The organism is Actinoallomurus oryzae (genome assembly GCF_039541955.1).
Classification (GTDB): domain Bacteria; phylum Actinomycetota; class Actinomycetes; order Streptosporangiales; family Streptosporangiaceae; genus Actinoallomurus; species Actinoallomurus oryzae.
Genome location: NZ_BAABHF010000061.1, coordinates 1 through 114561, shown reverse-complemented (window position 1 = coordinate 114561; position 114561 = coordinate 1). Strand labels below are relative to the sequence as shown.

The window sequence follows — 114561 nt, the reverse complement described above, 5'->3', positions numbered from 1 at the left end:
GAGCGTGGTCGCCGCCCTCGCCACGGCCGCCGGTGTGGCGATCGAGAACGCCCGTCTCTACGAGGAGGCCCGGCGGCGCGAACGCTGGCGGGAGGCCTCGGCCGAGGTGTCCACCTCGCTGCTGTCCGGCACCGCGCCGGCCGAGGTGCTCACCCTGGTGGCGCGGCGCGCCCGGGAGATCTGTGACGCCGGCTACGCCATGGTGGCGCTCGCGGAGGGGGAGGAGCTCACCGTCCAGGCGGCCGACGGGGAGCACGCCGACGCGCTCGCCGGGCGCCGGCTGCGGATCGACGACGTGCTGGCCGGGCGGGTGTTCCGCACCGGCGAGTCGCTGCTGCTGGCCGACGCCGGGGAGGCCGCCCGCGAGGTGAGGTCACCGCCGCCCGTGCCGCTGGAGGCCGTCCTGATCGTCCCCATGGGGACCGGACGGGAGGTACGCGGCGTGCTGGCGGTGGCCAACGCTCCGGGCCGCCCGGCCTTCACCAGGTCCGCCCAGCGGCTGCTGGAGGCGTTCGCCGCCCAGGCGGCGGTCGCCATCGAGCTGGCCGAACGCCGCCGCGACGCGGAGCGCCTCGTCCTGCTGGAGGACCGGGACCGGATCGCCAAGGACCTGCACGACACCGTCATCCAGCGCCTGTTCGCCACGGCCATGACGCTGATGAGCGCGATGAAGATGACCGACCGGCCCGACGTCGCCGTACGGGTCCAGCGCGCGGTCGACGACCTCGACGAGACGATCCGCCAGATCCGCTCGACGATCTTCGCGCTGCAGGCGGTGCCCGGCGCCCATCCCGCACTGCGCGAACGGATCCTGGAGGTCGTCCAGGGGGCCACGGAGAGCCTGGGATTCGCGCCCGCCGTACGCCTGGAGGGCCTGCTGGACACCGCGGTGAGCGCCGAGACCGGCGAACATCTGGTCGCCGTGCTCCAGGAGGCCCTGTCCAACGTCGTACGGCACGCGCACGCGCGCCACGTGCACGTCACGGTCGACGCCGGCGACTCCCTGGTGCTCGTGGTCGAGGACGACGGCACCGGCATCCCGCCGTGCGGCCGGCGCAGCGGCCTGCGCAACCTCGCCGAACGGGCCCGCGCCCTCGGCGGCTCCTTCGAGATTCGCGACCGGGAGGGCGGCGGGAGCGTCCTGGACTGGCGGGTCCCGCTGCGCCGCGACTGACCCGAGTGCCTCCGGCCGAGGCGAGCGACCCCGGACGGACCTCATATAGGGGACTTTCGACCTCTTTCTGACGTCCGGTCGCCGCCGAGACGCTGGGGGAAGCAGCCGCGGCGGCCGACGGGGCCCCGCCGCGCGCCGACCACCAGGAGACATCATGATCCAGCCGATCGTCGTCGGAACCGACGGCTCGTCCCGAGCCGACCTCGCCGTGGAATGGGCCGCGGACGAGGCGACCCTGAGACGCCGGCCGCTGCACATCGTGCACGCGGCCGAACGCTGGGAACACGACATGCCGTTCTACACGGTGCCCGGGACCTGCGAGTCACTGACGGAGACGGGCGAGCACGTGCTCGCCGAGGCCGTCGAACGCGCCGCCAAGGCCCGTCCCGGCCTGCCGGTCACCAGCGAACTGGTCTTCGACGCGCCCGTACGCGCGCTGCGGTCACAGGGCCGGCGGGCGGGCGAGATCGTGGTCGGCCATCGCGGGCTCGGCGGATTCGCCGGGATGCTGCTCGGCTCCACCGGACTGCGGCTCGCCGCCCACGTCCCGGTCCCGACGGTCGTCGTGCGCGGCGAGGCCCGGGAGCGCCGGCACGAGGTGCTCGCCGGCGTGGACCTGTCGGAGGACACCGAGGCGTCCGGTGCGTCCAAGGCGTCCGAGGCGGTGCTCCGGTACGCGTTCGAGGCCGCGGCGCTGCGCGACGCGTGGGTCCACGTCGTACACGCCTGGCAGGTACCCGCCATGCTGCCCACCGTCTCGGTGTGCGAGGCCGAGGCCGTGACCCGTGACCGCCTCGACGACGCGCTCGCCCCCTGGCGGGCGCGTTATCCGGATGTCGGCGTGGTCGAGCAGACGCCCCGTGCGCACCCGGTGGGCGCGCTCACGGCCTGCTCCTCCCGTGCCGTCCTCCTCGTCGTCGGGCCCGGCCGCCGCGAGACCCGGCTCGGTTCCGTGGCTCACGGCGTCATCCACCACGCCGACTGCCCCGTCGCCCTCGTCGGCCTCCCGGGGTGACCGGCTCCGGCGGCGTACGGGCCGGCGTCGCTCGCGGCCCGGCCGCGGATGGCCCGCGCGAGTGAGGTCGTGTTCATACTTCCCGGCGATGTCCGACCAGGCCGACGCGAGAAGGATCGACGCCGTTCCCATCGCGAAAGGAGACTGGTCGGTGGTCTCGAAGAGTCGGTCGGTCGTCGCTGTGGCCGGGGTCACGGTGGCGTCGGCGCTGCTGTTCCACTTCGGTACCGGTCTGCGGCCGGTGCCGTGGCTCACCTGGCTCGCGCCGTTTCCGGTGCTGATGCTCGCACCGCGGGTGCGCGCACGCACCGCGTTCGGCGCCGCCGCCGTCGCGTGGCTGGGCGGCGAGACGGCGATGTGGGGGTACTTCCTCGGCACCGTGCGGATACCGCCGCCCATGGTCGTCCTCATCATCGTCGGCTCGGCCCTGCTCTTCGGGCTCGTGGTCCTGCCGACGCGGGCGCTGCTGCTGCGGGGGCGGCCCCTGCTGGCGGCCGCCGCCTTCCCGGCGGGCTGGGTCACCGTGGAGTACACGGTGTCGCTGACGGCGCCGAACGGCGCCTGGTGGAGCCTGGCCTACAGCCAGGCCGGTGTCCTGCCCGTCCTGCAGACCGTGTCGATCACCGGCGTGTGGGGCGTCACCTTCCTCGTCATGGGAGCGCCGGCCGCGGTGGCGGCCCTGTTCGCACCGGACGCGAAGGGACGGCTGCGCGTGGCCGTGGCCGCGGCGACGGTCCTGGTCCTGGCGCTGGGGTACGGCGGGTGGCGGCTGCGTTCCCCGGACGGCCGGCAGACCGAACGGGCGGCGCTGGTGTCGACCGACCGGACGATCGATCCGGTCTCCGTGGACACCCCCGCCGGCCGGGACCTGCTCGACGCGTACACCGCCCGGATCCGCTCCCTGACCGCGCCCCACATCCGCGTGGTGGTGCTCCCCGAGAAGGTGTTCATGGCCGATGACGCGAGCCTGCCCGCGCTCACGGGTCCCCTGTCCCGCCTCGCGGTCGAGCGGCACGCCGACATCATCGCCGGGCTGGTCCTCAGGCGGGGCGGCGCGCTGTACAACGTGGCGGTCGACCTCCCGCCCGACGGCGGACGCCCGGTCACTTACGTGAAGCGGCATCTGGTCCCCGGTGCGGAAAGCGCCCTCACGCCGGGTGACGGAACCGCCTTCGTGCCCGGCACCGGCACGCGCTGGGCCATCGCCATCTGCTTCGATCTGGACTTCCCCGGCCTCGTACGCGACTACCGACGCAGTGGTGCCACCGCGCTGTTCGCGCCGGCCTGGGACTTCACCGACGACGCGTGGCTGCACAGCCGGATGGCGGTGACCCGCGGGGTCGAGAACGGCATGACCCTGGTGCGCGCCTCGCGGCAGGGCGCGCTGACGGTGAGCGACCCGCACGGTCGCGTACGGGCGGAGGCGCGTACGTCCGGCGCGTCGATCGTCTCCGTCACCGCCGACCTGCCGACGCGGGCGGTCGCCACGCTGTACACCCGGCTCGGCGACTGGTTCGCGTGGGGCTGCGCTCTGCTGTTCGTCGCCGCGGCCGCGCTGTCGTACCTCGCCCGGGCCGGCCGGACCGGGAGCGGCGAGACGCACCGGACCGGCGCGCGTCGGCCGGACGTCCGCCCGAACGCGCCCGTCTGAGTCACGGAACTTCCGGCCCCGGCTCGTCGTCGACCATGTCCACGAGGTCGGCGATCGAGTCGGTGATGCGTGACGGGCGGAAGGGGAAGCGGTCGACGTCGCCCGCCTGGGTCACGCCGGTGAGGACGAGGATCGTGTAGAGGCCCGCCTCCATGCCCGAGACGACGTCGGTGTCCATCCGGTCGCCGATCATGGCCGTCGTCTCCGAGTGGCCGCCCACGGTGTTGAGGGCGCTGCGCATCATCAGCGGGTTCGGCTTGCCGACGAAGTAGGGCGTGACGTTGGTGGCCTTGGTGATCAGCGCGGCGACCGCCCCCGTCGCGGGAAGGGAGCCCTCGGCCGACGGGCCGATCGGGTCCGGGTTGGTCGCGATGAACCGCGCGCCGTTGTCGATGAGGCGGATCGCCCGGGTGATCGAGGTGAAGCTGTACGTACGGGTCTCGCCGAGGACGACGTAGTCGGGATCGATGTCGGTCAGGACGTACCCCACCTCGTGCAGCGCGGTCGTCAGCCCAGACTCGCCCAGCACGAAGGCCGACCCGTGCGGCCGCTGGTCGTGCAGGAACTGCGCGGTCGCCAGCGCGGAGGTGTAGATCGACTCGACCGGGACGTCGAGGCCGGCCGCTCGCAGCCGTACGTGAAGGTCCCGGGGCGTGTAGATCGAGTTGTTCGTCAGGACGAGGAACCGTCGCCCGGCCTTGGTCAGCCGCTCCAGGAACTCACGCGCCCCGGGCACCGGCTGGCCCTCGTGGACCAGGACGCCGTCCATGTCCGTCAACCAGCATTCGATCTTTCTGCGCTCACTCATGCGCTCAATATCCCGCAATAACGTGAACGGGCGGTATGCCGGGTCAGGGGTCCGCGGTGATGGCAGACGCCGGTCTCGCTCGCCGGTCTCCCCGTCCGCCGGGTTCCTTGCCCGGAGACGTCACAGCGTGAGCTCGAACCAGACCGCCTTGCCCGCCGCCGTGTGGCTCGCGCCCCACCGGCTGGAGAGCTTGTCGACGAGGTAGATGCCGCGCCCGGACTCGTCGTCGTCGCCGGGTTCGCGCAGGACGGGCAGGTGGGGATCGTCGTCGGTGACCTCGCACAGCAGGGTCTCGGTGCGGAGTAACCGCATGGTGATCGGGCGCGTGGTGTAGCGGATCGCGTTGGTGACGAGCTCGGTGGCGAGGAGGGAGGCGGCGTCGATCTGGTCCTCCAGCCCCCAGCCGGTGAGCGTGCTGGCGATCAGTCCCCGTACGTGGCGCGGCGCCTGCGCGTGCGGACGCATGATCCAGTTGGCGACGCCGGCGCTCGGGATGCCGTCGAACCGCGCGATGAGGAGCGCGACGTCGTCCTCCCGTTCGCCGGTGCGCAGGGCGCGCAGGACGTTCTCGCACAGGTCGTCAGGCGGGTCGGACACCTTCGTCAGGCTCTCGCGCAGGGCGTCGAGGCCCTCGGTGATGTCCAGGTCGCGCGTCTCGACCAGGCCGTCGGTGCACAGCGCGATCAGCGTGCCGTCCGGCGCGGGCACCTCGATCGTCTCGAACGCGACGTTGCCCACGCCGAGCGGCACGCCGGCCGGCACCGGGACCAGTTCCGTACGGCCGTCGGCGTAGGCGAAGACCGGAGGGACGTGCCCGGCGTTCGCGATCGCGCAGCGCCGGGCAACCGGGTCGTACACGCAGTAGACGCACGTGGCGAGGAACTGTTCTCCGGACTGCCCGACGGTCTCCTCGAACAGCTGGTCGAGGTGGCGCAGCACCTGGTCCGGGGGAGGGTCGAGGGCGGCGAGTGTGCGCACGGCGGTACGGAGCTGGCCCATCGTGGCGGCCGAGTGCACGCCGTGCCCCATGACGTCGCCGACGATGAGCGCGACCCGGCTGCCGGGCAGCGGGACGGCGTCGAACCAGTCGCCGCCGACCTGCGCGGCCGGGTTGCCCGGCAGGTAGCGGTAGGCGATCTCCACGCCGGGCAGCCGCGGCGGGTGCTTGGGCAGCATGCTGCGCTGGAGCGCGTCCGCGACGCGCGCCTCCCGCTGGTACAGCAACGCCTTGTGCGCGCCGAGCGCCGCCTGGTCGGCCATCAGCGTGGCGGTCAGCACGTCGGTCTCGTCGAAGCCGGGACGCCCGGCCGAGCGCAGCAGCACCGCGAACCCGAGCAGGTGCCGGCCCGCCCGGAGAGGGACGACGATGAGCGCCCCGGGCCCCGCCGCGGGCAGGAGGCAGCCGAGGTCGTCGTGGCCGCCGGAACCGGCGCGGCCGGGCCCGGCGGTGTCCCGGCCGTCCGAATCCGTGCCGTCCGGGCCGGGATCGGGCCACACGACGAGCTGCCCGCTGGTGACGCTGGCCGCGAACGGGCCGGTCAGCTCGGAGACGGCGACCTTGCCGACGAGCGCGTGAGCCGCCGGGGCGCCACCCCGGCCGTCCGGCCGGGCGGGGGCAGAGTGGCAGGCGACCTTGCGTAACACGCCGTCCGACGGCGCACCGGGCGACTCGGGCGACTCGGGCGGTTCGCCGTCGGTGAGCACCACCTCGTACAGGTAAGCCGCGGCGAGGTCGGCGACGCGCGGCACCGCCGTCTCGCAGAGCGAGGTCATGACCTGTGTCAGCTCCAGGTCACCGCCGATCCGCACCGTCGCGGCGTGCAGGAAGGCGAGATGCTCGTGTACGTCGGACGGGTCCGGCCGCCCGTGGCCCCGCCACCTCACCGAAGGCCGTCGCGGCGGCAGAACAGGAACAGCTGCACCTCGGGCAGGAGCTCGGCGCTGGCCGGAGCGTACGTCAGGTGGCGCAGCTCGGTGACCTCGAACCCCGCCTCGGCGACGAGCGCCACCAGTTCGTCGCGCATGTACCCGCTCACGCGTACGGGACTGCCGAGGAACTGGATCGGCGTGTCGTCCAGGTCCGCCTCCACCATGCCGAGCACGAAATGACCTCCCGGCTCGAGCAGGTCGTGAATGTTCTTGAGCGCGAGAGGGATCTCCGCCCGCGGCAGCATCAGCAGCGAGAAAAACGCGACGACCGCCGCGAATTCCCCCAAAGATGCATCAAGCTCCTCGATGGGGCGGTGGAGGAATTCCGCTTCCGGCACGTCCCGGCGGGCCAGCCGGAGCATCTCCTCGGAGATGTCGATCCCGACCACCGAGTGACCGGCGTCGGCGAACTGCCGCGCGGTCGGTGAGCCCGTGCCGCATCCGGCGTCGAGGATCCGCGCCCGGGGCGGGAGCAGGTCGAGCAGCCGGCGCACGGCCGAGAGCTGACCGTCCTTGTGCGGGAACGCCTCGTCGTAGCGCTCCCCGATCCGGTCGAACGCCCAGGCCTGAGCGGTCTGCCGATCGGCCTGGAAACCCAAGACGTGCGGAGCCTGGGTCATCACACCGTCCCTCCTCGCACTCCGGCTGCGTCGAGCGTGGTGCCTATTCAACACGGATTCCGGCTCAACCTCCGCAGAACTCCGCTTACATGCGTTGACAGAATTGGTGACGAGCTCACAGATCCAAGGCGGACAGGACCACGCGGGGCCGGGCTTTGTCGGATTCGTCCACCGCCACCTGACGTTCGAACTGTCCGGTGGAGGTCGGGAACTCACCGTAATAGCGCGGATGGGAAAGGGACACCGACCCGAAGCCGCAGCTCGGGCCCTCCACCGGCGCGGGAACTTCGTCGTCCGAGCCGTCCGCCGTGTCGACGCGGGGCAGGCCCGCTGTGGCCAGGAAGGCGTGCAGCCCGGACGCGGTGGTCTGGAAGGACAGTTGCAGGCTGTACTCGCCGAAGAGCGGGTGCAGGTCGGAGGAGAAGCGCAGGTCCTTCGCATCCGCCGGGATCGTGACTCCGAAGTGCCCGGCGACCTCGGCCAGGGAGACGTTGCTGCCCGGACAGGCCCGCGGATCGCGCACGTCCGGCCCGCGAGGGTCCCAGGTCAGCACCTGCCAGACGATGAAGATCGCCCCCACCAGGAGGAGGGCGGCGCACGCGGTCGCCGTTAACAGGCAGCCGCGACGAGGCAGGGACATCCGAGCTCCGATCGCTGCGTGTCGCGGAAGAATACCGGGCCGCTCGGGCGGTCGTTCCGGCCTACTTGCGGTGGTTGAGGATGCGCAGGACCCGCTGGATCGTCCGCGGGGGAGGCGGGCCGAACGGCGAGGCGAGGCGGGTACGGGCGGGGCGGCCGCGCAGGGTCACCGTGTTGCCCAGGCGCCAGCGGGACGCCTCGCCGTCGTGCGCCGCGCGGACCACCGTGGCCGACGCCAGGAGGCGTTCGTCGGTGCTCTTGGCCAGGTCGCTCAGCCGGGCGGCCTCGTTGACCGGGTCGCCGATGACGGTGTATTCCAGCCGCTGTTCCGCGCCGATGTGCCCGGCCACGACCTGTCCCGAGGACACCCCGATGCCCGCGTGCAGCTGGGGCAGCTCGGCCCGCAGCCGGTGGGACAGCTTGCGTGCGGCGGCGAGCGCCTGACCGGCCGGGTCCTCCAGGGGCTGCGGCGCGCCGAAGACGGCCAGCGCCGCGTCGCCCTGGAACTTGTTGATCAGGCCGCCGTGCGCGGACACGACCTCGACGACGATGCCGAAGTACGCGTTGAGCAGGCCGACCACCTCACCGGGCGGCCGGGTCGCGGCCAGCCGCGTCGAGCCCTTGAGGTCGGCGAAGATGACGGCCGCCTCGCAGACCTCGCCGCCGAGGGCGACGCCGTGTTCGAGCGCGTGCCGGGCGACGTCCTCGCCGACGTGCCGGCCGAACAGGTCGCGGATCCGCTCGTTCTCGCGCAGGCCGGCGGCCATGTGGTTGAAGCCCGCCTGCAGGCCGCCCAGCTCGCCCGCGTCGTACACGGGAACGGATGCCTGCAGGTCGCCGCGTTCGACCCGGGCCAGGCCCTCCCGTACCGACCGGACCGGGTCGGCGACCGCACGCGCGGCGATGTAGGTGACCTCGAACCCGACCAGCAGCGCCACCCCGCCGAGCACGAGGATCGTGACCGCGAGCTGCGTCAGCGACATGCCGCTCACCACCAGGGCGGCCACCGCGGTGATGACCAGGCCGAGCAGGGGCACACCGGTGCCGAGCGCCCAGGCCAGCATGGTGCGCGGCGTGATGCCGAACCATCCGTCGCGCGGGGTCGCGCGCGACGCCATCACGACGGCCGCGAACGGCCGCAGCAGGCGTTCGGCGAGCAGGTAGACGATCGCGCAGGTGGTGATGGCGCCGAGCAGGGTGATCATGCTCACCTTGAGCGCGAGCAGCGGAGAGTAGGCCAGGTCGATGGCGGCCCATCCGGCGGCTCCGCACCCCCACAGCGTCGCCTGCATCGCCATCAGCCGCAGCGGCCCGCGCAGGACCGCGCGGCGTTCGGTCTCGGACGGCTCCCCGTCGTGGGCGGCGAAGGTGCGCAGCGGCCGGCACAACCGCCACCCCCACACGATCCCGAACGGCGCGCCGAACACCACGTACGAGGAGAACACCACCAGATTGACCAGACGCACGCGCGCGGGGTCGGACAGCCCCGGCGGGTCGGGCATCACGAAGGTCGAGAACACCAGGACGAACAGCGCACCGGCGAGGTTGGCGCCCCCCACCGCGATGATGAGCATCCACCGCGTACGGCGTTCGAGGTCGGCGCGAGAGACGCCGGTCGGCCCGTCGAGCCACGCCCGGAGCCGCTCGGCCTGCTGCCTGCCGCCCACCGCCATCCCTCCCGTCGCGGGACATTCGGGGACACTAGTGTTACCGAAAGCCGGTCGGCCGACGACGGTGGGCATCCGATTGGCCGGGAAACCCGGAAGAACATGGTGAGAATCGGGGGAACGGTACGCATGCGGATGGGTATCGGGCTGGCGGCCCTGGGCAGGCCCGCGTACATCAACCTCGGCCGCGAGGGCGCGCTGCCCGCGGAGCGTACGGTCGAGGCGATGCGGGCCGCGACCTGGGAGGTGCTCGACGCCGCGTACGCGGCCGGGGTCCGGTGGATCGACGCCGCGCGGTCCTACGGCCGGTCGGAGGAGTTCCTCGCGGGCTGGCTGGACGAGCGCGGGCACACCGACGTCACGGTCTCCAGCAAGTGGGGGTACGCCTACGTCGGCGGCTGGCGTACCGACGCCGGGGTGCACGAGGTCAAGGAGCACTCTCTGGACCGGTTCCGCGCGCAGCTCGCCGAGACGCGGGCGCTCCTCGGTGACCGGCTCGACGTGTACCAGGTGCACTCCCTGACCGCCGGCAGTCCTCTCTTCGGCGACGCCGCGCTGCTCGACGCCCTGGCGGAGCTGGCCGCCGAGGGCGTGCGCGTCGGGTTCTCCACCTCCGGGCCCGCCCAGGCCGAGACCGTACGCCGGGCGCTCGCGCTGGAGGTCGCCGGGCGGCGTCTGTTCACGACGGTCCAGTCGACATGGAACGTCCTGGAGTCCTCCGCCGGCGACGCCCTGGCCGAGGCGCATGACGCCGGCGCGCACGTCATCGTCAAGGAGGGGCTGGCCAACGGCCGCCTGGCGGCCGAGCCGCCCGAGACCGTACGGCGCGTGGCGGCCGGGCGCGGCCTGACCGCGGACACGGTCGCGCTGGCGGCGGTCCTCGCGAGGCCGTGGGCGGACACGGTGCTGTCCGGGGCGGTCAGCGTGCAGCAGATCCGGACGAACCTCGCGGCGGAGTCCATTCCCCTCGAACCGGGCGAATTGCGCGATTTGTCCGCTCTGGCCATGTCGCCCGACGCATATTGGCAGGCCAGGGCCGCGCTGCCCTGGAACTGAGGGCGACCGAAACGCGAAGTCATCGCCTATGGTCGGGTGAATGTCGGGACATGGTCGTTTCCATGCGCGAATATGACTCTTGATACCCGATGAGTAACCCGCGATCATCGGGGCCTGTGAGACGAGGAAACCCGATGTCGATTCGACGCCGCTCGGAAGGCCCGGCGCATGGGTGCCGCTGACATCAAGGGAGCCATCCTTGCGGCGATGGCGACGATCATCTATTACCTGGGGTTCATCGTCTTCCGGGTCGCGGCGAACCGCATGCCCGTGCTGCGCGGCACCCGTCCGCTGCAGCTGATCAGGTACACCTACACGAACTGGCTCTGGCTCACCGGCCTGGTCATCGTTCTGTCGGGCGTCGTCACGCAGGTCGAGGCGCTGACGATGCTGCCGCTCAGCCTGGCCGAGCCGATCTTCGTCGCCAGCCTGGCGTTCATCCTCTTCTACGCCGGCGTGTTCTTCCGCGAACGGCTGACCGGCCGCGAGTGGTCCAGCATCGCGCTGTTCGGGGTCGCGACCGTGTGCATCGGCGTCTCCAACGGCGACCGCGAGGTGCTGACCAACAGTGTCGCCGGCCCGGCCGTGCTGGCCGCCGTGGTCGTCCCGGGCGTCCTGATCAGCGCGGTGGTGCTGGTCGGCGGCGACGTGCGCGCGTTCGGCCGGCACGCCCGGCCGCTCGCCGGGGTCGCGTACGGGTTCGGGTCCGGCATCAGCCTCGGCATCTCCGAGCTGGCGATCAAGGGTGTCGCCTCGGTCTACAGCACGCACGGCCTGGCCGCCGCCGCGTACACGACGCCGTATCCGTACGTCGCGGTCGGGATGGCGGTGTTCGGGCTGGCCCAGCTGCAGATCGGGCTGCAACGATGCCGGATGTCGATCGTCGTGACGGTGCTGACCGTGGCGGCGAAGACGGAGCTGGCGCTGTTCGGGCCGCTGCTCTACAAGGAGCCCTGGCCGGCCGACCGGCTCCTGATGGCACTGCGACTCGGCGGGTTCGGCCTGGCGCTGGTGGCCCTGGTGCTGTTCCCCCGGCACGAGACCGCCCAGGAGCCGACCGGTCTCCCCGTGCTCGCCACCCGCGAACGCGCCTGAGAACGAGAGCCACCCGCGAACGATCCTCGGCGTGCCGACCCGTCCGCGGTCTCCGGACACAGCGAGCCAGTGCCCTCGGGCAGCGAGCGGTCGGCGTCCTCGGGCGGCGAGCGGGCGGGCCGGTGTCCTCAGGCGAGTGAGCGGTGTCCTCGAGCCCGGTGGGTCAGTGTCCTCGGAAGGCCTCCTCCAGCCACCAGGACGGGCGGTCGCTCGTGACCTTGGCGTGGATCAGCAGCGGCCGGTCGCGAGGGCCCGACAGCCACTCGGTCAGGGGCGCGAGGTCCTCCCGGCGGCGGACGGTCAGCGCGGCGCAGCCGAAGCCGCGGGCGATCGCGGCGATGTCGGCCGGTGGGAAGCGGACGGTGTCGAGCGGGTCGCCGCCCGGGCCGAAGTGGTGGACCTCCGCGCCGTACGCCTCGTCGTCGTAGACCACGATGACGAGCCCCAGGCCGAGGCGCACCGCCGTCTCCAGCTCGGCGACGCCCATCAGGGCGCCGCCGTCGCCCAGGGCGGCGACCGTCAGCCGGTGCGGCCGGGCGACCGCCGCGCCGATGGCGGTGGCCAGCCCGAGGCCGATCGACTGGTACGCCTGGGTGAAGACCAGGCCGTCGACGTCGGGGACCTCGAGGTACATCGCCGGATAGCCCATGAAGTTTCCGGAGTCGACCGCGACGGTGCGCTCGGCGGGCAGCAGATCGTCCAGGGCGATGGACAGGGTCCGGGGGTCGATCGAGACCTCGTCGGAGTCGTCGTCGTAGGGAACGTCGCGCCAGCGTCGCTCCCGGGCCAGCCGTGCCGCCAGCGCGGGGGAGCGGGCACCGCCGGACGCGTGGCCGCGCCGGGCCAGCTCCGCCTCGGCCGCCCGCGCGGTGCCGGCGACGTCGCCGACGAGACCGAGGTCGATCGGCCGGTTGGCGCCGAGGGCCTCGGTGTCGAGATCGACCTGGACGACCGTCGTGTCCTCGCCGACGAGGGTGCCGTGCCGCAGCGTCCACATGTTCAGCGAACAGCCCCAGCCGACGAGCACGTCGGCGCCCCGCACCAGCTCGGCGGTCACCGGAGAGGCGAAGCCGCCGCTCACGTCGAGGTCGAACTCCTCACCGCGGAACAGCCCGCGCGCCACGGCCGAGGTGGCGAGCAGCGCCCCGGTGCGCGCGGCCAGCGCGACGAGAGCCTCGCGCGCTCCGCGCGCTCCCCGGCCCGCCAGGAACACCGGGCGCCCGGCCCCGGCCAGGACGTCGGCCAGCCGCGCGACCCCCTCCGGCCCCGGCACGGGCGGGGGCGGGGCGGGCGGAACAGAGATCGCGACCGGACGGGAGGTCACGGACGCGCCGGAGGCCGCCATCGCGTTGCCCGCCGCGGGCGGGCCGGGGACCGTCGCCTGGCCGGATGTCGTGAGCGGGCCCGGCCGGCCCGGCGGGGCGTCGGGAGGCCGTATGGCCTCGGGCCGTGTGCCGGTGTCCGGTTCCTCGGCGTGGCCGCGCGTGTGGCCGTCGGCCGGCGGTGTGGGCGTCGGCCGCCCGGATGTGACCGTGGGGCCGGGGAACTCGGCGGCCTGGACGTCGAGCGGCAGGCCCAGGACGACCGTGCGGCGTTCGGTGACCGCGGTGCGCCAGGCGCGGGCCAGGTCGGCGAGGGCCGACGCGGGCGAGTGCACCCGCTCGGGGACCGCGCCGACCGCCGCGGCCAGCGCGGCCTGGTCGACGCGGAAGTTGGACCGCACCGCGGATCCGGCGGTCTCGGCGGCCAGCACGAGGAGCGGCGTGCGGCTCTTGGCCGCCTCGGTGATGCCGGTGAGCGCGTTGGTCAGGCCGGGGCCCTGGTGCACCGACAGGACACCGACGCCGCCGCCCGCCCGCGCGAACGCGTCGGCCATCGTGGCCGCCCCGCCCTCGTGGCGGGCCGCGACGAACCGCGCGCCGCCCGCCACCAGAGCGTTCGTGACGTGGAAGTTGCCGCTGCCCACGACGCCGAACACCGTGCGGACGCCCAGCCCGGCGAGCGCCTCGCCCACCGCCTCCGCGACGATCAACGCTCGACCAGGGCGAGAACCCGGGCCGGGCTGCCCGAACCGCCGACGATCGGCAGCGGCGAGGCGATCACCGCGGCGCCGCGTACGGGCAGGCGGTCGAGGTTGCGCAGCTGCGTCAGGCCGTATTTGCCCGCGCCCAGCAGGAACGAATGGCAGGGGAACGGCGGGTCGAGCGCGGGCGCGCCGCCCGCGTCGGTGCCCACCGTCTCCACCCCGAGCCCCAGGATCGGCGTCTCCTCGGCCAGCCAGCGCGCACACTCGGCCGAGATGCCCGGCGTGTGGGAGCCGCTCTCGTCGGCGTTGAGGAACGCCTCCTGGTCGGCCGAGCGCGCGTCCCAGCCGGTGCGGTAGAGCAGCCAGCCGCCCTCGGGCAGCGGCCCGTTGGCCTTCGTCCAGTCGCGCACGTCGTCGATCTGGAGCAGGAAGTCGGGGTCGCCGGCCACCCGGTCGGCGACGTCCAGCACGACCGCCGGGGCGATGAGCCGCCGCGGCGCCACCTGGGAGATGTCGTCGCCGTCGCGGCCGGTGATCCAGTGCACCGGCGCGTCGAAGTGGGTGCCGGTGTGCTCGCCGGTGACGATGTCGTTCCAGTACCAGGCCGGCCCGCGGTCGTCGTACCGGCTGATCTCCCGCAGCGAGAAGTGCACCGTGTTGCCGAACGGCTCCGGCAACTGGAGGATCGGCGTGTCCTCCGAGAGCGGTGCGGTCAGGTCGACGACCTCGATCGAGCCGTCACCGATCGCGGCGGTCAGTTGAGCGAGCAGCGACATGCGTCCTCCCACCGGCCCGTACGCGGAGGGCGTCCCCGCGGGCAGTGGCCCGAACGTACCCGGCACGGCACGGCGGCGGCCAGCCTCCGGAGCGCCTTGGGGAAAACCTCGAACGCCCTCGCTCCCAGATTCTCCGGTTCGCGGAGTAAAACGTTAATGTCTGTCATCCGGCGCTTTACCGACCAATGGGCAACGAGTCTTGGTCGTCCTGCGTCCAATTGGGGGAGCGGAACTTCTCGTACGGCCACGGCCTGCGAACGGACTGATGAGGTGTGATGGCGGACAACGGCGCCGACGGCCCGGCCAAGGACGTCGACCCCCGGCCCGAGCCCACCGAGCCCGAGCCCACCAAGGCCGAGCCCACAGAGCCCGAGCCCACCAAGGCCGAGCCCACAGAGCCCGAGACCACAGGGCCTGAGCCCACCGAGGCCGGGCTCACCGAGGTCGAGGCCGGGTCCGTGGAGCCGGAACCGGGCGAGGCCGAGGAGGCCACGGCCACCGAGGACGGGAACGGTGACGGCGGGGAGCCCCCCGCGGCGAAGCCGGACGCGTCCGAGCCCGTACGGCCCGCGCGCAGGCGCCGCCGCGGTCTGCGATGGGTCGCGGGCATCGCCGCGTTCGTCGTGCTCGCCGCCGGCGGGACGGTCGTGTACCTGTACGAGCACTTCGAGGGAAACATCCACAAGGAGCACGTCGAGGACCAGCTCGGCGCCAACCGCCCCGCCAAGCTGAACAAGTCGATGAACATCCTGCTGCTCGGCTCGGACTCCCGTGACGGGGCGAACAAGGCCTACTGGTCGCCCGACATCAGCGGCGAGCGCTCCGACACGACGATCCTGCTGCACATCTCGCCCAACCGCGATCACGCCGTCGCCGTGAGCTTCCCGCGCGACTCCATGGTCCAGGTGCCCGGCTGCACCAAGAAGAACGGCCAGAAGGTCGCGCCGTACTTCGGCATGCTCAACTCCGCCTTCGCGTACGCGGGCGCGCCCTGCACGTGGAAGACGATCGAGTCCACCACCGACATCCACATCGACCACTACGTCAAGATCGACTTCACCGGTTTCAAGCGGGTCGTCGACGCCCTCGGCGGGGTGGAGATCTGCGTGCCGCACGCGGTGTACGACCCGCGCGCCAACCTCAGCCTCAAGGCCGGCCGCCAGGTCGTCAAGGGCAACGACGCGCTCGGCTACGTGCGGACGAGGTACGGCCTGGGCGACGGCTCGGACCTGGAACGCATCCAGCGGCAGCAGAAGTTCATGGCCTCGGTGGTCAACAAGGCCACGAGCAGCAGCATGTTCACCGACCCGGCCAAGATGTACCGGTTCCTCGACGCCGTGACCAAGTCGATCGCGACCGACGACAAGCTGAGCGTGTCGGCGATGCGCAAGCTGGCCACGAGTCTGCGGGGGATGACCGCGGGCACGGTGCGATTCGTCACCGTCCCGACCCAGGTGTACCCGAGGGACCCGAACCGGGTGCAGTGGAACACGGCCGAGGCGAAACCGCTGTTCGAGGCCATCCGCAAGGACGACGCGCTCCCCGCGCCCGCCCCCGCGCCGCCGCAGGCCGAGCAGCCCAAGCCCCAGGAGGTCAAGGTCCGCGTCGTCAACGGCTCGAAGAAGGTCATCAAGGACCTGCGGGCCCGCCACTTCCGGGTGACCGCGGCCAAGGGGCCCGTGCAGCAGGAGACCAGGATCCTGTACGGCACCGGCGCGGAGCGCCAGGCGGACGCGCTGGGCGTCGCCGTCCCGGGCGTGCGGATCCTGCCCGACGCGACGGTGCCGCCGGGCACGGTGTCGCTGGTGGTCGCCCCGGCCGGCGTTCAGGTGACCCCGGAGATCCCCAAGGTCAACGGCGAGATCAAGGCCGACCAGGTGCCCTGCTAGTCGGCCAGCGAGGTAAGAGCCCGCGCGGACGGGGACTGCGCGGCTCGTTCGCCCGCCGGCGGCGTCGGCCTCGTCTGCGCCGCCGTGCGGCGTTCAGGCGGTGGCCGGCCGCGCTGTCGGCGGTCGACGGCCGGACCCCGGGCCAAAGTTCAGGCCCGCAGCCCGGAGAGCAGTTGTTCGATGCAGGCCAAGGCCGTCCGGCGCGCCGCACATGGGTCGTCGTCCGCGGCCAGGCTCAGGGCGGCTTCGGCGACGACCGCGCAGATGAGTCTGCTGGTGACGGAAATGTCGACCGGCTTGATGACGGCCGCCTCGGTGAGTCGCTCCACCAGCTGACGCACGATCCCGCCCGTGGCCCGTTCATCGAGCGCTCGCCAGCGCGCCCAGCCGAGGACTCCGGGGGCCTCCTCCAGCACGATCCGGCGGAACCGTTCCGAGGTCGTGGTGTCGAGGTAGGCGCCCACGGCGACCATGACGTCCGGCCATTCGAGCGCCGGTCCGGCCGGGGCGAGCGCGATCTGCTCGACGGCCTCGCGCTGCACGCGTTCCAGGACCGCCGTGAAGACCGCTTCTTTGTTGGCGAAATGCCGATACAGCGCTCCTTTGGTGAAACGCGCGGCCTCGGCGATCGCGTCGAGTGACGTCGCGCGATAGCCCGCCGAAATGAAGTGGCTCTCGGCCGCGTCCAGGAGCGATCGGCGGGTCTGTTCCACATACATCAGCCGCTGGGGTTGCACGTCCATACGACCGAACGTACCGTAGATACTATGAGTATCAGCGATACCAGGAGGGGCGCGGTCGTCGACGCCTTCGCATCGGGCTGGCGGGCTCCCGCGCCGCACGCCTGGGACGACCTTCTCCACCCCGAAGTCGTACTGGAGCAACCCCTCCTGCGCGACGGCCGCGGCCGGGCCGTCTGGCACGATGCCGTCGCCCGGCTGCTGACGTTCGTGCCCGACCTGACCGGCCACGTCCACGGCTGGGCCGGCGACGGCGACGTCCTGTACGTCGACGTCGAGCTCACGGGCACGGTCGGCGGGCGGCCGTACAGCGTCCGCGCCGTCGATCGGCTGACACTCGACGAGGACGGGCTGATCACCGCGCGTCGATCGTTCCTCGACCCCACAACGCTCGTGACGGCCATCGCCGCACGACCGTGCGCGTGGCCGGCGTGGTGGCGGTCGGGCCTACCTCCGCTGGCGGGCCGGACATCGGGCGACCTCGCGGCGCGCGTCACGACGGGGCTCGGCGCGATCCGTCTGCTGGTCGGATCGACCGCGCTCGTTTCACCCCGGGTGGCGCGCCGCGCGGTCGGACTCGCCAGGGCGGCCGAGGACGACCGTGGCCTGTTCGTCCGTCTCTTCGCCGCGCGGGATGCCGCGTTCGGTGCCGCCACTCTGTCCTCGAGCCCGACGGCGAGCGCACTCGGCCTGCGTCTCGGCGCGTTGTGCGATCTTGCCGACGTCGCGGCCGGGCTGCTGGCCCGTCGTCGCGGGATGGCTCTGGCCGCCGCCGGATTCGCCGCCCTGGGAGGGCTCGTCATTCTCTCCGAGCGACCGAGGCGGCCACCGAATCGCTAATCCGACCGGCCGGTCTCCGGATCGCCGCGCCGGGTCGGCGGGAGCACGACGTCATTGGGGCGGGGACCGGAGCGGACCCCGGCCCACAGGCCGCGGAGCAGTTCGCGCCCCAGCCGCGCCCTCCCGGACGACCGGCCGAACGCGCGAACCCACCGCCGCAGCGTCGCAACGGCGTACAGCAGCCGCTCGCCCGGCCCCAGGCAGCGGCTGCGGGTGAACAGCCACACCTTGTTGCGCACCTCGTAGAAGAAGCGCGTCCCCACGTCGAACACCGGGGCGGCCGTGTGGTGCACCACGACGCTGCGCGGGCAGAGCAGCCCGAGCCGCCCGCGCAGCAGCCGCAGCGTGTACTCGAAGTCGTCGTTCCACAGGAAGTAGTCCGCCAGCGGAAGCCCGCACTCTCGTACGACCTCGGCGTCGAGCAGGACCGACACGAACGAGGCCGAGCGGATGCGCGGGTGGCCCGGGACGCCCGACGGCCGGGAGCGCGGCGTGTTCATCGGGTGGTCGCGCCCGTCGGTCCACAGCACGCGGCTGGCGGCGAGCGCGGGCCGGTGGCGGCCGAAGGTGGACAGCAGTTCCTCCAGCGCCTCCGGCCGGGGGAGCGTGTCGTCGTCCATCAGCCACAGCGCCGTCGCGCCGAGCTCGAGCGCTCGCGCGATGCCGGCCGCGAAGCCGCCGGCGCCGCCCGTGTTGTACGGCAGGACGAGGAGGTCGGCGGCGGGAAAGCGCGAGCGCACGAGTTCGGCGGTGCCGTCGGTGGAGGCGTTGTCGACCACGATCACCGCGTCCGGCGGGCGGGTCTGCGCGCCGATCGCCGCGAGCGCGCGGGCCAGGAGATCACGCCGCTCGTACGTGACAACCACAGACGCGACATACGCGTCCTTAAGGCTGATACCTACTGTTACCTCGCTATTACCGTTTAATGCCGGTAAAACTCCGGAAAGTGAGTCCGCAAACTTAGCATAAGATTCATTCCGCCTAACTGGCCTCAGCTCTTCCCGTACCAGGAACATCGCCTCGAGATGGACGAATGGCCGAACCCTTCTCGCTCCTCCTCACCGTCTACGCGGGGGATCGCGCGGACTACGTCCGCGAAGCCTTCCGCAGCGCGGTGGACGCGCAGACCCGCCGCCCCGAGCAGGTCGTCCTCGTCCAGGACGGTCCGGTGCCGGCGGAACTCGAGGCGTGCCTGGAGGAGGTACGGGCGGGCAGCCCGGTGGACGTGACGTTCCTGCGTCTCGAACGCAACGCCGGCCTGGGCGTCGCGCTCGACGCGGGGCTGGCGGCCGGCCGACACGACATCGTGGCCCGTATGGACGCGGACGACATCGCGATGCCGCAGCGGTTCGCGGTACAGCTTCCGGTCATCGAGGACGGGGCGGACCTGGTCGGCGCGGGCATGCTGGAGTTCGGCAGCGACCGGCACGACATCGTGGGCCGGCGCACGCCGGTCTCCGCGCCCGCCGACATCGCCCGGTACGCCCGGCTGCACGACCCCTTCAACCATCCGACCGTGGTGTACCGGCGGCGTGCCGTGCTCGCCGCGGGCGGCTACGGCGACCTGCCGCTGATGGAGGATTACTGGCTCTTCGCCCGTATGATCGCCAGCGGCGCGACGGTCGTGAACCTGCCCGAGCCGCTCGTGTACTACCGCGTGGGCGACGGGGCGTACGAACGGCGCGGCGGCATGGCCCTGCTGCGCGCCGAGCTGCGCCTGCAGCGCGAGCTGCGGCGCGGCGGGTTCACCACCCGCGCCCAGTACGTCCGCAACGTGAGTGTCCGCGGGGGATACCGGCTGACGCCGGCCTGGATCCGCCGTCCGCTGTACCGGCGGTTCGTCGCCCCGAAAGGGGCGCGCGACACGCCGGCCGTCCCGACCGAGGATGTCCGTGAACGCTGATCTGGTCATCGCGGGCTCCGGCCTGTTCGGCCTGACCGTGGCCGAACGCTGCGCCCGCGACCTCGGACTGCGCGTGCTGATCGTCGAGCGCCGCGACCACGTCGGCGGCAACGCCTACAGCGAGATCGAGCCCTCGACCGGCATCGAGGTGCACCGCTACGGCGCGCACCTGTTCCACACCTCCAACGAGCGCGTGTGGGAGTACGTCAACCGGTTCACCTCCTTCACCGGCTACCGGCACCGGGTCTTCACGATCTTCAAGGGCCGCGTCTACCCGATGCCGATCAACCTGGGCACCATCTGCGCGTACTTCGGCCGCGCCATGTCCCCGGACGAGGCACGCGCGCTCGTCGCCGAGCAGGCCGCCGAGGTCACCGACCCGGCGAACCTGGAGGAGAAGGCGATCTCGCTGGTCGGCCGCCCACTGTACGAGGCGTTCATCCGCGGGTACACGGCCAAGCAGTGGCAGACCGACCCGCGCGAGCTGCCTCCGGAGATCATCACCCGCCTGCCGGTGCGGTACACCTTCGACGACCGCTACTTCAGCGACCGGTACGAGGGCCTGCCGGTCGACGGCTACACCGCCTGGCTCGAACGCATGGCCGACCACCCGAACATCGAGGTGCGCCTCGGCACCGACTTCTTCGACCTCGACGCCGCCGGCAACGTCCCGGTCGTCTACACCGGCCCGCTGGACCGCTACTTCGGCCACGCCGAGGGCCGGCTGGGCTGGCGCACCCTCGACTTCGCGCCCGAGGTGGTGGCGACCGGCGACTTCCAGGGCACGCCGGTGATGAACTACGCCGACGAGGACGTGCCGTACACGCGGATCCACGAGTTCCGCCACTTCCACCCCGAGCGTGAGCACCCGCCCGACCGCACCGTGATCGTCCGGGAGTACTCCCGGTTCGCCGACGCCGGCGACGAGCCGTACTACCCGATCGACACCGCCGCCGACCGGGCCAAGCTCGTCCGCTACCGCGAACGCGCCCGCGCCGAGAAGGGCGTGTGGTTCGGCGGGCGCCTCGGCACGTACCAGTACCTCGACATGCACATGGCCATCGCGTCCGCGCTGACCATGTACGACAACCGCCTGCGCCCGCACTTCGCGGCCCGTGGCACCAAGGGGGCCAGATGAGAGTTCTGCAGCGGGTCGTGCTGCCCGCCGACCGCGACCTCGACGTGCAGAAGCTGTACGTCGAGAGCCGGGGCGGGCGGGGCGGGACGGCCGCCGCCGGGCCGGGCGCCCGCGAGGTGCGGATCGCCGGGCGCCGCAGCGTCGCCGTGGCCCCCGGCGGACGGGCCTCGTTCTGCACCTACTTCAACGCGTTCCCGGCGAGCTACTGGCGCCGCTGGACGGTCGTGGACGAGATCCGGCTGCGCCTGCGGCTGCGCGGCGACGCCATCGTCGTCGTCTACCGCTCGACCGGCAAGGGCTTCGTCCAGCGCGTCACCCAGCTCGAGGTCGACGCGGACACGGCCGTCGACCGCGAGCTGGAGCTGCCGCTGGAGCCGTTCATCGACGGCGGCTGGTACTGGTTCGACGTCGCCGCCGGCGACCGCGAGGTCGTGCTCGAACGCGCCGAGTGGTGCGCCGACGCCGACCGGCCGCACGGCAGCGCCAGCATCGGCATCACCACGTTCAACCGGCCGGACTACTGCGTCGACCAGCTCCGCGCGCTCGGCGAGGCGAGCGACGTCCTGGACGTCGTCGATCAGATCTTCGTGATCGACCAGGGCACCCGGCGGGTGGCGGACCGGCCGGACTTCGCAGCGGCCGCGCAGGCGCTGGGCGGGCGGCTCCGGCTCATCGACCAGGGCAACATCGGCGGCTCCGGTGGGTTCTCCCGCGCGATGACCGAGACCCTCGACGCCGGCCGCAGCGACTACGTCCTGCTGCTGGACGACGACGTCGTGGTCGAGCCCGAGGGCGTCCTGCGCGCCGTGGTGTTCGCCGACCTCGCCCGTACGCCCACGATCGTCGGCGGGCACATGATGGACATCTTCCACCGGTCGGTGCTGCACGTCTTCGGCGAGACGATCGCCCGCTACCGCTGGTGGATGACGCCGGCGCCGCACACCCTCCTCGGCCACGACCTGGCCGCCCACCCGCTGCGCGAGACCCCCTGGCTGCACCGGCGCGTCGACGTCGACTACAACGCCTGGTGGATGTGCCTGATCCCGCTCGACGTGATCCGCAAGGTCGGCCTGTCGCTGCCGTTCTTCATCAAGTGGGACGACATCGAGTACGGCGTGCGGGCGCGCGAGGCGGGGTTCCCCACCGTCTCGCTGCCGGGGGCGGCCGTCTGGCACGTGCCCTGGCACTCCAAGGACGACACGCTCGACTGGCAGGCCTACTTCACCGAGCGGAACCGCCTGATCACCGCACTGATGTACTCCCCGTACACGCGGGGCGGCAACATGCTCAAGGAGAGCCTGTTCATCGCCACCAAGCACGCGCTCGCGATGCAGTACTCCACGGTCGAGCTGATGCTCAAGGCGGTCGAGGACGTGCTGCGCGGCCCAGGGGAGCTGCACCGGTCGATGACGACGAAGATGGCCGAGCTGCGCGCCCTGCGCGCGGACTTCACCGACGCGCGCGCCGAGCCGGACTTCGACGAGTTCCCCGAGATCAAACGCCGCAGGCCGCCGAAGAAGGGCCGTGAGCCGGTCGCCCCCGAAGGGCGCCGGGCAATGATCAGGACGGCCCTCGCCGGGGCGGCGCGCCAGCTCCGGCCGGTCGACTCCTACTCGCGCGAGCACCCCGAGGTCGCGGTGCCGCACGTCGACCAGACCTGGTGGCTGCTGTCGCGGTACGACAGCGCCCTGGTGTCCTCGGCCGACGGCACCAAGGCCGCCTGGTACCAGCGCGACCCGAAGCGGTTCCGGGCGCTCGTCCAGCGGAACATGGCCCTGCACGCCCGGCTCATGCGCGAGTGGCCCGAGCTGAGCCGGCGCTACCGCGAGGCGATTCCCGAGCTCGCGTCGGTCGACCGGTGGCGGGAGACCTTCGAGGCCGCCCGCCGGGAGGGTCGGTGACCGTACCGCCGCTGGTCGCGCCCGGCCGCGGCGGCGGACTGCTCGACGTCGCGCGGCGGCGCTACCTGCTGCGCCTGCTCGTCCGCCGGGAGCTGCGCAGCCGCTACCAGGGATCGCTGCTCGGGCTCGGCTGGTCCTACGTACGGCCGACGGTCAACTTCGCGGTCTACTTCTTCGTCGTCGGCATCTTCTTGAAGATGAGCAAGGCGATCCCGAACTTCCCGGTGTTCCTGTTCTCCGGGATGGTGCTCGTCAGCTTCTTCACCGAGACGCTGATCACGACGGCGTGGTCGGTCGTCGGCAACGCCCCGCTCGTGAAGAAGGTCTACCTGCCGCGCGAGCTGTTCCCGGTCTCCTCGATGCTGGTGTCCGGCGTGCACATGCTGCCCGCGCTGGGCGTGCTCATGGGCGGCGCCATCTGGGCCGGGTGGACGCCGTCGTGGATCGCGACCGGTTCGATCGTGCTGGCGTTCGCCATCGTCGGGGCGCTGGCCATGGCGTTCGGCCTGCTGTTCGCCGCGGTGAACGTCTTCTTCCGCGACTTCGGGCAGGTCGTGGACATCATCAACATCGTCGTCCCCTGGTCGGTCCCGATGATCTACCCGTGGACGACCGTGCAGGAGGCGGCGCACGGCGGCTGGCCGCTCCAGGTCTACCTGGCCAACCCGCTGACGAGCGCGGTGCTGCTGTTCGAGCGGGCGTTCTGGTGGCCCACCAACGATCACGCCGCGGCCCTGCCCAACGGCGCGCCGGCCCTGCCCGGCGGCCTGCTCGCCTTCCCCTACCACCTGACCGTCCGCGGGCTGGTGAGCCTGCTCGCCGCGCTGCTGCTGCTGGCCGTGGCCCAGCTGGTCTTCGCCCGCCTGCAGCGGCGGTTCGCCCAGGAGCTGTAGCGGTGACTCCACCCATGCGTGAACGCGCGGGCTTCCTGCGGGCGTGGCTAGGCCACGTCGCAGAGGGCCAGCCCGGCCCTGTTGAGGACGTTGGTCGCGCCGACGTGGTCCGCGTTGGCGGTGAAGCCGCACGCCGTGCACTGGAACTTGGCTTGGGTGATGCGGTTGTCCGCGCTGATGTGCCCGCAGCCTCCGGCCGAGGGCGGGCAGGTGCGGGAGGTGTTGCGGGGATCCACCGGGATCACGAGCCGACCGGCGCTTTCAGCCTTGTCCGCCAGAACTCGGAGGAACTGTCCCCAACCCGCGTCGAGGATGTTGCGGTTGAGCCCCGCCTTGGCGGCGGCGCCGTTCGGCAGGAACGCGCCATCGTTTTCCGGGTCGGGCTTGGGCATGGGTGCGCGGGTCATGCCCGCCGTGTTCAGTCGCTCATGCGCGATCACGTCGTGGTCGCGGACCAGCGCGCGGGCGGTCTTGTGGTGAAAATCAATGCGCTGCCGCCGGATCTTGGCATGCAGCTTGGCGACCTTCCGGGCAGCGGCGCGGTGCGCCTTGGTGCGTCGCCGGGTGCGTTCGGGGAACGTCGCCAGGTGCCGCTGGGCTTCGGCGAGTTCATCGGCCGCGGTGTCCAAGAACTTCGGGTTGGCGACATGTACGCCGCCAGAGGTGGTCAAAAAGTGCGTCGTGCCCATATCGACGCCGACGACCGCACCGGTAGGGACAAGCGGTTCGGCGGGGACGTCGTCGCAGGCCAGGACGAGGTACCAGCGTTTGCCCTCACGCTTGACGCTGATCGTCTTCACACGGCCCCGTACGGGCCGGTGCTGGTGCACGCGCACATGCCCGACACCTTGCAGACGTACCCGCGTCTGAGCGGTGTGCGGGGTGGAGTCCCAGCGGCAGCCATCACCGTCCCTGGGGAAGACGACGGTGTCGAAGTGCCCGACCCCCTTGAACCGCGGGTAGCCCGGTGTCTGGCCGGCCTTGATCCGGCGGAAGAACGCAGCGAACGCCTTGTCCAGACGGCGCAGCGTGGCCTGCTGGGAGGAGAACGACCACCGGCCCTGACCGCCCCGGTCATCAGCGCGGATCGCCCTCAGCTCCCCCGACTGCTCGCCGTAGCGGATCGTCACACCCGCCCTGCGGTAGGCCGTACGACGGTGTTCCAAAGCGGCGTTGTACAGCGAACAGTGATCCCGCAGCATCGCACCCAACGCGACCACCTGACCGGCCGTGGGACGCAGGAGGAACCTATAGGCGCGGATCACAAGCCGCCCTCCTTCGTCTTCTTCCACGGACGTTTCCGCTGGGTGCCGATGTACCGCTGCACCGCCTCAGTGCTCACCGCGCCGGCCGAGGCCGCGAAGTATGACGATGACCACAACATCGGAAGCTTCGACCGCAGGTGCGGAACTCCTCCACGCGGGAGGTCGAACCCTTGAACTGGTTCGCCACATACGAGGCTGACGACTTCGGGCCGTACTCTACGAACAGGTGGACGTGGCCGGGCATCACTTCCAGCGCCACGACCCCCCACCCCCGTTCCTCAGCCTTGGCCCGGACCAGCCTCTCCAGACGTTCTACGATCCGGCCGTCGAGGACCGGCCGGCGGTACTTCGAGCACCACACCACATGCAGCCCGAGGTCGTGCACCCCGCCGGAGAACCGGCGAACCCACCTGACAACAGCGACACAAATAACATACAGACATCGTCTGTATACGAAGCGTGCAATTCCTGAATCCATCACACACATGGTGGGTGGACGACCCGTGCACGCGGGGCGACTCCTAGGGGAGCTTCGATTCCCCCACCGGCTAAAGCCGATAGTCCCCTTGAAGGAGACCTGATGGAATCGATCGTCGTCGACGGGGTGTCGAAGCACTTCACCCTGCGGCACGCGCACTCCATCAAGGAGATCACCGTACGCGCCGTGCGCCGCCAGAGCCTGTCCGAGCGGTTCACCGCGCTGGACGACGTGTCGCTCACCGTCGCGCAGGGGGAGTCGCTGGCCCTCATGGGCCTCAACGGCTCGGGCAAGAGCACCCTGCTCAAGCTCATCTCCGGCGTCATGCAGCCCGACGCGGGGTCGGTGCGCGTACGCGGCCGGGTGGCCGGCCTGATCGAGGTCGGCGCGGGACTGCACCCCGACCTCACCGGGCGGGAGAACATCTTCCTCAACGCCGCCATCCTCGGCATGACCAAGGCCGAGACCGAGGCGCGCTACGACGAGATCGTGGCGTTCTCCGAGATCGAGGACTTCCTCGACACGCAGGTGAAGTTCTACTCCTCGGGCATGTTCATGCGGCTCGGGTTCGCCGTCGCCGTGCACACCGACCCGGAGATCTTCCTCGTTGACGAGGTGCTCGCGGTCGGCGACCCGCCGTTCCAGAAGAAGTGCCTCGAACGCATCGGTGAGTTCCACGCCGAGGGCCGCACGCTCGTCATCGTCTCCCACGACATGGGGACGCTGGAGCGGGTCTGCGGGCGCGGCGTCGTGCTGGAGCGCGGCCGCACCGCGTACGAGGGCGGCATCGAGGGCGCGGTCGACTTCCTCGCGCCGCCCGCGACGCCGCTGGAGGCCGAACAGCGGCGGCGGGCGCGCGAGGAGGCGAGGCTCGCCGCGCTGCCGGCCGATGAGGCCGCGCGGGCCGAGGCCGACGTCCTCGCCCGGCAGATCATGCCCGGCGCGCCCCGCCTGCCCGACCCGCGCGCGACGCTGGAGTACGCCCTGTCGCTGGCCGCCGGACAGGACGGCATGGCGCTGGAGTTCGGCGTGCACACCGGCGGCACCCTCGCGGTCGTCGCCGAGGCGCGCGAGGGCAAGAACGTCTTCGGCTTCGACTCGTTCGCGGGGCTGCCGGAGGACTGGCGCGAGGGGTTCCCGGCCGGCCACTTCGCCGTCGAGGAGCCGCCGGAGGTCGTCGGCGCCGAACTCGTCGTCGGGCTCTTCGAGGACACCCTGCCGGGCTTCCTCGCCGACCACCCCGAGCCGGTGGCGTTCGTGCACATCGACGCCGACCTGTACTCCTCGGCCCGTACCGTCCTCACGCACCTCGGCCCCCGGCTGAGCGTGGGCACGGTGATCGTCTTCGACGAGTACTTCGGCTATCCCGGCTGGCGGGAGCACGAGTACCGGGCGTGGGAGGAGTTCGTGTCCGCGTCGGGCGTGCGGTTCGACTATGAGGGGTTCACCGAGGGGAACGAGCAGGTCATCGTGCGGATCACGGGTATCTGATGGACGCTGGGACGACACGCTCCGACGCCGTGCCGGGCGACGCCGCGCCGAGCGAGGCGGTGCCGACCGAGGCGGTGCCGACGGCGACGCCGTCGGAGGAGGCCTCGCCGGCGCAGGCCGAGCGGCGCGCCATGGGCCGGCTCCGCGAGCTCGACGTGCTGCGCTTCGTCGCCGCGGCGGTGGTCATGCTGCACCACTACACCGGCGTGCCCGCCCCCGAGTGGCCGGGCGGCAACGCCCGGCGGATCTTCCCGGGGCTGGCGCCGTTCACGCGGTACGGCTTCCTGGGCGTCGAGCTGTTCTTCCTCATCAGCGGATTCGTCATCCTGCTGAGCGCCTGGGGCCGCAAACCGGGCGACTTCATCGTGTCGCGGTTCCTGCGGCTGTTCCCGGCCTACTGGGTCGGCGTGCTGCTGTCGCTCGCGGCGTACCTGGCGTTCGACTCGTGGGTGCCCTTCGGCCCGAACACCGACGGCCCGCTCAAGCGGCTCCTGCCGAACCTGACCATGCTCCAGGAGGGCGTCGGCTCCCAGCGCATGGAGGTCGTCTACTGGACCCTCTATGTCGAGCTGCACTTCTACGTGCTGATCGCCCTGTTCACCTGGTGGGGGATCACGTTCAACCGGTGCGTGGCCTTCATGACGGGCTGGCTGCTGTTCAGCGTCTTCGCGCTGGAGTCGGGCGAGAACTTCCTCAAGGTCGTTCTCCTGTGGCGGTACGCGCCGTTCTTCGTGGCCGGGATGGGCTTCTTCCTCATCTACCGGTACGGGTCGAACATCCTCGTGTGGCTGCTGATCGCCCTGTCCTGGGCGCTCGGCTGCTACTACGACGTCAAGTACAACTTTCCCGACTTCACCGCGGCGCCGCACTCGCTGTACATCATCCCGGCCGGGGTGACCGTCGTCTTCCTCATCATGGCCCTGGTCGCGACGCACCGGCTGTCGTGGCTGCGCTGGCGCGGCCTGACCCTGCTCGGGCTGCTGACGTACCCGCTGTACCTGATCCACCAGACGGTCTCCCGCACGTTCGTGCCCCGCCTGCTGCCGCACATGGGCCGCTGGGAGGTCCTCGCCGTGCTCATCGTGGGCGCGCTGGTGGCGTCGTACCTGATCCACGTGCTGATCGAGCGCCCGGCCCAGCGCCTGCTGCGCCCCCGGCTGAAGGCGGCCCTCGCCCGGATCCGCACCGACGACCACGGAGACCGTTCCTGAGAAGACGATCACCGACGGTACGATCCGCCGATGGGATGGAACGTTTCAGGTCTGCTGCTGCATGACGCGCCCGTCGGCGACCGTCAGGCGCGCGAACTCCTGTACGTGGAGGGCGAGTGCGTACGGGACGAGGGCGATCCGCTGCCGGAGGAGAGCGATCTTCCCGAGCCCGGAACCGAGGACCATGTCCTCGGCCTGATCGAGCACCTGACCGGCGACCAGTGGTGGTCCGCCGCCCTCGACGCTCCCTTCCGCGTCCTGCGGGCCGGCTGAGACCGGCTAGCGCGCGGGGGCGAGGGCGATGGCGTCGATCTCGGCGCTGCAGGTCGCCCGCGTGAGGCGCAGCGTGTCGCGGCCGGCGTTCAGGGCGACGTCGGCCGCGGTGATGGTCCAGCGGTCCCAGCCGTACGCCGGGTAACGCAGCCGTCCGCCGGCCCGGCCGTTCACGGTCAGCCGCTGTTCGCACGGCTCGCCCGTGCCGTTGCCCGCCCGTACGTAGAGCCGGTAGCGACCGGTCTGCGGCATCTCCAGCGTGAACTGCAGGAAGCTGCCCGCCCCGGCCAGGTAGCCGACCTTGCCGTCGCCGGAGGCGTTCGCCGTCTCCAGCCGCTCTCCGTCGCTGACCGTCGCGTACGACGGTGACTCCGCCTCCCACCGGGTCAGCGGCTCGCCGGTGATGGCCGAATACCAGCGCGCGGCCATCTTCGCGTAGCCGCCGTTCGTCGGGTGGATGCCGTCGGCGAACAGGTCGCCCTTGCCCAGCGCCGCGTGCATGTCGACCAGGTGGACGTGGCGGCCCGCGGACGCCCGGGCCGCGACGATCGGCGGGATCGCGGCGTTGAAGGCGCGGGCCCGCGCCTCCCTCGCCTTGGCGGCCAGCGGCGTGATCGTCGCGACGTACACCTGCGCGGACGGCACCGTCGTGGTGACCAGGTCGATCAGCGCGGCCAGGCGCGCGGGCGCGGCCCGCAGGTCCCGGCGCTGGATGACGTCGTTCGTGCCGATCTGCAGGAGCACGACGTCGGGCCGGTACTCCAGCAGCCAGGCGCGCGCGTGGGCGGTCAGCTGGTGGATGCGCCAGCCGGGATGGCCCTCGTTGTCGCGGTCGGCGAGCTGCGGCGGGCCGCTGGACCGCGAGCCGACGAAGTCGACCTTCATCCCGTCGGCCCTCATGTACTGCCACAGGTCGCTGCGGTAGCCGCCCAGCGACTGCAGGCCGTCGGTGATCGAGTCGCCCAGCGGCATGACGCGTGTCGGGAACACCGCCGGATCCGCCTTCGGCGCCGCCGCCAGGTCGCGGTGTGGTCCGTCACCGCCGGCCGCCACGCGCACGCCGGCACAGGCCGCGAGGCACAGCAGCGACGCGACCGCGGCGAGGAGGGTCCGTTCCAGGCGCGTCACGAAAGGCGTTCCCGGGGGTAGGAGGCGCTCACGGTGAGGGGCTTGACAGCGATGGGACTCCCGGAAGTATGACTGATGTGCCCTCCTTTCGTCGGAGGAGTGGCCAGGGCGCTGTGCTTGTCGATTCGCTCGCTGCGCTCGCTCATGGCACGGGCCGCCGCCACAGCGTCGGCTGTTCGCCCCGATGATCCGCACTGATCCCGACGCCGAGCAGCTCGGTGCCGGCCGCGGCCAGCCCGGTGAGCCACTGGTCGCCGCGGCCGGACAGCCCGATGCCCTGCGGCGTCTGCGCCGCCCACGAGCGGCCGTCCGCCGAGGTCCACAGCACCACGTCCGTGCGCCCGGTGCGCCCGGCCGCGCCCGCGATGACGAAACCGTGCGACGTGGCGGTCAGAGCGGTGGCGGTGGAGTTGCGGTCACTGGAGTCGGCACCGTCCTGTCCCGCCTTCGGCAGCCGGACCTCCTGCCACGACGCGCCGCCGTCGGAGGAGACGAAGGCGAACGCCGTACGGCCGGAGGCGGTGGCGGCCGTGCCGATCGCCACGAGAAGGCTGCCGCGGGCCGCCACGTGGTCGAACCACCCCTCCAGGGTCCCGGACGGCTGCGGGAGCTGTTTCAGCGTCCACTTCACGCCGTCGGATGACGTCCAGACGGCGGGGCGGCCCTGCGGCGCGTCCTTGACCGACGGGTCGCTGACACCGCCGACCGCGACGTAGCCGGACGCCCCGGCGACGACGCCCCGCATCCAGCGGTTCGCCGTCTTCGTGCCCTCCAGGTCGCCGCCGCTGCCGGGGGTCCAGGACTTCAGGTCGGAGGAGACCCAGGTGCCGGCCGAGGAGCCCGACTCTCCGACGATCACGTATCCGGCCTTGCCATAGGCGGCCGCGTAGGTGGCGGCGTGGCCCGAGCCGGGGTCGAACCCGGCGGCCGAGTGCCAGCTCGTGCCGTCCGGCGAGGTGGCCGCGAGCGGCCGGTCGCCGTCGTAGCCGACGGCGACCCAGCCCGCCGCGCCCGAGGCCACGTTGACGAGCCGCTGCTTGCCGGGCCGTGCCAGGGCACCGCCCGTGTCGCTCGCGCGGGTCCAGCGGGAGCCGTCGGGCGAGGTCCACACGGCCCCGTCGCCGTTCGTGCCGCCGACGGCGACCCGCAGGTCGGGCGAGGTCGCGACGGACGTCACGGTCTGGTCCGGCCGTACCGCGCCCGGGATCGCCGACACGTCGACCGGAAGCTCCTGGCCCAGCGTGTCGCGTACGGCGAGGACGGCGTCGGTGTCCTGCCCGTCGTCCTCGCGGGCGGCGACGATCGTCGCGCCGGCGGTCACCGCCACGCCCTCGATCGTGCGGCCGGAGGAGACCGGCACGTCACCGCCGTTCTGCCAGGTGCCACCGTCGGGGCTGCGGGCGATCAGGACCTTCTTGTCCCCGCCGATCACGGCGGCCAGGCCCCGGTCGGAGGACGCGAGCCGCTGCAGGCCGCCGTACCCGGGCAGGTGGATCTCGCCGGCCTTCCGCCAGCTGTTCCCGTCCGCCGACGTGAGCACGACGCCGTACTGCTCGGACTTGCTGTGGGCGTTCCGTCCCGCGATGAACCCCGTGGGCGTGGCCGCGATGGCGATGCCCGGGCCCGCGGTGCCCTTCGGATGCGGTATGTCGACGGAGGCCCACGTACGGCCGCCGTCGGACGAGCGCCATACGCCGTCCTTGACGATCTGGCCCTTGCCGTTGGTGGCCCAGCCGTACGCGATGACGACGTTGCCGTGCGCGGCGACGTCGATCAGCGAGAGCGGACCGCCCGGCAGCGACATCTTCAGCTGGTCGTTGCCCAGCCGCTCCCACTGCCGGCCGTCGGAGGAGAGCCACACGACCGGGACCGCGTCGCTGTAGTCGCCCTTCTGCGAGGTGTCGCCGACGGCGACGAAGCCGCTCGCGGTGCGGGCGACTCGGGTGATCTTGTCCCGGCCGAAGACCGCGCCGGTCGAGTCGGGCTGGCGGATCCAGGTCCGGCCGTCGCGGCTCGTCCAGACCGCGGTCCCGGCGTGCGAGCCGCCGAGGGCGACCCACGCGCCGGCCGAACCGGCGATCACCCGCGGCGTGTCGCCGTACCCGGGCTCGGCGCCGTCGGGCGTACGGACGTCGGCGAGGCGGAAGGACCGCCCGCCGTCGCTGGAGACCAGGAACTCTCCGCGGTAGTCGGCGGTCTCGGTCTCGCCGCCGACCGCGACGACGATGGAGCCGGCCGACGCCACGCCGAGCAGTTCCTGGTCGTGGCCGTCGGCCTTGGCGGCGGGGTCCGGCGCGAACGTCGCCCCGGCGAGCTGCGCCGCGGGCCCGGTCGTCGTGTGGTGCAGCGGCCCGCGTCCGGTCAGGAACACCACGCCGCCGGCGATGAGCGCGACGACGACCAGGCCGGCCACCGTGAGCAGGATCGGCTTCAGGCGGATGGTCCGGCGGCTGCGCTGCGGCGCGTCCCGGCGCCACGGCTCGTCGTACATCGTCGGCGGGGCGCCCGGCTGCCACTGCTGCGTCGGGTCGTAGGCCGGGCCACCGTACCCGCCGGCGGGCATCCGGGAGCCGGGCGGGCGCGGCGTCGAGCGGCTGGTCGCCGACGGAGGCAGGTCGAAGATCGTGGCGGGCGGTTCCTGGGACGCCGGGAGGGCCTGCTCCGGTGCCGGGGGAGGCTCGTACGCGGGCGCCCGGTCGCCGGGAGCGGTCTCCGGGGCCGGGACGTCGTTCACCGTGTGCTGGGTCGGCGGAGGTTCGTGGGCCGGGTCCCAGCGGGGCTGCGGCGGGATCCGCCACGGGTCGGCGTCGCCGGCGAACGCCGTCTCGCCCGCGGCCTCCTCGCCCTGCCCGCCTCCGGCGGGCGGCGGCATGGGCTGCGCCGGACCAGGCGGCGGGACGGGCGGCGCGGCCCACGGCGGGAGAGCGACGGGCGGCGAGGCGTTGCCGCGGCCCCAGCCGGCGGGCGGCGGTGGAGGAGGGAACGCCCAGGGATCCTCCGGCGGCGGGTCCGCGTTCGGATCGTCGTCAGGCTCGTGGCCGGTCACGCTCACCCTCCCCGCTCCTCGCCGTGAATGGCGATCCCCCTCGACCTTCCTTAATAAAAAGTCGTGGCGGCATCTTATCGGGACAAACAGGTCAAGTGTGTTCTCTGATGGCGTGTGTGACCTATCCGCCGTTTTTCTTCCGGCGAAACGGTTCCGCGGCCATTCCACGGCCTCGGTGAATCGGTTCGGTCCGCAGCCGAGGCCGCCCGGCCCGGTCGGTTCCGCGCCCCGCCCCGGAACATGTTCGCGATGGAGTATGGCGCCAGGCATTAGGTAAGGCTTACCTTAGTTTTCTTGATCGCCGACAGGCGCAAGAACCGGCACGGCCGTCGTCACCGTCGAGGAGGACCACCGCCATGGCGCGTACGAACATCAGGTCCACAAGGGTCAGGCCCGCCTCCGCCGCGTTGCTCACCCTCCACGTGCTGCGGCGTGAGCGAATCTCCGCGAACTTCGCCCGGGTGACGCTCGGGCGCGGCGACATCGACCGCTTCGTGCCGATGGGTTACGACCAGTGGTTCCGGCTGTTCCTGCCGGTGGCCGGCGGGTCGCTCACCGGAGCGCCCAAGAAGCTCGACACACTTTCCTATCTGCGTTCCCTGACCGTTTCGAAGAACGTCCGTCCCGTGCTGCGCAACTACAGCGTGCGCGCCCATCGGCCGGACGGGCCCGAGGGGCCGGAACTCGACGTCGACGTCGTCCTGCACGGCAGCGCCGACGACGGCACCGCCGGTCCGGCCTCCACCTGGGCGCAGACCTGCCGGCCCGGCGACCCGGTCGGCATCCTCGACGAGGGCGTCGGCTTCAACCCTCCGCCCGGCACCCGGAACGTCGCACTCGTCGCGGACGAAACCGGCCTCCCGGCCGTCGCCGGCATTCTCGCCGGCCTGCCCCACGACACTCAGGGCCACGCCATCGTCGAGATCCCGGACGACGCCGACCGCCAGGAACTCACCGGCCCACCCGGTGTGAAGGTCGCCTGGTTCCCGCGCGCCGGCACCGGCCTGCCCGCCGGGCAGTTCGCCTACCGCGAGGCGCTCGCCCTGCGCCCGCCCGAGGAGCCGGCGTACGGCTGGGTCGCGGGCGAACAGGCACTGGCCACCGGCGTACGCCGGTACTGGGTCGCCTCCGGCCTCCCCAAGGAGCGCATCATGTTCTGCGGCTACTGGCGCGCGCGGCAGTGACCCCCATCGGCGCGCGCCGGCCTCGCGACACTAGGACGTTTCACCGGGGCGTACGAGGCCGGCCTCGTAGGCGAACACCACGACCTGGACCCGGTCGCGGAGCGCGAGCTTGGCCAGGATCCGGCCCACGTGCATCTTGACGGTCGCCTCCGCGACCACGAGCCGTTCGGCGATCTCTGCGTTGGAACGGCCGCGGGCCACCTCCATCAGTACCTCGCGTTCCCGCTCGGTCAGGTGGCGCAGCCGGTCGCCGGGCGCGGAGGGCGGGGCGTCCGGGGCGGGCAGATGGGCGGCGAACCTGTCGATCAGGCGGCGCGTCACGCTCGGCGCCACGACCGCGTCGCCCGCGGCGACCGCGCGGACGCCGCCGAGCAGGTCGGCCGGCGGCACGTCCTTGAGCAGGAACCCGCTGGCGCCGTTGCGCAGCGCGGCGTACACGTACTCGTCCAGGTCGAAGGTGGTCAGGACGAGGACGCGAGCGGGCGATCCGGAAGCGACGATCCGGCGGGTGGCCTCGACGCCGTCCATCACGGGCATCCGGACGTCCATCACGATGACGTCGGGTTCCAGCGCCCGGGCCATGGTGACGGCCTGGGCCCCGTCACCGGCCTCACCGGCCACCTCGATGTCCGGCTGGAGTTCCAGGACGGTGCGGAACGCGAGCCGTAGCAGTGGCTGGTCGTCCACCAGAAGCAGCCGGGTCTTCACGCCGCATCACCGAACCGCAGGGAGGTGCGCACCCGCCAGCCGGCGTCCGGCAGCGGGCCGGCCTCCACGTTGCCGCCGTAGGAGGCGGCCCGCTCGGCCATTCCGGCCAGGCCGTGTCCGTCGGCCGGCGGCCGTGCCCGGCCCGGCCGGTGCGGACCGTCGTCGGTGACTTCCAGGTCGACGCCGGCGGATGTGTAGCGCAGCCGGACGTGTGCGCCGGCTCCCGGGCCACCGTGCTTGATGGTGTTGGTCAGCGCCTCCTGCACGATCCGGTAGACCGCGAGGCCCGCGCCCGGTCCCCACCTGCCGGGTTCGCCCTCGCGCGTGAGGACCACCGGCAGGCCCGCGGCGCGCACCTGGTCCAGCAGTTGGTCGATGTCGTCGAAACCGGGCTGCGGGACGAGCGCCGGCCCGGATGGCTCGGGCACCGGGACGGAGGGCGCCGCCTCCCGTCCCTCCCGCATCAGGCCGAGCAGGTGACGCATCTCGCCCAGCGCCTCCCGCCCGGTCGCCGCGACCTTCTCCATCTTGTCCGCCGCGCCCCGCGGCGCCGTCATGGTGGTGAGCGCCGCGGCATCCGCGAGCGCCACGATGACGGCCAGGTTGTGGGCGACGATATCGTGCATCTCCCGCGCGATGCGGGTGCGCTCGGCGGCGGCGGCGAGCCGGGCCTGCTGGTCGCGTTCGCGTTCGAGGCGGCGGGCGCGTTCCTCCAGCGCCGCCAGGTACGCCCGGTGTGTGCGGAGGTTCATCCCGAGCAGCACGGCGGTGGCGGCGACGGCGTTGGCCTGGATCACGGTGGCTCCCGACTGGTGGCCCAGCAGCCAGGTGACCGCCAGGTCGATCTCCACCGCGGCCAGGACCGGCCAGAGGGCGTGCCGGGGGCGGTACCGCGCGACTGCGTACAGGACGGCCGGCAGCGCGAGCACCGAGCCGGGCAGGTCGACCGTGGCGTTGGCCGCGACCCAGGTGAGGAAGACGGTCCAGTAGACCACCAGCGGTGCGCGGCGGCGCCACACCAGCGGGAGGAATATCAGGACGAAGATCGGCCAGCCGGCGACGCCGGGGTCGCGCGCGGCCGTCGCCGGTGCCCCCATCAGGGCCAACAGCAGTGCCAGGCCGGCGTCGGCTCCCCACGGGTGGCGCCGGACGACCGAGCGGACGGACTCCATGGCGACCACGGTAGGTTCAGGCGTCCCGGCGGAGGAGCACGGCGGCGGCACCCGCGAGCACCACGACGACCCACAGTGCCAGCACCACGGCACCGGCGCCCGGGGACAACGTCTTGAACGGGTTGCCGTCGTCCAGCGCGTACATGGCCTGGCTCGACGTGGTGGGCAGGTACGGGAGCACGGCGTCCCGCGCCGCACGGGGCAGGGCGACCGGCATCAGCGCCGGCAGGACCAGCAGGGCCGCCACCAGCGTGGTGATCGCGGCGGCGGTGTGCCGCAGCACCGCTCCGATGCCCAGACCGAGGAGGCCCACCGCCACCGGGGCCGCCGCCGCTCCGAGGGCGGCGCGCAGCACGCCGGGGTCGCCGAGCGACGCGCCGTCGGCGCCGAGGAACGCCTGGCTGACGAACAGCGCGGCCAGGCAGGCCACCAGCATGACCGGAGCCGTAACCATGATCAGGACCGTCGCCTTGGCCAGCAGCACGGACAGCCGCCGGGGCACGGCGGCGAGCGTGGCCCGGATCAGGCCCGAGCCGTATTCGCCGGTCATCAGCAGAACACCGAAGACCCCGATGACCAGTACGAACAGGTCGATGCCGAGGAACGCGCCGCCGGCCGCGTCGGCCGTGCTCAGCGATGTCCCGTGCGCGACGATGTCGCGGTGTTGGGACCAGCCGGTCGCCGCGGCGAGGCCGACGACCAGCATCACCGTGGTACCGAGGACGATCCAGGTGGAACGCAGCGCGCGCAGCTTCGTCCACTCGGCGTGGACGACGCGGGGAAGAGTGACCTTCACGACCCGTTCCTCTCCTCTTCGCGGTACTCCACCGCGTCGCGGGTGAGCTCCATGTACGCCTGCTCCAGCGAGGCGCGTTGCGGGACGAGCTCGTGTACGGCGAGCCCCTGAGCGAGGGCGAGGTCACCGATCGTCTCGGCGGCCAGCCCGCTGACCCGCAGCAGCCCCGGCTCCGGCGCCGTGACGCTCGCCCGATGGCGGATGAGCAGATCGCGCAGCTCGGTGGCGCGCGGGGACCGCACCAGGACGCTGCCGACCCCGAGCCGCGCGATCAGCTCATCGACCGTGGTGTCGGCGAGCAGCCGGCCGCGGCCGATGACCACCAGGTGTTCGGCCGTGACCGCCATCTCGCTCATCAGGTGGCTGGAGACCAGCACGGTCCGCCCGTCGGCGGCCAGGCTCTTGAGCAGGGTACGGATCCACAGCACGCCGTCCGGGTCGAGCCCGTTGACCGGCTCGTCCAGCACGATCACGGCGGGATCCCCGAGCAGCGCGGCCGCGATCCCGAGCCGCTGGCTCATGCCCAGGGAGAAGCCACCCGCCCGCCGGCGGCCCACCTCCTCCAGGCCCACCAGGGCGAGCACCTCATCCACCCGCGACGGCGCCATGCCGTGGGTCTGCGCCAGCGCCAGCAGGTGAACGCGCGCGGTACGCCCCCGGTGTATCGACTTCGCGTCCAGCAGCGCGCCCACTTCCCGCAGCGGGGCCGGATGGTCACGGTACGGCCGGCCGCCCACCGTCACGCTTCCGCGGGTCGGGCGGTCCAGCCCGACGATCATGCGCATGGTGGTGGACTTACCGGCGCCGTTCGGCCCGAGAAAGCCGGTAACCTGCCCCGGCCGTACGGTGAACGACAGCTCGTCAACGGCGACCTTGCCGCCATAGCGCTTGGTCAGCGCCTGTGCCTCGATCATGAGATCGACGCTAGGCACGCGCGGGTCGCCTGACGACCGCCTGAAGTCGGTGAACGGGCGGTCGTCGCGTACGCCTCAGGTCGGGCCCGGGTCCTGCCCGATGACGAACCCGCGGCGCGGTCGGCTCCGCGCCGGGGCCTCCCGGACGTGGGCGGCGAGCAGCGGCCGGTACCGCATGCCGAGCCCCTCGTAGAGGCGTACGGCGGTGCGGTTCCACTCGTCCACCATCAGGGCCGCCGTGCCGTGCCGGGCCACGGCCTCGGCGGTGACGAACGCGCAGACCGTACGGCCGAGCCCCAGGCCACGGGCGTCGGGGTGCACCGCGACCCCGGCGATCAGGCCGACGGACGGCGCGGGCCAGACGATGGCGGCCAGGGCCACGAGCCGTCCCGCGTCGTCCCGGACTCCCGCCCAGCGTTCGTCCTCACCGATCCCGGGCCGGGCGTCGGAGTCCGGGAAGGCGGCGTCGAGGAGCGCGGTGGCCTCGGGCAGTTCCCGCGCGCCGAGCCACCGGGCGGCGCCGGCCGCGGCGGGCGCCTCGGTGGTCTCCATCCAGCCGAACCCCTTGGTCGCGGCCAGCGCGGGCACCCCGGCGACGACCGCGCGGATGAGGCCGGGGTCCCCGAGCGGCCGGTAGCTCGGCCCGACCTCGGCCAGGACGCGTTCGACCAAGGGGACGGCGGCGCCGGCCGGCCCGTGGACCGCGATCCGGTCCCGGCGGGAGATGGCGTGACCGGCGACGGCGACCGCGTCCCCGTCGTCACTGGCCCAGGCGCGTCCGCGCCCGTCGAGGCCCTGGGCCGCCCAGAGACACAGCGTGTCACCCGCGCACAGCGCCGCCAGTTCGTCATTGTCGTGAATCGCCCGCATCGGACGGCAGTCTGCCAGGACGCCCCGCCGTCTCGAGCGGGGGGTCAGGCGGCCTCGGAGGAGATGAGGCGGATGACGTCGTCGCGCAGGGCGGCGAGCTCGACGCCGGAGTCCACGAGCACTCGCGCGGCCAGGCCCTCGCCCTCGCGGATGAGGCCGAGCAGCAGGTGGCCCGTGCCGATGTGGTTGTGGCCGAGCCGCAGGGATTCGCGCAACGAGAGCTCGAGGACCTTCTTGGCCCGCCTGCCGAACGGGATGTGGCCCTGCCTGGGCGGCTTGTGGCTGCGCACGTCGAGCGCGCCCGGGCCGAAGGCCGCCTCGGTCGCCCGGCGCACCTCGTCCAGGTCGATCCCCAGCGTCGCCAGGGCGTCCGGGTCCAGATCGTCGCCTCCGACGACGCCGGCGATCCGCCGGCGGAGCTCGGCCGGGTCGGCTTCCCGGTCGCGCAGCGCCTGGGCGCCCGGTCCGCCGCCGGCCTCCAGCATCCCCAGCAGGAGATGCTCGGTGTCGATGAAGGGGGCGCGCAGCCGGCGGGCCTCCTCCTGCGCCCGCACCACGACCGCGCGGGCCTCCTTGGTGAACCTCTCGAACATCCCTACCGCTCCTTACCGAGAATCCGCCGGCCGCCGCCGTGTTTCTTGTGCACCGCCTGCCGGCTGACACCGAGGCAGACCGCGATCTCCTGCCAGGACCATCCCTGGTCGCGCGCGTTGCCGACCTGCAGCGCCTCGAGCCGCTCGGCGAGCTCGCGCAACGCGCGGACCGCCCGCAGCCCGACCGCCGGGTCACGGCTGCTCGCCTCCTGGGCGAGCTGTACTCCATCGCTCATGGTGTCAACATAGGTTGACAGCCTCAGCTCTGTCAACCGAAGTTGACGCCCGGATCGTGAATGAGACCCGTCTCATCGGAGCGCGATCTTTTCCGGCGCACGGCGCTTGGCCATACTCGATCACGGGCCCACCTCGGACCCGGTGACGACGAAGGATGAGGGATGACGGTTCTCACCAGCGCGCTCGACCCGGCCGGCGACGCGTACGCGGAGCGGCGGGCGGCGATGCTGGCCAAGGTCGCCGAGCTCGAGGCCGAGCACGCCAAGGCCGTGGCCGGGGGCGGTCCGAAGTACGTCGACCGGCACCGCGCCCGCGGCAAACTCCTCGCCCGCGAGCGCATCGAGCTCCTCATCGACCCCGACTCGCCCTTTCTGGAGCTGTCGCCGCTCGCCGCCTGGGGGAGCGACTTCAAGGTGGGCGCGAGCCTGGTCAGCGGCATCGGCGTGGTCGAGGGCGTCGAGTGCGTGATCGTCGCGAGCGACCCGACCGTACGCGGCGGGTCCAGCAACCCCTGGACCGTGGCCAAGACGTTCCGCGCCGCCGACATCGCGCTGGAGAACCGCCTCCCGCTGATCAACCTGGTCGAGTCCGGTGGCGCCGACCTGCCCACGCAGAAGGAGATCTTCATCCCCGGCGGCCGGATCTTCCGCGACCTCACCCGGCTGTCCGCCGCCGGGATCCCGACGATCGCCCTGGTCTTCGGCAACTCGACCGCCGGCGGGGCGTACCTGCCCGGGATGAGCGATCACGTGGTCATGGTCAAGGACCGCGCCAAGGTCTTCCTCGGCGGCCCGCCGCTGGTGAAGATGGCCACCGGCGAGGAGTCCGGCGACGAGGAGCTCGGCGGCGCCGAGATGCACGCCCGCACGAGCGGCCTGGCCGACCACATGGCGGCGGACGAGTACGACGCGCTGCGGATCGGCCGCCGGATCGTGGCCCGGCTCAACTGGCGCAAGCGCGGTCGCGCGCCGCTGCCCGTACGGCCACCGCGGTACGACGAGGAGGAGCTGCTCGGCATCGTCCCGGAGGACCTGAAGATCCCCTTCGACCCGCGGGAGGTGATCGCCCGGATCGCCGACGACTCGGACTTCGACGAGTTCAAGCCCCTGTACGGCACCAGCCTCGTCACGGGCTGGGCGGCCCTGCACGGCTATCCGATCGGCGTGCTCGCCAACGCGCGCGGCGTGCTGTTCGGGCCGGAGTCGCAGAAGGCCGCGCAGTTCATCCAGCTCGCGAACCAGACCGGCACCCCGCTGCTGTTCCTGCAGAACACCACCGGCTACATGGTCGGCCGCGAGTACGAGCAGAGCGGCATCATCAAGCACGGCGCCACGATGATCAACGCGGTGTCCAACAGCCGGGTGCCGCACCTGACCGTCGTCATGGGCGCCTCGTACGGCGCGGGCAACTACGGCATGTGCGGCCGGGCGTACGCCCCGCGCTTCCTGTTCACCTGGCCGAGCGCGAAGTCGGCGGTCATGGGCCCGGCACAGCTCGCCGGCGTGCTGTCCATCGTCGGCCGCCAGGCCGCGCAGGCGCGCGGCCAGGCCTTCGACGAGGAGGCCGACGCTCAGATGCGCGCGATGGTCGAGGCGCAGATCGAGTCGGAGTCGCTGCCGTTCTTCCTGTCCGGGCGGCTGTACGACGACGGCGTGATCGACCCGCGCGACACCCGTACCGTCCTCGGGATGTGCCTTTCCGCGATCAACAGCGCCGCCGAGCCTGCCGCGCAGGCGGGCGGCTTCGGCGTCTTCAGGATTTGAGCGAATGATCTCCAGACTGCTCGTGGCCAACCGGGGCGAGATCGCCCGCCGGATCTTCCGTACCTGCCGTGACCTCGGCATCGAGACCGTCGCGGTGTTCTCCGACCCGGACGCCGCACTGCCGCACGCGACCGAGGCCGACCGCGCCGTGCGCCTGCCCGGCGCGTCGCCGGCCGAGACGTACCTGGACCAGAAGGCGATCCTCGACGCGGCCCGCGCCGCCGGCGCGGACGCCGTCCACCCGGGGTACGGCTTCCTGTCCGAGAACGCGGCGTTCGCCGAGTCGGTCCTCGCCGCCGGCCTGACCTGGGTCGGCCCGCCGCCGAAGGCGATCGCGGCGATGGGCCTCAAGACCGAGGCCAAGCGGCTCATGCGCGACGCGGGCGTGCCCGTGCTGCCCGACCTCGACCCGGAGCGGATCACCGGCTTCCCGGTGCTCGTCAAGGCGTCGGCGGGCGGTGGCGGACGCGGCATGCGGATCGTACGTGAGGCCGCGGAGCTGGCCGGGGCGCTGGAGTCGGCGCGCCGCGAGGCGGAGTCGGCGTTCGGCGACCCCGCGGTCTTCTGCGAGCCCCTGCTGACCGGCGCCCGCCACATCGAGGTCCAGGTGCTCGCCGACTCCCACGGCACGGTCTGGACGCTGGGGGAGCGGGAGTGCTCGATCCAGCGCCGCCACCAGAAGGTGATCGAGGAGGCGCCCTCACCCGCGGTCGACACCGGGCTGCGGCAGGGCCTGTGCGAGGCCGCCGCCGCGGCCGCCCGCGCCATCGGCTACGAGGGCGCCGGCACCGTGGAGTTCATGCTGGCCCCGGACGGCGGTTTCTTCTTCCTGGAGGTCAACACGCGCCTGCAGGTCGAGCATCCGGTCACCGAGTGCGTGTACGGCGTCGACCTGGTGGCCCTGCAGATCGAGGTGGCCGAGGGCGCCGCGCTGAAGGACCCGCCGCGCCCCTCCGGCCACGCGATCGAGGCCCGGCTCTACGCCGAGGACCCCGCGGAGGGGTACCGGCCGCACAGCGGCGCGCTGCACACCTTCGCCGTCCCCGGCGTGGACGCGGAGTTCCGCGTGCCCGGCTCGTACGGGCTGCGGCTGGACGCCGGCGTGGTGGCCGGCAGCGTGATCTCCACCCACTACGACCCGATGCTCGCCAAGGTGATCGCGTACGCGCCCACCCGCGGGGCGGCGGCCCGGCGCCTGGCCACCGCCCTGGCCGGGACGCGCGTCCACGGCCCGGTGACCAACCGCGACCAGCTCGTCGCCACGCTCCGGCACGAGGCGTTCCTCGCCGGCGCCACCGACACCGGCTTCCTCGACCGGCACGACACCACGGGCCGCCGCGCCGACGCCGGCACCGTACGGCTGTCCGCGCTGGCCGCCGCGCTCGCCCAGGCCGCCGCCAACCGCGCGGACGCGACCGTGCTGGGCGGCCTGCCGAGCGGCTGGCGCAACGTGCCCTCACAGCCGCAGCGCGTCGCCTTCGACGATTCCGGGACCGTCCACGAGGTCGCCTACCGCCTCACGCGTACGGGCCTGGTCGCCGAGGGCCACGAGGACGTCTCGCTCGTCTCGGCCTCGCCGGACGCGGTCGTGCTGACGGCCGGCGGCGTACGCCTGCGGTTCACGGTCGCGCGGCACGGGCACGGGGTGTACGTCGACTCGGTGCTCGGCGCGGTGACGTTCACGCGGGTCGAGCGCCTGCCCGACCCCGCCGAGCAGGTGGCGCCCGGCACCCTGCTCGCGCCCATGCCCGGCTCGGTGATCCGGGTCGCGGTGAGCGAGGGCGACACGGTCGAGCGCGGCCGGCCGATGCTGTGGCTGGAGGCGATGAAGATGGAACACCAGATCCTCGCCCCGGCGAGCGGCGTGGTGACCGCGCTGCACGCCGAGGTGGGAGCCCAGGTCGAGACCGGCACGGTCCTCGCCGTCGTCACGGAGGAGTAGCCATGGATCCCCTCGTCCGGTACGCCGAGGAGGGCGGCACGGCGACCGTCACCCTCGACTCGCCGCGCAACCGCAACGCGCTGTCGCGGCGGCTGGTCGCCGAGCTGCGTGAGGCGCTGACGACCGCGCTCGGCGACGACGGTGTCCGCGTCATCGTGCTGACCGGCACCGGCACGGTGTTCTGCGCGGGCGCCGACCTGAAGGAGCAGTCGGCCGGAGAGCCGCCGCCGGACGTGCCCGGCCTCGTCGGGCTCATCTGGGACAGCCCCAAGCCGGTCGTGGCCCGCCTCAACGGCCCGGCGCGGGCGGGCGGGCTCGGCCTGGTGACCGCCTGCGACCTCGCCGTCGCCCCGGACACCGCGACGTTCGCCTTCACCGAGGTGCGCCTGGGCGTCGTGCCCGCCATGATCGCGGTGACCTGCCTGCGGCGCATGGACCCGCGTGCGGCGGCCGAGTACTTCCTCACCGGAGAGGTCTTCGACGCACGGCGTGCCCAGGAGATCGGCCTGATCAACCGGGCCGTCCCGGCCGACGAGCTGGACGCCGCGGTGACCCACTACACCGGCATGCTGTTGCGCGGCGCCCCGGAGGCCCTGGCCATCGCCAAGCGGCTGCCGCGCGAGGTTCCGGCCCTGACGGTCGAGGAGGGCTTCGCCCGGATGGCGGAGCTGTCCGCCGAGCGCTTCGGCTCCGAGGAGGCCAAAGAGGGCATCGCCGCCTTCCTGGAGAAGCGCGATCCCCGGTGGCTGCCCTGACCTGCTGCTACGGTGCGCGTTGTGACCTGTACCGTCCCGCCGGTCGTGGCCGAGCCGCGGCCCCGCGCTGATCGTCGACCACGCCCCGGCGCCCGGTGGACGGCGTGACGCTGACCCCGGAGGCGCCGGAGGCGCCGGTGCTGAGCCGGCGGCTGCTCACCGCCGAGATCTGGGTGGTCTTCGCCCTCTCGCTCGGAGCCAGCGGCGTCAGCGCGCTGCTGCAGCTCATCGCCTCCCTCACGGCGCCGAAGCCGCTGGGCCGGCAGAAGGCGCTGCTGGTCGGCTCCCTCGCACCCGGCCGTCCCTGGATCGACCTCGCCTTCCAGCTGCTCAACATCGCCATCGCGGTGGCGCCCGTGGCCCTCGTGGCGTACCTGCTGGTGCGCTCGGGGGAGTCCCTCGCCACCCTCGGCGTCGACCGGACCCGGCCCGTGCGGGACACCGTGCGCGGTGCCGTGCTGGCCGCGGTGATCGGCGGAGGCGGGCTGGCGCTGTACCTGATCGCCTACCACGCGGGCGCGAACCTCACCGTCGTGCCCGCCCAGCTCCCGCCGGTGTGGTGGCGCATCCCCGTGCTGCTGCTGGCCGCCGCGCAGAACGGCGTGCTGGAGGAGGTGCTCGTCGCCGGATACCTGCTGCACCGGCTCTCCCAGCTCGGCTGGCGGCCGGGCCGCGCCCTGACGGTCAGCGCGCTGCTGCGCGGCTCGTACCACCTCTACCAGGGCTTCGGCGGCTTCGCCGGCAACGTCGTCATGGGTGTGATCTTCGGCCGGCTCTACCAGCGCTGGGGCCGCGCCACGCCGCTGATCGTCGCGCACACGCTCATCGACGGCGTGACGTTCGTCGGGTACACCCTCCTGCACGGACACGTGTCGTGGCTGCCGTGACCGCCGGCGCCGGGCGGGGAGGATGGCGACATCTGCTGAAAAGGGCACTCGGCGAACCGGTAGCGTCTGACGCATGAGACTCGGTGTCCTCGATGTGGGCTCCAACACCGTGCATCTGCTGGTCGTGGACGCACACCAGGGCGCGGCGCCGCTGCCGGCCTTCTCGCACAAGAACGAGCTCCGGCTCGCCGCGCACCTGGAGGACGGCGACCGGCTGTCCGAGGTGGGCGCCCACCGGCTGCGCGCGTTCATCGACGACGCACTCCGCGTCGCCGAGGACAAGGGCGTCGAGGAGGTCGTCGCCTTCGCGACCTCGGCGATCCGCGAGGCGGTCAACGGCGAGGAGGTCCTCGGCGACATCCGCGACCACAGCGGCATCGACATCCCGGTGCTGTCCGGGGAGGACGAGGCGCGCCTGACGTTCCTGGCCGCGCGGCGCTGGTTCGGCTGGTCGTCGGGGCGGCTGCTCGTCCTGGACATCGGCGGCGGATCGCTGGAGATCGCCTCCGGCGCCGACGAGGAGCCCGACGCGGCCGTGTCCCTGCCGCTGGGCGCCGGCCGCCTCACCCGCGACTGGCTCACCGCCGATCCGCCGTCGGCCGAGGAGGTGCGCCGGCTTCGCAAGCACGTCCGTACGACGATCGCCCGCGAGGTCGGCGGGGTGATGCGGTACGGCGCACCGGACCACGCCGTGGCGACCTCCAAGACGTTCCGGCAGCTCTCCCGCATCGCCGGCGCGGCCCCCGCCAACCAGGGACCGCTCGTCCGCCGCGCGCTGTCCCACAAGCAGGTCACCGAATGGGCCGAACGGCTGCCGTCGATGACGGCCGCCGAACGCGCGGAGCTCCCGGGAGTCTCGCCGGGGCGCGCGCCGCAGCTCCCGGCCGGCGCGATCGTGGCGGACGCCGCGATGGACCTCCTCGACGTCGCCGAGGCCGCCGTGTGCCCGTGGGCGCTGCGCGAAGGCGTGATCCTCCGCCGCCTGGACCAGCTGCGCCGGGACCGCGCTTAGAAACCCGGAGAACGAGGAGGCCACCGGTCTGCACGGTGGCCTTCGTCATGGTTCGTCATGGCCGCCGGTTCCGGCGTGATCAGGCGCTTTACCGGAGAAAACCGCGCCGCGTAAAGGACCGCCGCACAAGGACGGTCAGTGTGATCGGTCAGGATGAGGGATCGGGCGCCGGAGCGGGGCCCGGGCGGCGGGCCCCGTCGGACGGCCGGTCAGTGGTGGCGGACGACGTGGTGGTGGACCACGTGGTGATGCACGACGACGTGGTGGTGGACCACGTGGTGGTGGGAGTGGCCGCAGGCCGAGAGTCCCAGGAGTGCCGGCACGAGCGCCATGCCCGCCACGGCCGCCGTACGAAGCCGCTTGACCTTCACGTTGCCCCTCCGATTTTCAGGCATTTCTCAGCGTCCATCCAGAAAGTCTGGATGAGCGTACAAGATCAGAGACGCAACGCGCGGACGCGCGGTTCCATCCGGGGAACCGCGCGTCCGGGTTCTGTGCGCAGGGCGGGCCTGGGGCGGCCTCGTCGAAGATCCTGTGCGGTCGGAGACTCCTTGAGGTGAGGGGGAGGGCGGGGGCGACGTCCTTACAGGTCCATGCAGGACAGGGCGCGCTGGAAGGCGGCCTTCTGGCCGTCGGGCCGGCCGGCCGCGCCCAGCAGCTCGGCCAGGCCGAACCACGCACGGGCGGCCGGACGATGCGCGTCCAGCTTCTCCAGGTACTCCCCGGCCTGTGAGAGGGCCATCACGGCCTCCTCGTGCCGCCCCATGCGCTCGTACGCATCACCCAGCGCGATGTAGGCGTTCGCGGTCGTGATGCCGCCGGGGCTCTCCAGCAGGTCCAGCGCGCGGCGTGCCAGCTCGGCCGCCTCCACCGGGCGGCCGAGCAGGAGTTCCGCGCGCGCCTGGACGGTGTAGTTCAGGCTCAGGTCGACCGTGCTGGCGGAGCTGGCGCCGAGTTCGCGCGCGGCCTTGAGGAGCACGTCCTTGGCCTCTTCCGCGCGCTCGGGGTGGGCGTCGAGCAGGAAGATGGCGTAGGCGTTGCGGATCCGGCTGAGGTTGCGCGGGTCGTCCTCCTCGCCGAGCAGCGCCATGGCCCGTTCGGCGAGCCTGAGCGCGTGGTCGTACTCCCCGCGGGACTCGGCGACGAAGCCCGCGTTCCAGTACGCCGCCATGAGCGCCTTCGGGCTCCCGATGGCCTCGGCGCGGTCGATGAGGCTCTGCGCGAACTGGTTGGCGTACGCCAGGTCTCCGCGGAGGATGTACGCGGCCAGAACGGTGGCGCCGAGCATGACCATGGAGTCGGACCACTGGCCGGTCGTGTCGGACAGGCTCCGCAACGCGGCCTCGCCGACGTCGATGGCGATGGCGAAGTCCCCACGCTCCCGGTGGCAGCGGCTCAGGGCGATGTGCAACTCGGCCCACCGGTCGCCGTCGGAGTGCGGCGAGGTCAGCTCGGCGGTCCGGTTGAGCTCGACGATCGCCTCGTCCAGGTCGCCGGTCGCCTCCAGCGCGAGGGCGTGCCCCCAGCGCGCCTCGTGCGCGAGAGCGGGCAGGTCGGCGAGGGCCGGGTGGGTGAGAACCTCGGCGAAGCGCACGCGGGCCTCTTCGGTGGCGCCGTTCTCCAGGGCGATCTTGGCGTACCGCAGCGTTTCCTGCAGCCCGTTCATCGCCTCCTCGGTGACCCCCGTCGTCAGATAGGCCGCGGAGCAGTCGAGCTTGCGGGCGAGGAGAGCCACCATGCTGGGCGCGGGTGTCCGCTTGCCGCTTTCAATGAGTGACACATAGCTGTCGGAGAGTTCCGGCCACGCGAGCTGCGCCTGCGACATGTTCCTTCGCAGCCGCAGGTTACGGATCCGTTCGCCCAGCGATTCTTGACTTGGCATCCCGTTCGCCTCTACAAGAAAGTGACAGAACAACACGAAAGGATAGAAAAGAATGTCACACCTGCGTAAGGGCCTCGCCCTGATCCTGCTGGCGCTCGTCGGCTGGCTCGTCGCCTTCGGCGCCGTCGGGGCCGTCTCCGCCTCCGCTTCCACCGACACCTCCGCGACGACCAAGAGCAGCTCCTCGCTGTGCTGCTGACCTGCTGATCAGCGCAAAGGCCGGCAGACATGGAGCAGCGGTCGGTGCGGCGTGACGCCCGTTCGGAGCAGGTCCATCGGCGACCCGCGAGAGCCGAACCCTGTGTCCCGGACAGCTTCGGAACAGGCCGACGGTGGCCTAGAGTGGCCGGGCCGGCCGTCTCCCGTTGCGATGCCCGACCGCATGTGCGTGTCTGCCGGCCGCTCCGGCGCCTCGCGCCGGAGCCCGGCCGCGCGGCGGCCGGACACGGCGCGGCGGCCGGAACGGCGCCGTGCCCGGGTGGTGCGGAATGAGCCGGAGGGCCGGGCTGTTCTCGCATGTGCGGCACGCGCCGCGTGCCGCAGCGCTACGAGCCGAGGAGCTGACGAGATGGCCACGACCACACTGACCGCCGCGAACTTCGACAAGACGGCGGCCGGCGAGGGCATCGTGCTGGTCGATTTCTGGGCGAGCTGGTGCGGCCCGTGCAAGATGTTCGCACCCGTCTACGAGCGGGCCGCCGACAAGCATGAGGACATCGTCTTCGGCAAGGTCGACACCGAGGCCGAGCAGGAGCTGGCCGCGCGGTTCGACATCACCTCGATCCCCACGATCATGGCGATCCGTGACGGTGTCATCGTCTTCGCCCAGCCCGGCGCGCTGCCCGAGCCCGCTCTGGAGAACCTGATCGAGCAGGTGCGCGACCTCGACATGGACGAGGTGCGCAGCCGCATCGCCAAGTCCTGACGGCCAGGCCCTTACGCCAGCATCGGGATCAGGCAGACCGCGAACACCCCGTAGAAGGCCGCCGCCCAGGTGAGCGTACGGCCGGTGAAGCGGCCCGAGTTCAGCGCGACCAGCAAGAACAGCATCGCGATGATCGTGACGACCCCGGACAGCAGCAGCGGGCCGTCGAAGCGCCAGGACGTGAACAGGATGCCCAGGCCCGAGGGGACGGTCGCCTGGATCATCATGGCGCCGCTGATGTTCGCCAGGGCGAGGTGGGTCTTGCCCTGGCGGACCCAGATGATGGCGTTCATGATCTCGGGCAGCTCGGTGGCGATCGGGGACAGCAGCAGCGCGGTCACCGCCGCGGGCAGGCCGATCATCGGGCCGATCGCCTCCAGCGAGTGCACGAACAGCTGTGAGGCCACGAAGATGACGACCAGGGTGACGACGGCCTGGGTGACGACCGCCCAGGTGGCCGGGGTCGTGCGGCGCGGCTGCAGGCGCAGCGGCTCGACGTCGACCGCGTCGTCCTCGCCGGCCGGGTCGGCGCGCAGCTCACGCCAGAAGTAGACGCCGTACGCGGCGAAGAAGAGCAGCCCGAGCACGGGCTTGTACGCGAAGGCGACCAGGCCGAGCGCCACCTTCACCACGAAGATGGCCAGGAACCATTGCTGGTCGCGGGCCAGCTTCCGCGTGTCGCCGACGTCCCCACCACCGCCGTGCTCGTCGGGGGCGCGGTCCGGCGCTCCGGAGGTCACCTTGCGGCGGCGCGTCAGCAGCATGAAGCCGGTCACGCCGTACGCCGCCGTGGCGAGGGCCAGCGGACCGCCCATGGCCGCCCCGACCCCGATGTCCTTCTGTTCGGATCCGGAGCCGAAGACGACCGCCACGAACGTGACGACGCTCTCGGGCAGGGCGGTGCCGAAGGCGGCCAGCACCGTGCCGACGGCGAGCGGTCCGATCTTCAGGCGCAGTCCGAGCCACTCGACCGCGTTGACGAACCATTCACAGGAAAGGTAGATCGCGACGGCACACGCCAGCAGGATCACCACGTGCAGCATGAACTTCCCATCGATCATGTTGCCGTGAGACGAAAAAGAGACCTCGGCCCACGGCGACGAACGTCACCCATTGGCCGAAGGTCTCGTCCACCCCTGAGGGGCCCGGGCACCGGGAGCGAGCGCTCCAGTATGTCGATGGCCGGCGAGCGGGACTACTCCCCTTCGCGGCACCCAGCTTACCGTCCGCCACCGGTGTCCCGCACGTGCGCCCGGACGGGACCGGCGACGGAAGGCGTTTATGGCGGGCGCGCGCCGACCGGATCGGTTACCCTGGGGAACATGCCAGGCGCGCATGTGACGACGACGCCGGGGACGCCCCGGCGCATCGACCGCGCGCACTGACCTGACGCGACGACGAGGCCCCGGGAGCGATCCCGGGGCCTCGTCGCGTCCCGTGGTCGCTCTCGCCGACACGAGGAAGTTGACCATGGAGCATGAGGCGTCCCGCGCCGGCGCACAGTCGGTAGCATTCGATGTCGATATCCCTGACCATCGAGGAGATTCCGTGTCTGAACTGCGCATCACCCTCGGCGGAGACGAGCGTGTGGTGGCGGCAGGCACCACTGCGGGCGAGGCGCTCGAGGCCGACGGCCGCACCGTCATCGCGGCCCGCGTGGGCGGGCAGGCCCGTGACCTGGCGTACGTCCTCGCCGACGGCGACGTCGTCGAGCCCATCGAGATCGGCTCCGACGAGGGCCTCGCGATCGTCCGCCACTCGGCGGCGCACGTCATGGCCCAGGCCGTGCAGGAGCTGTTCCCCAAGGCCCGGCTGGGCATCGGCCCGCCGGTGGAGAACGGCTTCTACTACGACTTCGACGTCGAGCAGCCGTTCCAGCCCGAAGACCTCAAGCGCATCGAGAAGCGCATGCGTGAGATCGTCAAGCAGGGGCAGTCCTTCTCCCGCCGGGTCGTCACCGACGCCGGCGCTCGCGAGGAGCTCGCCGACGAGCCGTACAAGCTCGAGCTGATCGGCCTCAAGGGCGCCGCCGGAGACGAGGAGAGCGTCGAGGTCGGCGGGGGAGAGCTGACCATCTACGACAACCTGGACGCCAAGACCGGCGAGCCGCGCTGGAAGGACCTGTGCCGCGGCCCCCACGTGCCCAGCACCCGCGTGATCCCGGCGTTCAAGCTGATGCGCACCGGGGGTGCGTACTGGCGCGGCAGCGAGAAGAACGCCCAGCTCCAGCGGATCTACGGCACCGCATGGGACTCGCGCGAGCGGCAGGACGCCTACCTGAAGCTGCTGGAGGAGGCCGAGAAGCGCGACCACCGCAGGCTCGGCGCCGAGCTCGACCTGTTCTCCTTCCCGTCGGAGATCGGCAGCGGCCTCCCGGTCTTCCACCCCAAGGGCGGCATCGTCCGCAAGGCGCTGGAGGACTACTCGCGCAAGCGGCACGAGGAGTCGGGATACTCCTTCGTCTCCACCCCGCACATCACCAAGAGCGGGCTGTTCGAGACCTCCGGGCACCTGCCCTGGTACGGCGAGGACATGTTCCCGCCCTTCGAGATGGACGAGGCCGAATACCGCCTCAAGCCGATGAACTGCCCGATGCACAACCTGGTCTTCAAGGCGCGCGGGCGGTCGTACCGGGAGCTTCCGCTGCGCCTGTTCGAGCTGGGTACCGTCTACCGGTTCGAGAAGTCCGGCGTGGCCCACGGCCTCACCCGCGTGCGCGGCTTCACCATGGACGACTCGCACATCTACTGCACCCTCGAGCAGCGGAGCGACGAGCTCAAGAGCCTGCTGAGCTTCGTGCTCGACCTGCTCCGCGAGTACGGGCTCAGCGAGTTCTACCTGGAGCTGTCGACCAGGGGTGACTCCGACAAGTTCATCGGCTCGGACGAGGACTGGGAGGAGGCCACCGGCGCTCTGCGCGACGCCGCCGAGGAGTCCGGCCTGGAGCTGGTCGACGACCCGGGCGGCGCGGCCTTCTACGGCCCGAAGATCTCCGTGCAGGCCAAGGACGCGATCGGCCGCACCTGGCAGCTGTCCACCATCCAGGTCGACTTCAACCAGCCGAAGCGCTTCGGGCTGGAGTACCAGGCCGCCGACGGCACCCGGAAGACCCCGGTGATGATCCACCGGGCGCTGTTCGGCTCGATCGAGCGGTTCTTCGGCATCCTGCTGGAGCACTACGCGGGCGCGCTGCCGCCCTGGCTGTCGCCGGTGCAGGTGGTGGGCATCCCGATCTCCGACGACCACGTGGCGTACCTGGAGCAGGTCGCCGCCCGCCTGCGCGAGCGCGGCATCCGGGTGGAGGTCGACACCTCCTCCGACCGGATGCAGAAGAAGATCCGCAACGCGCAGAAGCAGAAGATCCCGTACATGCTGCTCGCGGGCGACGACGACGTGGCCAAGGGCGCCGTGTCGTTCCGCTACCGCAGCGGCGAGCAGAACAACGGCGTTCCCGTCGCCGACGCGATCGAGGAGATCGTCAAGGCCGTCGAGGAGCGCGTGCAGATCTGAGACCGGTGAGCCTCTGGCCGCCGCCGCGTGCGGCCAGAGGCCCGGCCACGGTCATGGGCCCTCCTTCGTCGGAGGGTGTGACCGATAGGGGCGTGCTTTCGGTTTCCCTCGCTTCGCTCGGTCAGAGCGGAAGCAGAAAGTGGGGGTTGTCGAGGTAGAACAGGGCCAGGCCCGTGGCCACGCAGAGCGCCGAGATCAGCCAGAACCGCACCACGATGGTGGTCTCGGCCCAGCCGGAGAGCTCGAAGTGATGCTGCAGCGGCGCCATCTTGAAGACGCGCCTGCCCGTCAGCTTGAAGGAGCCGACCTGGGTGATCACTGACAGCGTGATGATCACCGGCAGCCCCGCGAGGATGACCAGGAGTATCTCGGTCTGTGTGCTCAGGGCGAGGCCGACGATGACGCCGCCGAGCGCGAGAGACCCGGTGTCACCCATGAAGATCATGGCCGGTGGGGCGTTCCACCACAGGAAGCCGATCAGCGCGCCGAGCGCGGCGGCGGCGACCACGGCGAGGTCGAGAGGGTCGCGGACCGTGTAGCAGTCGGACCGGAGCGCGATGGTGCAACTGCCGCGGAGCTGCCTGTCGCTGATCAGGATGTACGCGCCGAGGATCATCCCGACCGCGCCGGCGGCGAGACCGTCCAGGCCGTCGGTGAGGTTCACCGCGTTGGACGTGCCGGCGATCATGGCGAGTGCCCAGAGGACGAAGAACCAGGGCCCGATGGAGGGTCCGAAGTCGCGCAGGAACGACAGGTGGGTGGTGGCGGGGGTGATGTCGTAGCGGTTGGGGAACCGCAGCGACGACAGCGCGAAGATCACGCCGACGATGAGGATGCCGATCATCTTCGCGCCGCTGCGCAGGCCCAGGCTGCGCTGCTTGAAGACCTTGATGTAGTCGTCCACGAAGCCGACCAGGCCGAGGCCCGCCATCAGGAACAGAACGAGCATGCCGGACGCGGTCGGGCGGGTCAGCGTGGCCAGGTGCGCGATCGCGTACCCGGCCAGCGCGGCGACGATCAATACGGTGCCGCCCATGGTGGGCGTGCCGCGCTTGCCGAGGTGGGCCTTCGGGCCCTCTTCGCGGATCATCTGACCGTAACCGAGTCTGCGCACGATCCGGATCCACAAGGGCGTGACCAGCAACCCGATGACCAGTGAGAGCGCAGAGGCCACGAGGATGGTTCTCACGCGTCGGTACCCCTCTCTCACCGCGGCCCGAATCGTCGGCCGCGGCCCCGAACCTAGATCGACGAATCGTCCCATCCGTACGGGCGCCGCCGCACATTCCGCCGCAAAAGTCATCCCCCCTGACGGGCCGTTCCGCTCTGGCCGGGTCACCCGGAAGGGGCGGGGCGGCCGGGGCGGTCCTATGCTTCTGGCATGACCGAGCCCAAGCCTGAGGAGCAGTTCGGCGTCGGGGATCCCGACCAGTTCCAGCGTCTGTGGACTCCCCACCGGATGGCGTACATCAAGGGGGAGAGCAAGCCGACCGGTTTGGGCCCGGACGACGGCTGCCCGTTCTGCGAGATCCCCAGAATGGACGACGCGGAGGGTCTGATCGTCCGGCGCGGCGAGTACGCCTACGCGGTGCTCAACCTGTACCCGTACAACTCCGGCCACCTGCTCGTGTGCCCGTTCCGCCACGTGAGCGACTACACCGAGCTGGACGACGCCGAGACCGCCGAGCTGGCCCTGCTCACCAAGCGGTCCCTGACCGCGCTGCGCAAGGCGAGCGGTGCCCACGGGTTCAACGTCGGCATGAACCTCGGCACCGTCGCGGGCGCCGGCATCGCGGCCCATCTCCACCAGCACGTCGTCCCCCGCTGGGGCGGCGACACCAACTTCATGCCGGTCATCGGCCAGACCCGCGTGCTGCCGCAGCTGCTCCGCGACACTCGCCAGATCATCGCGGACGCCTGGCCGCTGGACTGAACGAGGAGGCCGGTCATCCGCCCGATCCTGCTGTACGACGGCGACTGCGGCTTCTGCACGGCCTCCGCGCGGTTCATTGAGCGGCACATTCCGACGAGGGCGCGGCTGAGCCCGTACCAGTCGGCGGACCTGGCGGCGCTCGGCACGACCGCCGAACGCGCGAGCGGCGAGGTGCTCTGGGTGGAGCGGGGCCGCGTACGCGGCGGCGCGCAGGCGATCGCCCGCCTCCTCATCGATGCGGGTGGCCTGTGGCGGCCACTCGGCCTGCTGATCCGGGTGCCGCCGTTCCGCTGGATCGCCGCGGGCGTCTATCACCTCGTCACGGTCAACCGCTTCCGCCTGCCCGGCGGCACCCCCGCGTGCAAGCTGCCGCCGTCCGAACGCCCCGGCGCCGGCGATCCGGTCGGCTGAACGACCCCGGCGTCAGGCCGTGGTGGCCGGGGTGTTCCGCGGTGCCGGGCAGGCCGGCCATGGGTGACGAACGCGAACCGTTCTGAAGCCTGAGCACGAGCTGTGGGTGCTCAGCCGGGACGTCTCCAACGATGACGGGTGCCCCCCGGTTTTTCGTAGGACATCTTGTTAACAATCTCGTTCATCATCTAGTTTGCTCGGCATGCGGGCGACGTACTCGTCCCCGCGTCCAGCCGGAATCCGATCGTCCAGGAGTCCCTCGCGTGATCATCGACGTCCACGGCCACTACACCACCGCCCCGGCAGCGCTCGGCCGGTGGCGCGACGCTCAGACCGCGGCGCTGGTCGACCCGGCCCAGGCGCCGGACCCGGCCGGGCCTCGTATCGGCGACGACGAGATCCGCGAGTCGATCGAGACCAACCAGCTGCGCCAGATGGACGAGCGCGGCATCGACCTGACCGTCTTCTCGCCCCGGGCCTCCTTCATGGCCCACCACATCGGCGACTTCGAGACGTCGTCGGCCTGGGCGCGCGTCTGCAACGACCTGTGCCACCGCGTCGCCGCGCTCTTCCCCGAACGCTTCGCCCCCGGGGCGATGCTGCCGCAGTCACCCGGCGTGGACCCGGCCACCGTCATTCCCGAGCTGGAGCGGGCCGTGAACGATCTCGGTGCGGTCGCCGTCAACGTCAACCCCGATCCCTCGGGCGGCCACTGGACCGCCCCGCCGCTGACCGACCGGTCCTGGTACCCGGTCTGGGAGAAGCTCATCGAGCTGGACGTTCCCGCCATGGTGCACGTCTCCACCAGCTGCAACCCGGCCTTCCACACCACCGGCTCGCACTACCTCAACGCCGACACCACCGCCTTCATGCAGCTGCTGCAGGGGGATCTGTTCGCGGACTTCCCGGATCTGCGCCTGGTCATCCCGCACGGCGGCGGCGGGGTGCCGTACCACTGGGGCCGCTTCCGCGGGCTGGCGCAGGCGCTGGGCAAGCCCGAGCCGGGGGAGGCGCTGCTGGGCAACGTCCTCTTCGACACCTGCGTGTACCACCAGCCAGGCATCGACCTCCTGCTGGAGGTGATTCCGCACGAGGCCGTCCTGTTCGCCTCCGAGATGATCGGCGCGGTCCGCGGCATCGACCCGCGCACCGGGCACCACTTCGACGACACCCGCCGCTACGTCGAGAACGCCGGTCTGCCCGATGAGGCCCTCCGGGCCGTCGAGGAGCGCAACGCCCGGCGGGTCTACCCGCGGCTCGACGCCCTCCTCACCGCCCAGGGCCGCTGAACCGGCGCGAGCCATCGACCTCGACCGACGCCACCCGACCCGCCTGGAGCCGCTCATGACCGCCACCCGGTGCCCGGGAACCTGACCACCCTCCAGCGGATGGTCGCCGACACCCCCACCCGCCCTCCGCTCGGCGACATCGCCCACATCGGCCACGCTCAGCTGTTCACCCCGTGCCCCGAGGACACCGTCGCCTTCTTCACCGATTTCCTCGGCCTGACCGTCAACGGCCGGGACGGTGACCACACCTACCTGCGCACCTGGGACGACTACGAGCACCACAGCATCGTCGTCACCCGCCGCGACGAGCCGGGCATCGGCCGTACCGCGTTGCGCGCCTCGTCCTCCGAAGCGCTGGGGCGCCGGATCCAGGCCGTCCGGGACGCGGGCGTGGCGGGGGAGTGGGTCGAGGACGAGCCCGGTGTCGGCCCGCTGTGGGTCACCACCGACCCGGACGGCCACGAGCTCGCGCTCTACCACGAGACGACCTGGTACGAGGCGCCCGCCGAGCTGGCCCCCGGACTGAAGAACCAGCCGCAGGCGAAGCCCGGGCACGGCGTCGGTGTACGCCGGCTGGACCACATCAACTACCTGGCCGCGGACGTGGCGGAGTCCACCGGCTTCATCATCGACACCCTCGGCGCCCGGCCCACCGAGCAGATCCGGCTGGACGGCGGCAGGATCGCCGCCCGCCGGCAGACCTTCACGCAGAAGTCCTACGACCTGGTCTACACCGAGGACTGGACCGGCTCCCGGGGACGCCTGCACCACCTCGCGTTCGCCACCGACACCCGCGAGGACATCCTGCGCGCCGCCGACCTCGCCCTCGACACCGGCGTGTTCATCGAGACCGGACCGCACAAGCACGCCATCCAGCAGACCTTCTTCCTCTACGTCTTCTGGGCCTCGGCGGGCTGCTGCCGATCGCGATCTCGTACGGCATGGAGTTCACCACCGGCACGCGCAAGGCGCTGGCCACCGGCATCATCGTGTCCGGTCACTCGCTCCGCTGATCGCGCTGGGGCTGCCGGACATCGGCGGCCGGCGGTCGGTGTTCATCGCCGGCGCGATCCCCGCGGTGGTGCTGTGCTTGCGTGCGCCCCGGTGCCGGCGGCCCGCTCGGCCGAGCGCGCGACCCTCGGCGCCTCGGCGGATCAGGTCGTGGCGGTCTCGGTCTCGGAGGCGGCGAGCAGGTCGGGCACGGTGACGAACTCGAATCCCCTCGCCCGTAGGCCGCGGATCATCGCGGGCAGGCCGCGGATGGCGACCAGCCGGTCGCGGTGGCCCGTGTCGTGTGCGAGGAGGATCGTGCCGGGCTCGGTGCCGTCGACGATGTAGTCGACGAGCCGTCCGGGCGGATGCCCCAGGTACGCCTCGCGCATCTTCAGCGACCACAGCACCACGTGGTAGCCGAGCGAACCCGCGGCGCTCAGCGTCGTGCCGCCGATGTTGCCCATCGGGGGCCGCAGCAGCCGCGGCTCCTTGCCGGTGACCTCGGCGATCGTGGTGTGCGCCCGGTGCATCGCCCGGTACGCCTGCGGGTGGGTCATGCGGGTCAGGTCCTTGTGCGCCCAGGTGTGGTTGCCGACCGCGTGCCGGTCCATCCGGCCGTGGATCAACCGCGCGTTGTCGTGCACGCGGGCCCCGACGAGGAAGAACGTCGCGGGGATGCGCTCCTCGTCGAGGATGTCGTGCACCATGGGCGTCCAGTTCGGCATCGGCCCGTCGTCGAACGTCAGGGCCACCAGCCGCTGCGAGGTGTCGACCGCCCAGGAGACGTCGACGTGCGCGGGGGAGGGGCGCCAGGGACCGTCCGTCGGCACGCCGATCGCCGAGACGGGCGTGCCGGGCATCGCGTCGGCGTCGTCCAGCAAGCCGCCCGCCGCGAGCCCGCCCAGCGTCCCGGCCGCGCCCGCCGCCAGCCCCGCCATCGTCCCGGCCCGGCCCACCGCCCGCAGGATCGAGCGCCGTGACCTCCCGGCCTCAGCCGCCCCCGCATCGCCCATACCGGTGATGGTCGCAAACGGCTGGTTAACGCCGCGTCATCCGCGAGGACGAACCCGACCGCGCCCTGAGGAGGAGACGCGCCGGCCCCCGCACCCGTGCGGGGGCCGGCGACGGCGCCTCAGGAGTCGGCGATCATCTTGTCGGCGAGCTGCGACGGCAGTGGTTCGTACCGCAGGAACGTGCGGCTGAACGTGCCCGTGCCGTGCGACATCGACCGCAGGTCGATCGCGTACCGCGTGATCTCCAGCTGCGGGACCTCGGCCTTGATGAGGGAGCGGCCGCCCGCGACCGTCTCGCTGCCCAGCACGCGCCCGCGCCGGGACGACAGGTCCGACATCACCGCGCCGACGTAGTCGTCGGCCACGAGGACCGCGACCTCGTCCACCGGTTCGAGCAGCAGGACCTTGGCCTTGCCGGCGGCGTCCTTGAGGGCGAGCTGGCCCGCCGTCTGGAAGGCCATGTCGGAGGAGTCGACCGAGTGCGCCTTGCCGTCGTAAAGCGTGACCTTGATGTCGACCATCGGGTACCCGGCCAGGACACCGCGGTCCATCTGGATGCGCACGCCCTTCTCGACGGACGGGATGAACTGCCGCGGCACGACGCCGCCGACGATCTTGTCGGCGAACTCGAAGCCCCCGCCCGACGGCAGCGGCTCCACCTCGATGTGGCAGATGGCGTACTGCCCGTGCCCGCCGCTCTGCTTGACGTGCCGGCCGAGGCCCTGGGCCGCGCCGCCGAACGTCTCGCGCAGCGGCACCCGCAGCGGCACCGTCTCGACCTCGACGCCGTAGCGGCTGCTCAGTCGGTCGAGCAGCACGTCGGCGTGGGCCTCGCCCATGTTCCACAGCACGAGCTGGCGGGTCTCGGAGTTGTTCTCCAGCCGCAGCGTCGGGTCCTCGGCCACGAGGCGCCCCAGCGCCTGGGACAGCTTGTCCTCATCGGCCTTTGACTTGGCCTGGATCGCCGTCGGCAGCAGCGGGTCCGGCATCGACCACGGCGCCATCAGCAGCGGCCGCTCCTTGGCCGAGATCGTGTCGCCCGTCTCGGCGTGGGTGAGCTTGGCCACCGCGCAGATGTCGCCGGCCACGCAGGAGGAGACCGTGCGCTGCAGCTTGCCGAGCGGCGAGGTCAGCGCGCCGACGCGTTCGTCGATGTCGTGGTCCTCGTGCCCGCGGTCGGCCATGCCGTGCCCGGAGACGTGGACCGTCGCGTCGGGGGTGAGCGTGCCGCTGAACACGCGGACCAGCGAGATCCGCCCGACGTACGGGTCGGAGGCCGTCTTGACCACCTCGGCCACGAGCGGCCCGTCGGCGTCGCAGGTCAGGACGCTGGCCGGTGAGCCGTCGGTCGTGGTCACCTCCGGGATGCCGTGCTCCAGCGGCGAGGGGAACGCCTGGGTGATCACCTCCAGCAGCTCCACCATGCCGATCACCGGGCCGGGATGGTCGCCGTGCGGCACGGAGGTGGTGAGGACGGGGTAGAAGCTGCCGCGGGCGACCGCCTTCTCCAGGTCCTCCACGAGCGCCTTGACGTCGATCTCCTCACCGGACAGGTAGCGGTCCATGAGGGTCTCGTCCTCGCTCTCCTGGATGATGCCCTCGATGAGGGCGCCGCGCTGCTCCGACAGGCGGTCCAGGAACTCCGGGTCGGGCTCGCGCTCGGCGCGGCTGCCGGAGGAGTAGTCGATGCACTTCTGCGACAGCAGTGCGATCAGGCCGGCCTCGCACGGGAAGTAACACGGCAGGACGCCGTCGCCGAAGGCGTCCTGGCACTCGGTCAGCACCTCGTCGAAGTCGCCCCGCTGCTGGTCGATCTTGGTGATGACCACGGCGCGCGGCATGCCGACCGCCGCGCACTCCTCCCACAGGTTGCGCGTGACCCCATCGATGCCGTCGACCGCCGAGACCACGAACAGCGCGGCGTCCGCGGCGCGCAGCCCGGCGCGCAGGTCGCCGACGAAGTCGGCGTAACCGGGGGTGTCCAGCAGGTTGACCTTGACGCCCGCGTGCTCGAACGACGCCAGCGAGAGATTCACCGAGCGCTGCTGGCGCATCTCCACTTCGTCGTAGTCACTGACCGTCGAGCCGTCCTCGACGCGACCGGGCCGCTGGATCGTACCGGTCGCAGCGAGCAGCGCCTCGACGAGAGTCGTCTTCCCCGCCCCGGAATGGCCGACCAACGCGATATTGCGTATCTTCTCGGGTTGGTCGACCGATGGTGCCCTGCCGGCGGCTCCTTGGGGACCAGCTTTATCCGCCACGCGCCCACCTCCATTGGGAGACCTGGGTGTGACGGGCGCCACACCCGTGGTCACCACCCTTACGGTCTTGGCCGCATATCACAAGGGGGTGACCGGCAAACGCTCGAGTCCTCCTCTGTTCAGCCCTTCCCACCTGGGCCGACGTCACGCACTACGATTGGCCCGCCGGGGGAGTTCGGGCACGATCGGGCGGGATCCGCCGGTTGCGCGCGCAGTCACGGGCGCGAACACCGCAACCGCATCACGATGACAAGGACGGGAATGCTCAACCAAATACGGCCGGCGCTCTCACGGGTCACCTCGCCGGTCGGACACGCGCTGGCCCGCACCGGCGTGACACCCAACACGGTCACCATCATCGGCACCCTCGGTGTCGTCGTCGGCGCGCTGGCCTTCTACCCCTTCGGAGAGTTCTTCTGGGGGACGGTCGTCATTACGATCTTCGTCTTCTTCGACCTGTTCGATGGGGCCGTCGCGCGGGTGACCGGGAAGACGAGCCGTTTCGGCGCCTTCCTCGACTCCAACATGGACCGCGTCTCGGACGCGGCGATCTTCACGGGGCTGATCCTGCGGTACGCCGGACGCGACCACAACGACATGCTCCTCGTCTGCCTGGCCCTGTTCTGCCTGGTCTCGGGGGTGCTCGTGTCGTACGCGCGCGCCCGCGCGGAGGGCATGGGCCTGAACGCCACGATCGGCATCGCCGAGCGCGGCGAGCGGCTGATCGTCAGCCTGGTCGCCATCGGCCTGACCGGCCTCGGCGTCCCGTACGTTCTGGCGATCGGCCTGTGGCTGCTCTCCATCGCCAGCGTGATCACGGTCGCCCAGCGCTACATCGCCGTACGGCGCCAGGTGGAGGCCGGGGAGCTCACGTGAGGGTCGCATGAGGGACGAGGTGGCCGACGCCGCCTACGGACTGGGCTGGGCGGCGGTCCGCCACATGCCGGAGCCGGTCGCGCGCGAGATCTTCATGCTCATCGCCGACCGCGTCTGGCAGCGCCACGGCCGCGGCGTCCGCCAGCTCGAGAAGAACCTCCGGCGGGTCGTCGGCGGCGAGCCGTCGGAGGACGAGCTGCGCGAGCTGAGCCGCCGGGGCATGCGCTCGTACTTCCGCTACTGGCTGGAGTCCTTCCGCCTGCCGTCGATGAGCCGCGAGCGCATCCTCTCCGGCATGCACATCACCGGCGTCGAGCAGATCCACAAGAACCTCGACGCCGGGCGCGGCGTGGTCGTCGCGCTGCCGCACATGGGCAACTGGGACCACGCCGGCGCGTGGATCGCCCTGTCGGGCACGCCGTTCACCACGGTCATGGAGCGCCTCAAGCCCGAGTCCCTGTACGACCGGTTCGTCGCCTACCGGGCGGGCCTCGGCATGGAGGTGCTGCCCGCCACGGGCGGCGCGGACGACGTGTTCGCCACTCTGGCCCGGCGGCTGGACGACGGCAGGCTGGTCTGCCTCGTCGCCGACCGCGACCTGACCAGGAGTGGCATCGAGGTCGGCTTCTTCGGCCGCGCGGCCAGCTTTCCGGCCGGCCCGGCCGCACTGGCCGTGCGCACCGGCGCCGCGCTCCTCCCGGTCACCCTGTGGTACGAAGGTGATGACTGGGGGGTGCAGGTCCACGACGAGATCGCCGTGCCCGGCGGCGATGACGACGTCGCGGTGATGACGCAGTCCGTCGCCGACACCTTCCAGCAGGGCATCGCCGCCCATCCGGAAGACTGGCACATGCTCCAGCGCGTCTGGGTAGAGGACCTTTGACCCCCGAGGGATGAGAGAGGCGAGCGACCGGTGAGGATCGGCATCGTCTGCCCGTACACCTGGGACGTCCCCGGCGGCGTCCAGTCGCACGTGCGCGATCTCACCGAGGCGCTGTTCGCCTCCGGGCACGAGGTCTCGGTGATCGCGCCGGCCGACGACACCGAGGTCTCCTCGGGCGCGGCTCCGCTGCCGCCGTACGTCGTGTCCGCCGGGCGTGCGGTGCCGGTGCCCTTCAACGGGTCGATCGCACGGCTGTCGTTCGGCTTCCTGTCCGCGAGCCGGGTGCGCCGCTGGATCCGCGACGGGCGGTTCGACGTCCTCCACGTGCACGAGCCGGCCTCGCCGTCGCTCGGCCTGCTGGCCTGCTGGGCCGCCGACGGGCCGATCGTCGCGACCTTCCACGCGTCGTTCGAGCGTTCGCGCGCCCTGTCGGCGGCCGGCCCGATCCTGCAGAGCGCGCTGGAGAAGATCACCGCGCGCATCGCGGTGTCGGAGAAGGCGCGCAAGACGCTCGTCGAACACCTCGGCGGAGACGCCGTGCTCATCCCCAACGGCGTGACGACCGAGCGGTACGCCATGGCGGAGCCGCTGCGCGGCTGGCCCGGCGACGACGGGGCCCTCGGCTTCCTCGGCCGCATGGACGAGCACCGCAAGGGCCTGCCCGTGCTGCTGCGGGCCTTCGAGACGCTCGCCCGCGAGCGCCCCGGGCTGCGCCTGCTGGTCGCCGGTCCCGGCGACGCCGCCGAGGTACACGCCCGGGTCTCCCCGGAGCTGCGCGACCGCGTCGTCATCCTCGGCCTGGTCAGCGAGGCCGACAAGATCCGCATGCTGCACTCGGTCGACGTCTTCGTCGCGCCCAACACCGGAGGTGAGAGCTTCGGCATCGTGCTCGCCGAGGCGATGTCGGCCGGCGCGCCGATCCTGGCCAGCGACATCCCGGCGTTCAGCCGCGTGCTGCTCGGCGGGCGAGCCGGCGCGCTGTTCCCGGTCGGCGACGCGGCGGCGCTGGCCGCCACCGCCGCCGAGCTCCTGGACGACGCCCCGCGGCGCAAGCAGCTGTCCGACGAGGCCAAGGCGGCCGTGCGGGCCTATGACTGGTCGACGGTCGCCCGGGACGTCGTCCGCGTCTATGAGACCGTCGTCGGCGACGGCGTCGTCGGAACCTCCTCGGCCTGACCATGCTCGAGACCTTCCTCCACATCGCCCTGATCGCCGCGGTCCTCCTGCTGATCGGGGTGTACGTCTCGTGGCGGGCGACCCGCCTCGACCGGCTGCACGTGCGCCTGGAGACCGCCCGCGCCGGGCTGGACGCCGCGCTCGTACGGCGTGCGGCGGTCGCGCTGGAGCTGGCCGCCTCCCGCCAGCTCGACCCGGCCACGAGCCTGCTGCTCGCCGCCGCCGCGCACGAGGCCCGCATCGCCGACGCCGACAACCGGGAGTTCGCCGAGAGCGACCTGTCGAGGGCCCTGCGCGCCGTCGTCGGGCAGCCGGACTTCCGCCCCACTCTCGCGGCCCGCGAGGACGGCGCGGCGCTGCTCGACGACCTCGACGCCGCGGTGCGCAAGGTCACCTACGCGCGCAGCTTCTACAACAACGCCGTGACCGCCACCCGGACGGCGCGCCGGAAGCTGTTGCCCCGCGTCCTTCCGCTGCACGGCCGGGCACCGCTGCCGGACTTCTTCGAGATCGACGACGCCCCTCCGGAGAGCTGAATCCGTCACTCGCGGGACCCCTGTGACCTGCGGGACGGATGGTCATACCGGGCCTGCCAAGAAGGGCGGTCATCGGCTAGCCTCGCGGACTCAGTACGTCTGATTTGTCCGAGGAGGTGCAGGTAGTGCGCTGTTTCCGTGCGACGTCGGCCCTGGCCGCCGTGCTCGTCCCCACGGCCCTCGTGGCCTGTTCGAAGAGTCCGGTCACGGCCGCCGCGTCGCCTCCGTCGCCGGCCTCGGCCGACCCGTCTCCGTCCTCCACGCCGGCGCCCGCCCGCACCCACCCGTTCACCGGCGCGCCCGCCGGCGCGGACGGCCCGGTGCTCGCCGTCAAGATCGACAACACGAAGTCCGCCAAGCCGCAGCTCGGCCTGCGGTCGGCCGACATCGTCTACGTCGAGCAGGTCGAGGGCGGCCTCAGCCGGATCATGGCGATCTTCTCCTCCAAGCTGCCGTCCCGCATCGGCCCCGTCCGCAGCGCCCGCATCTCCGACCTGCACCTGCTGCCACAGTTCGGCCGTCCCGCGTTCGCCTACTCCGGGGTGCAGGGCAAGATGAAGCCCTACGTCGCCAAGGCGCCGCTCATCGACGTCTCCCAGGACCGCTCGAACACCGGCTACACCCGCACCGGGCCGCACGCCGCCCCGTACAACCTCTACGGCACCCCGCGGCAACTCCTCGCCCGCGCGCCGGGCGCCTCCCGGGCCGGCGACATCGGCTTCCGGTTCGGCCCGGCCCCGGACGGCGGCAGGACGGTTTCGAGCTTCACCGCCCGCTACCCGGCCGCGACGCTGAAGTTCACCTGGTCACCGAGCGAGAAGCGGTGGCTGGTGACCCAGGACGGCCACCCGGACCGCGCCGGCGAGGGCGGGCGCCTCGGCGGCGCGACGATCGTGATCCAGCGGGCCCACACGACCCGCTCGCAGTTCCACGACTTCCTCGGCAACTACACGCCGCTCGTCCAGACCGTGGGCACCGGCAAGGCGACCGTGCTGCGCGACGGCAAGGCCTACGACGCGCGCTGGTCGCGGCCGTCGGAGAAGGACGGGACGACCTTCACCACCGCCTCCGGCGCGCCCATGACGTTCGCCACCGGCCAGGTCTGGGTGGTGCTCGTGAACGATGGGAAACCGACGACTCCCTGAGCCATACATGGTGTCGGATCACAGCGTGATTTTTGACGACATGGCGGGGCGGTCCTGCCGGCCACCTGCCCCTACCATGGATACGACAGCTTGATCGACTCATTCGAAGAGGTAGCCGTGTCCACCGCCACTCCCGACGCCGCCCCCGACCAGACCAACGCCGTTCCCGAGACCGGCACCGCCCGCGTCAAGCGGGGCATGGCGGAGATGCTCAAGGGTGGCGTGATCATGGACGTCGTCACACCCGAGCAGGCGAAGATCGCCGAGGACGCCGGTGCCGTCGCCGTGATGGCCCTCGAGCGCGTGCCCGCCGACATCCGCGCCGAGGGCGGCGTCTCGCGTATGAGCGACCCCGACATGATCGAGGGCATCATCAACGCCGTCTCGATCCCGGTCATGGCCAAGGCGCGCATCGGCCACTTCGTCGAGGCGCAGGTCCTGCAGGCCCTCGGTGTCGACTACATCGACGAGTCCGAGGTGCTGACCCCGGCCGACTACGACAACCACATCGACAAGTGGGCCTTCACCGTGCCCTTCGTGTGCGGCGCCACCAACCTCGGCGAGGCGCTCCGCCGCATCACCGAGGGAGCGGCGATGATCCGCTCCAAGGGCGAGGCCGGCACCGGCGACGTCTCCAACGCCACCACACACATGCGCCAGCTCCGCCAGCAGATCCGGCGGCTCGGCTCGCTGCCCGAAGACGAGCTGTTCGTCGCCGCCAAGGAGCTCCAGGCCCCGTACGAGCTGGTCAAGGAGGTCGCACGGGCCGGCAAGCTGCCGGTGGTGCTGTTCACCGCGGGCGGCATCGCGACACCCGCCGACGCCGCCATGATGATGCAGCTCGGCGCCGAGGGCGTGTTCGTCGGCTCCGGCATCTTCAAGTCCGGCGACCCGGCCAAGCGGGCCGAGGCGATCGTGAAGGCCACCACCTTCTACGACGACCCCGACGTGATCGCCAAGGTCTCGCGCGGGCTCGGCGAGGCGATGGTCGGCATCAACGTCTCCACCCTGGCCGAGGGCGACCGGCTCGCGGTCCGAGGCTGGTAACGGCCGCGTACCGGCCGGAACCCGAGCCCCGAGGGCAAACGAAGTGCGTTCTCCCCTCCACAGCGAGGGAAAGGCGGGTTACCCTGGGCCGCGACTTGATGCCGCCGGCAGGGTCCGCCGAGCGCGGGAGGGGACGACGCCCATGGGTTGGTCGGTCGCGTTGGCGTGTTCGCGTGTGGACGGAGTTTCCCAGGCCTTCGGGCCGGGGCTCGTCCCCGATCCCGATCGCGCCGTGGCGCTGGCCCGGCGGCTCTATCCGGAGCACACGGTCACCGAGACCGGTGACACCGTGCTCGACTTCGCGCTCTGGCCCTACGAGGACGAGCTGTTCGTCGGCGCGTACGGCGACGCCCTGGTCGTGTGCGACCGGCGGCTGTTCTGCGTCGACGACCGGGCGCGCCACCTCGCCGACGAGATCGCCCGCGCGCTGCCGGGCGGCTCGTGCGGCGTGCTGGTCCTGCACAGCGTCGTGTCCGGCTGCTGGTTCCGGTGGTACTCCGGTGACCGGGCGCGCCGTGACGTCTACGTCACCGCCGAAGACGGTGTCGTGGTCGACATCGGCGCCCGGCTGCCGGCCGAGGCCCCGTTCTGGAAGGCCATCGACGACGGCGCGTCCGACGTGCCCTTGCCGTTCGACTACGAGGAGTACGGCATGGCGCTCGCACGCGAGCACCTGTTCGGCCGCGCCATCGCCGAGCGGGGCGACGACGGGTTCCTCCCGCTCGAGCTCCCGCTGCGCCGGTTCAAGCTCACCTGAATCGTCCGCCGCCCCGTGCCCCGGTACGCGGTGCGAGGGGCCGCGGGAAGGCGCTGACACGAGGCCCGGGGAAGCCGCCGCGCGCCGCGGGCGTTGTCACTGGCACTAAGCTCATTGATACAACTCGACGCGAAGGGCTGGTTCGTGGCTGCTGTCCCGACGGTCGGCGTGCTCGCACTGCAGGGTGACGTCCGCGAGCATCGCCGTGTCCTGGAGTCCTGCGGCGCCGCCACCGCGGTCGTCCGCCGTCCGGAGGAGCTGGAGCGCGTCCAGGCGCTCGTGATCCCCGGCGGCGAGTCCACCACGATGTGGCGGCTCGCCCGGACGTTCGACCTGCTCGAGCCCTTGCGCAAGCGTGTCGAGCAGGGCATGCCAGCCTACGGCTCCTGCGCCGGCATGATCATGCTGGCCGACCGCATCGTCGACGGCGCGGCCGGGCAGGAGACCATCGGCGGCATCGACATGCTCGTCCGCCGCAACGCCTTCGGCCGCCAGGTCGACTCCTTCGAGAGCGACGTCGAGATGGGCGGCCTCGACCGGCCCTTTCACGCGGTCTTCATCCGCGCGCCGTGGGTGGAGTCGATCGGCGAGGGCGCCGAGGCGCTCGGCCGTGCCGCGACCGGCGATTCCGCCGGTAGGATCGTCGCCGTCCGGCAGGGGCACCTCCTGGCGACCTCGTTCCATCCCGAGCTGACCGGCGATCCCCGGATCCACGCCTACTTCCTCGAGATGGTGAAGGAAGCCTCGTGACCTCCGGCCTCCCTCGGGGGTGGGGAGCCGCGTCCGGGGGATCGCGCCGCGCACGGCGTCCAGGCAGTGTTCTGTGACGTTCTGAGACTTTCGGAGATTGGAGGAAGGGGCTCACCTCTTCGGCGGCTCGCCGGGGTGGCCCCGCGAAACGCATGAGTGGCCACTCCAAATGGGCGACGACGAAGCACAAGAAGGCGGTGGTCGACGCCAAACGGGGCAAGCTGTTCGCCAAGCTCATCAAGAACATCGAGGTGGCGGCCCGCACCGGTGGCGGCGACCCGGACGGCAACCCCACGCTGTACGACGCCATCCAGAAGGCGCGCAAGAACTCCGTGCCCCTCGACAACATCGAGCGGGCGCGTAAGCGCGGCGCCGGCGAGGAGGCCGGCGGCGCCGAGTGGCAGACGATCATGTACGAGGGGTACGCGCCCGGCGGCGTCGCGGTGCTCATCGAGTGCCTGACCGACAACCGCAACCGCGCCGCCTCCGACGTCCGCACCGCGCTGACCCGCAACGGCGGCTCGCTCGCCGACCCCAACTCGGTGTCGTACCTGTTCACCCGCAAGGGCGTCATCCTCGTGCCCAAGGACGGCACCACCGAGGACGACGTGATGATGGCGGTCCTGGACGCCGGCGCCGAGGAGGTCAACGACCTCGGTGAGTCGTTCGAGGTGATCAGCGAGGCCGGCGACCTGGTGACGGTGCGCAAGGCCCTGCAGGACGCCGGCCTCGACTACGAGTCCGCCGAGGCCAACTTCCTGCCCAGCGTGAGCGTGCCCCTCGACGAGGACAACGCCAAGAAGGTCTTCCGCCTGATCGAGGCGCTCGAGGACAGCGACGACGTGCAGAACGTCTTCGCCAACTTCGACGTCTCCGACGAGATCATGGAGAAGATCGAGGCCTGACGGCCGTTCCTGAACGCCCCCTGCCACGCGGCAGGGGGCGTTTCACGGATGCCTCCCGGCTCCGTTCGCGGCGAGGTGCCGTCCGGGCGCCGCGCGGTCGGCGGCGGGCCGGTGAAAACCCCTTGAGGCCGCGCGCGGGCCATGCCGTAGCGTCGTGGCCCGTGAAGACGCACACGCTCGAACCCGGTGACCTCGACGCCGTTTACGACCTGTGGGGCCGCGCCTTCGGCCCGTCGCCCGGCCGCGACGACGCGTGGGCCCTGCGGGCCATGGGGGAGGACCGCTTCCTCGGGATCCGCGACGGCGGCCGTCTCATCGCCGTCGGGCACTACCACCCGTTCGAGCAGTGGTGGCACGGCCGCGCGGTGCCGATGGGCGGCGTCGGCGGCGTCTGCGTCGCGCCGGAGGACCGCGGCCGCGGCGTCGGCCGGCGGCTCGCCGCCGGGCTGCTGGAGCTGATGGACGGCCGTCCGCTGTCGGCTCTCTACCCGGCCACCGCGCCGGTCTACCGATCCGTCGGCTACGAGCACGCCGGCGCGCAGTACCGCCTCACCCTGCCGCCCGCGCCGCTGCGCACCCTCGCGGCCGGGCCGGTCGAGGTACGCCGGGCCGGACCCGCCGACGTGGGCGAGGTCACCGCGCTGCTGCGCCGCCTGCACGCCGGGGCACGCCACCACGGCCCGATCGACCCCGGTGAGGATCAGGTCCGCGGTTTCCTCCAGGACGAGAGCCTCTACTCCTACCTCGCCGCCGACGGCTTCCTGGCGTACGGCTGGGACGAAGGCCGCGAGCACCTCGCCGTGCGCCGCTGTGTCGCCGGGTCCGCCGCGACCGCACGCGCGCTCTGGGCGGTGGTCGGCTCCGGTTCCTCCATCGCCCGTACGGTGCGGGCCAACGTGGCGCCCGACGACCCGATGCTGTGGCTGCTGCACGACCGCTCCGAGGACGAGGTGCGCCGCGTCGGCTGGATGCTGCGCGTCCTCGACGCGCCCGCGGCGATCGCCGCGCGCGGCTTTCCCGCTGCGGTGTCGGTGGACGTGCCGCTCCTCGTCGAGGACGAGCTGCGGCCCGCCAACGCCGGCGGCTGGCGGCTGACGGTGCGCGAGGGACGGGGGCGCCTGGAGCGCGCGGCGGAACGGAGTGACGCGACCCGGCTGCCCGCGCGTGGCCTCGCCGCGCTGTACGCGGGCGTGCCGATGGCGACGCTGCGCGGCGCGGGCATCGTCACCGGAAACGCCGGGGCCGACCCGCTCCTCGACGCGGCGTTCGCCGGGACGCCGTTCATGCTCGACTATTTCTGAACGCGACACGCCGCGTGCGAGCCGGGCGGCGGAGCGCACCGGCCGAGTAGCCTCACTGCGAACACGTGTTCGGGGCCGAGAGGAGTCCATGTGCGGGTGCTGGGCGTCGATCCCGGTCTGACCAGGTGCGGAGTCGGTGTCGTCGACGGCGCCCCCGGCAAGCCGCTGCGGCTGGTCAGCGTCGGCGTGATCCGTACGAGCCCGGACGACGAGATCGGCACGCGCCTCGTCGAGTTGGAGCGCGGCATCGAGGAGCTGATCGAGGAGACCCGTCCCGACGCGGTCGCCGTCGAGCGGGTGTTCAGCCAGCACAACGTGTCCACCGTGATGGGCACCGCGCAGGCCGGGGCGATCGCCATCGCCTGCGGCGCCCGGCGCGGGCTGCCGGTCGCCCTGCACACCCCGAGCGAGGCCAAGGCGGCGGTGACCGGAAACGGCCGCGCCGACAAGCTCCAGGTCACCACTATGGTGACCAGACTGCTCCGGCTGGACACGCCGCCCAAGCCGGCCGACGCGGCCGACGCGCTCGCGCTGGCGATCTGCCACGTCTGGCGCGGCGGCGCGCAGGCCCGGCTCCAGGCGGCGCGGACCCGGGCGACCGGGGCGGCACACGACATGAGGCACGGAAGGACGCGGTAGTGATCGCATTCGTCAACGGCAGGGTCGCCGCGGCGGGGCCCGACGGCGCCGTGGTGGAGGTCGGCGGGGTCGGGCTCGCGCTCCAGTGCACGCCCGCCACGCTGGCCGGCCTGCGCGTGGGCGAGCGGGCGCACGTGCCCACCTCGCTCGTCGTGCGCGAGGACTCCCTCACCCTCTACGGCTTCGCCGACGACGATGAGAAGACCGTGTTCGAGCTCCTGCAGACCGCCAGCGGCGTGGGGCCGCGGCTCGCGCTCGCGATGCTCGCCGTACACCAGCCGAACGCCCTGCGCCGCGCCGTCGCCACCGAGGACGTGAACGCGCTGACCAAGGTCCCCGGCATCGGCCGTAAGGGTGCCCAGCGCATCGTGCTCGAACTCAAGGACCGGCTCGGCGTGCCCCTGGACGACGGCAGCGGTACGCCCGCGCCGAGCTTCGCCGCGGCGGCCTGGCGCGCGCAGGTGCACGCCGGCCTCACCAACCTCGGCTGGACCGCCCGTGACGCCGACACCGCCGTGGACGCGGTCGCCGCGGAGGTCGACGGCCAGGACACCTCCGACATCGCCGCCCTGCTGAAGCTGGCGATGAAGAAACTGAGCCGATGAGCGAGGAGGAGCGCTTCGTCTCGCCGGTCGCCGACGGCGAGGAGAAGGTCATCGAGGCGGCCCTGCGGCCCAAGCACCTCGACGAGTTCATCGGGCAGGCGCGCGTACGCGAGCAGCTCTCGCTCGTGCTGCACAGCGCGCTCCGCCGCGGCCGGCCGCCGGACCACGTGCTGATGTCCGGGCCGCCCGGCCTGGGCAAGACCACCCTCGCGATGATCATCGCCGCCGAGCTGGGCATGCCCCTGCGCATCTCCTCCGGGCCGGCGATCGAGCGGGCCGGCGACCTCGCGGCGGTGCTGTCCACACTGTCCGAGGGCGAGGTGCTGTTCCTGGATGAGATCCACCGGATGGCACGGCCCGCCGAGGAGATGCTCTACGTCGCGATGGAGGACTTCCGGGTCGACGTGGTCGTCGGCAAGGGGCCGGGCGCGACGGCCATCCCGCTCGACCTCGCTCCGTTCACGCTCGTCGGCGCGACCACGAGGGCCGGCCTGCTGCCGGCGCCGCTGCGCGACCGGTTCGGCTTCGTCGCGCACATGGACTTCTACGAGCCGGCCGACCTCCAGCGGATCATCGACCGCTCGGCCCGGCTGCTCGACGTACGGATGGACGACGCGGGTGCCGCCGAGATCGCCCGGCGCTCGCGCGGCACGCCGCGCATCGCCAACCGGCTCCTGCGCCGGGTCCGTGACTTCGCCGAGGTCCGCGCCGACGGCGTGATCACCGAACAGGTCGCCCGCGACGCGTTGTTGCTGTACGAGGTCGACGCCGAGGGGCTGGACCGGCTCGACCGTTCGGTGCTCGACGCGCTGTTGCGGAAGTTCGGTGGCGGGCCGGTGGGGTTGTCGACACTGGCGGTCGCGGTGGGGGAAGAGCCGGAAACGGTGGAAGTGGTCGCCGAGCCATTTCTGGTGCGCAAGGGACTCATCGCCCGCACACCACGTGGCCGGATCGCGACTCCTTCGGCCTGGCGGCACCTGGGTATCACGCCGCCGCCCACGGTTGAAGGTACCCTTTTCGAAGTGACGGAGGAGTGACGAGGAACTTCCCACCGCGCCCAGTCGTCAGCTCGTTGCCGGGGTTTCGTCAAGTCCTTTACACTCCGGAGCTTGTCGCCGTCGTCAGGTGACACGCCTTTCGCACGCGAATCGTCGGCGGCGGGCTGAACACCCATATCGGAAGGATGCCCCCGTGCAGGGCAACACTGAACTCATAGCGCTCACCCAACTCGCTGCCCAGAAGAGCAACCCCCTGGTCACGCTACTGCCGATCATCCTCATCGGCGTCGTGTTCTATTTCCTGCTCTTCCGCCCGCAGCGCAAGCGACAGCAACAGCAGATGCAGATGCAGCGCCAGATACAGCCGGGCCAGCGCATCATGACGACCGCGGGCATGCTCGCCGACGTCGTCGCCATCGAGGATGATCACGTCGTGCTCGAGATCGCTCCCGGGGTCGAGGTCCGCTACGTGAAGCAGGCCGTCGCCCAGGTCGTCTCCGACGATGACGACGAGGACATCGAGGACGAGACCGAGGACGACGTCGAGGAGACCGACGAGTCCGCGGAGGCCGAGGAGGGCACCGAAGAGGAAGAAGAGGCGCCCAAGGCCGGCGAGACCGTCCAGGACGAGGTCGAGGCCAAGACCGAGACTCTTCCCAGCGCGACCGGGAAGAAGACGGGGGACGTGTCGCTGAACGACGGCGAAGACAAGTCTGGCAAGAGGCCCTCGGCCTGACCAGAGCCTGACCGCAGACAAAGGACGAAAGACGACCGTGGCTCCGCCAAACAGAAACGTTTCGAGACCAGGGCGCGTGCTCCTCGCGCTGTTCGTGATCGCCGCTGCCCTGGTGGGCCTGATGTTCTGGCAGGGCCAAAAGACGCCCAAGCTGGCTCTCGACCTGGCCGGTGGCACCACCGTGACGCTCACGGCGGAGCCCTCGCGACCCGGCGCGAAGATCGGCGACTCCGAGATGGCCCAGGCGATCAACATCATGCGCGAGCGCGTGAACAGCCTGGGCGTCTCCGAGGCCGAGGTGACCAAGCAGGGCAACAACGTCATCGTCGTCCAGGTCCCCGGTCAGGGACAGGAGCGGGTCGTCAAGCTCATCGGCACCACCGCCAAGCTGGAGTTCCGCCAGGTGATGGTGGCCGAGCCGGTCGGCGTCCCGCAGCCGACGTCCACGCCCAGCCCGACGCCCACGGGCAAGACGTCCGGCTCGCCCAAGCCGTCGTCCAAGGCGTCCGGCTCACCGTCGGCGAGCGCCAAGGCGTCCACGAGTCCCTCGCCGAAGGGCCGGGCGCTCGCCCAGGCCCTGACCGGCACGCCGAAGCCGTCGGGCACGCCGTCGGGCAAGGCCACCGGCAAGGCCACGCCCAAGCCGAGCGCCTCGCAGTCGCTCACCCCCGAGCAGCTCCAGCAGTTGCAGCAGCTCCAGCAACAGCAGCAGGCGGGGGGCGAGGACTTCACGGGCGTCGACCCGGCGGTCAAGACGCAGTTCAGCAAGCTCACCTGCACGGGCAACGACGTCGGCCAGGGCCAGACGCTGAATCCGGGCAAGCAGGTCGCGGTGTGCGCCCGGCCCGACCCCAAGACGCACAAGAGCGACTACAAGTTCATCCTGGCGCCGGCGCAGATCTCCGGTGAGCAGGTCACCAAGGCGCAGGCGCTGGCGCCGGACCCGCAGAACGGCCGGGTCCAGTGGACCGTCAGCCTCGACCTCAACGGCGCCGCCACCAAGACGTTCGCCGACTTCACGTCCAAGGCCGCGGCGCTGGGCGAGAGCAACACGCGCAACCACTTCGCGATCGTGCTCGACGGCACCGTCTACTCCTGGCCGAGCGTCAAGGAGGCCATCACCTCCGGCAACGCTTCGATCGAGGGCCAGTTCACCCAGCAGGACGCCACCGACCTGGCCAACGTGCTCAAGTACGGCGCGCTGCCGCTGAAGTTCAACCAGAGCTCGATCGAGTCGGTGTCGGCCACGCTGGGCAAGGACCAGCTGAGCGCCGGCCTGATCGCGGGCGCGATCGGCCTCGGTCTCGTCGTGCTCTACTGCCTGCTCTACTACCGGGGCCTGGGCTTCGTCGCGATCTCCAGCCTGATCGTCGCGGGCATCCTGACCTATGAGTCGGTGGTGCTGCTCGGCAAGTTCATCGACTTCCGGATGTCGCTCGCCGGCATCGCCGGCGCGATCGTCGCGATCGGCATCACGGCCGACTCGTTCGTGGTCTTCTTCGAACGATTGCGCGACGAGGTCCGGGAAGGACGCAGCCTGCGTACGGCGGTTGAGCGCGGATGGCACCGCGCCCGGCGTACGATCATCGTGGCGGACGCGGTGTCGTTCATCGCCGCGCTGCTGCTTTACTGGTTCGCCATCGGCGGGGTCAAGGGCTTCGCGTTCACGCTGGGCCTGACCACCCTCATCGACGTGGTGGTGGTGTTCTTCTTCACCAAGCCGCTCGTCACGATGTTGGCCCGCACGAAGTTCTTCGGGCGTGGCCACCGGTGGTCCGGACTCGATCCGTCCACACTGGGAGTCAGCAAGCGGACCAAGGTCCGCCCGGCCAGCGCCAAGGAGGCCTGATGTCACGCCTGGGCACCATCGGCGGCCGGCTCCACCGAGGGGAGATCTCCCTCAACTTCGTGGGGCGGCAGAAGCTCTGGTACTCCATCTCCGGCCTCATCCTGGTCATCAGCGTCATCTCGCTGCTGACCCTCGGCCTGAACTTCGGTGTCGAGTTCAAGGGCGGCACCGTCTTCCAGTTCCCGAGCAAGCCGGGCACCACGACGTCGGACGCGCGGTCGGCGGTCGAGGCCTCCGGGGTCGTCAAGGAGGACCCCATCGTCCAGAAGACCGGCACCGGCTGGCGCGTGCAGACCGAGAGCCTCACCTCCGCTCAGGTGACGAAGGTGCAGGAGACGGTCCAGCACAGGTTCGGGTTGCCCAAGCCCGACGACGTCAGCCCGCAGTCGGTCGGCGCGAGCTGGGGTAAGGACATCTCCAAGAAGGCGCTTCAGGGTCTGGTCATCTTCCTGATCGCGATCATCATCTACCTGTCCATCGCCTTCGAGTGGCGCATGGCGGTCGCGGCGTTGATCGCGCTCGCGCACGACATCCTGATCACGATCGGCGTCTACTCGCTCGTGCAGTTCGAGGTGACGCCGTCGTCGGTGGTCGGCCTGCTGACCATCCTCGGTTACTCGCTCTATGACACCGTCGTGGTCTTCGACAAGGTCCGCGAGAACACCCGCCCGCTGCTCACGACCAAGAGCATGACCTACAGCCAGGCGGCCAACCTCGGTCTGAACCAGACCCTGGTCCGGTCGATCAACACCTCGGTGATCGCCCTGCTGCCCGTGGCGGGCCTGCTGTTCATCGGCGCCGGCGTGATGGGTGCGGGCACGCTCAAGGACCTGGCGCTCGTGCTGTTCGTCGGCATGCTGGCCGGTGCGTACTCCTCGATCTGCATCGCGACGCCGATCCTGGCCGACCTGCAGGAGCGCCAGCAAAAGTACCGGGAGCTCGCCCAGAAGGTGCGCAGCAAGGCCGGCAGCGCCAAGCGGAAGTCCCGCGCGGCGAACGCCGAGAGCCCGGCCAAGGCAGCCGACGACGGGCCGGAGAGCGAGCCGCAGGACACGGTCCCGGGCGAGGAGACGACCGACGCGACCACCCCGGTCGGCGCCGGCATCCGGCTCGTCCAGCAGGGGCCGCGGCAGCAGCCGCGCCGTACCGGCTCCAAGGGACACCCGAGCGGCAAGAAGAAGCGCTGACCCGCCGTACCGATCGCGACATTCGGCGGGCGGTATCTCCCACTATCGGAGGTACCGCCCGCCGAAGCGTGTACGGTGTCCGATGCGTCCGTCAGAGCCCGCACGGACGAAGCCGCGCGGGCTCTCCCAGAACTCCACGCGCCGGGTTCGGCAAGTGCTGCCCAAGGAGGATCGTGACCAGGCGACCCGTCGACCTGACGCAGATGATCAATGATCGCATCAGGGACGTCCCCGACTATCCCAAGCCGGGGGTGATGTTCAAGGACATCACCCCGCTGCTCGCCGACCACACCGCCTTCGCGGCCGTCGTCGACGCCATCGTCGCTCACTACGGCCGCGGCACGATCGACAAGGTGGCCGGCATCGAGGCACGCGGCTTCATCGTCGCCGCCCCCGTGGCGTACCACTTCGGCGCCGGTTTCGTCCCGATCCGCAAGCAGGGCAAGCTGCCGTCCGCCACGTACGCGGAGAACTACGACCTGGAGTACGGCAGCGAGACGATCGAGGTGCACAAGGACGCCTTCGCGCCGGGGGAGCAGGTCCTGATCGTCGACGACGTTCTGGCGACGGGCGGCACGGCCAAGGCCACCGCCGCGCTCATCGGCCGCACCGGCGCGGAGGTCGCCGGGATCTCGGTCCTGATGGAGCTCGGCTTCCTGGGCGGCCGCGACCGGCTGCCCGACCTCGACGTGCACGCCCTGGTGACCGTCTGAGGCGGCGCTGCCAGGGCGTCAGAGCGACGTCGGCGCGATCCGCGGCCCGTGCGAACATCCGCGGCGGTGACAGGGGTTCCGGTCGGTGTGAGGGCACCTTGAGCCGTGGACCCGGCGCGGTACGGATGGGCGCATCGGTGCTCGTGAGGACCCAGGTACCGTTGGCGTGGGGGCAGGGTCGGCGGTGATCCGGACATCCACCGCTCACCGGTGTTCGGTCCGGAATGGTGGATCGGCACCGACTGGAATTCAGCTGCCGCTAAACTGGTGTTCCGACGCAGGCATGGGGAGGCTGGGTGCGCGGTGAGGTGGTGTCTACCGACGCGGCGTCCGATGCCGCGCTGACACCACGCATCAACCCCCACACGTTGCCGGCACCCGACAGCACGGCCGCTTCAGCCCCGGAGGAGGGCGATCGGACCCCCTCGAGGACTCCCTCGAGTCCGGCCGCGCCATCGGCCGCCCGGGTGCGCCGGCGGTTGGCCCGGCTCGGCGCTCAGCGTGGACCCACCATGAATCCTGTACTCGAACCTCTGATCAAGACGCTCCGGAACACACATCCCAAGGCGGACGTGCGTCTCGTCGAGCGCGCCTACGACGTCGCGGCGCACCATCACCGCGACCAGAAACGCAAGAGCGGCGACCCGTACATCACGCACCCGCTCGCCGTGGCCACGATCCTGGCCGAGCTCGGCATGAACACCGAGACGCTGTGCGCCGCCCTCCTGCACGACACGGTCGAGGACACCACCTACACCCTCGACCAGCTCCGCACCGACTTCGGCGACGTGATCGCCGCCCTGGTCGACGGGGTGACCAAGCTCGACAAGGTCAAGTACGGCGAGGCCGCCGAGGCCGAGACGGTCCGCAAGATGGTCGTCGCGATGTCGCGTGACATCCGGGTCCTCGTGATCAAGCTGGCCGACCGCCTGCACAACATGCGCACCCTGCGCTACCTGCCGCGGCACAAGCAGGAGCGCAAGGCCCGCGAGACGCTGGAGATCTTCGCACCGCTCGCGCACCGGCTCGGCATGAACACCCTCAAGTGGGAGCTGGAGGACCTCGCCTTCCAGACGCTCTACCCCAAGCGGTTCGACGAGATCGCCCGCCTGGTGTCCGAGCGGGCCCCGCGCCGCGACGTCTACCTCCAGGACGTCATCCAGCACGTCTCCCGCGACCTGCGCGAGGCCAAGCTCAAGGCGACCGTCAAGGGCCGCCCGAAGCACTACTACTCGATCTACCAGAAGATGATCGCCCGCGAGCTGAGCTTCGAGGACATCTACGACCTCGTCGGCATCCGGGTGCTCGTCGATACGGTCCGCGACTGCTACGCCGCCCTCGGCACGATCCACGCGCGATGGAACCCCGTTCCCGGCCGGTTCAAGGACTACATCGCGATGCCGAAGTTCAACATGTACCAGTCGCTGCACACCACGGTGATCGGCCCGGAGGGCAAGCCGGTCGAGCTGCAGATCCGTACGCGGGCCATGCACAACCGCGCCGAGTACGGCATCGCGGCGCACTGGAAGTACAAGGAGGAGACCGTCGGCGACGGCGGCGCCTCCACCGGCAAGGCGGGCGACATGGCCTGGCTGCGCCAGCTCCTCGACTGGCAGAAGGAGACCACCGACCCGGCGGAGTTCCTGGAGTCGCTGCGCTTCGACCTGTCGGTCTCGGAGGTCTTCGTCTTCACGCCCAAGGGCCAGGTCCTCGCGCTGCCCCAGGGCGCGACGCCGGTCGACTTCGCGTACGCGATCCACACCGAGGTCGGCCACCGCACGATCGGCGCCCGCGTCAACGGCCGCCTCGTCCCGCTGGAGTCGACCCTCGACAACGGCGACACGGTGGAGATCTTCACCTCCAAGTCGCCGGACGCCGGGCCGAGCCGCGACTGGCTCAACTTCGTCAAGAGCGCCCGCGCCCGCAACAAGATCAAGCACTGGTTCTCCAAGGAGCGCCGCGAGAGCGCCATCGAGCAGGGCAAGGAGTCCCTGGCCCGCGCGATGCGCAAGCAGAACCTCCCGCTCCAGCGCATGCTGTCCGGCGAGGCGCTGCTGACCCTCGCGCACGACATGCACTACGCCGACGTGTCCGCGCTGTACGCGGCCATCGGAGAGAGCCACGTCTCGGCCCAGAACATCGTCCGCAAGCTCGTCGACGTCCTCGGCGGCGACACCGCGGAAGACCTGGCCGAGACCGCGATTCCGACCCGCAAGCGCCGCTCCCGCCCGGCGGGCGACCCGGGCGTGGTCGTGGCCGGCGACCCGGACGTGTGGGTGCGCCTGTCGCGGTGCTGCACGCCGGTGCCCGGCGATGAGATCGTCGGCTTCGTCACGCGGGGCAACGGCGTCTCGGTACACCGCGTCGACTGCGTCAACGTGGCGAACCTCCAGACCCAGCCCGACCGCATGGTCGACGTGAAGTGGTCGCCGGGGGAGGACTCGGTCTTCCTGGTGGCCATCCAGGTCGAGGCGCTCGACCGGCCGCGACTGCTGTCCGACGTCACGCGCGTGCTGTCGGACCAGCACGTCAACATCCTGTCCGCGTCCGTGGCGACCAACCGCGAGCGGGTGGCGGTGAGCCGGTTCAGCTTCGAGATGGGCGACCCGAAGCACCTCGGGCACGTGCTCAGGGCGGTCCGCTCGGTGGACGGCGTCTACGACGTCTACCGCGTCACCAGCTGACCGGCGCTCTCGCCGATCGTTCGAGGAGCCCGCGGAAAGCGCGAGGCGGACCCGGCCCGAAGGCTCCGGATCCGCCCCGTCGATGGCTCGTGGGTCAGGACAGCTCGGACAGGGTGTGCTCGGCCTCGGCGAGCCAGGCGCGGCGGGCGGTCAGGGCCTCCTCGGCGTCCTTGACGTCCTTGTCACGGCCGGCGCTCCGCGCCTTCTCCAGGCGCGTCTCGAGCTGCTCGATGGAGGACCGCAGCTGCGCGACCGTCGCCTCGGCGCGGGCCCGCGCCTCCGGGTTGGTGCGCCGCCACTCCGACTCCTCGGCGGTGCGGACCGCCTCCTCGATCTTGCGGAGCCGTCCCTCGAGCCGCTCGCGCGAGTCGCGGGGAACCATGCCGATGGCCTCCCAGCGCTCCTGAATCGAGCGCAGGGCCTGCCGTGTGGCGCGAACGTCGCGTACGGGCAGCAGCCGCTCCGCCTCGGTGAGGAGCTTCTCCTTGGCCTCGGCGTGCTCACGGAACTCCGCGTCGCGCTCGGCGAACACCGCGGACCGGGCGGAGAAGAAGGTGTCCTGGGCGCCCTTGAACCGCGCCCACAGCTCCTCTTCGGCGTCGCGGGAGGCGCGGCCGGCCATCTTCCACTGGCGCATCAGCTCGCGGTACGCCGCGGCGGTGGGCCCCCAGTCGGTGGAGCCGACCATGGCCTCGGCGTCGAGGACCAGCCGTTCCTTCTCCGCGCGGGCGTGCTCGCGCTCCACCTCGAGGTTGGAGAAGTAGGCCTTGCGGCGCTTGGTGAAGGCGTTGCGCGCCGAGGACAACCGCTTCCACAGCGCCGTCTCCGTGGGACGGTCGACGCGCTCGGCGGCCTTCCACTCCTCCACGAGCTGGCGCAGGCGTTCACCGCCGTTCTTCCAGTGCGTCTCCTCGGCCGCGATCCGCTCCGCCTCGGCGACGATGCGCTCCTTGATCTCGCGGGCCTGCACGCGCGCCTGGTCCCGGGCGACCTTGATCTGCTCACGGCGCTCTCCGACCAGTGCGGACAGCGCGTCGAGCCGCCGGCTCAGGCCGTCGAGGTCGCCGACCGCGTGGGCCTCGGCCACGGCCTCGCGGAGCCGGGCGATGGTGTGCTCGGCCTGGGAGGCCGCCAGGTCGGTGGTCCGGATCCGCTGCTCGAGGAGGTCGACCTCGGTGACGAGGGCGTCGTACTTGCGGCGGAAGTAGGCCAGGGCCTCCTCGGGCGCTCCCGCCTGCCACGAACCGACGGTGCGTTCCCCGGCCGCCGTGCGGACGTAGACGGTGCCGTTCTCGTCGACCCGACCCCAGGGGTCAGTGGTCATCGCGGGCCTCCCCGGTGTGAGGCGTGGCCATCGCGGGCCGCCTCGTGGCCGGCACGACGTCCCCGCGCGTACGGCGAGGGATACCCAAGGATTCGGTGGCGCTGCACACCGCTGCCTCCTGTGTCAGAGCCCGGGGCGTCCCCTCACGCACCGGGCCCACCATGATGACGTCCATGGGAGAAGCGCTCCCGCTGGCCACCCTAGCCAATCGCATTGCTACATCTTCGCGACGGTGAGGTCTTTTATTTCGATTTTCTTCTTTGGGGCGGTGTTCCCGCTCTGGTCGGCCGGCTCGGCGCCCGCCTTCGCGACGGAGTCGACGACGTCCATTCCCTTGGTGATCTCACCGAAGACGGTGTAGTCGGCGGGCAGCGGCGAATCGCCGTAGACGATGAAGAACTGGCTTCCGTTGCTGTTCGGAGCGCTGCTGTGCGCCATCGCGATGACGCCGCGCTTGTAGGTCGCCTGCCCGGACTTGCCGGCCTTCGGGACGTTCTCATTGCCGAAGCCGTACGCGGGACCGCCCGTTCCGGTGCCGGTCGGGTCACCGCATTGCAACACCTTGATACCCTCAGTGACAAGGCGATGACATTTAGTGTTGTTGAAGAATTTCTTGCTCGCCAGATACTTGAACGAGTTGACGGTGCACGCGGCCTTGCTGCCGTCGAGCTTGGCGGTGATCGTGCCGAGGCTCGTATTGATCGTCATCTTGTACGTGCCCTTGACCGGCTTCACCGGGGGCTTGCCGACGTCCTTGGCGCTCGTCGCCGCCTCGGCGGGCAGGGGCTGGTAGGCGCACTCCCCGGGCTTGGCCGAAACGCTCGGCGCCGCGGTGGGCGTGGAGGCGGCAGAGGTCTTGTCCTTCTTCGCCGGGCCGTTCATCGCGAACGCGATGGCCCCACTGCCCCCGGCGACCACCACGACGGCGACCACCGTGCCGATGATCTTCATCCGCCGGGCCCTGGCCTGCCGGATCGCCCGGCGCTGCTGCTGGCGCTCGTAACGCAGCCGGGCCAGCTCCCTCTTGCGGTCTTTACCCGCCACCGGTGTCGCACCTCATCGATTCGCGTCGTGAACTGGGAAACGTGTTGCGCATCGTAGCGGTCCCGGCCGGTATTTTCGGCCCCGCACCGCAGAGGCGCCCAAACCGGCCGAACATCGGACGTGCTCCGCCCCTCTCACGCTAGGGCCTCGGCGTTGAGGCGGCGAACGCGAGTGTCGGGTTCTCACGTCGCGGGTTTGTGCGTGCTCGGGTGATGTAGTCGCCCAGACGCATGGTGGTCAACGGCGGCCTGTGCCCGGTGGAGGCGCGATGTGGCTCGTTCTGCCATGGGCACGTGCTGTAATCATCCGGTGCCTCGACGTAATGGTGCTGGACGGGTGGTGCTGCGGACCGCCCGGGTCGGCCTGCGGCTGACTCCCGCGCAGCGCCACCGTTGTTACGGCTTGCTGGTCTCGGCGGGGGATGTGTGGGCGTGTGTTCTAAACGTGAACCGATGGCGACGTCAGCGGAGGCTACGGCCGGTAGCGGGCCATCAGGACTTGTGCCGGGAGCTGTCGGCGGCGGGTCCGGGTTGATGCCGGTGCGTTACCACCACGGCACGTTCACCCTGGAGAGGCTGCGCCTGCCGGTAGGTCGTGGGAGCGCGCCGTTGTTGGTGCGGTTGGACCGGCCGGTTCCCTACCCGGCCGAGCAGGTGCGGTCGGTGACGTTGGTGGCCGAGTGTGGCCGGTTGTTCGTCGATGTCACCGCCGAAGTCCCCATCGCGGCCTATTCACCAGACCGGCAACCGGATCCCGAGCGGGTCGCGGGAGTCGACCCAGGCGTGATTCACCCGTTCGCGGTGGCCGGGCCCGAATGGGCTCGGCAACGCGAACTCGAAGGCCGTCACCAGCGGCGAGTACGCCAAGCCCAGCACGAGGCCGCCAAGACCGTCATCGACTGGGCGGTCGCCCGCCGGATCGGCACACCGACGGTCGGAGATCCGCGTGGCGTCCTGGCTCTCGAGGCGGGGCGGCGGCACAACCGGCGGGTCAATTTCACCTCCCCGCGAGGCGGCACGTTGACTGAGACGGCACTATGTCGTTCGCGATGGCGCGCGTACCGCCGGTACGCTCGATCTCGCCGGTAGCAGTCAGAGAGGATGACCGTGCTCATCGCCACCTTCCCCGCGGGGTCCTTCGCGACGAACTGTTATGTCGTGGCGCCCGAGGCCGGGGAGGAGTGCGTGATCATCGATCCCGGTCAGGACGCCGAGGCGATGGTGTACGACGTGTTGCGCGAGCACCGGCTCAAGCCGGTCGCGGTGGCGCTCACGCACGGCCACATCGACCACGTGTGGTCCGTCGCCCCGGTCTGCGGCGCCCGTGACGTGCCCGCCTACATCCACCCGGACGACCGTGACATGCTGTCCGACCCGGCGAAGGGCTTTCCGCCGCAGGTCGCCGGCCAGCTCCTCGGCGGCCTGACGTTCAGCGAGCCGGACGACGTGCGTGAGCTCGGCGACGGCGACACCCTGACGCTCGCGGGCCTGGACTTCGTCGTCGACCACGCGCCCGGCCATACACCGGGCTCGGTGACGTTCCGGCTCGCCGCCGAGCCCGTGATGTTCTCCGGCGACCTGCTGTTCGCCGGCTCCATCGGACGTACGGACCTGCCGGGCGGCGACTACGCCACGATCATGGACAGTCTGGCGCGGGTATGCCTGCCGCTGCCGGACGAGACCGCCGTGCTGCCCGGGCACGGCGCTCAGACCACCATCGGCCGCGAGCGGGCCACCAACCCGTTCCTCAAGGAGATCGCTCCGCTCGACGGCCCGCACAGGGGACTCTAAGCAGACAGATGAGCTCGAACTTCCAGGCCCCCAAGGGGGTCAATGAGTACGTTCCGCCGCGCTCGGCGATCTACCTCGCCGCGCGTGACGCGTTCGCCGCGGTGGCGACGCGCGCCGGCTACTCCTACCTGGAGCTGCCGGTGTTCGAGGACACGTCGCTGTTCTCGCGCGGCGTGGGGGAGTCGACCGACGTCGTCTCCAAGGAGATGTACACCTTCGAGGACCGCGGTGGGCGCTCACTCACCCTGCGTCCGGAGTTCACCGTGGGTGTGCTGCGGTCGGTGCTCCAGCACAACCTGCACCGGGGAGAGCTGCCGGTCAAGGTCTGGGCCACCGGGCCCGCGTTCCGGGCCGAGCAGCCGCAACACGGCCGTTACCGGCAGTTCTACCAGGTCGACCTGGAGGCGATCGGCTCGGAGGACCCGGCCGTCGACGTCGAGACGATCGCGCTCGCCTGGGACTGGTACCGCGAGCTGGGCCTCACCCGGCACACCCTGCACCTCAACTCCCTCGGCTGCCGCGAGTGCCGTCCGGTGTACCGCGCGGCGCTGCAGGAGTTCCTGCGCGGGCTCGACCTCGACGGGGCCACCCGCGCCCGCATCGAGATCAACCCGCTGCGGGTGCTGGACGACAAGCGTCCCGAGGTGCGGGCCCAGGTGGAGGCCGCGCCTGTGGTCACCGACTACCTGTGCGGCGCCTGCAAGGCCCACCACGACAAGGTCCGCGAGCTGCTCGCCGACCTGGACATCCCGTGGGTCGACGACGCGCGCCTCGTCCGCGGCCTCGACTACTACACGCGCACCACGTACGAGTTCGACCACCCGCTGCTCGGCGCCCAGTCCGGCATCGGCGGCGGTGGACGCTACGACGGGCTGTCGGAGGACATCGGCGGGCCGCCGCTGCCGGGCATCGGGTTCGGCCTGGGCCTCGACCGTACGGTGCTGGCGATGGAGGCCGAGGAGACCGCGGCGGCGTCCGCCGCGGGCGTCACCGTGTACGGCGTGCCGCTCGGCGAGGAGGCGCAGCGCAGGATCTTCGGCCTCGTCGCCGCCCTGCGCCGGGCCGGGATCGCCGCCGACATGTCCTACGACGGCAAGAAGCTCAAGGGCGCCATGCGGGGCGCCGACCGGTCCGGGGCGGCGTACGCCGTGATCCTCGGCGAGCGAGATATCGCCGCCGGGTCCGCTCAGGTGAAGGACCTGGCCAGCGGCGACCAGGTCGCCGTGCCGCTCGACGAGATCGTCACGACGTTGAAAGAGAGGCTTTCCCAGTCATGATTCGCTCGCACGAGGCGGGGTCGCTCCGCCGTGAGCACGCAGGACAGCAGGTGGTGCTCGCCGGCTGGGTCGCGCGCCGCCGCGACCACGGAGGCGTCACGTTCATCGACCTGCGCGACGCGTCCGGCATCGCACAGGTCGTCTTCCGTGAAGAGGACACCGCCCACGACCTGCGCGCGGAGTTCTGCGTCAAGATCACCGGTGAGGTCCGCGTACGGCCCGCCGGCAACGAGAACCCCGAGCTCCCGACCGGCGACGTCGAGGTCGTCGCGTCCGACATCGAGGTGCTGAGCGAGGCGGCGCCGCTGCCGTTCCCGATCGAGGCGGACGTCAACGTCAACGAGGAGGTGCGGCTCAAGCACCGCTACCTCGACATCCGCCGCGACACGCTCGCCCGGGCGCTGCGCGTCCGGTCCCAGGGCTCCTTCATCGTCCACGACGTCCTGCGCGAGCACGGGTTCGTCAACGTCGAGACGCCGACCTTCACCAGTTCCACCCCGGAGGGCGCGCGCGACTTCCTGGTCCCCGTACGCCTCAAACCGGGTCACTGGTACGCCCTGCCCCAGTCGCCGCAGCTGTACAAGCAGCTGCTCATGGTGGCGGGGATGGAGCGCTACTACCAGCTCGCCCGCTGCTACCGCGACGAGGACTTCCGCGCCGACCGGCAGCCGGAGTTCACCCAGATCGACATTGAGATGTCCTTCGTCGAGCAGGAGGACGTCCTCAAGGTCGCCGAGGACCTCGTCGGACGCCTGTGGAGCGAGGTCGCGGGCTATGAGATCCCGCGGCCGATCCCGCGCATCACCTACGCCGACGCGATGAGCCGCTACGGCTCGGACAAGCCGGACCTGCGGTTCGGCAACGAGCTGGTCGAGATGACGGCGTACTTCAAGGACACGCCGTTCCGGGTCTTCCAGGCCCCGTACGTCGGTGCGGTCGTCATGCCGGGCGGCGCGTCCCAGACCCGCAAGGAGCTGGACGGCTGGCAGGACTGGGCCAAGGCGCGCGGCGCGAAGGGCCTGGCGTACGTCCTCGTCCAGGAGGACGGCACGCTCGGCGGCCCGGTCGCCAAGAACCTGTCGGAGACCGAGCGCGAGGGCCTGGTGGCCGAGGTCGGCGCCTCGCCCGGCGACGCGGTGTTCTTCGGCGCCGGCAAGCCGCACGCCACGCAGGAGCTCCTCGGTGCCGCCCGCCTGGAGATCGGCCGCCGCTGCGGGCTGATCGACGAGTCCGCGTGGGCGTTCACCTGGGTGGTCGACGCCCCGATGTTCGAGGAGACCGACGAGGGCGGCTGGACGGCCGTGCACCACCCCTTCACCTCGCCCAAGCCGGAGTGGGCCGACTCGTTCCACGACAAGCCCGGCGAGGCTCTCGCCAGTGCGTACGACATCGTCTGCAACGGCAACGAGATCGGCGGCGGCTCGATCCGTATCCACCGCGGCGAGATGCAGCAGCGGGTGTTCGAGACCCTCGGCCTGGAGCGCGAGGAGGCCGAGACGAAGTTCGGCTACCTGCTGGAGGCGTTCAAGTACGGCCCGCCGCCGCACGGCGGGATCGCCTTCGGCTGGGACCGCGTCGTCATGCTGCTCGCGGGCCGCGACACGATCCGCGACGTGATCGCCTTCCCGAAGGCGGCCTCGGGCTATGACCCGCTCACCGGCGCGCCGACGCCGATCACGCCGGAGCAGCGCAAGGAGGCGGGCGTGGACGCCCGGCCGGAGGCACCGGCGAACCCGCCGAACGAGCCCGGCCACATCGTCCGCCCCTCCGAGGAGCGCTACTGAGCGACCGCCGGGGAGCCCTCGTCCCGTGAGGGGCGAGGGCTTCGGGCGGTCTTCGACGGCCCGCCGGGGTCCCGGCGTGAGGGCTCCGAGGCCGCCCACGAGGCCCGGGCCGCACGTGAGGCCCGGGCCGTACGCGAGGCGCAGGCCGTACGCGAGGCCGGCGCGGCTCCCACGAGCCTGCCCCGGCCTCCGAGCCGGAAGGGGGCTCAGGCCGGGCGCTTCATGAGCCCGGTGGTCAGCGCCCGGTCGACGGTGAAGCCCAGGCGGTCGTACATCCGCAGGCCGACCGCGTTGTCGGCGTAGACGCCGAGCGTCACCACGTCGCACCCCGCGGCGAACATCCGGCGCATCGCCCATGCCGTGATCGACGGCCCCAGCCCGCGGCCGCGCGCCTCGGGGTGGACCGCGATCGCCGACACGTGGCCGACGCCGTCGGCGGCGGTCGTGTCGGCCAGGCACGCCAGCAGCCGTCCGTCCCGCCGGACGCCGGCCCAGCGGCGCACCTTCGGGTCGCCCGGCCACGCCGACGTGCCGGGGCTGACCAGCGTCAGAAGCTCGGTGACGGCGTCCTCGTCGTCGCACCAGCCGACCGCCGCCTCGGCCGGCTGCGGCGGGGGAGTGCCGTAGGCGGCGCGGAAGTTCCAGTCGCTCGGCCGGCTCAGCGGGAGCGGCGTGCCGCGCGGCACGATCACCCGGATGCCCTCGGGCAGCTCGCCGTGCACCGCCGCGACCAGTTCCGCCGTCTCGTCCGGCGGGCCCAGCGCGACCAGAGAGCGGATGCGATCCTCCACGTCGTAGCCGGTGAAGGCGACGGCGCGGCCGTCGGCGCCGCGCCAGGCGGGCCCGCGGCCGGCGCCGCGCGTGCCGCGGATGAGGGGATCGTGGCCGGTGAGGTCGAGGAGCTCTGGAATCGAACAGGGGGACCAGGAGGGCATGGCCCTCAGCGTAAGGAGTGTCCCGCTCTTAGAGCCCACGCGGATAGGGACTGCCCCTATCCGCGCGGGCTCTTACGCTCCGGCGCACCGGGCCTGCCGCCAGGCCGTCCGGCGCGTGCCCGCGATGTCCCCGCGGGCGGATAGTGTCGGCACCGTGGCGCGCAGGGACGATGAGCAGGCCGACAGCCTTTTCGACACACAGGCGGAGGAGGCCGAGCAGGCCAACGCGCCGCTGGCGGTCCGCATGCGGCCACGCGGCCTCGACGAGGTGGTCGGCCAGGAGCACCTGCTCGGGCCGGGTACGCCACTGCGCCAACTGGTCGAGCGCGACGTCGCCATGTCGCTGGTCCTGTGGGGCCCGCCGGGCACCGGTAAGACGACGCTCGCCTACGTCGTCAGCCAGGCCACCGAGCGGCGCTTCGTGGAGGTCTCCGCGGTCTCCGACGGCGTCAAGCAGGTCCGGGCCGCCATCGACCAGGCCAAGCGGGAGCTCGGCATGCGGGGACGGCAGACCGTGCTGTTCGTCGACGAGGTCCACCGGTTCAACAAGGCCCAGCAGGACGCCCTGCTCCCCGCCGTGGAGAACCGCTGGGTCTCCTTCATCGGCGCCACCACCGAAAATCCCTTCTTCTCGGTGATCAGCCCGCTGCTGTCGCGTTCGCTGCTGCTGACGCTGGAGCCGCTGGGCGACGACCAGCTCCGCGAGGTGATCCGCCGCGCCCTGGCCGACGCACGTGGCCTGGCCGGTGCCACGAGCCTCACCGAGCCCGCCGAGGACCATCTCGTACGCCTGGCGGGCGGCGACGCGCGCCGGGCGCTGACCTACCTGGAGGCCGCCTCCTACGTCGCGGGCCACGAGCCGATCGACGTCGACGTCCTGGAAAAGGCCGTCGACCGGGCCGCGGTCCGCTACGACCGCGAGGGCGACCAGCACTACGACGTCATCAGCGCGTTCATCAAGAGCATCCGCGGATCCGACGTCGACGCCGCCCTGCACTACCTGGCCCGCATGATCGAGGCGGGGGAGGACCCCCGGTTCATCGCGCGGCGCCTCATCGTGCACGCCAGCGAGGACATCGGCATGGCCGACCCGACCGCGCTGCAGACCGCGACCGCCGCCGCGCACGCGGTGGAGTTCGTCGGCCTGCCCGAGGCCCGCATCAACCTCGCGCAGGCCGTCATCCACCTGTCGCTGGCGCCCAAGTCCAACGCCGTCATCCGCGCGATCAACGAGGCGAGCGCGGACGTCCGGCGCGGCCTGGTCGGCCCGGTCCCGGCCCACCTGCGCGACGCGCACTACAAGGGCGCGAGCAAGATCGACCACGGCAAGGGCTACCAGTACGCCCACGACTTCCCGGGCGGCGTGGTCGAGCAGCGCTACGCCCCGGACGCCGTCGCGGGCCGCGACTACTACCACCCGACCAAGCACGGCATGGAGTCCCGCTTCTCCGAGGTCGTCGAACGCCTCCGCGCCGTCCTGCGCGGCGGACGCCAGGGCTGACCCCGACGACGGTTCGCGTGCCGCCGCCCCGAGCGGGACGCGGCTACGCTACGGACGGTGGGATCGACACGGGAGTGGGCGGCCGCCGGCATCGCCCGGATCGAACGCGACGTGGCCGCGACGCCCCTGCGGACCGTGCCGACGCCTCCGGAGTGGGGCGTCGGACTGTCGCTGAAGGACGAGTCCGCGCAGCCCACCGGCAGCGTCAAGCACCGGCTGCTGGCGGCGGCGTACGTCCAGGCGCTGGCGGCCGGGCAGATCACCGAGGGCACCACCGTGGTCGTGGCCACCGCCGGGCCCGCCGCCGTGGCCGGCGCGCACTTCGCCCGCATGCTCGGCCTGGACTTCGTGGCGGTCGTACCGCGCCGCACGCGCGAGGACCGGATCGCCGCGATCGAGGCCGCGGGCGGGCGCGTACACCCGTACGATCCGCCGGCCGCGATCTACGACGAGGCGCGGCGGCTGGCCGCCGGCACCGGAGGCTTCCACCTCGATCACTTCGCGGTCGCCGCACAGGTGATCGACTGGCGCGGCGGCAACATCGCCGCCGAGATCCTCGCCGATCTCGGGAGCCCGCCGCGATGGATCGTGACCGGCGCGGGCACCGGCGCGACGTCCGCGACGATCGGCCGGTTCCTGCGCCATCACGGCCACGAGACGAGGCTCGCGGTCGCCGACCCGGAGAACTCCGCGTACTTCCCCGGATGGGCGAGCGGCGCGACGGACTACGCGACCGGCATGCCTTCACGGGTCGAGGGCATCGGCCGCCCGCGCATGGAGCCCGGCTTCCTGCCGTCCGCGGTGGACCTCGTGATCCCCGTGCCGGACGCCGCGAGCGCCGGCGCGCTGGCCTGGCTGCGCGAACACACCGGGATCGCCGCCGGCGCCTCGACCGGCACCTGCCTGTGGGCCGCCTGGCGGCTGATCGCCGAGATGCGCGCCGAGGGCCGCCGCGGTGAGGTCGTGGTGATCCAGGGGGACGCCGGACGGCCGCCCGGCCTCGACGGCTCCGCCTACACCGCCGCCATCGAGCGGTTCCTCGCCACCGGCGAACTCGACGTTCCGGCCTGACGGACCGTCCGGACGCGCACACCGTGCCGCGGTGCCCTGGGGGTGGCGGCCGCTCCTGACCTCGGCTCGGGCATGATCGGAGCGCGACGCGCCGCTCCGGGTGCGGGCCGGTGAGAGGCCGCGCCTCCGCCGCCGGAACGGCGCTTCCGGGCGCCCTGCGGGCGGACACGTCGGTTCGCGTGGCCTCCGCCGAGGTGAGGGGGACGGTATGGTCTGTCCGACCAGGTTCTCCGACGACAGAAGGAGAGGGAGCCGATGCTGAGTGGCGGACAGGTGGCCGGCCTGATCGTGGCCGTTTTCTGGGCGATTCTCGTTGCCTTCCTCGCCTTCGTCCTGCTGAGACTGGCCAGGCTGCTGAAGGAGGCGACCAAGATGGTCGCCGACATCGGCGAGCAGGCCGGGCCGCTGCTGGACGACATGACCAGCACGGTCACGCGGGCAGGTGAGCAACTGGACCGGGTCGACCTGATAACCAAGAGCGTCGGCAGCGTCACGCAGAACGCCGCGGCGGTCACGACGACGGTCACCTCGGTGGTCGGCGGTCCGCTCGTGAAAGCGGCCGCCTTCTCCTATGGTGTCCGTAAGGCCATCGGTGCGCGCAACCAGGACGGCAAGCGATGATCCGCCGGCTGTTCTGGCTCGTCCTGGGCGGCAGCCTGGGCGCCTGGGCCGCATTCCGGCTCAAGCGTCTCATGCGTGCCCTGACACCCCAGGCGCTCGTTCACCAGGCCTCCGGAGTCGGCCAGACCGTACGCGACTTCACCGACGACGTTCGCACCGCCATGCACGCACGCGAGGACGAGTTGCGTGACGCGCTCGGACTCGACGCGCCAACCGAAACAGACAAGGACCACCACTGAGATGGAGTCGGCAGAGATCGCCCGCCGTTTCCTCCGCTTCTTCGAAGAGCGCGGGCACGAAGTGGTGCCCTCGGCCAGCCTGATCGCCGAGGACCCCACACTGCTGCTGGTCAACGCGGGCATGGTGCCCTTCAAGCCCTACTTCCTGGGGCAGCGTAAACCGCCCTACCAGCGGGCCACGAGCGTGCAGAAGTGCATCCGCACACCCGACATCGACGAGGTCGGCAAGACCACGCGGCACGCGACGTTCTTCCAGATGCTCGGCAACTTCTCCTTCGGGGACTACTTCAAGGAGCTGGCGATTCCCTACGCCTGGGAGTTGCTGACCTCCTCCGAGGCCGACGGAGGCTTCGGCTTCCCGGAGGACCGGCTCTGGGCGACCGTCTACCAGGACGACGACGAGGCCTTCAGTATCTGGCGGGACAAGGTGGGCCTGCCCGAGGAGCGCATCCAGCGGCGCGGCCTCGCGGACAACTACTGGAACATGGGCGTGCCGGGCCCCGGCGGACCCTGTTCGGAGATCTACTACGACCGCGGTCCGGAGTACGGCAAGGAGGGCGGCCCGGTCGCGGACGAGGACCGCTACCTCGAGGTCTGGAACCTCGTCTTCATGCAGTACCAGCTCAGCACGGTGCGCAGCAAGGTCGACTTCGACGTGCAGGGCCCGCTGCCGGCCAAGAACATCGACACCGGCATGGGCCTGGAGCGCATGGCGGCGATCCTCCAGGGCGTCGACAACATCTACGAGGTCGACACCATGTGGCGGATCCTCGACCTGGCCGCCGACCTGACCAAGACCAAGTACGGCCGTGACACCCGCAACGACGTCTCGCTGCGGGTGGTCGCCGACCACATGCGCAGCGGCACGATGATGGTCGGCGACGGCGTCGTGCCCTCCAACGAGGGCCGGGGCTACGTCCTGCGCCGTATCCTGCGCCGCAGCATTCGCCACCTCCGGCTGCTCGGCGCCGGCGACGAGCGTTACCTGCACGAGCTCACCGACGCGGCGATCGAGGGGATGGGCGAGACCTTCCCGAGCCTGCGGGCCGACGCGGCGCACATCCACACGGTCATCGACGCCGAGGAACAGTCCTTCCTCGCCACTCTCCGCACCGGTACGGCGATCTTCGACGCCTCCGTCGAGGAGACCAAACGCCGCAAGGACACGGTCGTGTCCGGGGCTCAGGCGTTCACGCTCCACGACACCTACGGCTTCCCCATCGACCTGACCCTGGAGATGGCGGCCGAGCAGGGACTGTCCGTCGACGAGACCGAGTTCCGCCGGCTGATGGACGAGCAGCGGCAGCGCGCCAAGGCCGACGCCGCCGCCAAGAAGACCGGCAACCTCGACGTGTCGGTCCTCGGCGAGATGCTCGAACGCGCCGGCACGGTCACCTTCACCGGCTACGACGCGGTCGAGGCGGAGGCCCGCGTGGTCGGGCTGCTCGTGGGCGGCGCGAACGTCCCGTCGGCGGGGGAGGGCACCGAGGTCGAGGTCGTGCTCGACCGCACCCCGTTCTACGCCGAGGGCGGCGGCCAGCTCGCCGACCAGGGCACCATCAAGCTGTCCAGTGGCGCCGAGATCGAGGTCCTCGACGTCCAGACGCCGCTGACCGGCCTCGTCGTGCACCGTGGCCGGGTGCGCCGCGGCGAGGCCCAGGCCGGTGACACCGCGTTCGCCCAGATCGACGTGGAGCGGCGCCGGGCGATCTCCCGCTCGCACACCGCGACCCACATGGTGCACCGCGGCTTCCGCAACGCCCTCGGCGAGTCCGCCGCCCAGGCCGGCTCGGAGAACGCCCCGGGCCGGTTCCGGTTCGACTTCACCGCCGCCGGGGCCGTTCCGCCGAGCGTCCTGCGCGACGTCGAGGCCGAGGTCAACGCCACCCTCATCGACGACCTGGGCGTGCACGCCTCGGTGCACCCCATCGACGAGGCGCGCAAGATGGGCGCGCTGGCCCTCTTCGGAGAGAAGTACGGCTCCGAGGTCCGGGTCGTGGAGATCGGTGACTACTCCCGCGAGCTGTGCGGCGGCACCCACGTCGCCCGCTCGGGCCAGCTGGGCCTGATCAAGGTCCTGGGCGAGCAGTCGATCGGCGCGGGCGTGCGCCGCGTCGAGGCGCTCGTCGGCATCGACGCGTTCAAGTTCCTGGCGCGCGAGAACGTCCTGGTCGCCCAGCTCGCCGAGCAGCTCAAGACCCCCCGCGAAGACCTGCCCGAGCGCGTCTCCGGGCTCGTCACGCGGCTCCGCGAGGCCGAGAAGGAGCTGGAGCGGATCCGCTCCCGCCAGGTCCTGGAGATCGCCGGTGAGCTCGCCGGAGGCGCCCAGGACGTCGGCGGCGTCGCCTTCGTCTCCCACCGGGCTCCCGGCGGCGTCGGCGCGGACGACCTGCGACGGCTCGCCGTGGACGTGCGCGGCCGCCTCACCGGCCGGCCGAGCGTCGTGATCGTGGCCGGTGTGCCCAAGGACCGGCCGGTCGTGGTCGTGGCGGTCAGCGACGAGGGTCGCGCCCGCGGCCTGCGCGCCGGAGCCCTGGTCGGCGTCGCCGCCAAGGCCCTCGGCGGCGGAGGCGGCGGCAAGGACGACCTCGCCCAGGGCGGAGGAGCCAACCCCGAGGCGATCGGGGAGGCTCTGGCCGCCGTCCGCCGAGCTGTGGGGAGCCAGTGAGCGAGCGAGCCGGTAAGCGCGTGCGCCCGGTCCTTCGTCCGACGAAGGAGGACTCGTGACTGAGCGGAGCGGTATGCGCGTGCGCCTGGTCGCGCCTTCGGCGAGGGAGGGCTCGTGAGGAAGCGGAGCGGCCGGCACCGGGGCCGGTTCGCCGGGGCGACGGAGGAGGCCCCGTGAACGACCCGGGGCAGGAGCAGCGCGTGAGACGCGGTGTCCGCCTCGGAGTCGACGCGGGGAGCGTCCGCATCGGCGTCGCCCGGAGCGATCCGGGCGGCATCCTCGCCTCCCCCCTGGAGACCGTACGCAACGGCAAGGGCGACATCGACCGCATCGTCGCCCTCGCCGCCGAGAACGAGGCCGTCGAGGTGATCGTCGGCCTGCCGACCTCGCTGTCGGGCCGTGAGGGCCCGGCCGCGGGGGAGGCGCGGCGGTTCGCCGCCCGCATCGCCCGGCGCCTGCCTCCGGGGTCCGTACGCCTGTTCGACGAGCGGCTCACGACGGTCACCGCCGAGAGCGGCCTGCGCGAGCGCGGCGTGCACGGGCAGGCGCGCCGCAAGGTCGTCGACCAGGCCGCCGCTGCCGTGATCTTGCAGGCCGCACTTGACGCCGAACGCTTGACGGGCCGTCCACCTGGGGAGATTGTCCGGGGGGACACATGAGTGATGCGGATCTTGACTTTCTCCGGCAGCTCGCCGAGCGCCAGCGCTCGGCCCGCACCGAGTCGGCCGGACGCCGTGGCGGCCATCGCGGCCGTCGCGGCCGCCGCCGTAAGAAGAGCCGCCGGGGCCGCAGGCTCGCGCCCATCGTGGCGATCCTCTTCCTCGTCGCGGTCGTGGGCGGCGGCGGATACGTCGGCTTCACGGCACTGAGCGGCTTCCTCAACCCGCCGGACTACAAGGGCGGGGGCACCGGCTCGGTCACCGTCCAGATCCAGGACGGCGACTCCGTACGGCAGATGGGCGGCCGCCTGGAGCAGGCCGACGTCGTCAAGTCCAGCAGCGCCTTCTACAAGATCGCCAAGGACGACCCCAAGGCCACCAGCATCCAGCCGGGCTACTACCAGCTGAAGCTCCACATGTCCGCCCGGGCGGCCCTCGCGCTGCTGCTCAGCCCCGCGTCACGAACCGGACGGGTCACCTTCCCCGAGGGCAAGCGCGCCTCCGAGGTGCTGGCCACCCTGGCCAAGCGCACCCACATCCCGCTCAAGAACTTCCAGCGCGCCGCCCAGAACACCAAGGCGCTCGGCCTCCCGTCGTACGCACACGGGCAGATCGAGGGTTACCTCTACCCCTTCACGTATGACCCTTCGCCGAAGGCCACCGCGACTCAGGTGCTGCGCGCGATGGTCGACCAGTTCAAGAAGGCCGCCGACGACATCGACCTGGAGAGCGAGGCCAAGCGCGTCCACATGTCGCCGCACGACGTCGTGGTGGCCGCGAGCCTGGTGCAGGCCGAGAGCGGCACGACCGAGGACATGCCGAAGGTCGCCCGCGTGATCGAGAACCGCCTCCACAGCTCGGAGCCGTGGATGCACAAGCTCCAGCTCGACAGCACGGTCATGTACGGCCTGGGCAAGTACGGCATCGTCGCCAGCGGCAACGACCTGAAGTCGACGAGCCCGTACAACACCTACGCCCGTCCCGGCCTGCCGCCCGGTGCGATCTGCAACCCCGGCGAGGAGGCCATGCGGGCCGTGCTCGAACCCGCGAAGGGCCCGTGGAAGTACTTCGTGACGACCGACCCGACCCATCACATCACCAAGTTCACCGACAGCTACTCCGAGTTCCAGCGGTTCCGCCAGGAACTCCAGCAGAATCTGAGGCACGGATGACCCGGGCCGCCGTTCTCGGCGCGCCGATCGCGCACTCGCTGTCGCCGGCGCTCCACCGGGCCGCCTACGCCGCGCTCGGCCTCGGCTGGACCTACGACGCGATCGAGTGCCGCGAGGGCGACCTGCCCGAGGTGCTCGGCCGGCCGTGGGCGGGCCTGTCGCTGACCATGCCGCTGAAACGCGTCGTCCTGCCGCTCCTGGACGAGGTCTCCGACCTCGCCCGCGCGGTCGGCGGCGCGAACACCGTCGTGTTCGAGGCGGGCCGGCGGCGTGGCTTCAACACGGACGTGTACGGCATCGTGACCGCGCTGGCCGAGGCCGGCGTGCCCGCGCCGGGCTCGGCGGTGGTGCTCGGTGCCGGTGCGACCGCGTGCTCGGCCCTCGCGGCCCTGCGCGAGCTGGGCGTGCACAAGGCGATGCTGGTGGCCCGCGATCCCGGCCGGGCGGCCGAGGCGGTGGCCGCCGCGTCCCGGCTCGGCGTGGGCGTGACCGTACGCACCTTCGCCGAGCCGCTGCCCGACACCGACCTGGTGATCTCCACTCTGCCCGCCGGCGCCGCCGACCCGTACGCCGAGACGATCGCCCGGGCCACCGGAGCGCTGTTCGACGTCGTCTACGCGCCGTGGCCGACTCAGGCGGCCCAGGCCGTGCGCGAGGCGGGGGGCGTGATCGCCGACGGCTTCACCATGCTCCTGCACCAGGCGGTACGCCAGGTGGAGCTGATGACCGGGGCCACGGACGTGCCGGTCGAGGCGATGCGCGCCGCGGGCCTGGCCGAGATCGCCCGCCGTTCCGGCGCCTAGCGGATGCTCGCCGACGTCGTCCCCTTCCTGCGCTGCCCCGTCTGCGGCGACGGCCTGACGCTCGACCGGAGGGCCCTGCGCTGCCCGGCCGGGCACGCCTTCGACCTCGCCCGGCAGGGGTACGCCGGGCTGCTGACCGGCAACGTCCGTACGGGCACCGCCGACACCGCGGCCATGGTCGCCGCCCGCGCGGAGTTCCTCGACGGCGGCCACTACGCGCCGCTCGCCGAGCTGGTCGCCGAGCGGGCCGCGGAGCGCGCCCCGGCCGGCGGTTGCGTCCTGGACGCCGGGGCGGGCACCGGCCACCACCTGCGGGCGGTGCTCGACCGGCTGCCGGGGCGGCCGGGCGTCGCGCTGGACCTGTCCAAGCACGCGCTGCGGCGCGCCGCACGCGCCCACCCGCGCATCGGCGCCCTGACCTGGGACGTCTGGCGTCCGTTGCCCGTTCGCACCGGTACGGTGGGGGTGCTGCTGGACGTCTTCGCCCCGCGCAACGCCGAGGAGTTCCACCGGGTGCTCCGGCCGGACGGCGTGCTCATCGTCGTCACCCCGGCCGCACGCCACCTGCGGGAGCTGATCGGCCCGCTCGAACTGCTCACCGTCGACCCGCGCAAGGCCGAGCGCGTCGCGGACACCCTCGGCGGGCGGTTCCGCGCGGCCGGCACGTGGCCGCTGGAGCTTCCGCTGCGGCTGACGCGGTCCGAGGTCGCCGCCCTCGTGGCCATGGGCCCCAGCGCCTGGCACGCCGACCCGGAGGCCCTGCGGAAGCGCGTCGAGGCGCTCGCCGAGCCGGTGCCGGTGACCGCGGCGTTCGAGGTGCGCGTTTTCGACGTGGCGCCCGAAAGCTGATATCTTTAAGCGTTGACTGGCCTGGCGCGAAGGCGCCGGGCGCGCAAGCGGAGGTCACTCCCACCTGATCGGCCGCGCTCCTCACGGAGCGGAAGGCCGATGGGTCCCGGTCAGGCGCACCTTGCCGTGCGCCCGCCTCGTCGGCTTCGGCCGCCGGGGTGTCCGGTAGTGGCCCCGCGATGCGAGTCATGCGGGGCTTTTCGCATGAAGGGCCCGGGGTATGGCCGGTCAGAGACAGCGAAGTACCCCAAGGAGGTCCCATCAGCGCCGAACCGCGTATCAACGAGCGCATTCGCGTGCCCGAGGTCCGGCTCGTCGGTCCGAACGGCGAACAGGTCGGCATCGTTCCCATCGCCAAGGCTCTCGACCTTGCCCGGGAGTCCGATCTCGACCTGGTGGAGGTCGCCCCGACCGCGCGACCGCCCGTGGCCAAGCTCATGGACTACGGAAAGTTCAAGTACGAGTCCGCGATGAAGGCCCGCGATGCGCGACGTAACCAGGCGCACACCGTCATCAAGGAGATCAAACTCCGGCCGAAGATCGATCCGCACGACTACGGCACCAAGAAGGGCCACGTCGAGCGGTTCCTCAAGGCAGGTGACAAGGTCAAGGTCACGATCATGTTCCGTGGCCGCGAGCAGTCCCGCCCCGAGCTCGGGTTCCGGCTTCTGCAGCGGCTGGCGGAGGACGTCGAAGAACTCGGCTTCGTCGAGTCCAGGCCCAAGCAGGACGGCCGCAACATGATCATGGTGCTCGGGCCGCACAGGAAGAAGAGCGAGGCAAAGGCCGAGCAGCGCGCCGCGACCGGCAGTCGCGCGCGTCGGCAGGTGGAGGACGAGGCCCCGGCCTGACCCGGGGCAGTCCCACCGCGACCCTGCTCACGTAGCGGGGTCGTCTCGCGATGAAGCACGCACATCGCGCCTTGTCCGGCGCCCGGTGTCCCACGAACGGGACGCCGCGCGCCCGTGCCGGGGCGCTCGGACTAGGGAGACGTCGGCGACCATGCCGAAGATGAAGACGCACAGTGGTGCCAAGAAACGATTCAAGGTCACCGGCACCGGCAAGGTCATGCGCCGCCGCGCCAACCGCAACCACCTGCTCGAGCACAAGCCGACCAAGCGCACGCGCCGGCTGGACGGGCCCGTGGTGCTCTCCAAGAACGACGAAACGAAGATCAAGAAGCTGCTCGGCAAGTAAGCCCGGCACCGAAATGATCGCCGGGCTCCCGGTGCCCGCACGGCACCGGTGGTCCCGTAAGTCCTACGACCGGCCGGCTGTCCACGAGGCACCGGCCCCCACGAGGGAGTTCGAAACGTGGCACGCGTGAAGCGGGCGGTCAACGCCGCCAAGAAGCGCCGGGTCGTCCTGGAGCGGGCGAGTGGCTACCGCGGCCAGCGGTCCAGGCTGTACCGCAAGGCCAAGGAGCAGCAGCTCCACTCGATGACGTACGCCTTCCGTGACCGGAAGGACCGCAAGGGCCAGTTCCGTCGGCTCTGGATCCAGCGGATCAACGCGGCGGCCCGCGCCAACGGGATGACCTACAACCGATTCATCCAGGGCCTGCGCGAGGCCGGCGTCGAGGTCGACCGCCGGATGCTCGCCGAGCTCGCGGTCAACGACGCCCCCGCGTTCGCGGTGCTCGTCGAGACCGCCAAGAAGGCGCTGCCCGCGGGCACCGCCGCGGCCTGATTCGCATCAGGACATCCGCGCAGATGGCGGGCCGGGAGCTGAGTTCCACCCGATCACCGAGGGTGAAGGCGGCTCGCCGGCTCGCCAAACGCGCGTTCCGGCGCCGTGAGCACCGATTCCTCGCGGAGGGCCCGCAGGCCGTCCGCGAGGCCCTGGCGCTGAACGGCGTTCTGGCCGAGCTGTTCGCCACCGCCGAGGCCGAGAACCGCCACCAGGACCTGGTCGCCCAGGCGGAGAAGGCCGGCGTGCCGATCTTCCGGGTGAGCGGTGAGGTCATGGCCGAGCTGGCCCAGACCGTCACCCCGCAGGGCCTGCTGGCGGTCTGCGAGTTCGTCGACGTCCCGCTGGACAAGGCGCTGTCACCGGCGCCGCGCCTGGTGACGGTCCTGGCGCACGTCCGCGACCCGGGCAACGCGGGCACGGTCCTGCGGACCGCGGACGCGGCGGGGTCCGACTCGGTGATCTTCACCGACGCCTCGGTGGACCCCTACAACGGCAAGTGCGTCCGCGCCTCGGCCGGGAGCCTGTTCCACCTGCCGGTCGTGACGGGTCCGCGGTTCGACGCCCTCATCCCGGCGCTGAAGGGCGCGGGCCTGACCGTGGTCGCCGCCGACGGGGCGGGGGAGTCCTCACTGGACACCGCCCTGGACACGGGCACGCTCGACGGGCCCACCGCCTGGGTGTTCGGCAATGAGGCGTGGGGACTGCCCGAAGAGATCCTGAACGCCGTCGACGAGGTGGTCCGGGTCCCCATCTACGGCGGCGCTGAGAGCCTCAACCTGGCCACCGCCGCCGCGGTCTGCCTCTACACCTCGGCGCGCGCCCAGCGGGCTTCCCGGACCCCCTGACGGCGGCGCAGGGCCGCCTCGGGCGTCACGGGTGCCCGCTCAGCGCAGGGCCAGGGCGAGGGCCACGCCCAGGCCGAACGTCACGATCACTCCGCGCAGGATCTCCGGCGACAGCCGCCGCGCCACGCGCGCGCCCGCGAACCCGCCGACGAGGCTGGCCACCGCCATCACCGCCACGGCGTACCACCGCACCGGGCCGAACAGCGCGAACGCCGCGAACGCCACCGTGTTGATCACCAGCGACAACACCGCGCGCACGGCGTTGACCCGTTGCAGGCGGTCGTGGACGAACACGCTGAGGATCCCCAGCAGCATGACCCCCAGGCCGGCGCCGAAGTAGGCGCCGTAGATCCCCCCGAACAGCAGACCGGCGTGCAGCAGCGTCCGGTGGTGCTGCCGGGTCAGCCGCTCCGAGGCGTGAAGCCGCCTCTTCAGCCACGGCTGGACGGCCAGCAGCAGGCTCGCCATCGCGATCAGCACCGGCGTCAGCGAGTGGAAGACCCCCTCGGGGGTGACCAGCAGCAGCAGACAACCCGCCACCGCCCCGACCACGCTCGTCAGGCTGAACGCGATCGCCCGCCCCCGCTGGCCGGACAGCTCCTCCCGATAGCCCAGCGCCCCCCCGATGTACCCCGGCCACAGCGCCACCGTGTTGGTCACGTTCGCCGACACGGCCGGGTACCCCACCGCGAGGAGGGTGGGGAACGAGATCAGGGACCCGCCCCCGGCGACGGCGTTGACGACTCCCGCCGCCACGCCGGCCGCGGCCAGCAGTCCGGTCTCCGCCAGATCCATGCGTTACCGTCCGACCGCGTAACCCTGGGCGCCCCGCGGGTTGGCCGCCGCGCGCAGGAAGCCGGGCTCGCCGGGGTCGCGGGTCACCGCGCTGAGCCGGCCGAGCGTCCACGGTCCCTGGACGTCGACGTCGTGGCCGCGCCGCCGCAGCTCCGCGACGACCTCCGGGTCGAGCCGCTCCTCCACGACCAGGCCGCCCGGCCGCGCGCCGCGTGGATAGAACGAGCTGGGGAAGTGCACCGAGTGGAACATCGGCGCGTCGATCGCCTCCTGGAGGTTCAGGCCGCCGTGCACGACGGACAGGAAGAAGTTCAGGCTCCACTGGTCCTGCTGGTCGCCGCCCGGGGTCCCGAACGCCATCCACGGAGAGCCGTCGCGCAGCGCGAGCGACGGCGACAGGGTCGTACGGGGCCGGCTGCCGGGCCGCAGCGACGCGGGCAGGCCCGGCTCCAGCCAGAACATCTGCGCGCGGGTGCCCAGGCAGAAGCCCAGCTCGGGGATGACCGGCGAGCTCTGCAGCCAGCCTCCGCTCGGCGTCGCCGACACCAGGTTGCCGTAGCGGTCGGCGACGTCGAGGTGACAGGTGTCGCCGTCCACGCGCCCGTCGCCGCGTACGGTCGGCTCGCCCACGCCCTCGCCGATCGGGGCGTCCGGGCCGGGGGCCGTGACGGAGAGCACCGGCTCGCGTCCGTCCGGGGCACCGGGCCGCAGCGCGAAGCTCGCCTCCGCGCCGACCAGGCGGCGCCGCTCGTCGTTGTAGCCGGGGAGCAGCAGCGACTCCATCGGCACCTTGGTGTACGCCGGATCGCCGTACCAGGCCTCGCGGTCGGCGAAGGCGAGCTTGGCGACCTCGGTCACGGTGTGGACGTAGTCCGCCGACAGGTGGCCCGCCGCGTCCAGGTCGAAGCCCGACAGCAGGGCGAGCTGCTGGAGGAAGACCGGCCCCTGTCCCCACGGGCCCGTCTTGAGCACGCGGTAGCCGTGGTAGTCGTACCCGAGCGGTTCTTCGGCGGTGGCCTGCCAGCCGTCCAGGTCGTCGCCGGTCAGCAGGCCGCCGTGCCGGCGTCCGGAGGTGTCGCGCCAGGCCGTCTCCGCGCAGAACCGCGCGATCGCCTCGGCGACGAAACCGCGGTACCAGGCGTCGCGCGCGGCGGCGATACGCGTCTCGCGGGTGCCCGATGCGGCGCGCGACGCCGCCGCGATGCGGCGGTAGGTCGCCGCCAGCGCCGGATTGCGCAGCCGCGACCCGGGCGCCGGTACCCGCCCGTCCGGCATCCAGACCTCGGCGGAGGTCGGCCAGTCCTCGGTGAACGTCCGCTCGACGGCGCCGATCGTGGTCGAGATCCGCTCGAGCGCCGGGAAGCCGTTCTCGGCATAGGCGATGGCCGGTTCCAGCACGTCCTCGACCGCCCAGGTGCCCCAGCGCTCCAGCATCAGCAGCCAGGCGCCGAACGCTCCGGGCACGGTCGCGGCCAGCAGCCCGGTGCCGGGCACCAGGTCCAGGCCGAGACCGGTGTAGTGCTCGATGGTGGCCGCGGCGGGAGCGGTGCCCTGACCGCAGACCGCGGTCGCCCGCTCGTCGGACGCGCTCCACACCAGGATCGGCAGGTCGCCGCCCGGCCCGTTGAGGTGCGGCTCGACGACCTGGAGCACGAAGCCCGCGGTGACCGCCGCGTCGAAGGCGTTACCGCCGCGTTCGAGCACGCTCATGCCGGCGGCGGAGGCGAGCCAGTGGGTGCTCGCCACCATGCCGAAGTCGCCGGTCAGCTCGGGGCGGGTTGTGAACACGCTAATTCCTTCCAGTGAGGTCGGGCACCGCGGAGGGTGTCACGAGGTGGCAGGCGACGGGCCGGTCCGCCTCCCGCACGCCGGTCAGCCGCGGTTCGTCCGTACGGCAAGTGTCGACGGCGACGGGGCATCGGGTGTGGAACCGGCAGCCCGTCGGCGGGTCGAGGGGACTGGGCACCTCGCCGCCGAGCACCACCCGTCTGCGCTCGCGCTGGCGCACCGGGTCGGGCTCGGGCGCGGCGGACAGCAGCGCCTGGGTGTAGGGGTGCTGCGGCTCGGCGAAGATCTTCTCCGTCGGTCCGGTCTCCACGATCCGCCCGAGGTACATGACCGCGATCCGGTCGGCCAGGAACTCCACCACCGACAGGTCGTGGGTGATGAACAGGCACGAGAAGCCCATGTCGCGCTGCAGGTCGGCGATCAGGTTGAGCACCGAGGCCTGCACCGACACGTCCAGGGCGGACACCGGCTCGTCGGCGACGACGAGTTTGGGCTCCAGGACCAGCGCGCGGGCGAGCCCGACCCGCTGGCGCTGCCCGCCGGACAGCTCGTGCGGGCGGCGGGTGCGCATGTTCGCGCTCAGGCCGACGCGTTCGAGCATCTCGCGTACGCGGGTCTCGGCGTCGGCGCCGCGGGCCACGCCGTGCCTGCGCAGCGGCTCCGCCACGATCTGCCCGACGGTGAACCGGGGGTTGAGCGAGGAGTAGGGATCCTGGAACACCATGTGCACGTCGCGCCGGAGCGGCCGCAGCGCCCGCCGCGACAGATGGGTGACGTCCCGCCCGCCGAGAGACACCGAACCGGCGGTGGGTTCGGTCAGCCGCAGCACGCACCGGCCGATCGTGGACTTGCCGCTGCCGGACTCGCCGACGAGGCCCAGCACCTCACCCGGCCCGACCGACAGCGACACCCCGTCGACCGCGCGCACGGACCGGCCGCCCCTCCGGACGGGGTAGTGCTTCACCAGATCCTTCACTTCGAGTACGGGCGCGTTCACGCGTCACCTCCCGCGGCCGTGGACAGGGGATGGAAGCACGCGGCCCGGTGCTCCGCGCCGAACGCCTCGAGCGCGGGCCGCGTCGCCGCGCAGTCGTCGCGGGCACGGGGACAGCGCGGGTGGAACGCGCACTCGTCCGGGTCCTCGAACGGCGGCGGCACCAGGCCCGGGATCTCGGCGAGCCGCCGCCGGCCGTCCTCGCCGGTGACCGCCGCCGAGGGCAGCGCGCCCATGAGCCCCACCGTGTACGGATGGCGCGGCCGGGCGTACAGCTCGGTCACCGGCGCCTCCTCCACGGCCCGCCCGGCGTACATGACGACGGCCCGGTCGGCGACGTCGGCCACGACGCCCAGGTCGTGGGTGATGAGGATGATCGCGGTGCCGAGCCGGTCGCGCAGGTCGCGGAAGACGTCGAGCACGCCGGCCTGGATGGTGACGTCGAGGGCGGTCGTGGGCTCGTCGGCGATCAGCACCCGGGGCGAGCACGCCACCGCGATGGCGATCATCACCCGCTGCCGCATGCCGCCGGAGAGCTGGTGGGGATACTCCTTGACCCGGCGGGCGGGCGCCGGTATCCCGACCAGCTCGAGCAGCTCCACCGCGCGCGAGCGCGCCGCCGTACGGGACATCCCCTCGTGCCTGCGCAGCACCTCGGCGATCTGGAACCCGACGGTGAACGAGGGGTTCAGCGAGGTCATCGGCTCCTGGAACACCATGGAGACGTCCTTGCCGCGGATCGCGCGCAGCGCGCTCTCGGGCAGGTCGGTGAGCTCCCGGCCGTCGAGCCGGATCGAGCCGGACAGCCGGGTGGTCTCCGGCGGCAGCAGCCGCGGGACCGACATCGCGGTGACCGACTTGCCGCACCCGGACTCCCCGCACAGTGCGAGGATCTCGCCGCGTTCGAGCCGCAGCGAGACGTCGCGTACGGCCTGGACCCGGCCCTCCTCGGTGTCGAACTCGACACGAAGGCCGGTGATCTCCAGAAGGCTGTGTTCGCTCATCGCACGCTCCGGGGGTCCAGGGCGTCGCGCAGACCGTCGCCGAGCAGATTGAACCCGAGCGTGGACAGCGCGATCATCACGCCGGGCCAGATCGCCAGCCAGGGCGCCTGGTCGAGGAACTGCTGGGCGGCGGTGAGCAGCACGCCCCACGACGGCGTCGGCGGCTGTACGCCGAGGCCGAGGAAGGACAGCGTCGCCTCGCCGATGATCGCCGTCGGGATGCCGACCGTGGCCTGCACGATCAGCGTGCTGGTCGCGCCGGGCAGGACGTACCGGAACATGATCCGGCCATCGCCCGCGCCGTCGGCCACCGCCGCCGCCACGTAGTCCAGCTCGCGCAGGGCGAGCACCTCGCCGCGCGTCACGCGGATGATCCCCGGGAGCTGGGAGACGCTGAGCGCGATGACGACGTTGCGCAGCGACGGTCCGAGGATCGCCGCCATGCCCACCGCGAAGATCAGGAACGGGAACGCGAGCACGACGTCGACCAGGCGCATCACGACCGGGTCGACGAAGCGGCGGTAGTAGCCGGCCACGAGCCCGACCGGGACGCCGACCACCATCGCGAGCAGCACGGACAGCACCCCGGCCTCCAGAGAGACCCGCGCCCCGTACGCGACGCGGGCGAGCATGTCCCGGCCGAGGTCGTCGGTGCCCAGCAGATGCCCGCCCGAGGGCGGGGCCAGTGGCGCGCTGTAGTCCTGCGCCGCCGGGTCGGCGGTGACGAACGGCCCGATGACCGCCAGGGCCAGGAACCCGGCGACGAGGATCAGCCCGGCCATCGCGGCGGGGCGGCGCCGGAACCGCCGCCAGACCTGCCGTGCGCGCCCGGGCGGCGCGCCGGCGAGGGCCGGCAGGGGAGCGGACAGCGTCTGGTCAGCCATCGGCCACCCCCGTCAGCCGCACCCGCGGGTTCAGCACGCCGTACGCGAGGTCGACCAGCAGGTTGACGGCGATGTAGCCCGCCACCGTGACCAGCACCACGGCCTGGATGACCGGGTAGTTGCGCGTCACCACGGCGTCGACGGTCAGCTTGCCGAAGCCGGGGATGACGAAGATCTGCTCGGTCACCACGGCGCCGCTGATCAGGGCGCCGAGTTGGAGACCGAGCACGGTCACCACCGTCGTCAGGCTGTTGCGCAGCGCGTGCACGCCCACGACCGAGCGCTCCGGCAGCCCCTTGGCGCGCGCGGTGCGGACGTAGTCGGCCGACAGCGACTCGAGCATCGCCGACCGGGTCTGCCGCATCAGCACCGCCGCGAAGCCGGTGCCGAGCACCAGCGCGGGCAGCAGCATGCGTTCCAGGTTGCCGCCCGGGTCACCGGTGAGGGGCACGTAGCCGGAGGCGGGCAGCCAGTGCAGCCGCACGGAGAACAGCAGGATGCCGAGCATGCCCAGCCAGAAGTGCGGCACCGACAGCCCGACCAGCCCGAAGCCGGTCGCGACGTGGTCGGCGAACCGGCCGCGGCGGGTCGCCGCCACGACGCCGGCGGTGACGCCGATCCCGATCGCGACGATCATCGCCAGGACCGACAGCTCGATCGTGACCGGCAGCCGCTGGGTGAGGATGTGGGCGACCGGCAGCCGGTCCTGGGTGGAACGGCCGAAGTCGCCGGTGAGCGCCTTGCCGGCCCACTGCGCGTACTGCACGGGCAGCGGCCGGTCGAGGCCGTAGTCGTGCCGGATCGCGGCGATGGCCTCCGGCGAGGCCTCCTGCCCGGCGAGCACGCGTGCCGGGTCCCCGGGCAGCGCCCGCACGCCCAGGAAGACCAGGACGCTGCCCAGGAACAGCACGATCACGGCGGCGCCGAGCCGTCGCAGGATGAACAGGGCCATGGCTACTTCGCGACGAACCCGGCGGTGCCGAGCCGCGGCAGGCCGTCGGCGTAGTAGCGGATGCCGGCGACGTCCTTGCGCGTGCCCAGGTAGTAGAGCTGGTGGTACAGGTAGATCATTCCGCGCAGCTGGGCCTGCCGCTGGATCGCCTGGGCGTACAGCCGGGTGCGCTGGGCGGCGTCCTGGGTGGCCGCGGCCTGCTGGATCGGGTCGTCGATGCCCGGGTCCGACAGGCCCGCGTAGTTGTTCTGCCCGCCGGTGGTGATCTGGCCGGTCAGGTCGCCGTCGGGATCGATGCGCCCGGACCATCCGACCTGCATGGCGTCGAACTTGCCGGCCGCGCCCTGCTCCAGCCCGGTCGCGAAGTCGATCGGCTGGACGGAGACGTTGAAGCCCGCTTCCTTGGTCATCTGCTGGATGACCTGGCCGAGCCGCTCGTTGGTGGCGTCGTTGGGCACCTGGAGCTTGACCGGGATCGGCGGCTTGAACCCCGACTTGGCGATGAGCTGCTTGGCCTGCGCGATGTCCCGGTTGGAACAGGTCAGGCTCTTGTCGCGGAAGGAGCTGTTCAGCGGCAGCGGGCTGCAGTCGGGCTGGTTGAGCCCGTTGTAGACCGTCTTGTTGATCGCGGTGCGGTCCAGGGACAGCTCGAAGGCCTGGCGCAGCTCCGGGCTCTTGCCCAGCGGCGTGTCGATCGGACCGGGCTTCTCGGTGGAGCCGTGGGCGTTGCCGACGTTGATCTGGACGCCGTAGTAGCCCAGGCCACCGCCGGAGACGACCCGAAGGTTCGGGTCGGCCTGCACGCCCGCGACGGTGGTGTTGGCGAGCTCCTCGGCGGCCTGCACGTCGCCGGACTTGAGGTTGGCGGCCCGGACGTTCGGATCCACGATGATCTTGTACACGATGCGGTCGAGCTTGACCTTGGCGGCGTCGTAGTAGTCCGGGGCCCGGTCGACGACGATCTGGCTGCCCGAGGTACGGCTGGCGAACTTGAACGGGCCGACGCAGACCGGGTGCGCGCCGAAGTCGTCGCCCTCGGCGTCCAGGGCCTTGGGCGACATGATCATCCCGGCCCGGTCGGCGAGCTGGGCGGTCAGCGGGGAGTACGGGCGCGACAGCGTGAGCCGTACGGTGCCGGGATCCACGACGTCGACCTTCTTGACCGCGGCGAGGTCGGCGGTGCGGGCCGACTTCTTCCAGGTGCGGTCGCGGTCGAGCGACTTCTTCACCGCCGCCGCGTCGAAGGCGGTGCCGTCGTTGAACTTCACGCCGCTGCGGAGCTTGATGGTCACCGTCTTCCCGTCTCCCGAGACGTCGGGGAGAGCGGACGCGAGCTGCGGGACGATCTGGGCGTTCGCGTCGATGTCATACAGCTTCTCGCAGATCGAGGTGAACACCTCGCGACCCAGCAGGGTGACCGAGGTGCTCGGGTCCAGGGCGTCCGGGTCCGCCGACAGCGCCATCGTGAGGGTGCCGCCGTTCTTGACCGCGCGGTTGTCCGCGGTGGCGGCGGAGACGGACGGCTTGGCGGTGCCGCCACCGCCGGAACACGCGGCGGTGAGGGCGAGTGGCAGCGCCGCGAGCGCGGCGACGAGCCGACGTGGGAGGTGCATGGACGGTCGCTCCTTCTCCGATGGGGGGTCGGGTCGGGACGGGGCAGGAGACGTCGGGTTGGGGACACGAAACCGATTTCGGACAGGACCACGCCCGCATTGAGGCCTGGTCGCCGGGCATGACCGTATACAAAATCCTGTTTCCGGTGGGTTTCGTCCGCGAAAAAACAGGCGATTCGTTACCAAGTCGGGGCGAAGCCCTCGGAGCCGCCCTGCGCGTCGACGTGCCGCCCGCGCCTCACCGAGGGGCTCCTCGCGTACGTCATCAGGTGCACGGCGCGAGGTCTGCCGTGTAGGACGGAGCGGATCGGACGGCGTGGGCCGGACGGCGCGCGCCGGGGGCGCCGACGCCGGGTCAGTCCTCGGCCAGGGCCGCCAGGTAGGAGCGCCGCGCCGCCTCGACGTGGGCGATCGCCCGGGCCTCGGCCGCACGCTCGTCGCCCGCGGCGATGGCCTCATAGAGGCTGAGGTGCTCGGTCCAGGAGTGCGGTGCGCGGTGCCTGGCGGTCTGCTGGAACAGCCACTGGGCGCGCCGGAGCATCGGGCCCACGACCAGGCTCAGGTACGTGTTGCCGGCCAGATCGGCCACGGCGGCGTGGAAGGCGGTGTTCAGGTCGGCGACGTCTCCGAGCCGGCCCTCGTCCACGGCCAGGCGGGCGGAGTCCAGGACGGCGCGGAGCCGGTCGGCGGTCTCGGGCGTGACCTTGCGGGCCGACAGGCGCGCGCTCAGGCCCTCCAGGGCCACGCGTACGTCGAAGAGCTCCTCGGCCTCGTCGGGGGACAGCCGCGCGACCGCGGCGCCTCGCCGCGGCGTCACCTCGACGAACCCTTCCGCGGCGAGCACCCGGATCGACTCGCGCACCGGGTTGCGGGAGACGCCGAGGCGTTCGGCCAGCCGGTCCTCGACCAGACGCTCGCCGGGCATGAACTCACCCTGGAGGATCAGGCGGCGCAGCTCCGCCGTGACCACGTCGCGAAGTGGGCGGTGGTTCGAGCCCAGGGTGTTGTCGGCCATCGGCGACCAACCCTAAGTCACGGGGAACGGCACGCTCCGGCCGGGACCATGTCCGCAGGTCGCCGGGTCGCGCCGGGTCGCGCCGGGCGACCAGCCGGGGCGCATCGTCGGGCCCGCCCGCCGGCCGCCCCGTCGAAGGGGACCGCCGGAATATCATCTACTCCATAAACTCGCTGTAAAGCCCTCGATTCGCGCATTTCGGTAAAACGGGACATGATCGGTGGTGAGCTCCATCGTAGGGAGGAGACTGAACCAACCTACGGTGGGATACGTGCGTCCTAAGAGTTGCCTATGGTGTCTATGGGTCATTCGATGAACGGGGCGAAACCGTGAACACGAACGTGAGTGGCATTCCGACGCCGCGCCGTCGCAGGTCGGCGGCACGCGAGGGGGCCACCGCAGGCGCACGCGCCGCACGCGGGGCGGTGCGACGCTGTCCGGGAGGGACGCGGCGGGACCTGACCGCCCGGGTCGTGCGCCGCGACGGCGCGTCGGCCGTGGTGGAGATCGTCGGCGAGATCGACGTGCACACCTCGGGAAGGCTGCGCGCCATCCTGGTCGCCCTGGCCGACGAGGGCCGCACCCACATCGTGGCCGACTTCACCGGCGTGCGCTTCTGCGACGCCGCGGGACTCGGCGCCCTCGTGGGCGTCAACAACCGCCTCGGGCGCGACGGCGGCTCGCTACGCCTGACCGGCGTACGCCCGGCGCAGCGCCGCATTCTGCAGATCACCCGGCTCGACCAGCTCTTCCGTCCCCACGACGACGCCGGCGACACCCTCACGACCTGAGTCGCCGCGAGCGCCCCGGCGCACCCGCCCGCGTGACGACTACGCGCGAAATCGGATTCGGCCGCCGTTTTCCGGCGGCCGACGTGCATTTCACGCCTGTTTCGTGCCCGCCCGCGGACGAACGCGCGACCGGGACGATGTGCGTTCAGGCGCGGCGCGCGATACCGTCCGCGGTCAAGACCGAAGACCGCGGACGGTATCCACACACGCTGGAGACCCGGCATTAACGCGCTTACGTGGCGGTGTTTCCTCGTGCGCATTAGAGTCATGCCGTTCGCGCCATCATGGACACTGGGAGGTTGAGGCGGCCGTGGGCGGATCGGGCCCCCACCCGAGCGATCCCGCCGCCGGACTCTGCCCGGACACGCTGCCCGACGGGCTGCTCGTGGCCGACGCCGAGCGCCGCGTGGTCGTGTTCAACCGCGCGGCCGAACGCCTGACCGGCATCGCGCGGGCCGACGCGCTCGGCCGCGACTTCGCCGAGGTCCTGCCGCTGTTCGACGCCGAGGGCCGCGACTGGTGGCGCTGCCTTGACCCGTACGGCGGCCTGGCCACCCGCACCCGGCATCCCGAGCGCCCGCTGCACCTCGCCGACGGCCTTGAGCTGCTCGTCACGGCCTCCTACACCCGTGCCGAGGACGGCAGCGTCACCGCGTTCACCGTGGCCCTCCGCGACGCGGTCCAGCGCGCCCGCCAGGAGCGCAACCGCGCCGACCTGGTCTCGACGGTCGCGCACGAGCTGCGCTCGCCGCTGACCAGCGTCAAGGGCTTCACCGCCACGCTGCTCGCCAAGTGGCACCGCTTCAACGACGACCAGAAGCGCGTGATGCTCGAGACCGTCAACGCCGACGCCGACCGGGTGACCCGGCTGATCACCGAGCTGCTCGACGTGTCCCGCATCGAGGCCGGCCGGCTGGAGATGCGCCGCCAGGTCGTCGACGTGATCGAAGAGGTGCACAAGGTGGTCAAGGGGCGCGTGGTGGCAGGGGAGCCCGCCTCGCGCTTCAAGGTCGAGGTGCTGGGCGAACTGCCCGAGATGTGGCTCGATCCCGACAAGATCGACCAGATCCTCGGCAACCTCGTGGAGAACGCCCTCCGACACGGGGCTGGTACTGTCACCATTGTGGTGGAGCCGGACTCACGCAAGCAGGGAGCCGTCGTGTCCGTGCGCGACGAGGGCGAGGGCATCCCGCCCGAAGCCGTGCCCCGCGTCTTCCGGCAGTTCTGGCGCGGCCACGGCCAGCCGCGCGGCGGCACCGGCCTCGGCCTCTACATCGTGAAGGGCCTCGTCGAGGCGCACGGTGGAGGCATCACCGTACGACGTGCGCCCGGCGGTGGCGCCGAGTTCCGATTTAGCCTGCCCGCCGGGGCTCCAGACTTCGCCTGAGAGCGCCCGCGCGGGCTTCCTGACGCTCCCCCCGAGCCGCCACGAGCGGCCGGGGTGTGCCGGTTTTCCCAGATGACTCGACCAGATGACTATCGCCGTTGGCTGGAGTTGCTCGAACCGATGTCCGCACCCAACAAGTCCTATGACCCGGTCGAGGTCACCGCGCTGCATCCGGATGAGGTGGCCCGCGTGCGCGCGGACGCGCTCGCCGCGATCGACGCCGCCTCGAGCCTGGAAGAACTGAAGCAGGTACGCCTGGCCCACGCCGGCGACCGCTCGCCGCTCGCCCTCGCCAACCGGGAGATCGGCGCCCTGCCGCCACACGCCAAGGCCGAGGCCGGCAAGCGGGTCGGCGGCGCGCGCCGCGACGTCTCCGAGGCGCTCAAGCGCCGCCAGGCCGAGCTGGAGGACGAACGCGACCAGCGGGTCCTCGTCGAGGAGGCCGTCGACGTCACCCTGCCCTGGGACCGCGCCCCGCGCGGCGCCCGGCACCCGCTGACCACGATCGCCGAGCGGATGACCGACGTCTTCGTCTCCATGGGGTTCGAGATCGTCGAGGGGCCCGAGGTCGAGGCGGAGTGGTTCAACTTCGACGCGCTGAACTTCCCGCCCGCGCACCCGGCGCGGGAGATGCAGGACACCTTCTTCGTCGAGTCGGAGGAGTCCGGCCTGGTCCTGCGGACCCACACCTCGCCGATGCAGATCCGCGCGCTGCTCGACCGCGAGCCGCCGGTGTACGTCGTCTGCGCGGGCAAGACGTTCCGCACCGACGAGCTCGACGCGACGCACAGCCCGGTCTTCCACCAGATGGAAGGGCTCGTCGTCGACGAGGGCATCACGATGGCCGACCTGCGCGGCGCCATCGGCGCGTTCGTCACCGGCATGTTCGGCGAGGGCCTGCGGACCCGGTTCCGGCCCTACTACTTCCCCTTCACCGAGCCGTCGGCCGAGGTCGACATGGAGTGCTTCGTCTGCCGGGGCGCGTCGGCCGAGCCGGGCGGCGAGGCCTGCCGCACCTGCCGCTCCGAAGGCTGGATCGAGCTGGGCGGCTGCGGCATGGTCAACCCGCGCGTGCTGGTCGCCTGCGGGGTCGACCCGGAGCGCTACAGCGGCTGGGCGTTCGGGCTGGGCGTGGAGCGCACGCTGATGTTCCGGCACGGCGTGGAGGACATGCACGACATGGTCGAGGGTGACGTCCGCTTCACCCGCGCCTTCGGAATGGAGATCTGATGCGCGTCCCGATTTCGTGGCTTCGGGAGTACGTCGAGCTGCCGGCGGAGGTCACCGCCCGCGACGTCGCGCGGAAGCTGATCGCGGCCGGCCTCGAGGTGGAGACCATCGACGAGCTCGGCGCCGACCTCACGGGCCCGATCGTCGTCGGCCGGGTGCTGGCGATCGAGGAGCTGACGGGCTTCAAGAAGCCGATCCGCTACTGCCAGGTGGACATCGGCAACCCCGAACCGCAGAACATCGTCTGCGGCGCGACCAACTTCGCCGAGGGCGACCTGGTCGTCGTCATCCTGCCCGGCGGCGTGCTGCCGGGCGGGTTCGAGATCGGCGCGCGCAAGACGTACGGGCGGATGTCGGAGGGCATGATCTGCTCCGAGCGCGAGCTCGGCCTGGGCGACGGGCACGAGGGCATCCTCGTGCTGCCTCCGGCGTACGGCGCCGAGCCCGGCCAGGACGCCGTCGAGCTGCTGCAGATGCGTGACGACGTGCTCGACATCGCCATCACGCCGGACCGCGGCTACACCGCCTCGATCCGCGGGGTCGCCCGCGAGACGGCGACGGCGTTCTCCGTGCCGTTCCGCGACCCGGCGGCCGACGTGCCGCCGGAGCAGGCCGAGGGTTCCTACCCGGCGTCCGTCGCGGACCCGGAGGCGTGCTCGCGGTACGTCCTGCGCGAGGTGCAGGGCCTCGACCCGGCGGCGCCGAGCCCGATCTGGATGGTGCGGCGCCTGCAGAAGTGCGGCGTGCGCTCGATCTCGCTGGCCGTCGACATCACCAACTATCTGATGCTCGAGCTGGGCCAGCCGCTGCACGCCTGGGACCGCGGCAAGCTCCAGGGCCCGATCGTCGTACGCCGGGCGGCGAGCGGCGAGCGGATGGAGACCCTCGACCACGTCGTACGCGATCTGGACCCCGAGGACATCCTCATCACCGACGAGTCCGGCCCGGTCAACATCGCGGGCGTCATGGGCGGCCTGACCACCGAGGTGGACGAGAAGTCCACCGACATCGTCATAGAGGCGGCACACTTCTCCGCGGAGTCGATCGCCCGTACGGCGCGGCGGCACAAGCTGCACAGCGACTCCTCCTACCGCTTCGAGCGCGGTGTCGACCACGAGCTGCAGCGCCAGGCGGCGGACGCGGCCGTGCGCCTGCTCGCCGAGCTCGGCGGCGCACGGATCCTGCCGGGGGAGACGAACCTGCGGGCCCCCGTCGCGCCGGTGACGATCACGATCCGCGCCGACCACCCCGACAAGGTCGCCGGCATGGAGTACGGGCGTGACACGGTGATCCGCCGCCTGCGCGAGGTGGGCTGCGCGGTCTCCGGCGACGACGTGCTGACGGTCACGCCGCCGTCGTGGCGGCCCGACCTGCGCGACCCGAACGACCTCGCCGAAGAGGTCATCCGGCTCGAGGGGTATGAGAACATTCCGGCCCGCGCGCCGCGCTCGGTGGCCGGACGCGGTCTCACACCCGGTCAGCGTCTGCGGCGGCGCGCGGGCCGCGCCCTGGCCGCGGCCGGCTACGCCGAGGTGCTCGCCTACCCGTTCGTCTCCGAGGGCGACTGGGACTCCCTGCAGCTGCCGGCCGACGACGCACGGCGGCGAGCGCTGCGGCTGGCCAACCCGCTGACCGGCGACGAGCCGCTGCTGCGCACGACCCTGCTGCCGGGGCTGTTCCGCGCGCTGGCCCGCAACATCGGGCGTGGCTTCGGCGACGTGGCCCTGTTCGAGATCGGCCTGGTGTACCGGCCGAAGTTCACGCCCTCGGGCGAGGCCGTGCCACCGCCGCCCCGGCTCCCGGTCGACCGCGGGCCGACGGCGGAGGAGCTCGCCGCGATCGAGGCCGCCCTGCCCGACCAGCCCGTACGCATCGGCGCGGTCCTGGCGGGCGAACACGACCTGCCCGGCTGGTGGGGCGCCGGCCGCCCGGCGAACTGGGCGGACGCCATCGAGGCCGCCCGGATCGTCGCCCGTGAGGCCGGCGTCGAACTCCAGGTCGCGGCGGACCGCCACGCGCCGTGGCACCCCGGCCGCTGCGCGGTCCTGCGCGCCGGCGACGTCGTGATCGGCCACGCCGGTGAGCTGCACCCGCGGGTCATCAAGGCCTTCGACCTGCCGGCCCGTACGTGCGCGGTGGAGCTCGACCTGACCCGGCTCGAGCCGTGGGCGGCCCGGGTGGTGCCCGGCCCGGCGATCACGACGTACCCGGTGGCCACGCAGGACGTCGCGCTCATCGTGCCGACGGACGTGCCCGCCGCCGACGTCGAGGCCGCGCTCCGCGCCGGGGTCGACCGGCACGGCGCGGGGAACCTGCTGGAGTCCGTCCGGCTGTTCGACCTGTACACCGGTGAGCAGGCGGGCGAGGGCAACAAGTCGCTGGCGTACACTCTGCGCTTCCGCGCCGCCGACCGCACGCTGACCGTGGAGGAGACGACCGGCGCCCGTGACGCGGCGGTGGCCGAGGCCGCCGACCGGGTCGGGGCGGTCCTGCGCGGCGGCTGAGGGACGTTCCGGCCGTGGCCTCGCGGATCGGCGCGGGGCCACGGCCGGTGGTAGGTACCCCGGCGGTCCCAGGCCGGGGGGTGAGGAAGCGGATGACCGAACGCTTGCTGGCCGGCCGCTACCGGCTGGTGGGTCCTCTCGGCCGTGGCGGCATGGGCGTGGTGTGGCGGGCGCGCGACGAGACGCTGCGCCGCGAGGTCGCGGTCAAGGAGGTCCTCCTTCCCGGCGACCTGCCCGAGGCCGAGCGCGCCGACCTGTACCGCCGGGCTATCCGCGAGGCACGCGCGTCGGCGCTGCTCGACCATCCCGGCATCGTCACCGTGCACGACGTGGTCGTCGAGGACGATCGCCCGTGGATCGTCATGGAGCTGGTGGCCGGCCGCTCGCTCGCCCACGCGGCCCCGCTGCCGCCGCCGGCGGTCGCCGCGATCGGGCTGCGGGTGCTGGAGGCGCTCGGCGCGGCGCACGCGCGCGGGTTCCTGCATCGCGACGTGAAGCCGACCAACATCCTGCTCGCCGACGACGGCCGGGTGGTCCTCACCGACTTCGGCATCGCGAGCCTGGAGGGCGACCCGGCGCTCACGCGCACGGGCGACTTCGTCGGCTCGCCCGGGTTCGTCGCCCCCGAACGCCTGCGTGAGCGGCCGGTCGGGCCCGCCTCGGACCTGTGGTCGCTGGGCGCGTCGCTGTACTCCGCCGTGGAAGGCCGCCCGCCGTTCGCGCGGGCCACGCCGGCGGCGGCCCTCGGCGCGGTCCTCACCGACGAGGCCCCGCCGCCCGTACGCGCGGGCCCGCTCGCACCGGTGATCGCGCGCCTGCTGGACAAGAACCCGGACACCCG

At 71.8% G+C, this 114561-nt stretch carries 104 protein-coding genes and 1 pseudogene (1 of these 105 only partly in view); 67 read left to right on the top strand and 38 right to left on the bottom strand.

Translation table 11 applies throughout. From position 1 onward, the window contains the following. From ABEA10_RS46630 to ABEA10_RS46620, 3 genes are all read left to right on the top strand, one after another. Positions 1-1174: the 3' portion of a GAF domain-containing sensor histidine kinase gene (locus ABEA10_RS46630; protein WP_345475131.1), read on the top strand. The gene continues 539 nt to the left of window position 1, outside the view; 1174 of the gene's 1713 nt are visible here — the last part of the coding sequence; the start codon falls outside the window, past its left edge; its stop codon occupies positions 1172-1174. 154 nt (positions 1175-1328) lie between these two features. After that, positions 1329-2189: a universal stress protein gene (locus ABEA10_RS46625; RefSeq protein ID WP_345475130.1), complete on the top strand. Its 861-nt coding sequence runs from the start codon at positions 1329-1331 to the stop codon at positions 2187-2189. A gap of 151 nt (positions 2190-2340) precedes the next feature. Next, positions 2341-3840 carry a nitrilase-related carbon-nitrogen hydrolase gene (locus ABEA10_RS46620; RefSeq protein ID WP_345475129.1) on the top strand — a complete coding sequence of 500 codons (1500 nt, stop codon included), beginning with the start codon at positions 2341-2343 and terminating at the stop codon, positions 3838-3840. A 1-nt stretch (position 3841) separates the two neighbouring features. On the opposite strand, the gene ABEA10_RS46615 is transcribed toward ABEA10_RS46620, so the two are convergent. The 5 genes from ABEA10_RS46615 to ABEA10_RS46595 all read right to left on the bottom strand — a co-directional run bounded on the left by ABEA10_RS46615 (position 3842) and on the right by ABEA10_RS46595 (position 9503). Further along, positions 3842-4648 carry an HAD-IIA family hydrolase gene (locus ABEA10_RS46615; RefSeq protein ID WP_345475128.1) on the bottom strand — a complete coding sequence of 269 codons (807 nt, stop codon included), beginning with the start codon at positions 4646-4648 and terminating at the stop codon, positions 3842-3844. 120 nt (positions 4649-4768) lie between these two features. Next, the gene (locus tag ABEA10_RS46610; RefSeq protein ID WP_345475126.1) at positions 4769-6532 is read right to left on the bottom strand and encodes an ATP-binding SpoIIE family protein phosphatase; all 1764 of its coding nucleotides are present in this window, start codon (positions 6530-6532) and stop codon (positions 4769-4771) included. Further along, positions 6529-7197 carry a class I SAM-dependent methyltransferase gene (locus ABEA10_RS46605; RefSeq protein WP_345475125.1) on the bottom strand — a complete coding sequence of 223 codons (669 nt, stop codon included), beginning with the start codon at positions 7195-7197 and terminating at the stop codon, positions 6529-6531. The genes ABEA10_RS46610 and ABEA10_RS46605 overlap by 4 nt, the downstream gene beginning before the upstream one ends. 115 nt (positions 7198-7312) lie before the next feature. Continuing rightward, on the bottom strand, positions 7313-7837 hold the full coding sequence (locus tag ABEA10_RS46600) for a hypothetical protein (RefSeq protein ID WP_345475124.1): 525 nt from the start codon (positions 7835-7837) through the stop codon (positions 7313-7315). A gap of 61 nt (positions 7838-7898) precedes the next feature. Beyond that, the gene (locus ABEA10_RS46595; protein ID WP_345475123.1) at positions 7899-9503 is read right to left on the bottom strand and encodes an adenylate/guanylate cyclase domain-containing protein; all 1605 of its coding nucleotides are present in this window, start codon (positions 9501-9503) and stop codon (positions 7899-7901) included. A 129-nt stretch (positions 9504-9632) separates the two neighbouring features. Here ABEA10_RS46595 and ABEA10_RS46590 point away from each other — a divergent pair, with 129 nt between their 5' ends. Then, positions 9633-10559, top strand: a complete 927-nt coding sequence (locus tag ABEA10_RS46590) for an aldo/keto reductase (RefSeq protein ID WP_345475122.1) — start codon at positions 9633-9635, stop codon at positions 10557-10559. Positions 10560-10766: 207 nt separating this feature from the next. Further along, positions 10767-11654 carry a hypothetical protein gene (locus ABEA10_RS46585; protein WP_345475121.1) on the top strand — a complete coding sequence of 296 codons (888 nt, stop codon included), beginning with the start codon at positions 10767-10769 and terminating at the stop codon, positions 11652-11654. 163 nt (positions 11655-11817) lie between these two features. On the opposite strand, the gene ABEA10_RS46580 is transcribed toward ABEA10_RS46585, so the two are convergent. Further along, the gene (locus ABEA10_RS46580) at positions 11818-13686 is read right to left on the bottom strand and encodes a thiamine pyrophosphate-binding protein (RefSeq protein WP_345475119.1); all 1869 of its coding nucleotides are present in this window, start codon (positions 13684-13686) and stop codon (positions 11818-11820) included. Beyond that, the gene (locus ABEA10_RS46575; RefSeq protein ID WP_345475118.1) at positions 13683-14456 is read right to left on the bottom strand and encodes a cyclase family protein; all 774 of its coding nucleotides are present in this window, start codon (positions 14454-14456) and stop codon (positions 13683-13685) included. Before ABEA10_RS46575 ends, ABEA10_RS46580 begins: the two co-directional genes overlap by 4 nt. Before the next feature lie 275 nt (positions 14457-14731). Between ABEA10_RS46575 and ABEA10_RS46570 the strand changes: the two genes are divergently transcribed. Next, positions 14732-16345 carry an LCP family protein gene (locus tag ABEA10_RS46570; RefSeq protein ID WP_345475117.1) on the top strand — a complete coding sequence of 538 codons (1614 nt, stop codon included), beginning with the start codon at positions 14732-14734 and terminating at the stop codon, positions 16343-16345. A 149-nt stretch (positions 16346-16494) separates the two neighbouring features. On the opposite strand, the gene ABEA10_RS46565 is transcribed toward ABEA10_RS46570, so the two are convergent. Continuing rightward, a complete protein-coding gene (locus tag ABEA10_RS46565) occupies positions 16495-17088 on the bottom strand; it encodes a TetR/AcrR family transcriptional regulator (protein ID WP_345475116.1) in 594 nt (197 codons plus the stop codon). A gap of 24 nt (positions 17089-17112) precedes the next feature. On the opposite strand from ABEA10_RS46565, the gene ABEA10_RS46560 reads away from it, so the two are divergent. Further along, positions 17113-17925 carry a nuclear transport factor 2 family protein gene (locus tag ABEA10_RS46560; RefSeq protein WP_345475115.1) on the top strand — a complete coding sequence of 271 codons (813 nt, stop codon included), beginning with the start codon at positions 17113-17115 and terminating at the stop codon, positions 17923-17925. Here the strand turns inward: ABEA10_RS46560 and ABEA10_RS46555 are convergent. Beyond that, positions 17922-18791 carry a glycosyltransferase gene (locus tag ABEA10_RS46555; protein ID WP_345475114.1) on the bottom strand — a complete coding sequence of 290 codons (870 nt, stop codon included), beginning with the start codon at positions 18789-18791 and terminating at the stop codon, positions 17922-17924. The two genes, ABEA10_RS46560 and ABEA10_RS46555, sit on opposite strands and share 4 nt — an antisense overlap. A gap of 167 nt (positions 18792-18958) precedes the next feature. Between ABEA10_RS46555 and ABEA10_RS46550 the strand changes: the two genes are divergently transcribed. Genes ABEA10_RS46550 through ABEA10_RS46535 form a run of 4 tightly spaced genes read left to right on the top strand, consistent with a single transcriptional unit; the run spans position 18959 to position 23760 of the window. Beyond that, positions 18959-19828 (top strand): glycosyltransferase, encoded by an 870-nt coding sequence (locus ABEA10_RS46550; protein ID WP_345475113.1) that lies wholly within the window; start codon positions 18959-18961, stop codon positions 19826-19828. Continuing rightward, a complete protein-coding gene (gene glf / locus ABEA10_RS46545; protein ID WP_345475112.1) occupies positions 19812-20966 on the top strand; it encodes a UDP-galactopyranose mutase in 1155 nt (384 codons plus the stop codon). The genes ABEA10_RS46550 and glf overlap by 17 nt, the downstream gene beginning before the upstream one ends. Next, complete coding sequence (locus ABEA10_RS46540) at positions 20963-22867, top strand: glycosyltransferase (RefSeq protein ID WP_345475111.1); 1905 nt, start codon at positions 20963-20965, stop codon at positions 22865-22867. The genes glf and ABEA10_RS46540 overlap by 4 nt, the downstream gene beginning before the upstream one ends. After that, positions 22864-23760: an ABC transporter permease gene (locus ABEA10_RS46535; RefSeq protein WP_345475110.1), complete on the top strand. Its 897-nt coding sequence runs from the start codon at positions 22864-22866 to the stop codon at positions 23758-23760. Before ABEA10_RS46540 ends, ABEA10_RS46535 begins: the two co-directional genes overlap by 4 nt. A gap of 47 nt (positions 23761-23807) precedes the next feature. Here ABEA10_RS46535 and ABEA10_RS46530 read toward each other — a convergent pair whose 3' ends face one another. Genes ABEA10_RS46530 through tnpA form a run of 3 tightly spaced genes read right to left on the bottom strand, consistent with a single transcriptional unit; the run spans position 23808 to position 25503 of the window. Further along, on the bottom strand, positions 23808-25025 hold the full coding sequence (locus tag ABEA10_RS46530) for an RNA-guided endonuclease InsQ/TnpB family protein (RefSeq protein ID WP_345475109.1): 1218 nt from the start codon (positions 25023-25025) through the stop codon (positions 23808-23810). Beyond that, positions 25022-25144, bottom strand: coding sequence for a hypothetical protein (locus ABEA10_RS51480; RefSeq protein ID WP_425551056.1), 123 nt, complete (start codon positions 25142-25144; stop codon positions 25022-25024). Before ABEA10_RS51480 ends, ABEA10_RS46530 begins: the two co-directional genes overlap by 4 nt. After that, the gene (tnpA, locus tag ABEA10_RS46525; RefSeq protein ID WP_425551055.1) at positions 25099-25503 is read right to left on the bottom strand and encodes an IS200/IS605 family transposase; all 405 of its coding nucleotides are present in this window, start codon (positions 25501-25503) and stop codon (positions 25099-25101) included. The genes ABEA10_RS51480 and tnpA overlap by 46 nt, the downstream gene beginning before the upstream one ends. Positions 25504-25605: 102 nt before the next feature. Here tnpA and ABEA10_RS46520 point away from each other — a divergent pair, with 102 nt between their 5' ends. Genes ABEA10_RS46520 through ABEA10_RS46510 form a run of 3 tightly spaced genes read left to right on the top strand, consistent with a single transcriptional unit; the run spans position 25606 to position 28478 of the window. Further along, positions 25606-26994: an ATP-binding cassette domain-containing protein gene (locus tag ABEA10_RS46520; RefSeq protein WP_345475108.1), complete on the top strand. Its 1389-nt coding sequence runs from the start codon at positions 25606-25608 to the stop codon at positions 26992-26994. Beyond that, positions 26994-28205 carry an acyltransferase family protein gene (locus tag ABEA10_RS46515; protein WP_345475107.1) on the top strand — a complete coding sequence of 404 codons (1212 nt, stop codon included), beginning with the start codon at positions 26994-26996 and terminating at the stop codon, positions 28203-28205. The genes ABEA10_RS46520 and ABEA10_RS46515 overlap by 1 nt, the downstream gene beginning before the upstream one ends. 30 nt (positions 28206-28235) lie before the next feature. Further along, a complete protein-coding gene (locus ABEA10_RS46510; protein ID WP_345475106.1) occupies positions 28236-28478 on the top strand; it encodes a hypothetical protein in 243 nt (80 codons plus the stop codon). A 6-nt stretch (positions 28479-28484) separates the two neighbouring features. Here ABEA10_RS46510 and ABEA10_RS46505 read toward each other — a convergent pair whose 3' ends face one another. Both ABEA10_RS46505 and ABEA10_RS46500 read right to left on the bottom strand, forming a co-directional pair. Beyond that, a complete protein-coding gene (locus ABEA10_RS46505; protein ID WP_345475105.1) occupies positions 28485-29606 on the bottom strand; it encodes a GDSL-type esterase/lipase family protein in 1122 nt (373 codons plus the stop codon). 142 nt (positions 29607-29748) lie between these two features. Then, positions 29749-32658 carry a beta propeller repeat protein gene (locus tag ABEA10_RS46500; protein ID WP_345475104.1) on the bottom strand — a complete coding sequence of 970 codons (2910 nt, stop codon included), beginning with the start codon at positions 32656-32658 and terminating at the stop codon, positions 29749-29751. A gap of 350 nt (positions 32659-33008) precedes the next feature. On the opposite strand from ABEA10_RS46500, the gene ABEA10_RS46495 reads away from it, so the two are divergent. Next, positions 33009-33836, top strand: coding sequence for a siderophore-interacting protein (locus ABEA10_RS46495; protein WP_345475103.1), 828 nt, complete (start codon positions 33009-33011; stop codon positions 33834-33836). Between the two features lie 30 nt (positions 33837-33866). Here ABEA10_RS46495 and ABEA10_RS46490 read toward each other — a convergent pair whose 3' ends face one another. The 7 genes from ABEA10_RS46490 to ABEA10_RS46455 all read right to left on the bottom strand — a co-directional run bounded on the left by ABEA10_RS46490 (position 33867) and on the right by ABEA10_RS46455 (position 39125). Continuing rightward, positions 33867-34544, bottom strand: a complete 678-nt coding sequence (locus ABEA10_RS46490) for a response regulator (protein ID WP_345475102.1) — start codon at positions 34542-34544, stop codon at positions 33867-33869. After that, complete coding sequence (locus tag ABEA10_RS46485) at positions 34541-35716, bottom strand: sensor histidine kinase (protein WP_345475101.1); 1176 nt, start codon at positions 35714-35716, stop codon at positions 34541-34543. The genes ABEA10_RS46490 and ABEA10_RS46485 overlap by 4 nt, the downstream gene beginning before the upstream one ends. A gap of 16 nt (positions 35717-35732) precedes the next feature. Beyond that, positions 35733-36512 (bottom strand): ABC transporter permease, encoded by a 780-nt coding sequence (locus ABEA10_RS46480; protein ID WP_345475100.1) that lies wholly within the window; start codon positions 36510-36512, stop codon positions 35733-35735. Further along, positions 36509-37426 (bottom strand): ABC transporter ATP-binding protein, encoded by a 918-nt coding sequence (locus ABEA10_RS46475; protein ID WP_345475099.1) that lies wholly within the window; start codon positions 37424-37426, stop codon positions 36509-36511. Before ABEA10_RS46475 ends, ABEA10_RS46480 begins: the two co-directional genes overlap by 4 nt. Positions 37427-37501: 75 nt before the next feature. Then, positions 37502-38296 (bottom strand): GNAT family N-acetyltransferase, encoded by a 795-nt coding sequence (locus tag ABEA10_RS46470; protein WP_345475098.1) that lies wholly within the window; start codon positions 38294-38296, stop codon positions 37502-37504. Between the two features lie 44 nt (positions 38297-38340). Next, positions 38341-38889 (bottom strand): Clp protease N-terminal domain-containing protein, encoded by a 549-nt coding sequence (locus ABEA10_RS51475; RefSeq protein ID WP_425551054.1) that lies wholly within the window; start codon positions 38887-38889, stop codon positions 38341-38343. 2 nt (positions 38890-38891) lie between these two features. Continuing rightward, positions 38892-39125 carry an RNA polymerase subunit sigma-70 gene (locus ABEA10_RS46455; RefSeq protein ID WP_329261696.1) on the bottom strand — a complete coding sequence of 78 codons (234 nt, stop codon included), beginning with the start codon at positions 39123-39125 and terminating at the stop codon, positions 38892-38894. Positions 39126-39287: 162 nt separating this feature from the next. Here ABEA10_RS46455 and ABEA10_RS46450 point away from each other — a divergent pair, with 162 nt between their 5' ends. The 5 genes from ABEA10_RS46450 (at position 39288) to ABEA10_RS46430 (ending at position 45485) form a co-directional block, all read left to right on the top strand. Next, positions 39288-40889, top strand: a complete 1602-nt coding sequence (locus tag ABEA10_RS46450) for an acyl-CoA carboxylase subunit beta (protein WP_329261699.1) — start codon at positions 39288-39290, stop codon at positions 40887-40889. Between the two features lie 4 nt (positions 40890-40893). Then, the gene (locus ABEA10_RS46445; protein ID WP_345475097.1) at positions 40894-42831 is read left to right on the top strand and encodes an acetyl/propionyl/methylcrotonyl-CoA carboxylase subunit alpha; all 1938 of its coding nucleotides are present in this window, start codon (positions 40894-40896) and stop codon (positions 42829-42831) included. A 2-nt stretch (positions 42832-42833) separates the two neighbouring features. Next, complete coding sequence (locus tag ABEA10_RS46440; RefSeq protein WP_345475096.1) at positions 42834-43586, top strand: enoyl-CoA hydratase-related protein; 753 nt, start codon at positions 42834-42836, stop codon at positions 43584-43586. A 104-nt stretch (positions 43587-43690) separates the two neighbouring features. Next, positions 43691-44473: a CPBP family intramembrane glutamic endopeptidase gene (locus ABEA10_RS46435; protein WP_345475095.1), complete on the top strand. Its 783-nt coding sequence runs from the start codon at positions 43691-43693 to the stop codon at positions 44471-44473. A gap of 73 nt (positions 44474-44546) precedes the next feature. Next, complete coding sequence (locus ABEA10_RS46430; RefSeq protein ID WP_345475094.1) at positions 44547-45485, top strand: Ppx/GppA family phosphatase; 939 nt, start codon at positions 44547-44549, stop codon at positions 45483-45485. Positions 45486-45694: 209 nt separating this feature from the next. Here ABEA10_RS46430 and ABEA10_RS46425 read toward each other — a convergent pair whose 3' ends face one another. Then, positions 45695-45880: a hypothetical protein gene (locus ABEA10_RS46425; RefSeq protein WP_329261713.1), complete on the bottom strand. Its 186-nt coding sequence runs from the start codon at positions 45878-45880 to the stop codon at positions 45695-45697. 188 nt (positions 45881-46068) lie between these two features. Beyond that, positions 46069-47367 carry a helix-turn-helix domain-containing protein gene (locus tag ABEA10_RS46420; RefSeq protein WP_345475093.1) on the bottom strand — a complete coding sequence of 433 codons (1299 nt, stop codon included), beginning with the start codon at positions 47365-47367 and terminating at the stop codon, positions 46069-46071. A gap of 52 nt (positions 47368-47419) precedes the next feature. On the opposite strand from ABEA10_RS46420, the gene ABEA10_RS46415 reads away from it, so the two are divergent. Further along, a complete protein-coding gene (locus ABEA10_RS46415; RefSeq protein WP_329261719.1) occupies positions 47420-47566 on the top strand; it encodes a hypothetical protein in 147 nt (48 codons plus the stop codon). 369 nt (positions 47567-47935) lie between these two features. Beyond that, a complete protein-coding gene (gene trxA / locus ABEA10_RS46410; RefSeq protein WP_345475092.1) occupies positions 47936-48292 on the top strand; it encodes a thioredoxin in 357 nt (118 codons plus the stop codon). Positions 48293-48303: 11 nt separating this feature from the next. Here the strand turns inward: trxA and ABEA10_RS46405 are convergent, their stop codons facing one another. After that, positions 48304-49353: a sodium:calcium antiporter gene (locus ABEA10_RS46405; protein ID WP_345475091.1), complete on the bottom strand. Its 1050-nt coding sequence runs from the start codon at positions 49351-49353 to the stop codon at positions 48304-48306. Between the two features lie 463 nt (positions 49354-49816). On the opposite strand from ABEA10_RS46405, the gene thrS reads away from it, so the two are divergent. Continuing rightward, entirely contained in the window at positions 49817-51802 is a 1986-nt protein-coding gene (gene thrS, locus ABEA10_RS46400) for a threonine--tRNA ligase (RefSeq protein ID WP_345475216.1), read from the top strand. Between the two features lie 121 nt (positions 51803-51923). On the opposite strand, the gene mraY is transcribed toward thrS, so the two are convergent. Then, complete coding sequence (gene mraY / locus ABEA10_RS46395) at positions 51924-52991, bottom strand: phospho-N-acetylmuramoyl-pentapeptide-transferase (RefSeq protein ID WP_345475090.1); 1068 nt, start codon at positions 52989-52991, stop codon at positions 51924-51926. A 192-nt stretch (positions 52992-53183) separates the two neighbouring features. Between mraY and ABEA10_RS46390 the strand changes: the two genes are divergently transcribed. From ABEA10_RS46390 to ABEA10_RS46375, 4 genes and pseudogenes are all read left to right on the top strand, one after another. Continuing rightward, positions 53184-53735: an HIT family protein gene (locus tag ABEA10_RS46390; RefSeq protein ID WP_329261730.1), complete on the top strand. Its 552-nt coding sequence runs from the start codon at positions 53184-53186 to the stop codon at positions 53733-53735. A 15-nt stretch (positions 53736-53750) separates the two neighbouring features. Further along, positions 53751-54146 carry a thiol-disulfide oxidoreductase DCC family protein gene (locus ABEA10_RS46385; RefSeq protein WP_345475215.1) on the top strand — a complete coding sequence of 132 codons (396 nt, stop codon included), beginning with the start codon at positions 53751-53753 and terminating at the stop codon, positions 54144-54146. Positions 54147-54409: 263 nt separating this feature from the next. Beyond that, complete coding sequence (locus ABEA10_RS46380; RefSeq protein ID WP_345475089.1) at positions 54410-55435, top strand: amidohydrolase family protein; 1026 nt, start codon at positions 54410-54412, stop codon at positions 55433-55435. Between the two features lie 99 nt (positions 55436-55534). Continuing rightward, positions 55535-56311 (top strand): annotated as a pseudogene (locus ABEA10_RS46375) (VOC family protein); the annotation flags it as partial. Positions 56312-56589: 278 nt separating this feature from the next. Here ABEA10_RS46375 and ABEA10_RS46370 read toward each other — a convergent pair. Together ABEA10_RS46370 and ABEA10_RS46365 are read right to left on the bottom strand one after the other, a co-directional pair. After that, the gene (locus ABEA10_RS46370) at positions 56590-57441 is read right to left on the bottom strand and encodes a polysaccharide deacetylase family protein (RefSeq protein WP_345475088.1); all 852 of its coding nucleotides are present in this window, start codon (positions 57439-57441) and stop codon (positions 56590-56592) included. A gap of 119 nt (positions 57442-57560) precedes the next feature. Next, positions 57561-59702 carry an elongation factor G-like protein EF-G2 gene (locus ABEA10_RS46365; protein ID WP_345475087.1) on the bottom strand — a complete coding sequence of 714 codons (2142 nt, stop codon included), beginning with the start codon at positions 59700-59702 and terminating at the stop codon, positions 57561-57563. Between the two features lie 261 nt (positions 59703-59963). Here ABEA10_RS46365 and pgsA point away from each other — a divergent pair, with 261 nt between their 5' ends. From pgsA to ABEA10_RS46275, 18 genes are all read left to right on the top strand, one after another. Further along, entirely contained in the window at positions 59964-60578 is a 615-nt protein-coding gene (pgsA, locus tag ABEA10_RS46360; RefSeq protein WP_345475086.1) for a phosphatidylinositol phosphate synthase, read from the top strand. A gap of 7 nt (positions 60579-60585) precedes the next feature. Next, positions 60586-61461, top strand: a complete 876-nt coding sequence (locus ABEA10_RS46355; RefSeq protein ID WP_345475085.1) for a phosphatidylinositol mannoside acyltransferase — start codon at positions 60586-60588, stop codon at positions 61459-61461. Between the two features lie 30 nt (positions 61462-61491). Beyond that, positions 61492-62637 carry a glycosyltransferase family 4 protein gene (locus tag ABEA10_RS46350; protein WP_345475084.1) on the top strand — a complete coding sequence of 382 codons (1146 nt, stop codon included), beginning with the start codon at positions 61492-61494 and terminating at the stop codon, positions 62635-62637. Positions 62638-62639: 2 nt separating this feature from the next. Further along, complete coding sequence (locus ABEA10_RS46345) at positions 62640-63173, top strand: hypothetical protein (RefSeq protein WP_345475083.1); 534 nt, start codon at positions 62640-62642, stop codon at positions 63171-63173. 125 nt (positions 63174-63298) lie between these two features. Then, positions 63299-64318 carry a DUF3048 domain-containing protein gene (locus ABEA10_RS46340; RefSeq protein WP_345475082.1) on the top strand — a complete coding sequence of 340 codons (1020 nt, stop codon included), beginning with the start codon at positions 63299-63301 and terminating at the stop codon, positions 64316-64318. 117 nt (positions 64319-64435) lie between these two features. Continuing rightward, positions 64436-65365 (top strand): pyridoxal 5'-phosphate synthase lyase subunit PdxS, encoded by a 930-nt coding sequence (pdxS, locus tag ABEA10_RS46335; protein WP_329261761.1) that lies wholly within the window; start codon positions 64436-64438, stop codon positions 65363-65365. A gap of 142 nt (positions 65366-65507) precedes the next feature. Next, positions 65508-66122: a DUF6928 family protein gene (locus tag ABEA10_RS46330; protein WP_425551053.1), complete on the top strand. Its 615-nt coding sequence runs from the start codon at positions 65508-65510 to the stop codon at positions 66120-66122. A 144-nt stretch (positions 66123-66266) separates the two neighbouring features. Then, positions 66267-66872, top strand: a complete 606-nt coding sequence (gene pdxT / locus ABEA10_RS46325; RefSeq protein WP_329261767.1) for a pyridoxal 5'-phosphate synthase glutaminase subunit PdxT — start codon at positions 66267-66269, stop codon at positions 66870-66872. A gap of 152 nt (positions 66873-67024) precedes the next feature. Next, entirely contained in the window at positions 67025-67777 is a 753-nt protein-coding gene (locus ABEA10_RS46320) for a YebC/PmpR family DNA-binding transcriptional regulator (protein WP_345475080.1), read from the top strand. A gap of 161 nt (positions 67778-67938) precedes the next feature. Then, positions 67939-69078, top strand: coding sequence for a GNAT family N-acetyltransferase (locus tag ABEA10_RS46315; protein WP_345475079.1), 1140 nt, complete (start codon positions 67939-67941; stop codon positions 69076-69078). Between the two features lie 90 nt (positions 69079-69168). After that, on the top strand, positions 69169-69717 hold the full coding sequence (ruvC, locus tag ABEA10_RS46310) for a crossover junction endodeoxyribonuclease RuvC (protein WP_345475078.1): 549 nt from the start codon (positions 69169-69171) through the stop codon (positions 69715-69717). After that, on the top strand, positions 69717-70322 hold the full coding sequence (gene ruvA, locus ABEA10_RS46305) for a Holliday junction branch migration protein RuvA (protein ID WP_345475077.1): 606 nt from the start codon (positions 69717-69719) through the stop codon (positions 70320-70322). The genes ruvC and ruvA overlap by 1 nt, the downstream gene beginning before the upstream one ends. Further along, positions 70319-71359: a Holliday junction branch migration DNA helicase RuvB gene (ruvB, locus tag ABEA10_RS46300; protein WP_329261779.1), complete on the top strand. Its 1041-nt coding sequence runs from the start codon at positions 70319-70321 to the stop codon at positions 71357-71359. The genes ruvA and ruvB overlap by 4 nt, the downstream gene beginning before the upstream one ends. A gap of 154 nt (positions 71360-71513) precedes the next feature. After that, positions 71514-72056 carry a preprotein translocase subunit YajC gene (yajC, locus tag ABEA10_RS46295; RefSeq protein ID WP_345475076.1) on the top strand — a complete coding sequence of 181 codons (543 nt, stop codon included), beginning with the start codon at positions 71514-71516 and terminating at the stop codon, positions 72054-72056. Positions 72057-72132: 76 nt separating this feature from the next. Beyond that, positions 72133-73905: a protein translocase subunit SecD gene (secD, locus tag ABEA10_RS46290; protein WP_345475075.1), complete on the top strand. Its 1773-nt coding sequence runs from the start codon at positions 72133-72135 to the stop codon at positions 73903-73905. Next, positions 73905-75092 carry a protein translocase subunit SecF gene (secF, locus tag ABEA10_RS46285; RefSeq protein ID WP_345475074.1) on the top strand — a complete coding sequence of 396 codons (1188 nt, stop codon included), beginning with the start codon at positions 73905-73907 and terminating at the stop codon, positions 75090-75092. Before secD ends, secF begins: the two co-directional genes overlap by 1 nt. 203 nt (positions 75093-75295) lie before the next feature. Further along, the gene (locus ABEA10_RS46280) at positions 75296-75805 is read left to right on the top strand and encodes an adenine phosphoribosyltransferase (RefSeq protein WP_345475214.1); all 510 of its coding nucleotides are present in this window, start codon (positions 75296-75298) and stop codon (positions 75803-75805) included. Between the two features lie 512 nt (positions 75806-76317). After that, positions 76318-78489 (top strand): RelA/SpoT family protein, encoded by a 2172-nt coding sequence (locus tag ABEA10_RS46275; RefSeq protein ID WP_345475073.1) that lies wholly within the window; start codon positions 76318-76320, stop codon positions 78487-78489. A gap of 94 nt (positions 78490-78583) precedes the next feature. On the opposite strand, the gene ABEA10_RS46270 is transcribed toward ABEA10_RS46275, so the two are convergent. Further along, positions 78584-79813, bottom strand: a complete 1230-nt coding sequence (locus tag ABEA10_RS46270; protein ID WP_345475072.1) for a DUF349 domain-containing protein — start codon at positions 79811-79813, stop codon at positions 78584-78586. A gap of 216 nt (positions 79814-80029) precedes the next feature. Continuing rightward, the gene (locus tag ABEA10_RS46265; protein ID WP_345475071.1) at positions 80030-80764 is read right to left on the bottom strand and encodes a peptidylprolyl isomerase; all 735 of its coding nucleotides are present in this window, start codon (positions 80762-80764) and stop codon (positions 80030-80032) included. A gap of 626 nt (positions 80765-81390) precedes the next feature. Between ABEA10_RS46265 and ABEA10_RS46260 the strand changes: the two genes are divergently transcribed. From ABEA10_RS46260 to aspS, 4 genes are read left to right on the top strand one after another with little or no spacing between them, the layout of a single operon-like run. Beyond that, positions 81391-81945, top strand: a complete 555-nt coding sequence (locus ABEA10_RS46260; RefSeq protein ID WP_345475070.1) for a hypothetical protein — start codon at positions 81391-81393, stop codon at positions 81943-81945. Positions 81946-81963: 18 nt separating this feature from the next. After that, on the top strand, positions 81964-82647 hold the full coding sequence (locus ABEA10_RS46255) for an MBL fold metallo-hydrolase (protein WP_345475213.1): 684 nt from the start codon (positions 81964-81966) through the stop codon (positions 82645-82647). A gap of 8 nt (positions 82648-82655) precedes the next feature. Beyond that, the gene (gene hisS / locus ABEA10_RS46250) at positions 82656-83924 is read left to right on the top strand and encodes a histidine--tRNA ligase (protein ID WP_345475069.1); all 1269 of its coding nucleotides are present in this window, start codon (positions 82656-82658) and stop codon (positions 83922-83924) included. After that, positions 83921-85708 (top strand): aspartate--tRNA ligase, encoded by a 1788-nt coding sequence (gene aspS / locus ABEA10_RS46245; protein WP_345475068.1) that lies wholly within the window; start codon positions 83921-83923, stop codon positions 85706-85708. The genes hisS and aspS overlap by 4 nt, the downstream gene beginning before the upstream one ends. 206 nt (positions 85709-85914) lie before the next feature. On the opposite strand, the gene ABEA10_RS46240 is transcribed toward aspS, so the two are convergent. Next, entirely contained in the window at positions 85915-86643 is a 729-nt protein-coding gene (locus tag ABEA10_RS46240) for a GNAT family N-acetyltransferase (RefSeq protein ID WP_345475067.1), read from the bottom strand. Positions 86644-86797: 154 nt separating this feature from the next. On the opposite strand from ABEA10_RS46240, the gene ABEA10_RS46235 reads away from it, so the two are divergent. The 13 genes from ABEA10_RS46235 to ABEA10_RS46175 all read left to right on the top strand — a co-directional run bounded on the left by ABEA10_RS46235 (position 86798) and on the right by ABEA10_RS46175 (position 98763). Next, positions 86798-88144, top strand: coding sequence for a replication-associated recombination protein A (locus ABEA10_RS46235; RefSeq protein WP_425551052.1), 1347 nt, complete (start codon positions 86798-86800; stop codon positions 88142-88144). Between the two features lie 57 nt (positions 88145-88201). Beyond that, positions 88202-89215 (top strand): PLP-dependent cysteine synthase family protein, encoded by a 1014-nt coding sequence (locus ABEA10_RS46230; protein WP_345475066.1) that lies wholly within the window; start codon positions 88202-88204, stop codon positions 89213-89215. A gap of 255 nt (positions 89216-89470) precedes the next feature. Further along, positions 89471-89836, top strand: coding sequence for a DUF948 domain-containing protein (locus ABEA10_RS46225; protein ID WP_329261812.1), 366 nt, complete (start codon positions 89471-89473; stop codon positions 89834-89836). Beyond that, entirely contained in the window at positions 89833-90075 is a 243-nt protein-coding gene (locus ABEA10_RS46220; protein ID WP_329261815.1) for a DUF6167 family protein, read from the top strand. Before ABEA10_RS46225 ends, ABEA10_RS46220 begins: the two co-directional genes overlap by 4 nt. A 1-nt stretch (position 90076) precedes the next feature. After that, a complete protein-coding gene (alaS, locus tag ABEA10_RS46215; protein ID WP_345475065.1) occupies positions 90077-92743 on the top strand; it encodes an alanine--tRNA ligase in 2667 nt (888 codons plus the stop codon). Between the two features lie 200 nt (positions 92744-92943). Then, positions 92944-93402, top strand: coding sequence for a Holliday junction resolvase RuvX (gene ruvX, locus ABEA10_RS46210; RefSeq protein WP_345475211.1), 459 nt, complete (start codon positions 92944-92946; stop codon positions 93400-93402). Beyond that, on the top strand, positions 93399-94574 hold the full coding sequence (mltG, locus tag ABEA10_RS46205) for an endolytic transglycosylase MltG (protein ID WP_345475064.1): 1176 nt from the start codon (positions 93399-93401) through the stop codon (positions 94572-94574). The genes ruvX and mltG overlap by 4 nt, the downstream gene beginning before the upstream one ends. Beyond that, positions 94571-95377, top strand: coding sequence for a shikimate dehydrogenase (locus tag ABEA10_RS46200; RefSeq protein WP_345475063.1), 807 nt, complete (start codon positions 94571-94573; stop codon positions 95375-95377). Before mltG ends, ABEA10_RS46200 begins: the two co-directional genes overlap by 4 nt. 3 nt (positions 95378-95380) lie before the next feature. Continuing rightward, entirely contained in the window at positions 95381-96226 is an 846-nt protein-coding gene (locus tag ABEA10_RS46195) for a putative RNA methyltransferase (RefSeq protein ID WP_345475062.1), read from the top strand. 260 nt (positions 96227-96486) lie between these two features. After that, positions 96487-97077, top strand: coding sequence for a translation initiation factor IF-3 (infC, locus tag ABEA10_RS46190; RefSeq protein ID WP_425551057.1), 591 nt, complete (start codon positions 96487-96489; stop codon positions 97075-97077). Positions 97078-97228: 151 nt separating this feature from the next. Then, entirely contained in the window at positions 97229-97423 is a 195-nt protein-coding gene (gene rpmI, locus ABEA10_RS46185; protein ID WP_329261832.1) for a 50S ribosomal protein L35, read from the top strand. Between the two features lie 117 nt (positions 97424-97540). Beyond that, positions 97541-97915, top strand: a complete 375-nt coding sequence (rplT, locus tag ABEA10_RS46180; RefSeq protein WP_285618952.1) for a 50S ribosomal protein L20 — start codon at positions 97541-97543, stop codon at positions 97913-97915. Positions 97916-97938: 23 nt separating this feature from the next. Beyond that, positions 97939-98763: a TrmH family RNA methyltransferase gene (locus ABEA10_RS46175; protein WP_345475061.1), complete on the top strand. Its 825-nt coding sequence runs from the start codon at positions 97939-97941 to the stop codon at positions 98761-98763. Between the two features lie 39 nt (positions 98764-98802). On the opposite strand, the gene ABEA10_RS46170 is transcribed toward ABEA10_RS46175, so the two are convergent. The 8 genes from ABEA10_RS46170 to ABEA10_RS46135 all read right to left on the bottom strand — a co-directional run bounded on the left by ABEA10_RS46170 (position 98803) and on the right by ABEA10_RS46135 (position 107808). Beyond that, complete coding sequence (locus ABEA10_RS46170) at positions 98803-99558, bottom strand: sulfite exporter TauE/SafE family protein (protein ID WP_345475060.1); 756 nt, start codon at positions 99556-99558, stop codon at positions 98803-98805. A gap of 3 nt (positions 99559-99561) precedes the next feature. Continuing rightward, positions 99562-101352: a gamma-glutamyltransferase family protein gene (locus ABEA10_RS46165; RefSeq protein ID WP_345475210.1), complete on the bottom strand. Its 1791-nt coding sequence runs from the start codon at positions 101350-101352 to the stop codon at positions 99562-99564. Continuing rightward, positions 101348-102343 carry an ABC transporter ATP-binding protein gene (locus ABEA10_RS46160; protein WP_345475059.1) on the bottom strand — a complete coding sequence of 332 codons (996 nt, stop codon included), beginning with the start codon at positions 102341-102343 and terminating at the stop codon, positions 101348-101350. The genes ABEA10_RS46165 and ABEA10_RS46160 overlap by 5 nt, the downstream gene beginning before the upstream one ends. Beyond that, positions 102340-103344, bottom strand: a complete 1005-nt coding sequence (locus tag ABEA10_RS46155) for an ABC transporter ATP-binding protein (protein WP_345475058.1) — start codon at positions 103342-103344, stop codon at positions 102340-102342. The genes ABEA10_RS46160 and ABEA10_RS46155 overlap by 4 nt, the downstream gene beginning before the upstream one ends. After that, positions 103341-104228 carry an ABC transporter permease gene (locus ABEA10_RS46150; RefSeq protein WP_345475057.1) on the bottom strand — a complete coding sequence of 296 codons (888 nt, stop codon included), beginning with the start codon at positions 104226-104228 and terminating at the stop codon, positions 103341-103343. The genes ABEA10_RS46155 and ABEA10_RS46150 overlap by 4 nt, the downstream gene beginning before the upstream one ends. Beyond that, positions 104221-105180 (bottom strand): ABC transporter permease, encoded by a 960-nt coding sequence (locus tag ABEA10_RS46145; protein ID WP_345475056.1) that lies wholly within the window; start codon positions 105178-105180, stop codon positions 104221-104223. Before ABEA10_RS46145 ends, ABEA10_RS46150 begins: the two co-directional genes overlap by 8 nt. Before the next feature lie 2 nt (positions 105181-105182). Next, a complete protein-coding gene (locus ABEA10_RS46140; RefSeq protein WP_345475055.1) occupies positions 105183-106793 on the bottom strand; it encodes an ABC transporter substrate-binding protein in 1611 nt (536 codons plus the stop codon). Between the two features lie 355 nt (positions 106794-107148). After that, a complete protein-coding gene (locus tag ABEA10_RS46135; RefSeq protein WP_329261855.1) occupies positions 107149-107808 on the bottom strand; it encodes a GntR family transcriptional regulator in 660 nt (219 codons plus the stop codon). Positions 107809-108137: 329 nt separating this feature from the next. Between ABEA10_RS46135 and ABEA10_RS46130 the strand changes: the two genes are divergently transcribed. The 5 genes from ABEA10_RS46130 to ABEA10_RS46110 all read left to right on the top strand — a co-directional run. After that, the gene (locus ABEA10_RS46130) at positions 108138-108599 is read left to right on the top strand and encodes an STAS domain-containing protein (protein WP_345475054.1); all 462 of its coding nucleotides are present in this window, start codon (positions 108138-108140) and stop codon (positions 108597-108599) included. A gap of 310 nt (positions 108600-108909) precedes the next feature. Next, positions 108910-109986 (top strand): sensor histidine kinase, encoded by a 1077-nt coding sequence (locus ABEA10_RS46125; RefSeq protein ID WP_345475053.1) that lies wholly within the window; start codon positions 108910-108912, stop codon positions 109984-109986. A 120-nt stretch (positions 109987-110106) separates the two neighbouring features. Beyond that, positions 110107-111216: a phenylalanine--tRNA ligase subunit alpha gene (gene pheS / locus ABEA10_RS46120; protein WP_345475209.1), complete on the top strand. Its 1110-nt coding sequence runs from the start codon at positions 110107-110109 to the stop codon at positions 111214-111216. After that, positions 111216-113720: a phenylalanine--tRNA ligase subunit beta gene (gene pheT / locus ABEA10_RS46115; protein ID WP_345475052.1), complete on the top strand. Its 2505-nt coding sequence runs from the start codon at positions 111216-111218 to the stop codon at positions 113718-113720. The genes pheS and pheT overlap by 1 nt, the downstream gene beginning before the upstream one ends. A gap of 92 nt (positions 113721-113812) precedes the next feature. Next, the coding region (locus ABEA10_RS46110; RefSeq protein ID WP_345475051.1) for a serine/threonine-protein kinase at positions 113813-114561 on the top strand (749 nt) is incomplete at its 3' end.

Excerpts from the sequence above, each read along its gene's own strand:
- ABEA10_RS46625 (WP_345475130.1), top strand. The coding sequence starts at position 1,329 with ATGATCCAGCCGATCGTCGTCGGAACCGACGGCTCGTCCCGAGCCGAC.
- ABEA10_RS46615 (WP_345475128.1), bottom strand. The coding sequence starts at position 4,648 with ATGAGTGAGCGCAGAAAGATCGAATGCTGGTTGACGGACATGGACGGC.
- ABEA10_RS46605 (WP_345475125.1), bottom strand. The coding sequence starts at position 7,197 with ATGACCCAGGCTCCGCACGTCTTGGGTTTCCAGGCCGATCGGCAGACC.
- ABEA10_RS46600 (WP_345475124.1), bottom strand. The coding sequence starts at position 7,837 with ATGTCCCTGCCTCGTCGCGGCTGCCTGTTAACGGCGACCGCGTGCGCC.
- ABEA10_RS46590 (WP_345475122.1), top strand. The coding sequence starts at position 9,633 with ATGCGGATGGGTATCGGGCTGGCGGCCCTGGGCAGGCCCGCGTACATC.
- ABEA10_RS46585 (WP_345475121.1), top strand. The coding sequence starts at position 10,767 with ATGGCGACGATCATCTATTACCTGGGGTTCATCGTCTTCCGGGTCGCG.
- ABEA10_RS46575 (WP_345475118.1), bottom strand. The coding sequence starts at position 14,456 with ATGTCGCTGCTCGCTCAACTGACCGCCGCGATCGGTGACGGCTCGATC.
- ABEA10_RS46570 (WP_345475117.1), top strand. The coding sequence starts at position 14,732 with ATGGCGGACAACGGCGCCGACGGCCCGGCCAAGGACGTCGACCCCCGG.
- ABEA10_RS46565 (WP_345475116.1), bottom strand. The coding sequence starts at position 17,088 with ATGGACGTGCAACCCCAGCGGCTGATGTATGTGGAACAGACCCGCCGA.
- ABEA10_RS46560 (WP_345475115.1), top strand. The coding sequence starts at position 17,113 with ATGAGTATCAGCGATACCAGGAGGGGCGCGGTCGTCGACGCCTTCGCA.
- ABEA10_RS46550 (WP_345475113.1), top strand. The coding sequence starts at position 18,959 with ATGGCCGAACCCTTCTCGCTCCTCCTCACCGTCTACGCGGGGGATCGC.
- glf (WP_345475112.1), top strand. The coding sequence starts at position 19,812 with ATGTCCGTGAACGCTGATCTGGTCATCGCGGGCTCCGGCCTGTTCGGC.
- ABEA10_RS46540 (WP_345475111.1), top strand. The coding sequence starts at position 20,963 with ATGAGAGTTCTGCAGCGGGTCGTGCTGCCCGCCGACCGCGACCTCGAC.
- ABEA10_RS51480 (WP_425551056.1), bottom strand. The coding sequence starts at position 25,144 with ATGTTGTGGTCATCGTCATACTTCGCGGCCTCGGCCGGCGCGGTGAGC.
- tnpA (WP_425551055.1), bottom strand. The coding sequence starts at position 25,503 with ATGGATTCAGGAATTGCACGCTTCGTATACAGACGATGTCTGTATGTT.
- ABEA10_RS46520 (WP_345475108.1), top strand. The coding sequence starts at position 25,606 with ATGGAATCGATCGTCGTCGACGGGGTGTCGAAGCACTTCACCCTGCGG.
- ABEA10_RS46515 (WP_345475107.1), top strand. The coding sequence starts at position 26,994 with ATGGACGCTGGGACGACACGCTCCGACGCCGTGCCGGGCGACGCCGCG.
- ABEA10_RS46510 (WP_345475106.1), top strand. The coding sequence starts at position 28,236 with ATGGGATGGAACGTTTCAGGTCTGCTGCTGCATGACGCGCCCGTCGGC.
- ABEA10_RS46495 (WP_345475103.1), top strand. The coding sequence starts at position 33,009 with ATGGCGCGTACGAACATCAGGTCCACAAGGGTCAGGCCCGCCTCCGCC.
- ABEA10_RS46485 (WP_345475101.1), bottom strand. The coding sequence starts at position 35,716 with ATGGAGTCCGTCCGCTCGGTCGTCCGGCGCCACCCGTGGGGAGCCGAC.
- ABEA10_RS46475 (WP_345475099.1), bottom strand. The coding sequence starts at position 37,426 with ATGATCGAGGCACAGGCGCTGACCAAGCGCTATGGCGGCAAGGTCGCC.
- ABEA10_RS46470 (WP_345475098.1), bottom strand. The coding sequence starts at position 38,296 with ATGCGGGCGATTCACGACAATGACGAACTGGCGGCGCTGTGCGCGGGT.
- ABEA10_RS51475 (WP_425551054.1), bottom strand. The coding sequence starts at position 38,889 with ATGTTCGAGAGGTTCACCAAGGAGGCCCGCGCGGTCGTGGTGCGGGCG.
- ABEA10_RS46455 (WP_329261696.1), bottom strand. The coding sequence starts at position 39,125 with ATGAGCGATGGAGTACAGCTCGCCCAGGAGGCGAGCAGCCGTGACCCG.
- ABEA10_RS46450 (WP_329261699.1), top strand. The coding sequence starts at position 39,288 with ATGACGGTTCTCACCAGCGCGCTCGACCCGGCCGGCGACGCGTACGCG.
- ABEA10_RS46445 (WP_345475097.1), top strand. The coding sequence starts at position 40,894 with ATGATCTCCAGACTGCTCGTGGCCAACCGGGGCGAGATCGCCCGCCGG.
- ABEA10_RS46440 (WP_345475096.1), top strand. The coding sequence starts at position 42,834 with ATGGATCCCCTCGTCCGGTACGCCGAGGAGGGCGGCACGGCGACCGTC.
- ABEA10_RS46430 (WP_345475094.1), top strand. The coding sequence starts at position 44,547 with ATGAGACTCGGTGTCCTCGATGTGGGCTCCAACACCGTGCATCTGCTG.
- ABEA10_RS46425 (WP_329261713.1), bottom strand. The coding sequence starts at position 45,880 with ATGCCTGAAAATCGGAGGGGCAACGTGAAGGTCAAGCGGCTTCGTACG.
- ABEA10_RS46420 (WP_345475093.1), bottom strand. The coding sequence starts at position 47,367 with ATGCCAAGTCAAGAATCGCTGGGCGAACGGATCCGTAACCTGCGGCTG.
- ABEA10_RS46415 (WP_329261719.1), top strand. The coding sequence starts at position 47,420 with ATGTCACACCTGCGTAAGGGCCTCGCCCTGATCCTGCTGGCGCTCGTC.
- trxA (WP_345475092.1), top strand. The coding sequence starts at position 47,936 with ATGGCCACGACCACACTGACCGCCGCGAACTTCGACAAGACGGCGGCC.
- ABEA10_RS46405 (WP_345475091.1), bottom strand. The coding sequence starts at position 49,353 with ATGATCGATGGGAAGTTCATGCTGCACGTGGTGATCCTGCTGGCGTGT.
- ABEA10_RS46390 (WP_329261730.1), top strand. The coding sequence starts at position 53,184 with ATGACCGAGCCCAAGCCTGAGGAGCAGTTCGGCGTCGGGGATCCCGAC.
- ABEA10_RS46370 (WP_345475088.1), bottom strand. The coding sequence starts at position 57,441 with ATGGGCGATGCGGGGGCGGCTGAGGCCGGGAGGTCACGGCGCTCGATC.
- pgsA (WP_345475086.1), top strand. The coding sequence starts at position 59,964 with ATGCTCAACCAAATACGGCCGGCGCTCTCACGGGTCACCTCGCCGGTC.
- ABEA10_RS46355 (WP_345475085.1), top strand. The coding sequence starts at position 60,586 with ATGAGGGACGAGGTGGCCGACGCCGCCTACGGACTGGGCTGGGCGGCG.
- ABEA10_RS46345 (WP_345475083.1), top strand. The coding sequence starts at position 62,640 with ATGCTCGAGACCTTCCTCCACATCGCCCTGATCGCCGCGGTCCTCCTG.
- ABEA10_RS46330 (WP_425551053.1), top strand. The coding sequence starts at position 65,508 with ATGGGTTGGTCGGTCGCGTTGGCGTGTTCGCGTGTGGACGGAGTTTCC.
- ABEA10_RS46320 (WP_345475080.1), top strand. The coding sequence starts at position 67,025 with ATGAGTGGCCACTCCAAATGGGCGACGACGAAGCACAAGAAGGCGGTG.
- ruvB (WP_329261779.1), top strand. The coding sequence starts at position 70,319 with ATGAGCGAGGAGGAGCGCTTCGTCTCGCCGGTCGCCGACGGCGAGGAG.
- secF (WP_345475074.1), top strand. The coding sequence starts at position 73,905 with ATGTCACGCCTGGGCACCATCGGCGGCCGGCTCCACCGAGGGGAGATC.
- ABEA10_RS46280 (WP_345475214.1), top strand. The coding sequence starts at position 75,296 with ATGATCAATGATCGCATCAGGGACGTCCCCGACTATCCCAAGCCGGGG.
- ABEA10_RS46275 (WP_345475073.1), top strand. The coding sequence starts at position 76,318 with ATGAATCCTGTACTCGAACCTCTGATCAAGACGCTCCGGAACACACAT.
- ABEA10_RS46270 (WP_345475072.1), bottom strand. The coding sequence starts at position 79,813 with ATGACCACTGACCCCTGGGGTCGGGTCGACGAGAACGGCACCGTCTAC.
- ABEA10_RS46265 (WP_345475071.1), bottom strand. The coding sequence starts at position 80,764 with ATGAAGATCATCGGCACGGTGGTCGCCGTCGTGGTGGTCGCCGGGGGC.
- ABEA10_RS46260 (WP_345475070.1), top strand. The coding sequence starts at position 81,391 with ATGCCGGTGCGTTACCACCACGGCACGTTCACCCTGGAGAGGCTGCGC.
- hisS (WP_345475069.1), top strand. The coding sequence starts at position 82,656 with ATGAGCTCGAACTTCCAGGCCCCCAAGGGGGTCAATGAGTACGTTCCG.
- aspS (WP_345475068.1), top strand. The coding sequence starts at position 83,921 with ATGATTCGCTCGCACGAGGCGGGGTCGCTCCGCCGTGAGCACGCAGGA.
- ABEA10_RS46240 (WP_345475067.1), bottom strand. The coding sequence starts at position 86,643 with ATGCCCTCCTGGTCCCCCTGTTCGATTCCAGAGCTCCTCGACCTCACC.
- ABEA10_RS46225 (WP_329261812.1), top strand. The coding sequence starts at position 89,471 with ATGCTGAGTGGCGGACAGGTGGCCGGCCTGATCGTGGCCGTTTTCTGG.
- ABEA10_RS46220 (WP_329261815.1), top strand. The coding sequence starts at position 89,833 with ATGATCCGCCGGCTGTTCTGGCTCGTCCTGGGCGGCAGCCTGGGCGCC.
- alaS (WP_345475065.1), top strand. The coding sequence starts at position 90,077 with ATGGAGTCGGCAGAGATCGCCCGCCGTTTCCTCCGCTTCTTCGAAGAG.
- mltG (WP_345475064.1), top strand. The coding sequence starts at position 93,399 with ATGAGTGATGCGGATCTTGACTTTCTCCGGCAGCTCGCCGAGCGCCAG.
- ABEA10_RS46200 (WP_345475063.1), top strand. The coding sequence starts at position 94,571 with ATGACCCGGGCCGCCGTTCTCGGCGCGCCGATCGCGCACTCGCTGTCG.
- ABEA10_RS46195 (WP_345475062.1), top strand. The coding sequence starts at position 95,381 with ATGCTCGCCGACGTCGTCCCCTTCCTGCGCTGCCCCGTCTGCGGCGAC.
- rpmI (WP_329261832.1), top strand. The coding sequence starts at position 97,229 with ATGCCGAAGATGAAGACGCACAGTGGTGCCAAGAAACGATTCAAGGTC.
- ABEA10_RS46175 (WP_345475061.1), top strand. The coding sequence starts at position 97,939 with ATGGCGGGCCGGGAGCTGAGTTCCACCCGATCACCGAGGGTGAAGGCG.
- ABEA10_RS46170 (WP_345475060.1), bottom strand. The coding sequence starts at position 99,558 with ATGGATCTGGCGGAGACCGGACTGCTGGCCGCGGCCGGCGTGGCGGCG.
- ABEA10_RS46155 (WP_345475058.1), bottom strand. The coding sequence starts at position 103,344 with ATGAGCGAACACAGCCTTCTGGAGATCACCGGCCTTCGTGTCGAGTTC.
- ABEA10_RS46150 (WP_345475057.1), bottom strand. The coding sequence starts at position 104,228 with ATGGCTGACCAGACGCTGTCCGCTCCCCTGCCGGCCCTCGCCGGCGCG.
- ABEA10_RS46145 (WP_345475056.1), bottom strand. The coding sequence starts at position 105,180 with ATGGCCCTGTTCATCCTGCGACGGCTCGGCGCCGCCGTGATCGTGCTG.
- ABEA10_RS46140 (WP_345475055.1), bottom strand. The coding sequence starts at position 106,793 with ATGCACCTCCCACGTCGGCTCGTCGCCGCGCTCGCGGCGCTGCCACTC.
- ABEA10_RS46135 (WP_329261855.1), bottom strand. The coding sequence starts at position 107,808 with ATGGCCGACAACACCCTGGGCTCGAACCACCGCCCACTTCGCGACGTG.
- pheS (WP_345475209.1), top strand. The coding sequence starts at position 110,107 with ATGTCCGCACCCAACAAGTCCTATGACCCGGTCGAGGTCACCGCGCTG.
- pheT (WP_345475052.1), top strand. The coding sequence starts at position 111,216 with ATGCGCGTCCCGATTTCGTGGCTTCGGGAGTACGTCGAGCTGCCGGCG.